General features: G+C 68.4%; 107 protein-coding genes, 7 tRNA genes, 1 other RNA gene, 2 pseudogenes and 2 riboswitches (1 of these 119 running past the window's edge). Of the genes and pseudogenes, 80 read left to right on the top strand and 37 right to left on the bottom strand.

From position 1 onward, the window contains the following. Window positions 1-195: 195 nt before the first annotated feature. Window positions 196-1,572 carry an ammonium transporter gene (locus AB0O44_RS04955; protein ID WP_290257528.1) on the top strand — a complete coding sequence of 459 codons (1,377 nt, stop codon included), beginning with the start codon at window positions 196-198 and terminating at the stop codon, window positions 1,570-1,572. Continuing rightward, complete coding sequence (locus AB0O44_RS04960; protein WP_136322366.1) at window positions 1,569-1,907, top strand: P-II family nitrogen regulator; 339 nt, start codon at window positions 1,569-1,571, stop codon at window positions 1,905-1,907. The genes AB0O44_RS04955 and AB0O44_RS04960 overlap by 4 nt, the downstream gene beginning before the upstream one ends. A gap of 112 nt (window positions 1,908-2,019) precedes the next feature. Here AB0O44_RS04960 and AB0O44_RS04965 read toward each other — a convergent pair whose 3' ends face one another. After that, window positions 2,020-3,408, bottom strand: a complete 1,389-nt coding sequence (locus AB0O44_RS04965; RefSeq protein ID WP_364134993.1) for a glucose-6-phosphate dehydrogenase — start codon at window positions 3,406-3,408, stop codon at window positions 2,020-2,022. A gap of 150 nt (window positions 3,409-3,558) precedes the next feature. Between AB0O44_RS04965 and ffh the strand changes: the two genes are divergently transcribed. Continuing rightward, window positions 3,559-5,139 carry a signal recognition particle protein gene (ffh, locus tag AB0O44_RS04970; RefSeq protein WP_364134996.1) on the top strand — a complete coding sequence of 527 codons (1,581 nt, stop codon included), beginning with the start codon at window positions 3,559-3,561 and terminating at the stop codon, window positions 5,137-5,139. A 69-nt stretch (window positions 5,140-5,208) separates the two neighbouring features. Next, window positions 5,209-5,958 (top strand): alpha/beta fold hydrolase, encoded by a 750-nt coding sequence (locus tag AB0O44_RS04975; protein ID WP_364134999.1) that lies wholly within the window; start codon window positions 5,209-5,211, stop codon window positions 5,956-5,958. Between the two features lie 39 nt (window positions 5,959-5,997). On the opposite strand, the gene thiC is transcribed toward AB0O44_RS04975, so the two are convergent. Next, a complete protein-coding gene (thiC, locus tag AB0O44_RS04980; protein ID WP_364135001.1) occupies window positions 5,998-7,758 on the bottom strand; it encodes a phosphomethylpyrimidine synthase ThiC in 1,761 nt (586 codons plus the stop codon). After that, window positions 7,753-7,860, bottom strand: a riboswitch (TPP riboswitch). (Overlaps the previous gene by 6 nt.) 67 nt (window positions 7,861-7,927) lie before the next feature. On the opposite strand from thiC, the gene AB0O44_RS04985 reads away from it, so the two are divergent. From AB0O44_RS04985 to AB0O44_RS05095, 23 genes and pseudogenes are all read left to right on the top strand, one after another. Continuing rightward, window positions 7,928-9,025 carry an amidohydrolase family protein gene (locus AB0O44_RS04985; RefSeq protein ID WP_364135004.1) on the top strand — a complete coding sequence of 366 codons (1,098 nt, stop codon included), beginning with the start codon at window positions 7,928-7,930 and terminating at the stop codon, window positions 9,023-9,025. A 75-nt stretch (window positions 9,026-9,100) separates the two neighbouring features. Continuing rightward, complete coding sequence (locus AB0O44_RS04990; RefSeq protein ID WP_364135007.1) at window positions 9,101-9,976, top strand: VOC family protein; 876 nt, start codon at window positions 9,101-9,103, stop codon at window positions 9,974-9,976. Between the two features lie 85 nt (window positions 9,977-10,061). After that, entirely contained in the window at window positions 10,062-10,499 is a 438-nt protein-coding gene (locus AB0O44_RS04995; protein ID WP_364135010.1) for a hypothetical protein, read from the top strand. Between the two features lie 209 nt (window positions 10,500-10,708). Continuing rightward, complete coding sequence (gene rpsP / locus AB0O44_RS05000) at window positions 10,709-11,131, top strand: 30S ribosomal protein S16 (RefSeq protein WP_290257538.1); 423 nt, start codon at window positions 10,709-10,711, stop codon at window positions 11,129-11,131. A 1-nt stretch (window position 11,132) separates the two neighbouring features. After that, the gene (locus tag AB0O44_RS05005; protein ID WP_290257539.1) at window positions 11,133-11,375 is read left to right on the top strand and encodes an RNA-binding protein; all 243 of its coding nucleotides are present in this window, start codon (window positions 11,133-11,135) and stop codon (window positions 11,373-11,375) included. 126 nt (window positions 11,376-11,501) lie between these two features. Further along, window positions 11,502-12,083 carry a ribosome maturation factor RimM gene (gene rimM, locus AB0O44_RS05010; protein WP_290257540.1) on the top strand — a complete coding sequence of 194 codons (582 nt, stop codon included), beginning with the start codon at window positions 11,502-11,504 and terminating at the stop codon, window positions 12,081-12,083. Between the two features lies 1 nt (window position 12,084). Beyond that, window positions 12,085-12,888 (top strand): tRNA (guanosine(37)-N1)-methyltransferase TrmD, encoded by an 804-nt coding sequence (gene trmD, locus AB0O44_RS05015; protein WP_290257541.1) that lies wholly within the window; start codon window positions 12,085-12,087, stop codon window positions 12,886-12,888. 281 nt (window positions 12,889-13,169) lie between these two features. Then, the gene (gene rplS / locus AB0O44_RS05020) at window positions 13,170-13,529 is read left to right on the top strand and encodes a 50S ribosomal protein L19 (protein ID WP_056738299.1); all 360 of its coding nucleotides are present in this window, start codon (window positions 13,170-13,172) and stop codon (window positions 13,527-13,529) included. A 99-nt stretch (window positions 13,530-13,628) separates the two neighbouring features. Beyond that, complete coding sequence (gene lepB / locus AB0O44_RS05025; protein WP_364135016.1) at window positions 13,629-14,306, top strand: signal peptidase I; 678 nt, start codon at window positions 13,629-13,631, stop codon at window positions 14,304-14,306. Then, window positions 14,307-15,281 carry a signal peptidase I gene (gene lepB / locus AB0O44_RS05030; protein ID WP_364135019.1) on the top strand — a complete coding sequence of 325 codons (975 nt, stop codon included), beginning with the start codon at window positions 14,307-14,309 and terminating at the stop codon, window positions 15,279-15,281. A 10-nt stretch (window positions 15,282-15,291) separates the two neighbouring features. Then, window positions 15,292-15,963, top strand: coding sequence for a ribonuclease HII (locus tag AB0O44_RS05035; protein WP_364135022.1), 672 nt, complete (start codon window positions 15,292-15,294; stop codon window positions 15,961-15,963). 69 nt (window positions 15,964-16,032) lie between these two features. Beyond that, a complete protein-coding gene (locus AB0O44_RS05040) occupies window positions 16,033-16,359 on the top strand; it encodes a DUF2469 domain-containing protein (protein WP_290257548.1) in 327 nt (108 codons plus the stop codon). 249 nt (window positions 16,360-16,608) lie between these two features. After that, complete coding sequence (locus tag AB0O44_RS05045; protein WP_364135025.1) at window positions 16,609-17,196, top strand: hypothetical protein; 588 nt, start codon at window positions 16,609-16,611, stop codon at window positions 17,194-17,196. Window positions 17,197-17,645: 449 nt separating this feature from the next. Next, window positions 17,646-18,020 (top strand): hypothetical protein, encoded by a 375-nt coding sequence (locus AB0O44_RS05050; RefSeq protein ID WP_364135028.1) that lies wholly within the window; start codon window positions 17,646-17,648, stop codon window positions 18,018-18,020. A 636-nt stretch (window positions 18,021-18,656) separates the two neighbouring features. Then, a pseudogene (locus AB0O44_RS05055) lies at window positions 18,657-18,847 on the top strand (YraN family protein); the annotation flags it as partial. Between the two features lie 326 nt (window positions 18,848-19,173). Next, complete coding sequence (locus AB0O44_RS05060) at window positions 19,174-20,160, top strand: DUF262 domain-containing protein (protein WP_364135031.1); 987 nt, start codon at window positions 19,174-19,176, stop codon at window positions 20,158-20,160. Continuing rightward, on the top strand, window positions 20,157-21,209 hold the full coding sequence (locus AB0O44_RS05065) for a hypothetical protein (protein WP_364135034.1): 1,053 nt from the start codon (window positions 20,157-20,159) through the stop codon (window positions 21,207-21,209). The genes AB0O44_RS05060 and AB0O44_RS05065 overlap by 4 nt, the downstream gene beginning before the upstream one ends. Before the next feature lie 485 nt (window positions 21,210-21,694). Next, a pseudogene (locus AB0O44_RS05070) lies at window positions 21,695-21,900 on the top strand (ATP-binding protein); the annotation flags it as partial. A 185-nt stretch (window positions 21,901-22,085) separates the two neighbouring features. Next, window positions 22,086-22,442: a YraN family protein gene (locus AB0O44_RS05075; RefSeq protein ID WP_364135037.1), complete on the top strand. Its 357-nt coding sequence runs from the start codon at window positions 22,086-22,088 to the stop codon at window positions 22,440-22,442. Next, the gene (locus tag AB0O44_RS05080) at window positions 22,443-23,987 is read left to right on the top strand and encodes a YifB family Mg chelatase-like AAA ATPase (protein WP_364135040.1); all 1,545 of its coding nucleotides are present in this window, start codon (window positions 22,443-22,445) and stop codon (window positions 23,985-23,987) included. 28 nt (window positions 23,988-24,015) lie between these two features. Then, window positions 24,016-25,200, top strand: a complete 1,185-nt coding sequence (dprA, locus tag AB0O44_RS05085; protein ID WP_364135043.1) for a DNA-processing protein DprA — start codon at window positions 24,016-24,018, stop codon at window positions 25,198-25,200. A gap of 126 nt (window positions 25,201-25,326) precedes the next feature. Next, window positions 25,327-26,253, top strand: a complete 927-nt coding sequence (locus AB0O44_RS05090) for a tyrosine recombinase XerC (protein WP_364135046.1) — start codon at window positions 25,327-25,329, stop codon at window positions 26,251-26,253. Window positions 26,254-26,568: 315 nt separating this feature from the next. Further along, on the top strand, window positions 26,569-27,072 hold the full coding sequence (locus tag AB0O44_RS05095; RefSeq protein WP_290257555.1) for a DUF3145 domain-containing protein: 504 nt from the start codon (window positions 26,569-26,571) through the stop codon (window positions 27,070-27,072). 95 nt (window positions 27,073-27,167) lie between these two features. On the opposite strand, the gene AB0O44_RS05100 is transcribed toward AB0O44_RS05095, so the two are convergent. Further along, window positions 27,168-28,184 carry an Lrp/AsnC family transcriptional regulator gene (locus tag AB0O44_RS05100; protein WP_364135049.1) on the bottom strand — a complete coding sequence of 339 codons (1,017 nt, stop codon included), beginning with the start codon at window positions 28,182-28,184 and terminating at the stop codon, window positions 27,168-27,170. Between the two features lie 117 nt (window positions 28,185-28,301). On the opposite strand from AB0O44_RS05100, the gene AB0O44_RS05105 reads away from it, so the two are divergent. Further along, on the top strand, window positions 28,302-29,537 hold the full coding sequence (locus tag AB0O44_RS05105) for a M20 family metallopeptidase (RefSeq protein ID WP_356903162.1): 1,236 nt from the start codon (window positions 28,302-28,304) through the stop codon (window positions 29,535-29,537). Window positions 29,538-29,589: 52 nt separating this feature from the next. Then, window positions 29,590-30,546: an ABC transporter substrate-binding protein gene (locus AB0O44_RS05110; protein ID WP_364135052.1), complete on the top strand. Its 957-nt coding sequence runs from the start codon at window positions 29,590-29,592 to the stop codon at window positions 30,544-30,546. Between the two features lie 90 nt (window positions 30,547-30,636). Here AB0O44_RS05110 and fabF read toward each other — a convergent pair whose 3' ends face one another. From fabF to aceE, 6 genes are all read right to left on the bottom strand, one after another. Next, window positions 30,637-31,872 carry a beta-ketoacyl-ACP synthase II gene (gene fabF, locus AB0O44_RS05115; protein ID WP_290257559.1) on the bottom strand — a complete coding sequence of 412 codons (1,236 nt, stop codon included), beginning with the start codon at window positions 31,870-31,872 and terminating at the stop codon, window positions 30,637-30,639. A 180-nt stretch (window positions 31,873-32,052) separates the two neighbouring features. Continuing rightward, window positions 32,053-32,298, bottom strand: a complete 246-nt coding sequence (locus tag AB0O44_RS05120; RefSeq protein WP_290257560.1) for an acyl carrier protein — start codon at window positions 32,296-32,298, stop codon at window positions 32,053-32,055. A gap of 138 nt (window positions 32,299-32,436) precedes the next feature. Next, a complete protein-coding gene (locus tag AB0O44_RS05125) occupies window positions 32,437-33,489 on the bottom strand; it encodes a beta-ketoacyl-ACP synthase III (protein WP_290257561.1) in 1,053 nt (350 codons plus the stop codon). Next, entirely contained in the window at window positions 33,486-34,415 is a 930-nt protein-coding gene (locus AB0O44_RS05130) for an ACP S-malonyltransferase (protein WP_364135057.1), read from the bottom strand. Before AB0O44_RS05130 ends, AB0O44_RS05125 begins: the two co-directional genes overlap by 4 nt. 87 nt (window positions 34,416-34,502) lie before the next feature. Then, the gene (locus AB0O44_RS05135) at window positions 34,503-35,747 is read right to left on the bottom strand and encodes a helix-turn-helix domain-containing protein (protein ID WP_364135060.1); all 1,245 of its coding nucleotides are present in this window, start codon (window positions 35,745-35,747) and stop codon (window positions 34,503-34,505) included. Window positions 35,748-35,911: 164 nt separating this feature from the next. Further along, on the bottom strand, window positions 35,912-38,665 hold the full coding sequence (gene aceE, locus AB0O44_RS05140; protein ID WP_364135063.1) for a pyruvate dehydrogenase (acetyl-transferring), homodimeric type: 2,754 nt from the start codon (window positions 38,663-38,665) through the stop codon (window positions 35,912-35,914). Window positions 38,666-39,072: 407 nt separating this feature from the next. On the opposite strand from aceE, the gene AB0O44_RS05145 reads away from it, so the two are divergent. The 5 genes from AB0O44_RS05145 (at window position 39,073) to AB0O44_RS05165 (ending at window position 41,582) form a co-directional block, all read left to right on the top strand. Next, window positions 39,073-39,492, top strand: coding sequence for a DUF3052 domain-containing protein (locus AB0O44_RS05145; protein WP_290257565.1), 420 nt, complete (start codon window positions 39,073-39,075; stop codon window positions 39,490-39,492). Then, complete coding sequence (locus AB0O44_RS05150; protein WP_364135066.1) at window positions 39,489-40,049, top strand: peroxiredoxin; 561 nt, start codon at window positions 39,489-39,491, stop codon at window positions 40,047-40,049. Before AB0O44_RS05145 ends, AB0O44_RS05150 begins: the two co-directional genes overlap by 4 nt. Next, window positions 40,046-40,966: an NAD-dependent protein deacetylase gene (locus AB0O44_RS05155; protein WP_364135069.1), complete on the top strand. Its 921-nt coding sequence runs from the start codon at window positions 40,046-40,048 to the stop codon at window positions 40,964-40,966. The genes AB0O44_RS05150 and AB0O44_RS05155 overlap by 4 nt, the downstream gene beginning before the upstream one ends. Window positions 40,967-41,066: 100 nt before the next feature. Next, a tRNA-Val gene (locus AB0O44_RS05160) sits at window positions 41,067-41,142 on the top strand. Between the two features lie 149 nt (window positions 41,143-41,291). After that, the gene (locus AB0O44_RS05165) at window positions 41,292-41,582 is read left to right on the top strand and encodes a hypothetical protein (RefSeq protein ID WP_364135072.1); all 291 of its coding nucleotides are present in this window, start codon (window positions 41,292-41,294) and stop codon (window positions 41,580-41,582) included. Between the two features lie 178 nt (window positions 41,583-41,760). Here the strand turns inward: AB0O44_RS05165 and AB0O44_RS05170 are convergent, their stop codons facing one another. Next, window positions 41,761-42,489 carry an FCD domain-containing protein gene (locus tag AB0O44_RS05170; protein WP_364135075.1) on the bottom strand — a complete coding sequence of 243 codons (729 nt, stop codon included), beginning with the start codon at window positions 42,487-42,489 and terminating at the stop codon, window positions 41,761-41,763. Between the two features lie 136 nt (window positions 42,490-42,625). Between AB0O44_RS05170 and gndA the strand changes: the two genes are divergently transcribed. Next, entirely contained in the window at window positions 42,626-44,062 is a 1,437-nt protein-coding gene (gene gndA / locus AB0O44_RS05175) for an NADP-dependent phosphogluconate dehydrogenase (RefSeq protein WP_364135078.1), read from the top strand. A 61-nt stretch (window positions 44,063-44,123) separates the two neighbouring features. Here the strand turns inward: gndA and epsC are convergent, their stop codons facing one another. The 3 genes from epsC to msrA all read right to left on the bottom strand — a co-directional run bounded on the left by epsC (window position 44,124) and on the right by msrA (window position 46,326). Continuing rightward, a complete protein-coding gene (gene epsC, locus AB0O44_RS05180; protein WP_290257571.1) occupies window positions 44,124-44,708 on the bottom strand; it encodes a serine O-acetyltransferase EpsC in 585 nt (194 codons plus the stop codon). A 33-nt stretch (window positions 44,709-44,741) separates the two neighbouring features. Next, window positions 44,742-45,677 (bottom strand): cysteine synthase A, encoded by a 936-nt coding sequence (cysK, locus tag AB0O44_RS05185; protein ID WP_364135082.1) that lies wholly within the window; start codon window positions 45,675-45,677, stop codon window positions 44,742-44,744. Window positions 45,678-45,744: 67 nt separating this feature from the next. Further along, window positions 45,745-46,326: a peptide-methionine (S)-S-oxide reductase MsrA gene (gene msrA, locus AB0O44_RS05190; RefSeq protein ID WP_290257574.1), complete on the bottom strand. Its 582-nt coding sequence runs from the start codon at window positions 46,324-46,326 to the stop codon at window positions 45,745-45,747. A gap of 119 nt (window positions 46,327-46,445) precedes the next feature. Here msrA and AB0O44_RS05195 point away from each other — a divergent pair, with 119 nt between their 5' ends. Both AB0O44_RS05195 and AB0O44_RS05200 read left to right on the top strand, forming a co-directional pair. After that, the gene (locus AB0O44_RS05195) at window positions 46,446-47,444 is read left to right on the top strand and encodes a Nif3-like dinuclear metal center hexameric protein (RefSeq protein WP_364135085.1); all 999 of its coding nucleotides are present in this window, start codon (window positions 46,446-46,448) and stop codon (window positions 47,442-47,444) included. Between the two features lie 132 nt (window positions 47,445-47,576). After that, window positions 47,577-48,314, top strand: coding sequence for a C4-type zinc ribbon domain-containing protein (locus AB0O44_RS05200; protein WP_364135088.1), 738 nt, complete (start codon window positions 47,577-47,579; stop codon window positions 48,312-48,314). Window positions 48,315-48,321: 7 nt separating this feature from the next. On the opposite strand, the gene AB0O44_RS05205 is transcribed toward AB0O44_RS05200, so the two are convergent. Further along, on the bottom strand, window positions 48,322-49,086 hold the full coding sequence (locus AB0O44_RS05205) for a peroxide stress protein YaaA (RefSeq protein WP_364135091.1): 765 nt from the start codon (window positions 49,084-49,086) through the stop codon (window positions 48,322-48,324). 82 nt (window positions 49,087-49,168) lie between these two features. Next, entirely contained in the window at window positions 49,169-49,999 is an 831-nt protein-coding gene (locus AB0O44_RS05210; protein WP_290257879.1) for a slipin family protein, read from the bottom strand. Window positions 50,000-50,109: 110 nt separating this feature from the next. Between AB0O44_RS05210 and rnpB the strand changes: the two genes are divergently transcribed. Beyond that, an RNA gene (gene rnpB, locus AB0O44_RS05215) (RNase P RNA component class A) lies at window positions 50,110-50,503 on the top strand. A gap of 360 nt (window positions 50,504-50,863) precedes the next feature. Beyond that, the gene (locus AB0O44_RS05220) at window positions 50,864-51,106 is read left to right on the top strand and encodes a hypothetical protein (RefSeq protein ID WP_364135094.1); all 243 of its coding nucleotides are present in this window, start codon (window positions 50,864-50,866) and stop codon (window positions 51,104-51,106) included. 62 nt (window positions 51,107-51,168) lie between these two features. Here AB0O44_RS05220 and AB0O44_RS05225 read toward each other — a convergent pair whose 3' ends face one another. The 3 genes from AB0O44_RS05225 to AB0O44_RS05235 all read right to left on the bottom strand — a co-directional run bounded on the left by AB0O44_RS05225 (window position 51,169) and on the right by AB0O44_RS05235 (window position 52,774). Further along, entirely contained in the window at window positions 51,169-52,032 is an 864-nt protein-coding gene (locus tag AB0O44_RS05225) for an IS3 family transposase (RefSeq protein ID WP_364135097.1), read from the bottom strand. Between the two features lie 11 nt (window positions 52,033-52,043). Beyond that, window positions 52,044-52,370, bottom strand: a complete 327-nt coding sequence (locus tag AB0O44_RS05230; RefSeq protein WP_364135099.1) for a helix-turn-helix domain-containing protein — start codon at window positions 52,368-52,370, stop codon at window positions 52,044-52,046. Window positions 52,371-52,627: 257 nt separating this feature from the next. Continuing rightward, window positions 52,628-52,774, bottom strand: a complete 147-nt coding sequence (locus AB0O44_RS05235) for a hypothetical protein (RefSeq protein ID WP_290257580.1) — start codon at window positions 52,772-52,774, stop codon at window positions 52,628-52,630. Between the two features lie 279 nt (window positions 52,775-53,053). On the opposite strand from AB0O44_RS05235, the gene AB0O44_RS05240 reads away from it, so the two are divergent. The 3 genes from AB0O44_RS05240 (at window position 53,054) to AB0O44_RS05250 (ending at window position 55,760) form a co-directional block, all read left to right on the top strand. Then, on the top strand, window positions 53,054-54,547 hold the full coding sequence (locus AB0O44_RS05240) for a glyceraldehyde-3-phosphate dehydrogenase (RefSeq protein ID WP_364135102.1): 1,494 nt from the start codon (window positions 53,054-53,056) through the stop codon (window positions 54,545-54,547). A 71-nt stretch (window positions 54,548-54,618) separates the two neighbouring features. Further along, entirely contained in the window at window positions 54,619-54,828 is a 210-nt protein-coding gene (locus tag AB0O44_RS05245; protein ID WP_290257583.1) for a hypothetical protein, read from the top strand. 137 nt (window positions 54,829-54,965) lie between these two features. Further along, window positions 54,966-55,760, top strand: a complete 795-nt coding sequence (locus AB0O44_RS05250) for an HNH endonuclease family protein (protein WP_364135105.1) — start codon at window positions 54,966-54,968, stop codon at window positions 55,758-55,760. Here AB0O44_RS05250 and AB0O44_RS05255 read toward each other — a convergent pair. The 5 genes from AB0O44_RS05255 to orn form a co-directional block, all read right to left on the bottom strand. Further along, on the bottom strand, window positions 55,747-56,718 hold the full coding sequence (locus tag AB0O44_RS05255; protein WP_364135108.1) for a 1-phosphofructokinase family hexose kinase: 972 nt from the start codon (window positions 56,716-56,718) through the stop codon (window positions 55,747-55,749). The two genes, AB0O44_RS05250 and AB0O44_RS05255, sit on opposite strands and share 14 nt — an antisense overlap. A gap of 49 nt (window positions 56,719-56,767) precedes the next feature. Then, on the bottom strand, window positions 56,768-57,340 hold the full coding sequence (gene def / locus AB0O44_RS05260) for a peptide deformylase (RefSeq protein WP_364135111.1): 573 nt from the start codon (window positions 57,338-57,340) through the stop codon (window positions 56,768-56,770). 54 nt (window positions 57,341-57,394) lie between these two features. After that, window positions 57,395-58,549 carry an acyl-CoA dehydrogenase family protein gene (locus AB0O44_RS05265; RefSeq protein WP_364135114.1) on the bottom strand — a complete coding sequence of 385 codons (1,155 nt, stop codon included), beginning with the start codon at window positions 58,547-58,549 and terminating at the stop codon, window positions 57,395-57,397. A 101-nt stretch (window positions 58,550-58,650) separates the two neighbouring features. Next, a tRNA-His gene (locus tag AB0O44_RS05270) sits at window positions 58,651-58,723 on the bottom strand. Window positions 58,724-58,853: 130 nt separating this feature from the next. Then, complete coding sequence (orn, locus tag AB0O44_RS05275; protein WP_364135117.1) at window positions 58,854-59,558, bottom strand: oligoribonuclease; 705 nt, start codon at window positions 59,556-59,558, stop codon at window positions 58,854-58,856. Window positions 59,559-59,713: 155 nt separating this feature from the next. On the opposite strand from orn, the gene mptB reads away from it, so the two are divergent. Then, a complete protein-coding gene (gene mptB / locus AB0O44_RS05280) occupies window positions 59,714-61,291 on the top strand; it encodes a polyprenol phosphomannose-dependent alpha 1,6 mannosyltransferase MptB (RefSeq protein WP_364135120.1) in 1,578 nt (525 codons plus the stop codon). Here mptB and AB0O44_RS05285 read toward each other — a convergent pair. The 3 genes from AB0O44_RS05285 to AB0O44_RS05295 form a co-directional block, all read right to left on the bottom strand. After that, entirely contained in the window at window positions 61,284-62,006 is a 723-nt protein-coding gene (locus tag AB0O44_RS05285; RefSeq protein WP_364135123.1) for a DNA alkylation repair protein, read from the bottom strand. The two genes, mptB and AB0O44_RS05285, sit on opposite strands and share 8 nt — an antisense overlap. Before the next feature lie 69 nt (window positions 62,007-62,075). Continuing rightward, on the bottom strand, window positions 62,076-62,549 hold the full coding sequence (locus AB0O44_RS05290) for a lipopolysaccharide assembly protein LapA domain-containing protein (RefSeq protein ID WP_364135126.1): 474 nt from the start codon (window positions 62,547-62,549) through the stop codon (window positions 62,076-62,078). A 182-nt stretch (window positions 62,550-62,731) separates the two neighbouring features. Then, window positions 62,732-62,804: transfer RNA gene (locus AB0O44_RS05295), tRNA-Arg, on the bottom strand. Between the two features lie 158 nt (window positions 62,805-62,962). Here AB0O44_RS05295 and AB0O44_RS05300 point away from each other — a divergent pair. The 3 genes from AB0O44_RS05300 (at window position 62,963) to ettA (ending at window position 65,869) form a co-directional block, all read left to right on the top strand. Beyond that, the gene (locus tag AB0O44_RS05300) at window positions 62,963-63,469 is read left to right on the top strand and encodes a single-stranded DNA-binding protein (protein WP_364135129.1); all 507 of its coding nucleotides are present in this window, start codon (window positions 62,963-62,965) and stop codon (window positions 63,467-63,469) included. Window positions 63,470-63,590: 121 nt separating this feature from the next. After that, window positions 63,591-64,106, top strand: a complete 516-nt coding sequence (locus AB0O44_RS05305) for a hypothetical protein (protein WP_364135132.1) — start codon at window positions 63,591-63,593, stop codon at window positions 64,104-64,106. Between the two features lie 80 nt (window positions 64,107-64,186). Next, a complete protein-coding gene (gene ettA, locus AB0O44_RS05310; protein ID WP_290257595.1) occupies window positions 64,187-65,869 on the top strand; it encodes an energy-dependent translational throttle protein EttA in 1,683 nt (560 codons plus the stop codon). A gap of 84 nt (window positions 65,870-65,953) precedes the next feature. Here ettA and tesB read toward each other — a convergent pair whose 3' ends face one another. Next, window positions 65,954-66,874 carry an acyl-CoA thioesterase II gene (tesB, locus tag AB0O44_RS05315; protein WP_290257596.1) on the bottom strand — a complete coding sequence of 307 codons (921 nt, stop codon included), beginning with the start codon at window positions 66,872-66,874 and terminating at the stop codon, window positions 65,954-65,956. 63 nt (window positions 66,875-66,937) lie between these two features. Here tesB and AB0O44_RS05320 point away from each other — a divergent pair, with 63 nt between their 5' ends. After that, window positions 66,938-67,597 carry a hypothetical protein gene (locus AB0O44_RS05320; RefSeq protein WP_364135137.1) on the top strand — a complete coding sequence of 220 codons (660 nt, stop codon included), beginning with the start codon at window positions 66,938-66,940 and terminating at the stop codon, window positions 67,595-67,597. Window positions 67,598-67,616: 19 nt separating this feature from the next. Here the strand turns inward: AB0O44_RS05320 and AB0O44_RS05325 are convergent, their stop codons facing one another. The 4 genes from AB0O44_RS05325 to AB0O44_RS05340 all read right to left on the bottom strand — a co-directional run bounded on the left by AB0O44_RS05325 (window position 67,617) and on the right by AB0O44_RS05340 (window position 70,034). After that, a complete protein-coding gene (locus tag AB0O44_RS05325; protein ID WP_364135140.1) occupies window positions 67,617-68,243 on the bottom strand; it encodes a hypothetical protein in 627 nt (208 codons plus the stop codon). A 70-nt stretch (window positions 68,244-68,313) separates the two neighbouring features. Next, window positions 68,314-68,769: a GNAT family N-acetyltransferase gene (locus tag AB0O44_RS05330; RefSeq protein ID WP_364135143.1), complete on the bottom strand. Its 456-nt coding sequence runs from the start codon at window positions 68,767-68,769 to the stop codon at window positions 68,314-68,316. A gap of 141 nt (window positions 68,770-68,910) precedes the next feature. Continuing rightward, the gene (locus AB0O44_RS05335; RefSeq protein ID WP_364135146.1) at window positions 68,911-69,369 is read right to left on the bottom strand and encodes a globin; all 459 of its coding nucleotides are present in this window, start codon (window positions 69,367-69,369) and stop codon (window positions 68,911-68,913) included. Beyond that, window positions 69,369-70,034, bottom strand: coding sequence for a mechanosensitive ion channel domain-containing protein (locus tag AB0O44_RS05340; protein ID WP_290257880.1), 666 nt, complete (start codon window positions 70,032-70,034; stop codon window positions 69,369-69,371). The genes AB0O44_RS05335 and AB0O44_RS05340 overlap by 1 nt, the downstream gene beginning before the upstream one ends. A gap of 88 nt (window positions 70,035-70,122) precedes the next feature. On the opposite strand from AB0O44_RS05340, the gene AB0O44_RS05345 reads away from it, so the two are divergent. Continuing rightward, window positions 70,123-71,142, top strand: a complete 1,020-nt coding sequence (locus AB0O44_RS05345) for an NAD-dependent epimerase/dehydratase family protein (protein WP_364135149.1) — start codon at window positions 70,123-70,125, stop codon at window positions 71,140-71,142. A 31-nt stretch (window positions 71,143-71,173) separates the two neighbouring features. Here the strand turns inward: AB0O44_RS05345 and AB0O44_RS05350 are convergent, their stop codons facing one another. Together AB0O44_RS05350 and pepN are read right to left on the bottom strand one after the other, a co-directional pair. Continuing rightward, window positions 71,174-71,641: an OsmC family protein gene (locus tag AB0O44_RS05350; protein WP_364135152.1), complete on the bottom strand. Its 468-nt coding sequence runs from the start codon at window positions 71,639-71,641 to the stop codon at window positions 71,174-71,176. Between the two features lie 110 nt (window positions 71,642-71,751). Continuing rightward, the gene (gene pepN, locus AB0O44_RS05355) at window positions 71,752-74,307 is read right to left on the bottom strand and encodes an aminopeptidase N (RefSeq protein WP_364135155.1); all 2,556 of its coding nucleotides are present in this window, start codon (window positions 74,305-74,307) and stop codon (window positions 71,752-71,754) included. A 142-nt stretch (window positions 74,308-74,449) separates the two neighbouring features. Between pepN and AB0O44_RS05360 the strand changes: the two genes are divergently transcribed. Genes AB0O44_RS05360 through AB0O44_RS05370 form a run of 3 tightly spaced genes read left to right on the top strand, consistent with a single transcriptional unit; the run spans window position 74,450 to window position 76,939 of the window. Further along, complete coding sequence (locus tag AB0O44_RS05360; RefSeq protein ID WP_364135158.1) at window positions 74,450-75,451, top strand: hypothetical protein; 1,002 nt, start codon at window positions 74,450-74,452, stop codon at window positions 75,449-75,451. A gap of 52 nt (window positions 75,452-75,503) precedes the next feature. Next, a complete protein-coding gene (locus AB0O44_RS05365; protein ID WP_364135161.1) occupies window positions 75,504-76,010 on the top strand; it encodes a ribose-5-phosphate isomerase in 507 nt (168 codons plus the stop codon). Further along, complete coding sequence (locus AB0O44_RS05370; RefSeq protein WP_364135165.1) at window positions 76,010-76,939, top strand: DNA-formamidopyrimidine glycosylase family protein; 930 nt, start codon at window positions 76,010-76,012, stop codon at window positions 76,937-76,939. Before AB0O44_RS05365 ends, AB0O44_RS05370 begins: the two co-directional genes overlap by 1 nt. A 69-nt stretch (window positions 76,940-77,008) precedes the next feature. On the opposite strand, the gene AB0O44_RS05375 is transcribed toward AB0O44_RS05370, so the two are convergent. Next, a tRNA-Gly gene (locus AB0O44_RS05375) sits at window positions 77,009-77,079 on the bottom strand. A 131-nt stretch (window positions 77,080-77,210) separates the two neighbouring features. Here AB0O44_RS05375 and AB0O44_RS05380 point away from each other — a divergent pair. The 8 genes from AB0O44_RS05380 to AB0O44_RS05415 all read left to right on the top strand — a co-directional run bounded on the left by AB0O44_RS05380 (window position 77,211) and on the right by AB0O44_RS05415 (window position 85,095). Continuing rightward, a tRNA-Pro gene (locus tag AB0O44_RS05380) sits at window positions 77,211-77,285 on the top strand. A gap of 68 nt (window positions 77,286-77,353) precedes the next feature. After that, a complete protein-coding gene (gene tig, locus AB0O44_RS05385; protein ID WP_290257607.1) occupies window positions 77,354-78,745 on the top strand; it encodes a trigger factor in 1,392 nt (463 codons plus the stop codon). A gap of 245 nt (window positions 78,746-78,990) precedes the next feature. Then, window positions 78,991-79,596, top strand: coding sequence for an ATP-dependent Clp protease proteolytic subunit (locus AB0O44_RS05390; protein WP_290257881.1), 606 nt, complete (start codon window positions 78,991-78,993; stop codon window positions 79,594-79,596). Between the two features lie 38 nt (window positions 79,597-79,634). Beyond that, window positions 79,635-80,294, top strand: coding sequence for an ATP-dependent Clp protease proteolytic subunit (locus tag AB0O44_RS05395; RefSeq protein ID WP_056738346.1), 660 nt, complete (start codon window positions 79,635-79,637; stop codon window positions 80,292-80,294). A 208-nt stretch (window positions 80,295-80,502) separates the two neighbouring features. Then, entirely contained in the window at window positions 80,503-81,783 is a 1,281-nt protein-coding gene (gene clpX / locus AB0O44_RS05400) for an ATP-dependent Clp protease ATP-binding subunit ClpX (protein ID WP_290257608.1), read from the top strand. 94 nt (window positions 81,784-81,877) lie between these two features. Further along, window positions 81,878-82,498, top strand: a complete 621-nt coding sequence (locus AB0O44_RS05405; protein ID WP_364135170.1) for a DsbA family protein — start codon at window positions 81,878-81,880, stop codon at window positions 82,496-82,498. A 380-nt stretch (window positions 82,499-82,878) separates the two neighbouring features. Next, window positions 82,879-84,741 carry a glycoside hydrolase family 15 protein gene (locus AB0O44_RS05410; protein WP_364135173.1) on the top strand — a complete coding sequence of 621 codons (1,863 nt, stop codon included), beginning with the start codon at window positions 82,879-82,881 and terminating at the stop codon, window positions 84,739-84,741. A 57-nt stretch (window positions 84,742-84,798) separates the two neighbouring features. Continuing rightward, a complete protein-coding gene (locus tag AB0O44_RS05415; RefSeq protein WP_364135176.1) occupies window positions 84,799-85,095 on the top strand; it encodes an antibiotic biosynthesis monooxygenase family protein in 297 nt (98 codons plus the stop codon). 74 nt (window positions 85,096-85,169) lie between these two features. Here AB0O44_RS05415 and valS read toward each other — a convergent pair whose 3' ends face one another. After that, entirely contained in the window at window positions 85,170-87,800 is a 2,631-nt protein-coding gene (gene valS / locus AB0O44_RS05420) for a valine--tRNA ligase (protein ID WP_364135179.1), read from the bottom strand. Window positions 87,801-87,883: 83 nt separating this feature from the next. Here valS and AB0O44_RS05425 point away from each other — a divergent pair, with 83 nt between their 5' ends. Further along, window positions 87,884-88,252 carry a DUF488 family protein gene (locus AB0O44_RS05425; protein ID WP_364135181.1) on the top strand — a complete coding sequence of 123 codons (369 nt, stop codon included), beginning with the start codon at window positions 87,884-87,886 and terminating at the stop codon, window positions 88,250-88,252. A 30-nt stretch (window positions 88,253-88,282) separates the two neighbouring features. Then, entirely contained in the window at window positions 88,283-89,053 is a 771-nt protein-coding gene (locus AB0O44_RS05430) for an SDR family oxidoreductase (RefSeq protein ID WP_364135184.1), read from the top strand. A 65-nt stretch (window positions 89,054-89,118) separates the two neighbouring features. Here AB0O44_RS05430 and AB0O44_RS05435 read toward each other — a convergent pair whose 3' ends face one another. Next, window positions 89,119-90,192: an endonuclease/exonuclease/phosphatase family protein gene (locus AB0O44_RS05435; RefSeq protein ID WP_364135187.1), complete on the bottom strand. Its 1,074-nt coding sequence runs from the start codon at window positions 90,190-90,192 to the stop codon at window positions 89,119-89,121. A 399-nt stretch (window positions 90,193-90,591) separates the two neighbouring features. Between AB0O44_RS05435 and ileS the strand changes: the two genes are divergently transcribed. Genes ileS through ndk form a run of 4 tightly spaced genes read left to right on the top strand, consistent with a single transcriptional unit; the run spans window position 90,592 to window position 96,205 of the window. Continuing rightward, window positions 90,592-93,945, top strand: a complete 3,354-nt coding sequence (gene ileS, locus AB0O44_RS05440) for an isoleucine--tRNA ligase (RefSeq protein ID WP_364135190.1) — start codon at window positions 90,592-90,594, stop codon at window positions 93,943-93,945. 3 nt (window positions 93,946-93,948) lie between these two features. Further along, window positions 93,949-95,307 carry a folylpolyglutamate synthase/dihydrofolate synthase family protein gene (locus AB0O44_RS05445; protein WP_364135193.1) on the top strand — a complete coding sequence of 453 codons (1,359 nt, stop codon included), beginning with the start codon at window positions 93,949-93,951 and terminating at the stop codon, window positions 95,305-95,307. A gap of 3 nt (window positions 95,308-95,310) precedes the next feature. Next, complete coding sequence (locus AB0O44_RS05450) at window positions 95,311-95,754, top strand: DUF4233 domain-containing protein (protein ID WP_364135196.1); 444 nt, start codon at window positions 95,311-95,313, stop codon at window positions 95,752-95,754. 37 nt (window positions 95,755-95,791) lie between these two features. After that, a complete protein-coding gene (gene ndk, locus AB0O44_RS05455; protein ID WP_290257619.1) occupies window positions 95,792-96,205 on the top strand; it encodes a nucleoside-diphosphate kinase in 414 nt (137 codons plus the stop codon). A gap of 88 nt (window positions 96,206-96,293) precedes the next feature. Here the strand turns inward: ndk and AB0O44_RS05460 are convergent, their stop codons facing one another. Then, entirely contained in the window at window positions 96,294-96,965 is a 672-nt protein-coding gene (locus AB0O44_RS05460; protein WP_364135200.1) for a vitamin K epoxide reductase family protein, read from the bottom strand. A gap of 561 nt (window positions 96,966-97,526) precedes the next feature. On the opposite strand from AB0O44_RS05460, the gene AB0O44_RS05465 reads away from it, so the two are divergent. The 15 genes from AB0O44_RS05465 to AB0O44_RS05535 all read left to right on the top strand — a co-directional run. After that, window positions 97,527-101,039: an Rne/Rng family ribonuclease gene (locus tag AB0O44_RS05465; RefSeq protein ID WP_364135203.1), complete on the top strand. Its 3,513-nt coding sequence runs from the start codon at window positions 97,527-97,529 to the stop codon at window positions 101,037-101,039. A 182-nt stretch (window positions 101,040-101,221) separates the two neighbouring features. Further along, window positions 101,222-101,319: riboswitch (TPP riboswitch) on the top strand. Between the two features lie 160 nt (window positions 101,320-101,479). Then, window positions 101,480-102,991: a bifunctional hydroxymethylpyrimidine kinase/phosphomethylpyrimidine kinase gene (locus tag AB0O44_RS05470; RefSeq protein ID WP_364135796.1), complete on the top strand. Its 1,512-nt coding sequence runs from the start codon at window positions 101,480-101,482 to the stop codon at window positions 102,989-102,991. 365 nt (window positions 102,992-103,356) lie between these two features. Beyond that, window positions 103,357-103,665: a 50S ribosomal protein L21 gene (gene rplU, locus AB0O44_RS05475; protein WP_290257883.1), complete on the top strand. Its 309-nt coding sequence runs from the start codon at window positions 103,357-103,359 to the stop codon at window positions 103,663-103,665. 61 nt (window positions 103,666-103,726) lie between these two features. Then, window positions 103,727-103,990: a 50S ribosomal protein L27 gene (rpmA, locus tag AB0O44_RS05480; protein WP_009372867.1), complete on the top strand. Its 264-nt coding sequence runs from the start codon at window positions 103,727-103,729 to the stop codon at window positions 103,988-103,990. Window positions 103,991-104,105: 115 nt separating this feature from the next. After that, window positions 104,106-105,695, top strand: coding sequence for a GTPase ObgE (obgE, locus tag AB0O44_RS05485; protein WP_364135206.1), 1,590 nt, complete (start codon window positions 104,106-104,108; stop codon window positions 105,693-105,695). Further along, window positions 105,685-106,842: a glutamate 5-kinase gene (proB, locus tag AB0O44_RS05490; protein ID WP_364135209.1), complete on the top strand. Its 1,158-nt coding sequence runs from the start codon at window positions 105,685-105,687 to the stop codon at window positions 106,840-106,842. The genes obgE and proB overlap by 11 nt, the downstream gene beginning before the upstream one ends. Before the next feature lie 26 nt (window positions 106,843-106,868). Further along, a complete protein-coding gene (locus AB0O44_RS05495) occupies window positions 106,869-108,200 on the top strand; it encodes a glutamate-5-semialdehyde dehydrogenase (RefSeq protein WP_364135212.1) in 1,332 nt (443 codons plus the stop codon). An 80-nt stretch (window positions 108,201-108,280) separates the two neighbouring features. Beyond that, window positions 108,281-108,514 carry a hypothetical protein gene (locus AB0O44_RS05500; protein ID WP_290257625.1) on the top strand — a complete coding sequence of 78 codons (234 nt, stop codon included), beginning with the start codon at window positions 108,281-108,283 and terminating at the stop codon, window positions 108,512-108,514. A 13-nt stretch (window positions 108,515-108,527) separates the two neighbouring features. Further along, on the top strand, window positions 108,528-109,199 hold the full coding sequence (gene nadD, locus AB0O44_RS05505; RefSeq protein ID WP_290257626.1) for a nicotinate-nucleotide adenylyltransferase: 672 nt from the start codon (window positions 108,528-108,530) through the stop codon (window positions 109,197-109,199). A 7-nt stretch (window positions 109,200-109,206) separates the two neighbouring features. Then, entirely contained in the window at window positions 109,207-110,508 is a 1,302-nt protein-coding gene (locus AB0O44_RS05510) for a hypothetical protein (RefSeq protein ID WP_364135216.1), read from the top strand. Between the two features lie 110 nt (window positions 110,509-110,618). After that, window positions 110,619-111,020: a ribosome silencing factor gene (gene rsfS / locus AB0O44_RS05515; RefSeq protein ID WP_290257628.1), complete on the top strand. Its 402-nt coding sequence runs from the start codon at window positions 110,619-110,621 to the stop codon at window positions 111,018-111,020. A 117-nt stretch (window positions 111,021-111,137) separates the two neighbouring features. Further along, a tRNA-Ala gene (locus AB0O44_RS05520) sits at window positions 111,138-111,210 on the top strand. Window positions 111,211-111,408: 198 nt separating this feature from the next. Then, window positions 111,409-111,481, top strand: a tRNA-Ala gene (locus AB0O44_RS05525). 89 nt (window positions 111,482-111,570) lie between these two features. Then, window positions 111,571-112,722 carry a methyltransferase gene (locus AB0O44_RS05530; RefSeq protein WP_364135220.1) on the top strand — a complete coding sequence of 384 codons (1,152 nt, stop codon included), beginning with the start codon at window positions 111,571-111,573 and terminating at the stop codon, window positions 112,720-112,722. A 150-nt stretch (window positions 112,723-112,872) separates the two neighbouring features. Beyond that, on the top strand, window positions 112,873-113,878 hold the 5' portion of the coding sequence (locus AB0O44_RS05535; RefSeq protein WP_290257630.1) for an ROK family transcriptional regulator. Its footprint extends 197 nt past the window's final position; 1,006 of the gene's 1,203 nt are visible here — the first part of the coding sequence; the start codon lies at window positions 112,873-112,875; its stop codon lies beyond the right edge, outside the window.

The raw sequence follows: 113,878 nt of genomic DNA on the forward strand, positions 1-113,878 counted from the left end.
GGGGGATGGGTCCGCGTGAAACACAACCGTAACAAGCGCGAGACGCACCATTTACTTCCGGGAGGTTCTTGTAACAGCCCGGCAATCTAAATCCCGAGCCGGTGAAACACTACGCCAGCAGACTCTTTGTAGAACGCAAAATGCGTTGAACTTGCGGACTGGATCCGCACCTAAGAGCAAGAGAGGACGCAGACCATGGAACTCACCGCGGGTCTCGTTTGGCTCCTGGTCGCAGCAGCGCTCGTGCTGTTCATGACCCCGGGCCTGGCATTTTTCTACGGCGGCATGACGCGCGCCAAGTCAGCCTTGAACATGATGATGATGAGCTTCGTCGCCATCGGCACGGTCGGCATTGTCTGGGTTCTGTGGGGCGCCTCCATGGCCACCAGCAACGAAGACAACTTCTTCCAGATCTTCGCCAACCCCTTCAGCCACTTCGGGCTGCACAACTTCACCGACCCGGCGGACCTGCTGAAGGTCGGATACGCCGCAACCTTCGCGATCATCACCGTGGCCCTGATCTCCGGTGCCGTGGCCGACCGCGCCAAGTTCTCCGCCTGGGTCATCTTCACCCCGATCTGGGCGACCCTGGTCTACGCCCCCATGGCCTTCATGGTCTGGGGCGGCGGCCTCTTCTCCAAGGACGGCTGGTTCGGCCAGACGTTCGCCCCCGTGATCGACTTCGCCGGCGGCACCGTGGTCCACATCAACGCCGGTATCGCCGGCCTGATCCTGGTCCTGGTCATCGGCAACCGTAAAGGCTTCGGCAAGGACCCGAACCACCGCCCGCACAACATCCCGTTCGTCATGCTCGGTGCCGCCATCCTCTGGTTCGGCTGGTTCGGCTTCAACGCCGGCGCCGCTGCCACGGTCGAGCAGGCCGGCCTGATCTGGGTCAACACCCTCGCCGCCCCCGCCGCCGCCATGCTCGGCTGGCTCGCCGTGGAGCGGTTCCGTGACGGCCACCCGACCTCCCTCGGTGCGGCATCCGGTGTGGTCGCCGGCCTCGTCGCCATCACCCCGGCCTGCGCCAACGTCTCCCCGCTGGGCGCCATCATCCTGGGTGTCGTCGCCGGTGTCGCCTCCGCCCTGGCCGTCGGCCTGAAGTTCAAGTTCGGCTACGACGACTCGCTCGACGTCGTCGGCGTCCACCTGGTCTCCGGCGTCGTCGGCACCGTGGCCATCGGCTTCCTGGCCACCCCGTCCCAGGGCACCGCCGGCCTCTTCTACGGCGGCGGCAGCACCCAGCTCGTCGCCCAGGCCCTGGCCGCCCTGTTCTCGATCATCTTCACCGCCGTGATGACCTTCATCATCGCCTTCCCGATCCACAAGCTGATGGGCTTCCGGGTCTCCCAGGAGCAGGAAGTCGTGGGCGTGGACCTCAGCCTGCACGCCGAGACCGCCTACGAGTTCGGCCTCAGCGGCCGGGGCGGCAGCTTCCAGCCGCTGCACGAAATCATCACCGGCAAGTCGCTCGGCGGCGAGGCCGTCCAGCTCCCGGCCGAGGACATCGCCGGCGTCCCGCAGCACGGCAAGCAGACCGCAGCAGGCAAAGAAAGCGTGGAAGCATGAAACTGATCACCGCCATCGTCCGACCGGAAAAACTCGACGCCATCCGTGAAGGCCTGGAAGCCTACGGGGTGCAGGGCCTGACGGTCAGCGCGGCCAGCGGCTACGGCCGGCAGCGCGGCTACACCGAGGTCTACCGCGGCGCCGAGTACAACGTGGACCTGCTGCCGAAGATCCGGGTGGAGGTGCTGGCCACCGACGAGCAGGCCGATGACATCCTCGATGTCATCATCGCCAGCTCCAACACTGGCCGGGCCGGCGACGGCAAGGTCTGGACCATGGACGTCTTCGAGGCGGTCCGGGTCCGCACCGGCGAACGCGGCGCGGCCGCCATCTAGCTGCAATCCCTCCAGCCGCGGACCGACTCAGCGGAACGCGAATGAGGGTTGCGAACAATGGGCCGGGCACCTGAACAGGTGCCCGGCCCGCTTTTGTGTTCAGCCGGGTGACTTAGGTAGGCCAGCCCTCGGGGCCCGGGGTGCCGGCCGGGTATTCCTCCAGCGGCACGCTGTCCCTGGCCCAGGCCTTGATGACCGGCTCCACGATCCGCCAGCAGTCCTCGGCGGTGTCGGCCCGGACCGAGAGCAGCGGGTCGCCGCTGAGGACACCCTCAAGGACTTCGCCGTAGGGGAGCAGGTCGGAGGCGCTCAACTCCGCCTTCAGGGTGGCACGGTCCAGGCTGAGCACGTTCCCGGGGCCGTTGACGTCGACGTCGAACTGCAGGGTGTCGGGACCGAAGCCGATCCGCAGCTGGTTGGGGGAGTCGACTCCGGTGAACCCTTTGGGCAGGTGCGGCACCGGGCGGAACGTCACGATGGCCTCCTTGCGCATCGATCCGAGTGCCTTCCCGGACCGGAGCAGGAACGGCACGCCCTGCCAGCGCCAGTTGTCGATGTCCACCCGGACCTCGGCGAGGGTCTCGGTGTTCCGGGACGGGTCGACGCCCTTTTCCTTCGCGTAGTCCGGGACCTTGCGGCCATCGATCGAGCCGGCCGAGTACCGGGCGCGGCGGGTGTTCTTTGCATACGGGGCCTTGATGCTGCTGGCCCGCAGGAGGGTGGCGACGGCGTCCCGCAGGTCCCGTTCGTCCACGGAGGCAGGCGGCTCGATCGCCATCAGGGCCATGATCTGCAGCAGGTGGCTCTGGATCATGTCCCGCAGCGCGCCCGCCCCGTCGTAGTACCGGGCCCGGCCCTCGAGCGCGAGGTCCTCGTCGAAGATGATTTCCACCTTCTCGATGTGCTCCCGGTTCCAGACCGGCTCCAGGAAGGTGTTCGCGAAGCGGAGGCCCAGGATGTTCAGGACCGTGGCCTTGCCCAGGAAGTGGTCCACCCGGTGGATGTGGTCCTCGGGGACCAGGGCCGCCAGGGTCTTGTTCAGGTGCCGGGCCGATTCCGCGCTGGAGCCGAAGGGCTTCTCCATCACCAGCCGGGTGCCGGCCGGGACTTCCTCCGGGGTCAGTGCCTCGCAGGCCAGCTGGCTGATTTTCGGCGGCAGCGCGAAGTACACCGCCACCGGGCCCTCCAGCCCGGCCAGCAGGGACGCCAGTTCGCCGCCCGAGGTGACGTCCAGGCGGTGGTAGCTGGTGGAGGTACGGATCCGCTTGAGTTCGCGTTTGCCGTCCGTGTTGGCCTGCGAGTTTGCGTCCGCGAAGGCGGTGTCCAGCCGCTCCAGCCACTGCTCCTGGCTCCAGTCGTCGGAGCCGGCGCCCACCAGGGTCAGGCCGGCGGCGTGGCCGCGGGCCACCAGCCGGGCCAGGCCCGGAAGCAGCAGCCGGCCGGTCAGGTCGCCGGACGCGCCGAGGATGAGCAGGGTCTTTACCGTCGGTTCACTGGTCACCTACGCCAGCATGCCACCTCCGAGCCGGGTCTTGGTACCCTAGATAGTCGAGTCCCGTTGTCGGGCCGGTTCGTTCCGGCGAGACAGTTCCGACACTGGCGCGCCGTTCCGGACGTCAGCTGCAGATCCACTGAAAGAAGTGCACGGCGCGTGTTCAATTCACTCTCTGACCGGTTGACAGCAACCTTCAAGAACCTTCGCGGCAAGGGCCGCCTGACCGAGGCCGACGTCGACGCCACGGTCCGGGAGATCCGCCGTGCCCTGCTGGACGCCGACGTCGCCGTGCCGGTGGTCCGCGAATTCACCTCCCGCGTGCGCGAGCGTGCCCTCGGCGCCGAGGTCTCCGGTGCGTTGAACCCCAGCCAGCAGATCGTGAAGATCGTCAACGAGGAACTCGTCGAGATTCTCGGCGGCGAGACCCGCCGGATCCGGCTGGCCAAGACCGGCCCCACCATCATCATGCTCGCCGGCCTCCAGGGCGCCGGTAAGACCACCCTCGCCGGCAAGCTCTCGAAGCACCTGAAGTCCCAGGGCCACAGCCCCATGCTGGTGGCCTGTGACCTGCAGCGCCCCAACGCCGTCACCCAGCTGCAGGTCGTCGGCCAGCGCGCCGGCGTACCGGTGTTCGCCCCGCACCCCGGCGCCACCTCCACCGAGCTGGACCACCCGGCCGGCGACCCGGTCGCCGTCGCCCGCGCCGGCGTCGAGGAAGCCAAGCGCACCCTGCACGACGTCGTGATCGTTGACACCGCCGGCCGCCTCGGCGTCGACGCGGACATGATGGAGCAGGCGCGCCAGATCCGCCGGGCCATCGTCCCCAACGAAGTCCTGTTCGTCATCGACTCGATGATCGGCCAGGACGCGGTCAACACCGCCATGGCGTTCGACGAGGGCGTCAACTTCACCGGCATCGTGCTCTCCAAGCTCGACGGCGACGCCCGCGGCGGTGCCGCGCTCTCCGTCGCGTCGGTCACCGGCAAGCCCGTCATGTTCGCCTCCACCGGCGAAGGCCTGGACGACTTCGAGCTCTTCCACCCGGACCGCATGGCCTCCCGCATCCTCGACATGGGCGACGTGCTCACCCTGATCGAGCAGGCCGAGAAGTCCTGGGACAAGGACGAAGCGGCCCGGATGGCGAAGAAGTTTGCCGACCAGGAAGACTTCACCCTCGAGGACTTCCTCGCCCAGATGCAGCAGATCCGCAACATGGGCTCGATGAAGAAGATGCTCATGATGATGCCCGGTGCGCAGAACATCCGGCAGCAGCTCGAGCAGTTCGACGAGCGCGAAATCGACCGGGTCGAGGCGATCGTCCGGTCCATGACCCCGCACGAGCGGGTCGCGCCGAAGATCATCAACGGTTCCCGCCGGGCCCGCATCGCCCGCGGCTCGGGCGTGCACGTCTCCGAGGTCAACGGCCTGTTGGAGCGCTTCGCCCAGGCGCAGAAGATGATGAAGAAGATGGCCGCCGGCGGCGGCATTCCGGGGATGCCCGGGATGCCGGGCATGGGCGGGGGGGCCCGCAAGGGCAACAAGCCCGCGCCGAAGAAGAAGGCCCGCTCCGGCAACCCGGCCAAGGCCGCACAGGAGCTCAAGGACGCGGAGGCACGGCGCGCAGCCGGCGCCAAGGCCGTGCCCACCGGCGCCTCTTTCGGCCAGCAGGGCGACTTCGACCCCTCCCAGCTGAACCTGCCCAAGGGCTTCGACAAGTTCCTCGGCGGCAGCAAGTAGCGACACGCTGCGGCGGGCCGCGGCGTATGTCGCGGCCCCGTTGACGGACCCGTGGAATAGGCTTGGAGCATGTTCAAGGAGCGCGTAGTTTTCGTCCACGGGGCCGGCAGTTTCGGTGCCGCGGCGTGGCCGAAACAGCACGGCATGGCGCTGGCCTATGACGCGCTCTTCCTCCGCCGGCACGGCTTCGACCCGGTGGCCGAGCCGCTGGAAACCGATTTCGCGGCCGACGCCGGGATCGTCCTCGGCGCACTGGCCGACGACGGCCGCGGTGCCGCCGGAGGCCACGTCGTCGCCCACTCCCAGGGCGCCATCGCCGCGATGATGGCCGCCGTCGAACGGCCCGACCTGGTCCAGTCCCTCACGCTGGTGGAACCGGCCTGCCTGTCCCTGACGGCGGAACTGCCGGCCACCGCCGCGCACCGGGCCCTGATGGAACCGCTCTTCGATGTCCGGCACAGCCTGGGCGACGAGGACTTCCACCGTGAATTCGTCCGCCGGGTGTTCGCCGCGCACGCCCCGCTGCACGGCGCCGCCGGGGAAGTCGCGGCGGATAACGCCCGGGAGGCGCGGCGGCTCCGGCTGCAGGCCCCGGCATGGGAGGCGCCGCTGCACATCGTCCCTGGCGTTCCCACCCTGGTCCTCACCGGCGGCTGGGAACCGCTGTATGAGGAGATCGCCGGCTACCTCGTGGAGACCGGCGCCCGGCACCGCACCGCCCCGGGCGGGCACCGGCCGCAGGACTCACCGGAGGGGGACCGGGCGATCCGCTCCTTTATCGCCGACGTCGTCCGCAGCCGGCACGCCCGCGCCTCCTAACCCGCCCCTCCTTACTCCGGGCCTCCTAGTCCCAGCCTGCTAGTCCCGGGCGGCCCCCACCCCCGGATCCGGCAGGTAGACCTTGCCGCCGGAGGCGAGGAACTCCTCGCTCTTCTCCCGCATGCCCGCGTCGGCCCGGGCCGCCTGCGCCTCGGCGGAACCAAACTCGCTCCGGATGTCCTGGCTGATCCGCATCGAGCAGAACTTCGGCCCGCACATGGAACAGAAGTGCGCCATCTTGGCCGGCTCGGCGGGCAACGTCTCGTCGTGGAAGGCCTCGGCGGTGACCGGGTCCAGGGACAGGGCGAACTGGTCCCGCCAGCGGAACTCGAAGCGGGCCTTGGACAGGGCGTCGTCCCGCTCCTGCGCGCCGGGGTGGCCCTTCGCAAGGTCCGCGGCGTGGGCGGCGATCTTGTAAGTGATCACGCCGGTCTTCACGTCGTCCCGGTTCGGCAGGCCCAGGTGCTCCTTGGGGGTGACGTAGCAGAGCATGGCCGTCCCGTACCGGGCGATCTCGGTTGCGCCGATGGCGGAGGTGATGTGGTCGTAGCCGGGGGCGACGTCGGTCACGAGCGGACCCAGGGTGTAGAACGGCGCCCCCTTGCACAGCTCCTGCTGGCGTTCTACGTTTGCCCGGACCAGGTGGAACGGGACATGGCCCGGGCCCTCCACCATCACCTGCACGTCGAATTCCCAGGCCCGCTGCGTGAGCTCGGCGAGGGTGTCCAGTTCGGCGAACTGCGCGGCGTCGTTGGCATCCGCCGTCGACCCCGGCCGCAGCCCGTCGCCGAGGGAGAACGCGACGTCGTACTTCGCGAAGATTTCGCAGAGCTCGTCGAAGTGGGTGTACAGGAAGTTCTCCCGGTGGTGCGCCAGGCACCAGCCGGCCATGATGGAGCCGCCGCGGGACACGATCCCGGTGACCCGGTTGGCTGTCAGCGGCACGTACCGGAGCAGCACGCCGGCGTGAATGGTCATGTAGTCCACGCCCTGTTCGCACTGCTCGATCACGGTATCCCGGAAGATTTCCCAGGTCAGCGCGTTCGCTTCGCCGTTGACTTTCTCCAGGGCCTGATAGATCGGGACGGTGCCGATGGGCACGGGGGAGTTGCGGAGGATCCATTCGCGCGTCGTGTGGATGTCGTCCCCGGTGGAGAGGTCCATCACCGTGTCTGCACCCCACTGGGTGGCCCACTGGAGCTTGTCCACCTCCTCGGCGATGGAGCTGGTGACGGCCGAGTTGCCGATGTTGGCGTTGATCTTCACGAGGAAGGCCTTCCCGATGATCATCGGTTCGGACTCGGGGTGGTTGATATTCGCCGGGATGATGGCCCGGCCGGCGGCGAGTTCGCTGCGGACCAGTTCGACGTCGCAGTTCTCGCGCAGCGCGACGAAGCGCATCTCGGGCGTCACCTCGCCCTGCCGCGCGTAATGCATCTGGGTGACGGTCCGGCCGGGGAGGGCCCGGCGCGGTGCCGGAGGAGCGCCGCGCCACTCCGCCGAGGCGGCTCCGCGGCGGACCGCGGACTTGCCGTCGTCGAGAAGGCTGCGCTCCCGGCCGGAGTAGGGCTCGGTGTCCCCGCGTCCGGCAATCCAGTCGGCACGGAGCGGCGGCAGGCCCGCCACCGGGTCGCTGACCGGCCCCGCCGTGCGGTAGGCCAGGAACGGGGGATTTGGGGTGCCGCCGGGGGACGGCTCCAGGGCGATCTCGGTCACCGGGACCCGCAGGCCGTCGCCTTCGATGTAGGCCAACGTGTGCGACGCAAGGGCAGGGCTGTGCTGGGAATTTGTGGTGCGCAAGGGTTACTCACTTCCTTCGCCGGCATTACCCGGACAGGTTCAACGGTCGCAGGCTGCCTCAGCCCGATCTCAGCCCCTGCAAGGGCTCCCGTGTGGTCGTAGACGAAGCTACCACAGGGCCCCGGACACGGCTCCAAGGTTTCCGCCGGCCGCGATTAGGCTGGGACCCATGAGCGGCATCATCGAATTCACCGGGCCCGTCCTCACCGCCGTGAACCGGGAGCGGCGCGGCCTGTGGTCCGTGGACGGGGTGCTGACCTTCGACCGTCCGGAGGCGGCGCCGGACCAAGTCATCGACGGGTGGGTAATCCCGGGACTGGTCGACGCTCACTGCCACATCGGGCTCGGGCCCGGCGGTGACGTGGACGCCGCCGTCGCCGAAACGCAGGCGCGCACGGACCGTGACGCCGGGACCCTGCTGGTCCGCGACGCCGGAGCGGTGCACGACACCCGCTGGATCCAGCAGCGGCGGGACCTGCCCCGGATCATCCGTGCGGGCCGCCACATCGCCCGAAGCCGCCGCTACCTGCGCGGCCTCGCCGTTGAGGTGGACCCCGGTGACCTGGTCGAGGAGGTCCGGAAGCAGGCGCGGGCGGGGGACGGCTGGGTCAAGCTCGTGGGGGACTGGATCGACCGCGACGCCGGGGACCTTGCCGCAAGCTTCCCCGCCCGCACCGTCAGGGACGCCGTCAGCGCCGCCCACGACGAGGGCGCCCGGGTCACCGCGCACTGCTTCGCCGAGGACACCCTCGATGACATGCTCGACGCGGGCATCGACTGCATCGAGCACGCGACCGGGCTGCTGCCCCGCCATCTTCCGCGTTTCGTCGACCAAGGCGTGCCGATCGTCCCCACCCTGGTCAACATCGCCACCTTCCCGGACATCGCCGCGCAGGCCGAACCCAAGTTCCCGCGCTACGCCGCCCACATGCGCACGCTCTGGGAACGCCGGGCCGAGCGGGTCCTCGAGGCCCACGAGGCCGGGGTGGCCATCTACGCGGGAACCGACGCCGGGAGCGTGATTGCCCACGGGCGGATCGTCGACGAGTTGGAGGCACTGCATGCCGCCGGACTGGGCGCGGCCACCGCCCTCGACGCCGGCGCCTGGTCCTCCCGGGCCTGGCTGTGCGCCGCCGGAATCGCCGAGGGTGCGCCCGCCGACGTCCTGGTCTGCGCCGCTGACCCGCGGCGGGATCTCTCCACGTTGCGGAATCTGCGCGCCGTCGTCCTCCGCGGGGACGTCATCGGCGCGGCATCCGCGGAATAAATTGAAGCTTCAAGTAATTTTATCTGGTGAGAGCCGCCGAATGACGGCTGAACCCCACAGCACCGGAGTGATGCAATGACCACCAACGCCGCCACCCAGGACCTCTTGCCGGCCGACCTCTCGATGGGCACCGTGATGCTCAAGGTCGGCGACCTGGCGATGATGACCGACTATTACCAGCGCGCCCTCGGCCTGGAGGTGGTGGCCGAGCAGGGCGGCGGCCTCTACCTCGGACGCGGCCAGACGCCGCTGGTGCACCTCGCGCCGGCCCCGGGACTGAACCTCCCCTCCCGGGGCGAGGCCGGGCTCTTCCACACCGCCCTCCTGTTCGAGGACCAGGCGGCGCTGGCCGCCACCGTCGCCACCGCAGCCCAGTACGATCCCCGGTTCTTCACCGGCAGCGCGGACCACCTGGTCAGCGAGGCCTTCTACTTCAACGACCCCGAGGGCAACGGCATCGAGCTGTACTGGGACCGTCCGCGCGAGGAATGGTCCTGGGATGGCGCGAATGTTGTCATGGACAGCTTGGCGCTGCCGCCGCAGCGTTACCTGGAGCAGCACCTCACCGAGGCGTCGCTCGCCGGCCAGCACGAAACCGGCGCCGGCGTCGGGCACGTCCACCTCCAGGTCGGCGACGTGCAGTCCGCCCACGACTTCTACGTCGGGACCCTGGGCTTCGAAAAGACCGCAGGCTGGCACGGCCAGGCGCTTTTCGTCTCGGCCGGCGGCTACCACCACCACATGGCCATGAACGTCTGGAACAGCCGCGGCGCCGGCCCCCGGCGCGACACGCTGGGCCTGGGCGAGGTGCTGATCGAGGTGCCCTCCGGGGACGACATCGGCGCCCTCGCGGACAGGCTCAAGGTCGCCGGCGTCGCGTCCCACCACACGGGTGCGGAGCTCCGGTTCGACGACCCCTGGCGCAACCGGATCCGGGTCGCCGTCCGCTGACCGGCCTCCGGGCCGCCAGCCGATAGGCTGGGACCACGCCACACGCCGCGGCCCCCGGGCCGCCCGAAATCCAAGGATGAGCCCCGTGGGATTTACCGAAGTCTTCGTCGCCACCCATGACGCCGCGCTCAAGCGGGCCGCCGCCCTCGCCGGGGGCGCCCCCGCCGGCCCGGACGCCGTCCGGATCGAGGGCATCAGCGACTACGAGATCGAACGGCTGGGCGACCTCGCCGGCACCGCCGTCCACGCCGCCGGCGCCGACTACGAACTCGCGATGGTCGACGTCTCCAGTGACGCACTGCTCGGCGTGCCCGCCGCCATGGTCCGGACCCTCGCCGAGCTGCTTAGCTACGAGACCGACGAGGGCGAACGCGTCCTGGCCGACGTCGCCGGGCAGTGGGCGGCCGAGGAGGACATGCCCTTCGGTGCCGCCGAGGCCCTCGGCCACACCCGGCGGATCGCGGAGCTCGCCTCCGCCGTCGACCCCGCTGCCCGCACCGAACTGTACGTCTGGACTGCCTGAGCCGGACTGCGGCGCCACCCGCGGCGACCCGCCGCGGGTGTTAAGTCGAAATCGGCGCGGTGATCTGGCACAATGATCAGGTACTTGATCTGCGTGGCCCCTCTCTCCGCGTCTGGATCTTGTCCTTTTAGAACCCCCTAGTATGGCCCGCCCCACGGGTGCAGAACGCCGGGTTCGACCCCGTTTCAGAAACAGGAGTGACCACAAAAGTGGCCGTTAAGATTCGCCTTAAGCGCTTCGGCAAGATGCGCGCCCCGTACTACCGCATCGTCGTCATGGACTCACGCTCCAAGCGTGACGGCCGTGCCATCGAGGAGATCGGCAAGTACCACCCGACCGAAGAGCCCTCGTACATCGAGGTCGACTCGGACCGCGCCCAGTACTGGCTCGGCGTCGGCGCTCAGCCGTCCGAGCAGGTTGCCGCGATCCTGAAGATCACCGGTGACTGGCAGAAGTTCAAGGGTCTGCCCGGCCAGGAAGGCACCTTGAAGACCAAGGCTGCCAAGGAAGGCTTCGTAGCCCCGGAGAAGGGCTCCGTCATCATTCCGGAAGCCATCACCAAGAAGGCCAAGAAGGACGACGCAGCCGAGGCCCCGGCCGACGCCGAAGCAGAGACCACCGAGGCTGAGTAACTTGCTGGCAGACGCGCTCGAACACCTGGTCCGCGGGATTGTAGACAGCCCCGAGGACGTCAAGGTCAGTGCCAAGAACAACCGCCGGGGGGACACCCTTGAGGTGCGCGTTCACCAGGACGACCTTGGCCGGGTGATTGGCCGCCAGGGCCGGACCGCACGCGCACTGCGCACCGTGGTTGCGGCACTGGCAGACGGTGAGCCGGTGCGGGTCGACGTCGTCGACACCGACCGCCGCCGGTAGCGCAGCCAGCACACGCTTGATCTCTGTCCGGCCCCTCCACCAGCATTGGTGGAGGGGCCGGACTGTTTTGCGCACACTGCGCCCCCACAACGACCCATCCTTCCCATCCCCGAACAAGAGGACAGCATGCAGCTTCAGGTGGCACGAATCGGCAAACCCCACGGCATCCGCGGCGAGGTCACCGTCCAGGTGCTGACCGACGCCCCCGGTGACCGGTTCGTCCCGGGCACCCAGTTCGTCGTGGAGCCCGCGTCCGCCGGGCCGCTCACGGTCGAGAGCGCGCGCTGGAACAAGGACATCCTGCTGCTGGCATTCGAGGAGGTGGAGACCCGCAACGATGCGGAGGCCCTGCGCGGCGCCAAGCTCTTCATCGAAACCGAAGAACTCGACGAGGACGACGACGAGGGCTGGTACGAGCACGAACTCGTCGGCCTGGACGTCCGGGTGGGCAACGAGGTGGTGGGCACGGTCTCCGCGCTGCACACCATGCCCGTCCAGGACCTGCTGGTGGTCAAGGACCGCGCCGGCAAGGAAATCCTGATCCCGTTCGTGGAGCAGATCGTCCCCGAGGTCAACGTCGCCGAAAAGTACGTCCTCGTCACCCCGCCGGCGGGCCTGTTCGAGGTCAACACGGACACCGCCGCGACCCCCGACGACGGCGACTCCGCCGACAGTGCCGCCGAGGACGCAGACGGGGACCGCGCCTAAGATGCGGATCGACGTCGTCAGTATCTTCCCCGAGTACCTCGCCCCGCTGGAGCTGTCCCTGATCGGGAAGGCCCGGCAGGACGGACTGCTGAAGCTCACCGTCCACGACCTTCGGGACTTCACCACCGACCGGCACCGCACCGTCGATGACACCCCGTACGGCGGCGGCGCCGGCATGGTCATGAAGCCGGAACCGTGGGCCCAGGCGCTCGGTGCCGTCGCGGGCACTGCGGCGGCAGGGGAGGGTGAGCTCCGGAAACCTGTGCTGATTGTCCCCTCGCCCGCGGGGGAGCGCTTCACCCAGGCCATCGCGCACGAGCTCGCCGAGGAGGAGCAGCTGGTCTTCGCCTGCGGCCGGTACGAGGGCATCGACGAACGCGTCCTCGAATGGGCGGCGGACCACTTCACCGTCCGCCCCATGAGCCTGGGCGACTACGTGCTCAACGGCGGCGAGGTGGCGGTCCTGGCGATGGTCGAGGCAATCGGGCGGCTGCTGCCCGGCGTCGTTGGCAACCCCGAATCCCTCGTGGAGGAATCGCACTCCGACGGGCTGCTGGAGTACCCGGTCTACACCAAGCCATCCAGCTGGCGCGGCCGGGACGTCCCCGCCGTGCTGCTCAGCGGCAACCACGGCAAGATCGCCCAGTGGCGCCGGCACGAACAGTACCGACGTACCGCGGAGCGCCGCCCCGACCTGCTCGAGGCGTTCGACGCCGGGACGTTGCCCCGCGCGGACCGCACCGCGTTCGCGGACCTCGGGTACGACATCGAAGACGGCCGGCTCCGCCGTCGCGCCGACGCCTGAGCACGGCCTGACACGGGACTTTCCCGCCGCCGTCGTGCGTCCGGGGGAGTCCGCGGATTCAGCAAAAGCCGCCATTCTGTGGCAAAATAAGTCCTTGTGCCTGCTGGGTGCGAACCTGCCACAGGGGGAGCGTCACCAACAGCGCGGCACCCCGGCCCGGTCAATTCCTGACTGGACCGGAACGACACATTTTCGGCGGTGATTTCCGGGCGCGACTGCGGCCGGGCTTGGCCGCCGTGACCCAACGTGAATGACCTGTGGCGTTCACCAGGAGTGGATCAATGCATATCCTCGATTCCGTCGACGCAGCCTCGCTGCGCAACGATGTTCCCGAGTTCCGCGCGGGTGACACCATCAAGGTGCACGTGAACATCATCGAAGGCAAGAACTCCCGTGTCCAGGTCTTCCAGGGCTTCGTCCTGGGCCGCCAGGGTGACGGCGTCCGCGAGACCTTCACCGTCCGCAAGGTTTCCTTCGGTGTCGGCGTGGAGCGTACCTTCCCGGTGCACTCCCCGATCATCGACAAGATCGAGCTCGTCTCCAAGGGTGACGTGCGCCGCGCCAAGCTTTACTACATGCGTGCACTGCGCGGTAAGGCTGCGAAGATCAAGGAAAAGCGCGACTTCCAGACCGCCAAGTAAGTCCCCGGACTTACTCCGCGGATCCACGGCCGGCCCGGCTCACCCCGGGCCAGCGCCACTGCGCCGATCAAGCACTTCACGCGTCAGGGGATGTGGACCATGGAACAGCCAAAACGCCGGCCCAGGAAACTGGGCTGGCGTTTTGTGCTTCTGGGGCTCGTGCTGGCCATCGCCATCAGCGGCCTGGTCAGGTCCCTGTGGCTGGACGTGTACTTCATCCCGTCCGCCTCGATGGAGCCGCTGCTGCGCGACGGGGACCGGATCCTGGTCTCCCGTACCGACTTCGCCGCCGACCCGATCCGTCGCGGCGACGTGGTGGTCTTCGACGGCCGCGGGTCCTTCGCGCCGCTGAACAGCGGCGCCGGCCCGGCCGCGGAGCTGGTGGCCGGGGCGGGGCACTGGCTGGGCATCACCGGCAGTGACACCACCTACGTCAAACGGGTCATCGGGCTGCCGGGGGACCGGGTGGTCTGCTGCGACGGTTCCGGCAAGCTCACAGTCAACGGCCAGCAACTTAGTGAACCGTATATATATCCCGGCGATGAGCCCAGCACCCTGAAATTCGACGCGATCGTCCCCGCGGGACGGCTCTGGCTGATGGGGGACCACCGGTCCAAGTCGGCCGATTCCAGGGGGCTGCTGGGGGCTCCCGGCGGCGGCATGGTGCCGCTGGACCGGGTGATCGGCCGGCCGGTGATGATCATCTGGCCGCTTGATAGATTTGCTGCACTACCGCGGCCCGACGCGGCCGCCACGACGACACAGAACGGACAGTAGATGCCCGAGACCGGACCCCGGACCCCTGAGCCCCACGGCCAGGCCGAACCCCGGGTGACGTCCGCGCCCATTCCCGACGGCGAACACCCGACGACGCGGCTCCCGGCCGTGCCGAAGACGCCTGCCCACGAGACGCCCGTCGACGGGACGTCGGCTGAGGCTCCCCGGCGCGAAGCGCCACGCGTCCCGGAACGGGCGGCCGGCGTCGCCCAGGACGGTCCCTCCCACGCGGGCCCCACGTCGGCCCGGGCTCGCCGGGCGCTGGCCCGCGAGGGCCGCAACCCGGTCCTGGTCTGGCTCCGGGAGATCGCCACCGTGGTGGTCATCGCCGTTGTCCTGTCCTTCTTGATCAAGACCTTCCTGTTCCGGGCCTTCTACATCCCGTCCGAGTCGATGATGAACACGCTGGACGTCAATGACCGGATCTTCGTGAACCTGCTGGTGCCCCAGCCGATCGCCCTGCAGCGCGGCGACGTGATCGTCTTCCGCGACACCAAGAACTGGCTGGCTCCCGCGGCGCCGAAACCGGTTGGTCCCATGACCGGGGTGCAGAACGCGCTGACGTTCGTGGGGCTGTTGCCGGACAATTCGGAGCAGCACCTGGTCAAGCGCGTCATTGGGCTGCCGGGCGACCACGTCATCTGCTGCGACGGCAGCGGCCGCCTGACCGTCAACGGCAAGGCCCTGGACGAGAAATACATCAACAGTGCCGAGGTCCCGCAGGTGCGGACGTTCGACGTCGTGGTTCCCGCCGGCAAGGTCTGGGTGATGGGCGACAACCGCAACCACTCGGCCGACTCCCGCGCCCACATAGAAACCGACGGCGGCTTCATCGACATGGCGGACATCGAGGGCCAGGCCGCCGTGATCGCCTGGCCGCTGAACCGCGTCAAGGCACTGGACAACTACCCGGACGTCTTCACCGGCGTTCCCGCCCCGTCCGGCACCCCCAGCAGCGCCCCGGCAGGAAAGTAAGGCAACAGCAGTGTCCGTCGCACCAACCCTGGACTACGAACGCCGCTTCAAGGCCTCGGGCGCACGGTTGCTGGCCGGCATCGACGAGGTCGGCCGCGGGGCTCTGGCCGGCCCGGTCAGCGTGGGGATCGCCGTCGTCGACCTGCAGCGGCAGAAACTGCTCGCCGATGTGCGGGACAGCAAGCTGCTGAAGGTTTCCGAACGCGAACGCCTGGAGCCGCTGGTGCGCGCCTGGAGCGTGGCGTCCGCCGTCGGGCACGCCTCCGCCGCGGAGATCGATGCCCTCGGGATCATCGCGGCGCTGAGGCTCGCCGGCAACCGGGCCTGGGCTGCCGTGATCGCCGGCGGCGTGACGCCCGAGGTGGTGCTGCTCGACGGCAGCCACAACTGGCTGACGACCCCGGCGCAGGCCTCCCTGTTCGATGAGGGCCCGGCGGAACCCGGCTGCGACGCACCGGTCCACACCCTGGTCAAGGCGGACATGCAGTGCCTCTCGGTCGCCGCGGCGTCCGTGCTGGCCAAGGTCGAACGCGACCGGCAGATGGCCGCCCTGCACGAGGAATTCCCGGCCTTTGGCTGGAACGAGAACAAGGGCTACGGCACCGCCGCCCACAAGGACGCCCTCCGCACCGCCGGGCCCAGCCCCTACCACCGGGTGAGCTGGCAGCTGCTGGGCGACTGAGGCACGGCCTCTTGGCTGTGGCGCCCGTCCGTGGCGCGCGGCCTCCGCCCGATGGTGCAAGATGGAACCATGAGTGCCGAAGACCTGGAAAACTATGAAACCGACATGGAGCTGCAGCTCTACCGCGAATACCGCGACGTCGTCGGGCTCTTCAGCTACGTCGTCGAGACCGAACGGCGCTTTTACCTTGCCAACCACGTCGACCTGCAGGCCCGCAGCGCCGACGGCGAGGTCTACTTCGACCTGACGCTTCAGGACGCCTGGGTCTGGGACGTCTACCGCTCAGCCCGGTTCGTCAAGAGCGTTCGCGTGATTACGTTCAAGGACGTCAACGTCGAGGAACTTCCGCGCAATGAGGAACTCGCCCTGCCCAAGGTCGAGGACCTGGGTAATTAGCGGCCCGTTTCCCGCTTCACCACCTCTTCCTGACCTCTGAACCGAGTTACCCACATAGCGTGACCTGCGGGTGCGTCGTCCGCTTCGTGGATCAGAGTGGGAGTGGAGGCGCTTTCTTGCCGATCCACGAGGGACTTAGCTGACGTCTCTCTCGCTTTGGCAGGTCCAAAGAAAACCCGCCAAATTGAACTAAGACGCAAACGGTCGGGATCTGTCAACGATTGTCGGTAATGAAGGTATCCTCCAAGCGTGGATATTTCAGCCTTCGTGGCACTTCAAAATTGGGGCTCGGTACCTGACTGGTTCGGTGCGGTCGGAACGGTAGGTGCTGTTGCGTACGCCCTTTACTCCGGACTCCGAGGTGACAAGCGCTTGGCGCAGGAGCGTCAAGAGGCCGCCGTTGATCGCGGACTTTTCCGCCAGGAGCAGGCCGAGCGGACAGCCGCTGCGAAACGACGACTAGCGGCACAAGTGACACTCCTTGCGCAAAAAGTCGATTCGTCGAATCCATCTCGTAATGGCTTTGCGGGGCCGGCGGTGAGATGGGTTGTTCATAATGGAGGCAACGAACCAATCTCGATGGTGGCGGTCGCGCAAAGGCCGATTCCTTCTGAATCTGAATCCGCAGCCGCGGAAATTGCGCATTCCTGGGCGGTTATAGAAGCCGGGGGATCCCGCGAAGTACTAACTCAACTTCGTGGCGATAATTTCCATCCAAATCGGGAGGTGCAATTCACGGACGGCACGGGGGCGCGGTGGCAAAGGAGGGCTTTCGGTGAGCTACGGGAGCTTGCCCATGAAGACCCGGAAGCGATAGAACTTAGGCTGATTTCGTAATCTGAGTCCTGGAACAGATCTACCGGTCGTCGGCGGGACGTCCACCGCCACGGGCTTCACCGAGATTCTTGTCGCTGGAGGCGTGACGTGGAGTCTGGCATTGCAGAGCGTACCTCGAAGTCAGGACGGGTGGAGTCACCGGGGTTCGCAGACAGCGGTCGCCTGTGAATAGCGACTCATACCCGTTAGACGCCAAAAAGGTTGGCCCAAACCTCGGCTGGGGGCGCTTTCGACTTTGCTTGATCACAAGGACTGTCACGTGAGGGCAACACCCGGGTATGGCGCAACCTTCACACAGGGCTCGTGGCGACGGTTGAGGGCTCGGGGCTACGACGCCCGAGGGTTAGACCTACGGTTGAGAGGACACGTTAATCCTACTCAAGCACGTAATGGTTGGCGGCGCTCCAAGCGTGTTCTGATTTATCCGATTGCAACTTAGGGAGTTGACAGTGAACGACAAGATCGAGTGGAACTGTGATGTATGCGGGCGGGCCATCGAGGACGGTCAGGGGTATCTGACGGTGAATCAGGCCCAGGTCAAAGAAGCTCAGCGGGATCTCGCTGAGTGGAAGAATCAGCACAAGACAAACGTCTTCAGCGTCACCGACCTGATGGACCGCCCGGACTTCGTCAAGTGGCAGGCCGTACACGCCTCGTGTGACCCCCGGTCAGATTATGGTGACTATAGCATCGGTATTGACCGTATTGGGACTGCCCGGCACGCACTGGGCTGGACCCTGCACTTGCACGGCAAGGAATGGACTGGAACGACAGACTGGGATGAATTCATCAAGGCCCGGGCTGAAGCGACAATGGACCGTTAGCGCGCCATCCGAAATTTCAGCGACCTCAGCGCACTCGGCGGCACATGGCTGCCGCCCGCGTCGTCGGGCCGGGGCCACTGTTGTGTTGCTGGCGCTCGGGTGCTCTCAACATTGCCCACCACCCCGGCGGTCGGCGTCCGGCTAAGCCCCCGAATCCGTCCGCGCCGGCCTTGGACGGCTCGCCCCGGTGGGCCTGGCCGAGTCGCGCCACGGTGGCTAGAAGCGCTCGGCGGCCGGTTAGGGGCGGCGCCGTGCATATATGGTCGCGTGGAGACCGCGCTACCGTTGCAGGGCTGAATCGGAGCGAGCCGGCGCGCCGTCGGGCTGCACCCGGAAGTAGGCGGGGCTGGGAGAATCGAAGGGTGCCAGCACTAGCCGTTTTCCCGCGCTCGGCGATACCGCCGCCGTCTTCGGTCGGTACCGCGACGCCGAACGCGGCCGCTCCGCCAATACCGTGCGGGCGTGCCGGGTCGATGTCGAGAGCCTCCTCGGCCACGCGGCGTCCGGGGGCGCCTCGGGACTGGGAGACCTTTAGCTCGGAACCCTCCTTCACCTCTTGCTGGGCCCCTGACCGGAGTTACCACATAGCGTGACTATCGGGTACGGTCCCGGCTTCGAGCTATCCACGCTGGAGGGATGAGAGCCAAAGACGTATTGGGCCGCCACGGCGAGGACCTGGCGGCCGGTTTCCTGGAGGGCCAGGGGATCCGGGTGGTGGACCGGAACTGGCGCTGTCCCGCCGTCGGGATCGACATCGCCGCTCTCGACGGGGACGCCCAGGTCATTGCCGAGGTCAGGCCCGGCGCTCGCTGGCGTTCGGGCACCCGCCTTCAAACTAGGGTTGTTGGACTGCAGATGTTGGTGACTGTATCTCGCCAGGCGGGCGGCATTAGTTGGGCGTCTATTGTGCATTTCATCTGCACGAGAGGCGACGAACTCAAAAGTCGCGGGATCCAGCGGAGCCGGGGGCAAGGTACGACTACGCGAGTGGCAGCGAGTTTCGGGCTAGTCGTGTGGATGGCGTTGCACGTAAAACGTGGAAGCTTGTGGCAGGATGGCCGTGCGGGCGCCGACGTGCCCATGTTGAGAGTCAAAAATTGAAGGGACCAGCCGCGTGGCGTCACAGTCGAAGAGAACGCTGACAACCAAGGATGTGTCGATTCTGCTTCAGCTCCGCGACAACGGGCAGCTGAACCTTGCACCCGCCTTTCAGCGAAACTCAGTTTGGCCTCGAAATGCGAAGGCGTACTTGATTGACACCATCCTTTCGGATAGGCCTGTGCCCGTACTTTATTTCGAACGTGGTATTAACCTTCAAACGGGGCGCCCAGAATATACGGTCATAGACGGCCAGCAGCGAATGCGGGCAGTGTTTGATTTCGTCGATGGAAGATTTTCGCTAACCGAATCTTCAGAATCACCGTGGAGTCGGAAAAAGTGGAAAACTCTAACTGAAGATGAGCGCGCTCGGATACTGAACTATGACTTCATTGTTGAGGAGCTGTCGGGGTACAAACCCGACGATATACGGGACATGTTCGGTCGAATGAACCGCTTTGTCGTGCGTCTAAATCAGCAGGAACGGCGGCGAGCAAAATATGATGGATTTTTCAAAGAATTTGTTGAAGAGATTGCCGGCTGGGAGTTCTGGAGGAACCACAGGATCGTCTCAGAAGGCGCTGCTAACCGACAGGCGAATGATGAGCTAGTGGCTGAACTGATCATTCTACTGTTGGAAGGGCCCCAAGATAAAAAGGACAGCGTTGACTTTTACTATGAGGCTTACTCCGAGCACTTCGAACCCGCCAATGAGCTACGAGACAGGCTTAAAAGTCACCTTAGGTTCCTTGAGAGTGCACTCCCGAATCTCCGCGATTTGAGGCTTCATAGCAAGACGAATTTCTACTCGCTCATCGGGGCCCTCGACAAGGTTGTGGACATCGAGGAGGGTTACGATGGAATCGATCCACAAAAGATTGGTGCCTCCTTGATTGAATTCGCGAATGAGCTTGATTCTGGAGAACCTCGCTCTGACCTCGTGGAACAATATGTCTTTGCATCAAGCCGCCAGACGGACAATCTGATGCCGAGGGAGACTCGGATACGAATTCTGACTGATGTAATCGCCGAAGCGCGATGAGCTCAGCTTTGCCGACTGCAGCGCAATGGCTGACAGCATATGAGGACTCACACGATGATTACGAGGCGGCCGCCGATTCTGCAAAACAACAGATTTTGGATGCTCTGGCCGGCAGCCCAATAGCCATCCACCAAGTCACTGCGCGCGCCAAGTCAATTGCATCTGTCCGAGGCAAGCTGCGAGACAAGGATTACGATAATCCTGAATCCCAAATGACAGACCTCCTGGGCGTTCGAGTTATTACTACCTACGAGCACGGCGTCGCAGCCGCCGTGGACGCTATCAGAGACCATTTTCGGATCGATGAGCCCAACTCGATTGATAAGACTTCAAAACTAGGAGCAGACCGATTTGGATACAGGGGTATCCACCTTGTCGCCAAAGTACGGACCGGGGCAATCGATGCTCCTGGTCTCATTCTGGGTCGAACTCAGGTGGAGATCCAAGTTCGCAGCGTCGTTGAACACGCGTGGGCGGAGATCGAGCATGAACTGCGGTATAAGTCCGGGGTTCAGTTCTCTGATGAACTGAATCGAAGGTTCAACGCTATCGCCGGAACGCTTGAAATAGTAGACCGTGAATTTACGTCAATTCTGAAAATTTTGGTTGAGGGAGTTCGGGACCTTGCCAAAAATTTGGATGCGGTTGATCCTGACCGGGCACTAGACACGACGTCTCTACTGGCCATCTTGCAACAGCGCAGACCAGATGCACCGAAGGCTGGTCCTGAGGGCCTGAAGCTTCCGCTGGGAGCAGCCCGAGAGTTTGTAGCACTGTTGAAGCAGTCAGGAATTATCAGTGTTGGCGGCCTGAACGATGCCATTCGGAATCAATCAGTTAGAAACGTGGTACACGATTACGCCCTGAACCGTGGGACAACGGCAGCGGCTGTGTCTGCATCAGCGGTGCTGGCCACGGTGCTTGGACTCAATGATTTATCCGCGTTGATGCAAACGGAGCTCTCCACTGACCAGCTCCTACTCGGTATTATCCGTAACGAACTTGCTGCGACGATCGATATGGCGACTCACGACGCCCAGCAGCAGTGATCTGCTGGGCGTTCAGGAGTGTCTTCGGACCTCGCCGCTAGTCGGTGCGGGAAGTGTTGATTCGGGGCGCTTAGCCTGTTTCGACCTGGTTGAGGGAATTGAGACGCTTCGCTTCTCGAATACCTCTGGAGGTGAGTTGGATTACACCGTCCATGCGGGAATCAATCATTGGAACGCCTATTCGGAGATCCTCGAGACAGCCATAGATTCCGGAGTTTCCCTTTTCGAAATGACGCACCCTTCCAGAGGAAAAGAGCATGCGTCGCATCGCCTGTGTTTGGTGCTCTCCAGTTCCCAGAGGCCCGGCCCCGCTCGTTAGGTTGAAGCCGGACCTGTGGATGAACGAGCCGTCGCAGCTCCAGGCGGTCGTCGTTGGAGCTGGGAAGGCAATAACAACCTCTAGGGAGTGCTGCTTAGAGGCAAGAGCGTTCAACTTACGTGAATTATGAGGTAGTAGTGGTAACAGCAGGGTAGGCACCAAGGAAGACGAGGCGCCCGAATACGAACGCCACGTGCTGGACGCCCCGCGGCAGCCGCTGGAAAGCGGCAAGCTGATTATCCACGGCGCCGCCGGGACCGCCGCTTACCCGGCCCGCTTCCAGCTGGTGCTCGCCGCCGACCCTGCCCGTGTGGGAAAGCCTCGGGAAAGGCCGTGAATAGCACCTGCACCCCAACGATGCGCCGCCGGTACTTCGACCGCTGAGTTCAATACCGACCACACGCCACGGTTAGGATCATCAGGAAGGGCCTCAATTCCGGAAACTTGGGCTTCCTCGGGCTTCCGTTCTTTTCTCGTACGGGTCCCTGACCTCGGAGTTACCCACATAGCGTGGCCTTCGGGTATTACCGGCTCTCGGTGCCCTCCACGCTGGAGGGATGAGAGCCAAAGACGTATTGGGCCGCCGCGGCGAGGATCTGGCGGCCGTTTTCCTGGAGGACCAGGGGATCCGGGTGGTGGACAGGAACTGGCGCTGTCCCGCCGGTGAGATCGACATTGTCGCGCTCGACGGCGACGCCCTGGTCATTGCCGAGGTCAAGACCCGCCGCTCGCTGGCGTTCGGGCACCCGTTCGAGGCTGTCGGTGCGGAGAAGCTTGCCCGGTTGCACCGGCTCGGATCCGCCTGGTGCCGGGAGCATGAGCTGCGGATGCCGCTGCGGCGGGTGGATGTCATCGCCGTGCTCGACGACGGCACCGGCGAGGCCGCCATCGAACACCTCAAAGGGGTGGGGTAGGTGGCGCTGGGCCGGACCTATGCCGTGGCCCTGGTGGGCCTCAACGGGTACATCGTCGAGGTCGAGGCGGACATCGGGCAGACGCTGCCGGCGTTTGTGATCCTCGGCCTGCCGGACGCGTCGCTGAACGAGGCCAGGGAGCGGATCCGTTCCGCCGCGCAGAACTCCGGCATCCCGCTGAGCCGGCGGAAGATCACCGCCAACCTGATACCGGCGTCGTTGCCCAAACGCGGCTCCGGCTTCGATCTGGCCATCGCCATGGCCGCGCTGTTAGCGGCCAACGACATCCGGTCCACCGGTCGGCACGTGTTCCTCGCCGAACTGGGCCTGGACGGCCGGCTCCGCCCCGTCCGCGGCATCCTTCCCGCCGTCATGGCCGCCGTCCGGGCCGGCTACCCTGACGTTGTGGTGGCGCAGGCCAACGCAGCTGAGGCCGAACTGGTCCCCGGCGCCAGGGTGCGCGCCTACACCACCCTGGCCCGTCTGGCCTTCGACTTCGGCGCCGATCCGCAGGACCTGGCCCTCGACGCCGGCCCGGGGGAGGAAGCCGACGACGGCGACGGGCACCCGGAGCCGCCGATGGTGCCGGACATGGCCGACGTGTCTGGCCAGGCCGAGGGACGGCGTGCCCTCGAGGTGGCGGCCGCCGGAGCGCACCACGTTCTGCTGACCGGGCCGCCGGGCGCCGGCAAGACCATGCTGGCCGAGCGCCTGCCCGGGCTGCTGCCGGACCTTGACGACCAGGAGGCGATGGAGGTCACCGCCATCCACTCTCTCAGCTCCCTGACCACGTCGGCGGTAACCCTCCGGCGCAGGCCGCCCTACGAGAGCCCCCACCACACCGCCACCGCGGCCGCCATCATCGGCGGCGGCTCGGGCCTGCCCCGGCCCGGCGCCGCGTCCCGGGCCCACCGCGGCGTGTTGTTTCTGGACGAGGCACCCGAGTACGAACGCCGGGTCCTGGACGCCCTGCGGCAACCGCTGGAAAGCGGCGAGCTGATCCTCCACCGCGCCGCCGGCACCGCCGCCTACCCGGCCCGCTTCCAACTGGTCCTCGCCGCGAATCCTTGCCCGTGTGGCAAAGCCTCGGGGAAAGGCGTGGAATGCACCTGCACCCCGACGATGCGCCGCCGGTACTTCGCCCGGCTCTCCGGGCCGCTGCTGGACCGGGTCGACATCCAGCTGGATGTCGAACGGGTGGCGCTCGCCGACTTCGGGGCGCCCAGGGTGGAGGAAACGTCCGCCGCCATTGCCGCCCGGGTCAGGGCGGCGAGGGATACCCAGCTGGACCGGCTGCGACCGCTCGGCTTCGAGACCAACGCGCAGGTCCCCGGGAGGGTGCTCCGCGGCGGGCTCCGACTCGGCAGCCACCACACCGTCATCCTGGACCGCGCCCTGGAACGCGGCTCCCTCACCGCCCGGGGCTACGACCGGGTACTCCGCCTGGCCTGGACGGTCGCCGATCTAGCCGGGCGCGGGAGCCCCGACGCCGACGACGTCGGCCAGGCCCTGGCCCTGCGGCAGTCCGGCGGAGCAACCTCATGACAGCGTGCCCCACCCCGAGGAGAACAGCATGACCGCGAACGAGCGCACGGCCAGGGCCGCCTTGTCCCGGCTGATGGAACCGCAGGACGCCGCGGGCCTGGCTCTGGTGCAGGCCGCCGGTGCGGAGGACGCCCTCCGGATCGCCACCGGCCAGCTGAAGCCCGGCCCCTCCCTGGAACAGGAGATCACCGGGCTGCTGGCGGACGCCGGTGCCGGCGGCGGCTGGTTGGGCCTGGGCATGGCGCTCAAACGCTGGGCACCCCGCGTCCCGGACCTCGCCCCGGCACGGGACTTGGCTACCATGCAGCGGCTCGGCGGAAGGCTGCTAATCCCCTCCGACCAGCTGTGGCCGGCGCAACTGGCGGATTTGGGGCTGCAGGAGCCGCTGTGCCTGTGGTGGCGGGGCGTGGAGCAGGAGTTGCCTCCTCCGACGAAGGCTGTCGCCCTCGTCGGGTCGCGGGACAGCACCTCCTACGGCTCCTCCGTTACCGCCGATCTAGCCTACGCCCTGGCTCAGCGCGGTTTCACCATCGTCTCGGGCGGGGCCTACGGGATCGACGCCCACGCCCACCGGGCCGCTTTGGCCGGGGCCACCGGCCTGCCGACGATCGCGGTGATGGCCGGGGGAGTGGACCGCTTCTATCCGTCCGGGAACGAGGACCTACTCCGCACGGTGGCCAACCAGGGCGCGGTGCTGGCCGAGGTCCCTCCCGGCTCCGCGCCCACCAGGTACCGCTTCCTGCAGCGCAACCGGATCATCGCCGCCCTGGCCGGGGCCACCGTGGTGGTGGAGGCGCGCTGGCGCTCCGGCGCCCTCAACACCGCCCACCACGCCGAAACCCTCGGCCGGGCGGTCGGCGCCGTCCCCGGATCGGTCCACAGTGCCAACTCCGCGGGCTGCCACCGGCTGCTGCGGGAGGGCGGGGCGGTGTGCGTCACGGATGCCGCGGAGATCGCCGAACTCGTCTCGCCCAGCGGTGACTCCCTGCCGAACCCGGCAGCGGGACGGTCGGAGGCCCACGACGGGCTGACCCTGGAAGACCTGATCCTCCTCGACGCGCTGCCGTTGCGGGTCACCAGCACCGTGGAGAAACTGGCGGTCGTCGCCGGGCTAAGCCCCGAGTCCGTCCGGGCCGGCCTGGGACGGCTCGGCCTGGTGGGCCTGGCCGAGTCCCGCCACGGTGGCTGGAAACGCTCGGCGGCGGCGGGTTAGGGCAGACGCCGTGCATCCCGCGTCGCCAAGAGGGGGCGGTACCGTGGCAAGCCCGCTCGAGCCGGAAGGAAACGGCGCGCCGTCGGGCTCCGCCGGGAAGCAGGATGGGGCTGGGAGAGTGGAAGGGTGCCAGCTCCAACCATCCCTCCCGCGCTCGCCGATGCCGCCGCCGCCTTCGGCCGGTACCTCGACGCCGAGCGCGGCCGCTCCGCCCACACCGTGCGCGCGTATCTGGCCGACGTCGAGAGCCTCCTCGGCCACGCCGCGTCCGAGGGTGCCACGGGACTGGGAGATCTCGAGCTCGGGACCCTCCGCCGCTGGCTGGGCGCCCAGAGCGAGGCCGGCATGGCCCGGGCCACCCTGGCAAGACGGGCCGCCACCGCGCGGGCCTTCACCGCGTGGGCCGTCCGCGAGGAACTCCTGGCCGCCGACCCGGCCCTCCGGCTGCGGGCCCCCAAACGCGAGAAGTCCCTGCCCGGCGTGCTCCAGCAAGGCCAGGTCCAGCGCCTGGTCGCCAGCGCCGAAGCGGCCGCGGCGGACGGCGGCCCCATGGCCCTGCGGAACCGGGCCATGCTGGAACTGCTCTACGGCACCGGCATCCGCGTCGGCGAGCTGACCGGCCTCGACATCGACGACCTCGACCCGGACCGCCGCACCCTCCGGGTGCTCGGCAAGGGCAATAAGGAACGGACTGTGCCCTACGGTGTCCCGGCCGCGCTCGCCGTCGACGACTGGCTCCGGCGCGGCCGTCCCGCGCTGGTCACGGCAGGCTCCGGGCCCGCCCTCTTCCTCGGCGCGCGCGGCAACCGGGTGGACCAACGGCAGGTCCGCAGCGTCGTCAAGGACCAACTGGAGGGCCTCGGGGACACCTCCGCCACCGGCCCGCACGCGCTGCGGCACTCGGCTGCCACCCACCTGCTCGACGGCGGCGCCGACCTCCGGGCCGTCCAGGAGATCCTCGGCCACAGCAGCCTCGCGACCACCCAGATCTACACCCACGTCTCCGTGGACCGGCTCCGCAGCAGCTATCAACAGGCCCACCCGCGCGCCTGAAACAGCATCCGCGACACGCCGAAAACCCGGTGGTGACGGCGCGCTGCGCGGCACTGGCTTATTAGGGTGGGGTACGGCACAATGGGGTTCACGCCCGGCATCCACCACGGGGTCACGCGAAGCTTTCGAGTTTCCCGGCCACCACGGATCCGGACGTGCTTTATGTCGAGTCACCCTGAGTTTCAAAAGTATTTGAGTCACCACACAACTGAATAGTCTGGCAGGGGCACCAGCCCCGCACGCGGGCAACCGCGGCAGACGGACATCCGGGCAGAGGTCGTTGGGGAAGACGTACCTATAGCTATGGAGGATGGAATGTCTGTTGCACTAACCCGTGGTGTCCTGTTCGTTCACTCGGCCCCGACCGCCCTGTGCCCCCACGTTGAGTGGGCCATTGGCTCGGTCGTGGACAAGCGCACGGACCTTGAGTGGACCCCGCAGCCCGCCGCGCCCGGAATGTTCCGGGCCGAGCTCTCGTGGACCGGTACGCCGGGGACGGGAGCTACCTTGGCGTCGGCACTGCGCGGCTGGGCCCACCTACGCTACGAGGTGACGGAAGAGCCCAGCCAGGGAGTGGACGGCGGCCGCTGGTCCCACACCCCTGAGCTCGGCATCTTCCATGCCGTCACCGACGTGCACGGCAACATTATGGTCTCCGAGGACCGCATCCGCTACGCCTATGAATCCGGCGCGGGCGACCCCTCCGCCGTCTACCACGAGCTCTCCCTCGCCCTCGGCGAGGCCTGGGACGAAGAGCTGGAGCCCTTCCGGCACGCCGCCGAGGGCGCCCCCGTGCGCTGGCTCCACCAGGTCGGCTAGCCTCCCTCCCACGACTCCCCGGCAGGCTCCGGCGCCGCTTCCTCCATGGCGGCGCACAGAGCCAGCGGGAGGGAGCTGACCGGGGACTGCCCTGCCTACCAGGGCGAAATCGGCACTGTCCCGATGCGCCGGCCCTCGGCGTCGCACAGGTGCCCCATCCGCTTGGGCGTGCTCAGCGCCACCATCCGGTCCAGCACGCCCAGGGTCGGGAAGACGGCGCTCGTCCGCGCCTCCACCCGCTGCAACTCGCCGAGGTCCCTGACCCAGAACGTGGCGTAAAGGTTGGCCGTCCCCGTCACCGCCGCCACGAACCGGCACTCCGGCCACGCGGCCAGCTCCCGGCCGATCCGGTCCAAGTCCTGCCCCGGCGCGACGCCCAGCAGCGAGGCCTGGATCGGCCAGCCGGCCAGCGGATGGGCGATCTCGCAACGGAAGGTCATGATCCCCGAGGAGATCAGGCGGTTCACCCGGCGCCTCGCCGTGGCCGTGCTCGCGCCCGTCAACGATGCCAGCTCCGCCCATCCCAGCCGCCCGTCCAGGGACAGGTGCTCCAGCAGGGACCGGTCCAGGTCGTCCAGGACCATGGCGTAGGTGCCTTGACCCACGGACATGGTGCTCCGGTTGAGGACATTGAGCTGGCTCGGGTCCAGCGACCGTAGCCGCCAGCGGCTCCCTTCCAGATAGAGGGACGTGGTGAGAAGCACGGACACGGACACCACCCCCGGCACCCCGTAGACCTTGGTGGTCAGGAAGACGTCCAGTTCGCGCAGGTCACGGGTCAGCACGTCGCAATTGATGTCGTGACCGCCTGTGGCGACCTCAATCGTGGCAACCTCGGGACACGCGGAGAGCCGCTCCACCAATGCCGTCCGGGTACCCGGATCCGTGCGGATCATGACGTAGGAGATGCAGCGGCTGCGGCTGAATTCCCGACCGAAAGAGGCCGTGATCCAGGCCAACCCCGCGGCGGTCATCCGGTCCCACCGGCGGGCGAGTGTGGTCGCCGTCGTGCCCAGCGGACCGGCCAGCTCCGCCCAGCTGGCCCGCGGGCGCAGCTGCAGGGCGTTCACCAGCGCCAGGTCCAGCTCACCCAGCGTGACCGAATCCTGCATATTACGCAGAGTAGAGTCCGTTTCCGTCAATTTGGGCGTCTGCATGGGCCAAGTATCACACGGTGGAGGGGTTGACCCGGTCCCCGTGACCGCCCGACTACCGAAAGCATGGAGAGCGTGACGATCTCAGACACCAGGAAACCCACCCGCACCCAGGAACTGGCGGCGGAGCTCGCCGACGGGCTCGTCTCGTTCCGGCGGGAGCTGCACCGGATCCCGGAGCTGGGCAACGACCTGCCCCTGACCCAGCGCCGGCTCCTCGCCGAACTGGAGGGCCTCGGCCTGGAGATCACGCTGGGACGGAGCCTGAGCTCCGTGACGGCGGTCCTCCGCGGTGGCGCAGTGCCGGCCGGCGGAACCAAGCCCGTGGTGCTGCTCCGCGGCGACATGGACGCCCTGCCCGTGACCGAGGACAACGGGCTGGAGTACCGCTCCTCGCACGAGGGGTTGATGCACGCCTGCGGCCACGACATGCACGTCGCGGGCCTGGTGGGCGCGGCCCGGATCCTGTCCTCGCTGAAGGACGAGCTGGCCGGCGATGTCGTGTTCATGTTCCAGCCGGGGGAGGAAGGCCCCGGGGGAGCGTTGCCGATGATCGAGGAGGGCGTCCTCGAGGCCGCCGGGCGGCGCGTGGACGCGGCCTTCGGCCTGCACGTCTTTTCCGCGGCGCACCCGCGCGGCGTCTGGTTCGGCCGCCCCGGCCCCCAGATGGCCGCCGTCGACGACCTCCACGTCCGGTTCATCGGATCCGGCGGCCACGGCTCCCAGCCGCACCACGCCAACGACCCCATCCCGGCCCTCTGCGAGGCGGTCACCGCACTTCAGACCATGGTGACCCGGGCCTTCGACGTCTTCGATCCGGTGGTCCTCACCGTGGGACGGATCGCCGGCGGCACCCGGGAAAACATCATCCCCGAGCACGCCGAATTCGACGCAACCGTCCGCAGCTTCAGCGCCGAATCCCGGGCCGCCATCAAGGAACGCAGCGTGCGGCTGCTCGAGGGCATCGCCGCCTCCCACGGCCTGAAGGCCGACGTGAACTACCACGAGCTCTACCCGGTCACGGAGAACGCCCCGGACGAGTACGAGCTGGCCCGCGGGGCCATCGTGGACCTCTTCGGCGAGGACCGCTACGAGCCCATGGCCAACCCGATGCCAGGCGCCGAGGACTTCTCCTTCGTCGGCAACGAGGTCCCGAGCGCCTACCTCTTCCTCAGCGCCTGCGCCCATGGCGACCCCGCCGACGCCGGCTCCAACCACTCACCCCACGCGCTCTTCGACGACGCCGTGCTCCCGGACGCCGCCGCCTGGCTGGCCGAGGTGGCGCTGCGCCGGATCAACCAGGGAGCCTAGGACAGCCCGCCCGACCACCACGTGGGAGGGCACCAGGAAAGGTAGTAACAGCATGAACGTACTGAATGGGCAGCGCCTCCGCACGGCGGCGGCCGCAGCGGCCGTCCTCGTCGCCCTGAGCGCCTGCACGAACGCGTCCGAGGCGGGGTCAGGTTCCGGGGCAGGTTCGGGCACCGGCGGCAGCGGGCAGGCGACGGCGACGTTTGACCCGGGAACCGTCGCCAAGGACGACGCCCTGGCCGCCAAGGTGCCGGACCAGGTCCGGTCCAAGGGGAAGCTGACGGTAGGCTCGGACACCACCTACGCCCCGGCGGAGTTTCTTGCGGCCTCCGACGGCCAGACCCCGGTGGGGTACGACGTCGACCTGGCCAAGGCGATCGGCGCCACCCTGGGCCTGAAGGTGGAGGTGCAGACCTCCCCGTTCGAAGGCATCCTCCCGTCCCTCGGCCCGAAGTACGACCTGGGTGTGTCCTCGTTCTTCATCACGAAGGAGCGCAGCAAGGCCGCCAACTTCGTCAGCTATTTCCAGGCCGGGACGCAGTGGGCGGTGCAGAAGGGCAACCCGAAGAACATCTCCCTGGACGACCTGTGCGGGAAGACCGTCGGGGTGCAGACCGGAACCTTCCAGGAGAACCCGGACATCTCCGGACGGAGCGCCCAGTGCGTCGCGGCCGGCAAGCCCGCGATCGACGTCGTCTCCCTGAAGAACCAGACCGACGTCACCACCCGCCTGGTGGCCGGAGGCATGGACGCAATGGCTGCCGGGTCCATCACGGTGGCCTACGCCATCACCCAGTCCGACGGGAAGCTGCAAACCCTCGGCGACGTCTACGGCGCCTCGCCGGTGGGCATCGCCGTCGCCAAGTCTGACACCGCCCTCGCCGAGGCGGTGGCCGGGGCCACCAACAAGCTGATCCAGGACGGGACGTACAAGAAGATCCTGGCTGCGTGGGGCACCGACGGCGGCGCCATCGCCAAGGCCGAGGTCAACCCCACGGTCAATAAGTAACGGCCGGGCCAACGCCAACGCAAACGACGGCGGCCAGGTTCCCCGCGAAGGGAACCTGGCCGCCGTCGTTCGTGCTGCGTGCGGTGGCGGCTAGATGCTGCGCACCGCGATCACGGCGTTGTGGCCGCCGAAGCCGAAGGAGTTGCTTAGCGCGACGATGTTGCCGGCCGGGAGGGCCCGCTCTGAGGTCACGACGTCCAGCGGGATCTCCGGGTCCTGGTTTTCCAAGTTGATGGTGACGGGAGCCTTGCGTTCGTGCACGGCGAGGACCGTCAGGACCGCTTCCACGGCACCGGAGGCGCCCAGCAGGTGGCCCATCTGGGACTTGGTGGCGGAGACCGCCACGTTGTCCACGTGGCTGCCGAGGGCGGCCTTGAGGGCGGTGTACTCGGGCTTGTCACCGACCGGGGTGGAGGTGGCGTGCGCGTTGACGTGCACCACGTCCTCGGCCTGGATGCGGCCGTCGAACATGGCTGCCTTCAGCGCGCGGGTGGCGCCGAGGCCCTCGGGGTCCGGGGCGGTGATGTGGTACGCATCGGCGGTCACCGAGGTGCCGGCCAGTTCGGCGTAGATCCGGGCGCCGCGGGCCAGGGCGTGCTCCTCGGCCTCGAGGACCAGGGCGCCTGCGCCCTCGCCCATGACGAAGCCGTCACGGTCGCGGTCGTACGGGCGGGAGGCGTGCTCGGGATCGTCGTTGCGGCGGGAGAGGGCCTGCATCGAGGAGAACGCGGCGATCGGCATCGGGTGGATCGCGGCTTCGGCGCCGCCGCAGACGACGACGTCGGCCTTCCCGGAGCGGATCAGCTCCAGTCCCATGTGCACGGCTTCGGTGCCGGAGGCGCAGGCCGAGACGGGGGTGTGGGCGCCGGCCCGGGCTCCCAGGTCCAGGCTGACCGCAGCGGCGACGCCGTTGGGCATCAGCATCGGAACGGTCATCGGCAGGACGCGGCGGGGGCCCTTTTCGCGCAGGGTGTCCCAGGCATCCAGCAGGGTCCAGACCCCGCCGATGCCGGTGGCGAAGGCCACTGCCAGGCGGTCGTGGTCGATGCCGTCGATGTTGGCGTCGGCCCAGGCCTCACGGGCGGCGATCACGCCGAACTGGGTGGACGGGTCCATGCGCTTGGCTTCGACCCGGCTCAGGACCTCGAGGGCGGGGGTGGAGGCGCGGGCGGCGAAGTGGACGGGCAGCTCGTACTTGGCAACCCAGTCGTCTTCGAGCGTATGCGCGCCGGAGACGCCCTTGAGCGCGTTCTTCCACATTGTGGGGACATCGCCGCCGATGGGTGTGGTGGCACCCAGACCGGTGATGACTACTTTGCGTGCCATGGGATCACTCTTTCGTCGGTGCGCGTGCCGCTTACGGTGCCAGCCAGGGCGCCGGGGCCTGCGTAGGAAACTCGGTGGTCAGTCAGTGAATCGGGGGAGCGCCGGGAGCCGCTGTGTCAGCGGCACCCGGCGGCCCGCGGTACCGCCCCCGTGGGGGACGGTGCCAGGGACCAGGCGGAATTAGGCCTGGGCGTTGGCGATGAAGTTGACGGCGTCGCCGACGGTCTTGAGGTTCTTGACCTCTTCGTCCGGGATGCGCACGCCGAACTTTTCCTCGGCGTTGACCACGATGGTCATCATCGAGATGGAGTCGATGTCCAGGTCCTCGGTGAAGGACTTGTCCATTTCGACGGCCTCGGGGGCCAGGCCGGTCTCTTCGTTGACGATTTCGGCCAGGCCGGCCAGGATCTCTTCGTTGTTAGCCATGGTGGCTCCTTCTTTTGTTGGTGCCATCGGCCGCCGGACGGGTCCGGAGCGTTGGGCGGAGTGGTTCGGGCCGAGGGTTCGGCCCGGTGGGGGAATCCGGGCTGCCTGCCGTGCCGGCACCCGGGAAGTCACGGTGGACTACGGCAGCACGATCACCTGGGCGCCGAAGACCAGCCCGGCGCCGAAACCGATCTGCAGGGCCAGTCCGCCGCTGAGGCCGGGGTTGTCCTGCAGCAGCCGGTGCGTGGCCAGCGGAATGGACGCCGCCGAGGTGTTGCCCGCCTCGGCGATGTCCCGGGCGATGATGACCGATTCCGGCAGCTTGAGCTGCTTGGCCATCTCGTCGATGATCCGCATGTTGGCCTGGTGCGGGATGAAGGCCGCGAGGTCCTCGGCCTTGACGCCGGCGGCGTCGAGGGCCTGCTGGGCCACCTTGGCCATTTCCCAGACCGCCCAGCGGAACACGGTCTGGCCGTCCTGGCGCAGCGTGGGCCAGAGCGCGGCCTCGGTGACGGCGGCTTCGCCCTCGCTGAGGGCGCCCTTGCCGGCGGCGTGGTCGCGGATGTCCAGCATCGAGTGGGTCATGCCGATGGCGTCCCACTTGCTGCCGTCCGAGCCCCAGACCGACGGGCCGATGCCCGGGGTGTCGGAAGGGCCGATGACGACGGCGCCCGCGCCGTCGCCGAGCAGGAAGGAGATGGTGCGCTCGGTGTTGTCGATGACGTCGGAGAGCTTCTCCGCGCCGACCACCAGCACGTACTTGGCGGCACCGGAGCGGACCAGGGCGTCGGCCTGGGCGATGCCGTAGCAGTACCCGGCACACGCGGCGGAGATGTCGAAGGCCGGGGCCGGCGTGGCACCCAGGCGGTCGGTCAGGCTCGCGGCCGCGGAGGGGGTGGCGTAGGGGTGGGTGACCGTGGAGACGATCACGGCACCGAGCTCGGAGGGGTCGACGCCGGCGCGTTCGAGGGCCTCGCGGGCGGCGCCCTCGGCCATGTCGATCACGCTGACGTCTGCGGGGGCGCGGTGCCGGGTGACGATCCCGGTGCGCTGGCGGATCCACTCATCGGAGGAGTCGATCCACTGGCAGACGTCCTCGTTGGTGACGATGACGTCGGGACGGTACGCGCCGACGCCCAGCACACGGGTGCCGTTCTGCAGGGGAGCCTGCTTCAGCGTAGGAGTGCTCATTTTCCTCCCTCAAGTTCTGCGAATAGTGCCAGGGCATCGGACAGATCGTCCGGTGTCTTGACGGTAACAGTCTTCACGCCGGGCATGCCGCGCTTGGCCAGTCCGGCGAGGGTGCCTGCCGGTGCCAGTTCGATCAGGCCGGTGACGCCGCGCTCCACCAGGGTCTCCATGCAGCGGTCCCAGCGGACCGGGCGGGAGACCTGGGCGATGAGGCTGTCCACCGCGGCGCCGCCGTCGGTGACCTGCGCGCCGTCGAAGTTCGAGAGCAGCGGAACCTGCGGGTTGCGGGGGTGAAGCGTGGGGCGCAGCGCCTGCAGTGCGGCGACGGCGGGGGACATGTGGGAGGTGTGGAACGCCCCGGCAACCTTGAGCGGGATGACCCGGGCCTTGGCCGGCGGCTTGTCCGCGAGGGCCTTGAGCTGTTCGAGGGTGCCGGCGGCGACGGTCTGTCCGGCGCCGTTGACGTTCGCGGGGGTCAGCCCGGCGGCCTCGATGGCTGCCAGGACCTCGGCGGGGTCGCCGCCGACGACGGCGCTCATGCCGGTCGGGGTGGCGGCGGCCGCGGCGGCCATGCCGTTGGCGCGTTCCCGGACGAAGGTCATCGCCTCGGTCTCGGTGAGGACACCGGCCAGCGCGGAGGCGGTGATTTCGCCCACCGAGTGCCCGGCGAGGATGACGGGGAGGGTTTCGAGTTCGACGTCGAACAGGGCCTTCGCGGCGACCAGTCCGGCCGCGACGATCAGCGGCTGCGCGACGGCGGTGTCCTTGATGGTTTCCTCGTCGGAGGTGGTGCCGTGGGCGGTGAGGTCGATACCTGCTATTTCGCTCAGGGAGGCCAAGTGGCCTGGGACGGAGGGCAGTTCCAGCCAGGGGGCCAGAAAACCGGAGGTCTGGGAGCCCTGTCCAGGGCAGACGATTGCAAGCACGTATCCAGCTTTCCAAATGCCGCGTGATTCATCGGTACTTTCATGCACCAAGCTCACTGGGTCAGTTTGTAGGAAGTCTACAACCTCTCAGCCGCCGCTGCGGGATGGCTGACGCTCCACGGCGGGCTTCGGCGGGGTGGAGAGACGCCCCACCACGAGGGCCGCCTGGAGCACGAACGCCTCCCGCGGGATCAGCGGATCCCAGCCGGTCACGTCGCAGACCCGCTTGAGCCGGTAACGGACCGTGTTGGCGTGGACGAACAATTCCCGGGCCGTGGCCTCGAGCGAATGACCCAGTTCCAGGTAGGTCCCCAAGGTCTCCACCAGCCCGTTCGAGGCGGCCAGGAGGGGCCGGTAAATGTTCTTCACCAGGGATCGGCGGGCCGCGTCGTCGCCGGAGATGACCCGCTCCGGCAGCAGGTCGTCCGCGGCCACCGGGCGGGGGGCCGAGGGCCAGGCGCGGGCCGCGGTGAGGCCGGCGAAGGCGGACTGGGCGGAGCTGCTGGCCTCCGGCAGGGAGGCTGCCTCGGCGCCGTACACGACGGGACCGGGGGCAAAGAGTTCGCTGAGTTTCTGGCAGGCGGTCTCCCGGTCCTGCACGCCGCCGAGGATCAGGATCAGCCGATCGCCCTGGATTCCCACCAGGGCGTCCTCGGCGAACCGGCCGGCGGTGCGGCGCAGCTCGCTGACGTAGCTGGCGCTGGGTTCCGAGGGCGAATTGCCCACCATGACGGTGAAGCGTTCCTGCGCCTTCCAGCCCAGGGCCGCGATCCGGGACCGCAGGGCGTCGGTGTTCTCTCCGCGCAGGATGGCGTCGACGATCAGGGCTTCCAGCCGGGTGTCCCAGGAGCCGCGGGTCTCCGCGGCGCGGGCGTAGACGTCGGCGGCGGCGAAGGCGACCTCGCGCGAGTAGCGGAGCACCGCCTCACGCAGGGCGGCCTGGTCCGCCTCGGGGGCGATGATCGGGACCTGCTCCTCGACCACCTCCACCACGATCCGGATCAGCTGGAGCGCCTTCTGCAGGCTGATGGAGCGGGTCAGTTCGGTGGGGGCGGTGCCGAAGACGTCGGAGAGGATCCACGACGGCGAGCTGGGCCGTTCGAACCAGGTGACGAAGGCGGCGATGCCGTTCTGGGCCACCATGCCGAGCGCGGAGCGTTCGTCGGAGTTCAGCCGGCTGTACCAGGGCAGTGAGGATTCCAGCCGCCGCAGCGTGGTGGTGGAGAGCTGGCCGACGCTGGAGCGGAGCTTCTTCAGCGTCTCGGCCTTCTCCGGGGACAGGGTCCGGGCGGCGGATTTGCGCTGCGCGGGGGTGGGGGTGGGCTCTGCCATGACAACGAGCATACGGCGCCCGCCTGACAAGCTCCATTTGTGCGAAGGCTACAACTTGCTTTGGGCTGGATCACACGGCGCGACCGCCGTGGTTAAAGCCCGACGGCGGCCCCCACACCGTGGGGACCGCCGTCTTCGTGTTTTCCGGTCCGGCCGGGTGACTCCTAGGAGTCGCCGCCCGCGTTGCCGGTGGTGCCGGCGTTGACGTTGAGCAGCCGGTACTTCTCGATCGCCTGGGCCGGGGCCTGCGCGTCGACCTCGCCGCGGCGGGCGAGCATCTGCAGCGAGCGGACCACGATCGAGTGCACGTCGTTCTTGAAGAAGCGGCGTGCCGCGGCGCGGGTGTCGGAGAAACCGAAGCCGTCGGCGCCGAGCGAGGCGAACTCGTTCGGGACGAACTGCCGGATCTGGTCCGGGACGGCCTTCATGTAGTCCGAGACGGCGACGATCGGGCCGGTGGCGCCGGCGAGCTGTTCGGTGACGAACGGCACGCGGGCCGGCTGGCCGGGGTTGAGGAAGGCCTCTTCCTCGGCGGCCATGGCGTCGCGGCGCAGCTCGGTCCAGGACGTGACGGACCAGACGTCGGCGGAAACGCCCCAGTCCTCGGCCAGCACACGCTGGGCCTCAAGGGCCCACGGCACGGACACGCCGGAGGCGAGGATCTGCGTGCGGGGGCCGTCGATCTTGGCCGGCGCCAGCAGGTAGATGCCCTTGACGATGCCCTCGACATCAAGCTCGGCGGGGGCCGCCGGCTGCGAGATCGGCTCGTTGTAAACCGTCAGGTAGTACATGACGTTCCGGGACGGGTCGTTATCCGCAGGGCCGGGGCCGTACATCCGGTTCAGGCCGTCACGCATGATGACGCCGATCTCGTAGCCGTAGGCGGGGTCGTACGTGACGACAGCCGGGTTGGTGGCGGCGAGGATCGGGGAGTGGCCGTCGGCGTGCTGCAGGCCTTCGCCGGTCAGCGTGGTGCGGCCGGCGGTGGCGCCGATGATGAACCCGCGGGTCATCTGGTCGGCGGCGGCCCAGAAGGAGTCGCCGGTGCGCTGGAAGCCGAACATCGAGTAGAAGACGTAGATCGGGATCAGCGGCTCGCCGTGGGTGGCGTAGGAGGTGCCGGCGGCGGTGAAGGCCGCGACCGAACCTGCCTCGTTGATGCCGGCGTGCACGATCTGGCCGGCGATCGACTCCTTGTACGCGAGGACCAGGTCGCGGTCCACGGACAAGTAGTTCTGGCCGTTCGGGTTGTAGATCTTCGCGGTCGGGAAGAACGCGTCGATGCCGAAGGTGCGGGCCTCGTCCGGGATGATCGGCACGATCCGGGAACCGAATTCCTTGTCCCGCATCAGGTCCTTCAGCAGACGGACGAACGCCATGGTGGTGGCGGCCAGCTGCTTGCCGGAGCCGCGGTTGGCGACCTCGTACGCCTTGTCGCCCGGCAGGGTGACGTCGGTGTGCTTGGACCGGCGCTCGGGCACGAAACCGCCCAGGGCCTGGCGGCGCTCCATCAGGTACTTGATCTCCGGAGAGTCGGCACCCGGGTGGTAGTACGGCGGCTGGTACGGGTCGGCCTCGAGCTGCTCGTCCGTGATCGGGATGCGCAGGTGGTCGCGGAAGGCCTTCAGGTCCGCCAGGGTGAGCTTCTTCATCTGGTGGGTCGCGTTGCGGCCCTCGAAGTGGGTGCCCAGGCCGTAGCCCTTGACCGTGTGGGCCAGGATGACCGTCGGCTTGCCCTTGAACTCGGTGGCGGCCTTGTACGCGGCGTAGACCTTGTTGTAGTCGTGGCCGCCGCGCTTGAGGTTCCAGATTTCCTGGTCCGTCATGTCCGCGACCATGTCCTTGGTCCGCGGGGTCTTGCCGAAGAAGTGCTCGCGGACGAAGCCGCCGGACTCGGCCTTGTAGGTCTGGTAGTCGCCGTCGACCGTCTCGTTCATGATCTTCACGAGCGAGCCGTCGTCGTCTTTGGCGAGCAGGTTGTCCCACTCGCGGCCCCAGACGACCTTGATGACGTTCCAGCCGGCGCCGCGGAAGAAGGCCTCGAGTTCCTGCATGATCTTGCCGTTGCCGCGGACCGGGCCGTCGAGGCGCTGCAGGTTGCAGTTGATGACGAAGTTGAGGTTGTCCAGCTTGTCGTTCGCGGCGAGCTGGAGCAGGCCGCGGGATTCCGGCTCATCCATTTCGCCGTCGCCCAGGAACGCCCATACCTGCTGGTCGGAGGTGTCCTTGATGCCGCGGTTGTGCAGGTAGCGGTTCGACTGTGCCTGGTAGATGGCGTTCATCGGGCCGATGCCCATGGAGACGGTGGGGAACTCCCAGAACTCCGGCATCAGGCGCGGGTGCGGGTAGCTGGAGAGCGCGTGGCCCTCCTTGGACTTCTCCTGGCGGAAGCCGTCGAGGTCTTCCTCGCTCAGCCGGCCCTCAAGGAAGGCGCGGGCGTACATGCCGGGGGAGGCGTGGCCCTGGAAGAAGACCTGGTCGCCGCCGCCCGGGTGGTCCTTGCCGCGGAAGAAGTGGTTGAAGCCGACCTCGTAGAGGGTCGCGGCACCGGCGTAGGTGGAAATGTGGCCGCCGACGCCGATTTCGGGCCGCTGCGAGCGGTGCACCATGATCGCGGCGTTCCAGCGCAACCAGGCGCGGTACTTGCGTTCGATTTCCTCATCGCCGGGGAACGGGGCTTCCTGGTCCACCGGGATGGTGTTGACGTAGTCCGTGGTGGTCACCATCGGCACGCCCACGCTTTGGGCGCCGGCCCGCTGAAGCAGGCTGCGCATGATGTACTGGGCACGCTCCGTGCCCTGTTCCTGAATCAGGGTGTCCAGGGACTCCAGCCATTCGGCGGTCTCTTCCGGATCACGATCAGGCAGCTGGTTAGTCAACCCGCTGAGGATATGGGAGGTATCTTCTCCTGCAGCCACGTCCAACCTCTCTTTGAGCGCATTCACCGGCACCCTCAGCTCCGGGCAGGGTGACTGCCTGGCGTGAACGCGACGTGTGCGACATATCGGTAACAGCAGCCCGGTCCTGTACGCCGGGCTTGGTCCAATCACAACCAGGCCTGACAGTGGGAGCGGTCGGTTGTCCGCGCAGGCATGGTCGTCATCAGCCACTCTAGCCTTGCGCGTCCGCGGATGCGTAGCCGCCGCCGCCCCGGTGTGACGCAGAATATGGCGGATCGCGGGGCCCGCAGCTTGAAGCGGACGCACAAAGGGTGTTGGCTTGGAGTAATGGAAATCACTAGCACCAAGGAATGTGTCACTATCGGACACAGCGGGCTTTCTGCCGGCAGGCACCAACAGACGCACCAACAGCATAGGAGCAGCACGTGAGCGAGGCCGACGCCGCCACTTCGGTAAATGTGGCGGAAAGATTGGGTTTCAAGAACGGGGATCTGATTCAGGAGTTCGGTTACGACGACGACGTCGACTTCGACTTGCGTGATGACATCGAGGACCTCACCGGGTCCGAGATCTTCGACGAGGACGACCACGAGGTGGTCGACGCGGCCATCCTCTGGTGGCGCGACGGTGACGGTGACCTGGTGGACACGCTGGTGGACTCCCTGACCTCCCTGACGGACGGCGGTGTGGTCTGGGTGCTGACCCCGAAGAAGGGCCGCACCGGCTATGTCTCGCCCTCGGAACTGCAGGAAGCGGCGCCCACCGCCGGCCTGCACTGCACCACCTCCGCCGGGGTCTCCCAGGACTGGAGCGCCACCCGGCTGGTGACCCGGAAGAACAAGTGACCGGTTCCGCGCCGGTGCAGGCTCCCGCCCCGCAGTCCGGCACCGTGCCCTCCGTCGGGCAGCCGGCCCCGGACTTCGAGTTGGTCAACCAGTTCGGCGAGCCGGTCCGGCTCTCCGAACTGCGGGGCCGCACCGTGGTGCTGGTGTTCTTCCCGTTCGCCTTCTCCGGCATTTGCACGGGCGAACTGTGCGAACTGCGGGACAACCTGGCTGTCTTCGAGGACGCCGACGCCGTGGTGTTGGGCATCTCGGTGGACAGCAAGTTCGCCCAGCGCGCCTACGCCGAGAAGGAGGGCTACAGCTTCGACCTGCTGGCGGACTTCTGGCCGCACGGAGCGGTGGCGGAGCGGTACGGGGTGTTCGACCCGGAGAGCGGCATGGCCCTGCGCGGGACGTTCATCATCGACGCAGCCGGCACTGTCCGGTACGTCGTGGTCAATCCCCGGGGCCAGGCGCGTGACTTCGCCGGTTACCGGGCGGCCCTCGCGGAACTGTCCGGCGGTTCCCCCGCCCCCTCCACGGACCCGTCCTACAGCCGGGGACCGGAAACGGCATGAGGCAGCGGCGGCCCGGGGTGGGGATGACGGGATTTGCGAGCCTGCCCCCCGTCACGCCCGTGGAGCCGGCCCGCAACGAACTTGAGGTCCTGCAGGAGATCCACGGGGTCCTCGCGGGGAAACGCTTCGCGTTGCTCACCGGCGCCGGTCTCAGTACCGACTCGGGCATCCCCGACTACCGCGGCCCCGGTGCGGCGCCGCGCGCGCCCATGACGTACCAGGAGTTCATCGGCTCGCCGGATAACCGGCAGCGCTACTGGGCCCGGAACCACATCGGCTGGTCCCATCTCCGCCGGGCCGACCCCAACGACGGCCACACGGCCGTGGCCCGGATGGAGCGGCGCGGGCTGCTCACGGGCCTGATCACCCAGAACGTTGACCGGCTGCACGAGGATGCCGGCAGCCGGAACGTCGTGGACCTGCACGGCCGCTTCGACCGGGTGGTGTGCCTGGCCTGCGGCCGCAGCTACAGCCGGACCCTGCTGGCCGGGGTGCTGGAGGAACTCAACCCCGGATTCCTCGACGCCGCCCTCGCCGGCGGCGTGGTGGAAGCCGCTCCGGACGCGGACGCCACCGTGGAGGACGAGGCGCTGATCAGCGAGTTCGTCGTCGCGAACTGCCCGGCCTGCGGCGGCACCCTGAAACCCGACTTCGTCTACTTCGGCGAGAACGTGCCCAAGGACCGGGTGGAGCGTTCCTACGCCATGGTGGACTCCGCCGGCGCGCTGCTGGTGGCTGGTTCCTCGCTGACCGTGATGAGCGGGCTGCGCTTCGTCCGCCACGCCGTCAAGCAGGGCAAGGAGGTCGTGATCATCAACCGCGGCCAGACCCGCGGCGACGACCTGGCGACCATCAAGCTGGAGGCCGGCGTCAGCGAGTCCCTGACCTGGCTCGAGGCCGAGCTCCCCGCCCTCTGACCCGGCGCTCCGCGACCGCACCGATTGGCGCAGGAGCCCGCGTTTCGGGTAAGGTCAATGTTCGTTGGTTGACGTGCCGAGGCGCGGAAACCGGCGTGATGGGTCTTTAGCTCAGCTGGTAGAGCGCCACGTTTACACCGTGGATGTCATCGGTTCGATCCCGGTAGGACCCACCATCATGAACCCCGTCGCGGGAGCCGAAAGGCAGCCGCGGCGGGGTTTTTCTTTGCCTGCGGCCCGGCCCGGGGGACCGGTGGAGGTCAGGCCGTAAACCACGGCGGCCGGTCCCGGATAAATGTCGGTGCCTGGCCATAGCGTCAGCGGCATGGAACACGTACTCGTCACAGCCGGCCCGGACGGGCGCCCCCACACCGTGATCCGCGGCGGCCGGGAATGGATCATCGGCGCGGACCCGGTCCGCTGGTTCGAGCGGGTGAGCTGGTGGGAGGCCGAGCGGCGGATGCCGCGGGGCCTCGGCCGGGTGGACGTGGAAGTCTGGCAGGTCCAGGCGCGGCTGGGCCGCAATGCCGGATCGGCGCTGACCACCATGGAAGTGATCCGCGACGGCCTCGGCGGCGGGTGGCGGCTCAGGGACCTGGTGGCCGACGCGGCGTGAGGCCCTGTTCCGGGCCGAATTCCGGGCATTGGAAAAGCCCTCCACCGCGGCTATTGGGGGATGCCGCGGTGGAGGGCTTGAGAAAAAGATACCGGAAATGAGACGAAATGTGAAACTGAAAGCGGTTGAATTAGCCCAGTGTCGGGACTAATTCGCGGGGCCAGTCACCGGCCCCGGATCAGGCCGGCCGGACGGGGACGAAAACCCGGGGCTGGTCCCGCCAGCTCGGCTCCATGTCCGCGATGGTCTCGCGCATGATCTTGTCCGAGGCCTCCCGCGCCGCCGGCCCGTTGCCGGTGGCGATGGCCTCCGCGACATCCACGTGCCACTGCAGCGCGTAGGTCTGCGGATGGTCGGGCATGAGCCCGTGCATGGTCCGCCCGGTCAGCGTTTCCGCCACCTGCCCCACAAGGTTGGCGAACATCTCGTTCCCGGACCCCGTGAGCAGCAGCGAATGGAACCTGATGTCGAGGTCCAGGAACCTCGGGACGTCCCCGGCCACGCCCGCTTCCCGCATGGCGTGGGAGATTTCCACCAGCTCGCTGCGGATGTCATCGGGTGCGTTGGCCGCGGCCAGCTCGGCTGCGACGGGTTCCACCGCCGTGCGCAGCTCCGCGAGCGAGCGGAGCTGGGCGCCCCGGCCCTCACCGGCCAGGCGCCACCGGATCACGGACGGGTCGAAGGGGTTCCAGCGGTTGGCCGGCAGCACCCGGATTCCCACCCGCTTGATGGTCTCGACCAGGCCGAGGGACTGCAGCACCCGGACCGCCTCGCGGACCACGGAGCGGGAGACCTTGAGTTCGTCCTCCAGGTGCTCGGCGAGCATCACATGGCCGGTCGGGAGCTCGCCCCTGACAATCCGGGTTCCCAGATGCTCGATGGCTTGATGGTGGAGGCTGGTCGACATAGTCGTAAGCATAGTGGCGTGCCCGTCACAGGAGCCGCGAACGGGCGCGGTCCCGGCCGAAAATCATAGACTGTCTAGGAGGCGCCGTCTTCGGCCAGCCAACTGCACTCGTTGCACCCAAAGAATTGGAGATTTGATGTCAGCACACATCGGTGTCACCGGCCTTGCGGTGATGGGGGCAAACCTCGCCCGCAACCTCGCCCGTAACGGCTTCACGGTCGCCCTCCACAACCGCTCGGTGGAAAAGACCGACGCGCTCCTCGAAAAGCACGGCTCCGAGGGCGACTTCGTCCGGACTGAAACGCTGCAGGAACTCGTCGACTCGCTGGAGAAGCCCCGCCGCGTCCTGATCATGGTCAAGGCCGGCAAGCCGGTCGACTCCGTCATCGAACAGCTCGAGCCGCTGCTCGAACCCGGCGACATCATCATCGATGCCGGCAACTCGCACTATGAGGACACCCGCCGCCGCGAGGCCGCGCTCGCCAAGAAGGACCTGCACTTCGTCGGCATCGGCGTCTCCGGCGGCGAGGAGGGTGCCCTCAACGGACCCTCGATCATGCCCGGCGGCTCCAAGGAGTCCTACGAGGCCCTTGGCCCGCTCCTGGAGAAGATCTCCGCCCACGTGGACGGCCAGCCCTGCTGCGCCTGGATCGGCACCGACGGCGCCGGCCACTTCGTCAAGATGGTCCACAACGGCATCGAGTACGCCGACATGCAGGTCATCGGCGAGGCCTTCGACCTGCTCCGCTCCGGCGCGGGCATCGAACCGGCCGAGCAGTCCAAGATCTTCGCCGAATGGAACAAGGGCGACCTTGCCTCCTTCCTGATTGAAATCTCCGCCGAGGTCTTGGGCCACGTCGACGCCAAAACCGGCAAGCCGTTCGTCGACGTCGTAGTGGACGCCGCCGGCCAGAAGGGCACCGGCCGCTGGACGGTCATCTCCGCCCTGGAGCTGGGATCCCCGGTCTCCGGGATCGCCGAGTCCGTCTTCGCCCGGGCGCTGTCTTCCCAGGCCGGCCAGCGGAAGCTGGCCCAGGAGCTGCTCGCCGGGGGAGAGGCCGACGTCGACGTCCCCGAGACCTTTGTGGAGGACGTGCGCCAGGCGCTCTACGCCTCCAAGCTGGTCTCCTACGCGCAGGGCCTGGACATGCTCACCTCCGCCGCGAAGGAATACGGCTGGGAGCTGAAGCTGGACGAGATCGCCTCCCTGTGGCGGGGCGGCTGCATCATCCGCGCCGAACTGCTCAAGGACATCACCAAGGCGTACTCCGCCGATGAGAAGCCGGCCAACCTGCTCTTCGCCCCCGCGTTCACCGCCGCGATCGCCGACGCCCTGCCGGCGTGGCGCCGCGTGGTGGCCACCGCGGTGCAGCTGGGCATCCCGGTGCCGGTGTTCTCCTCCTCGCTGGCCTACTACGACGGCCTGCGCCGCAAGCGCCTGCCGGCCGCCGTGATCCAGGGCCAGCGCGACCTGTTCGGCGCCCACACCTACGGGCGCGTCGACGCCGAGGGCACGTTCCACACCCTGTGGGGCGAGGACAAGTCCGAGGTTGAGGCCGTGGACACCCACTAGCGCTTAAACGGCTGCGGCCGCCGTCCCGGGAGTCCGGGGCGGCGGCCGCAGTGGTTTAACCCTAGATGCGGTATTCGATCAGGTACTCGGCCGGGTCGACGGCCTTCTTGGTCTCGCGCTGGGCGTCGCGGTGCCGCCAGGTGGCGGGCACACCGGTCAGGATCGATTCGGCCGGGGCGTCCTTGACCACGACGGCGTTCGCGCCAATGGCGCTGTCCCGGCCGATGGTGATAGGGCCCAGGACCTTGGCGCCGGCGCCGATCACGACACGGTCCTCGATGGTGGGGTGCCGCTTGATCTTCGCCAGCGAGCGACCACCGAGGGTGACGCCGTGGTAGATCATCACGTCTTCGCCGATTTCCGCCGTCTCGCCAATCACCACGCCCATGCCGTGGTCAATGAAGAACCGCCGGCCGATCGTGGCGCCCGGATGGATCTCGATGCCGGTCATGAACCGGGCCAGTTGGGAGATCAGCCGCGCCGGGAACCGCAGCGACGGGTTCTGCCACAAGCGGTGGGTGAGCCGGTGGGCCCAGATTGCGTGCAGCCCCGAGTAGGCGAAGAAGTTTTCGAAAGAGCCTCGCGCCGCCGGGTCGTGGGACCGGGCGGTGTCGAGGTCTTCCTTGAGTCGTGCGAAAAAGCCCACAAAATTCTTTCTGAGAATGCGGCCGCGTTAGGGTCAGCCGCGGATGTCGTCGTACAGCACGGTGGAGATGTAGCGCTCCCCGAAATCGCAGACCACGGCAACGATCAGCTTACCGGCGTTCTCCGGCCGCTTGGCCAGTTCCAGCGCGGCCCAGACGATCGCACCGGAGGAGATGCCGCCGAGGATGCCTTCCTTGACGCCGAGGTCCCGGGCCACCCGGACGGAGTCCTCGAGGGAGGCGTCGATGACCTCGTCGTAGATGGTGGTGTCGAGGATCTCGGGGACGAAGTTCGCGCCCAGGCCCTGGATCTTGTGCGGGCCGGGGGCGCCGCCGTTGAGGATGGGGGAGTCCTTGGGTTCGACGGCGACGATCTGTACGCCGGGCTTGCGCTCCTTGAGGACCTGGCCGACGCCGGTGACGGTTCCGCCGGTGCCGACGCCGGCGACGAAGATGTCCACCTTGCCGTCGGTGTCCTCCCAGACCTCCTCGGCCGTGGTGCGGCGGTGGACGGCGGGGTTGGCCTCGTTGGCGAACTGCTGGGCCCAGATGGAGTTCTCGGTGTTGGCGACGATCTCCTGCGCCTTTTCGACGGCGCCGCGCATGCCCTCGGAACCTGGCGTCAGGACGATCTCGGCACCGTAGGCGCGCAGCATGACGCGGCGCTCGGTGGACATGGTCTCCGGCATGGTGAGGATGACCTTGTAGCCGCGGGCCGCGCCGACCATGGCCAGGGCGATGCCGGTGTTGCCGGAGGTGCCCTCGACGATCGTGCCGCCGGGCTTGAGGGCGCCGGACTTCTCCGCGGCGTCGATGATGGCGACGCCGATCCGGTCCTTGACGCTGTTGGCCGGGTTGTAGAACTCCAGCTTCACGGCCACGGTTGCGTCCAGGCCCTCGGACAGCCGGTTCAGGCGGACCAGCGGGGTGCCGCCGACAAGCTGGGTTACGTCGTCATAGATTCGTGCCATGGGGAAATGTGCCTATCTGTGAGGAGGGAATTCTAGGGTCAGCTTATTGAGGGCGCGAGAAGCCCGGCTAAGCATTAAGCCATGCGGAGTAATATTTCCTTGCCTTCGCCAGCTTCGGGTTGATAATCACCTGGCAGTAGCCCTGGTCCGGGTTCTTCGCGAAGTAGTCCTGGTGGAAATCCTCCGCCACGTGGAAGACCGGCAGCCGGCTGACCTCGGTGACGATCGGGTTGGCCCACAGCTCCTGGTTCCGCTCGATCGCCTCCTCGAACAGGATCTTCTCCTCCGTGGTCTCGTAGAACATGGACGAGCGGTACTGCGTGCCGACGTCGTACCCCTGCCGGTTCAGCGTGGTGGGATCGTGCAGGGCGAAGAACATGTCCAGGATGACCTCCGCCGGGATGACGGATTCGTCGAAGCTGACCGCTACCACTTCCGCGTGGCCGGTGGTCCCGGAGCAGACCGAGTAGTAGTCGGGGTTTCGGTCGTGACCGCCGGTGTAGCCCGAGACCACCGAGGTCACGCCCCGGGTCTTCTGGTACACGGCGTCCAGGCACCAGAAGCAGCCGCCACCCAGCACAAAGGTCCGTTCGCTGCTGCCGTTCACGACGTCGGTGTCCACGCGTTCTCCTGTCTTGGTTTCCTGCATGCTGTTCCTTTCGGCCCGTGCGGGATCGTCCGTACGGGATCCTCCTTGTTCAATGGATGAACCGTCCGGATCATTCCCGCCGGGGCGTCCCGGACGGTCAATAGGGTAAGAATGTGGGTATGGAACCAGAGGACACGGACGCTTCAGCCCCGCCCGCCGGCCACGCCCCGGACGATGCCGCTCCCATGGGAAGCACCGGGAACACCCCTGACATAGCAGGAACCGCCGACGCCGGGACAGCCCGCCGCGAGGGCAGCGATGAGACCGCCGATGCCGGGGACAACGGCGCCACCCTCGGCGCCGTCCAGGTGGCCGTCGAGGAACTCTGGCCCGAATCCCTGGCCGAAGGCTGGGACGAGGTGGGCCTGGTGGCCGGACACCCGTCCGCGCCGGTTACCCGCGTGCTCTTCGCCGTCGACCCCACCCTCGAAGTGATCGAGGAGGCCGTGGAGTGGGGAGCGGAACTGCTCATCACCCACCACCCGCTGCTGCTCAAGGGCGTGACCTCGGTGGCGGCCAACACGCCCAAGGGCCGGGCGGTGCACCGCCTGATCGAAACCGGTACCGCGCTGCTGACCGTGCACACCAACGGCGACTCCGCCGTGGGAGGTGTCTCCGACGTGCTGGCTGACGCGCTCGGCCTGCAGGACGTCCAGCCCCTGACCCAGGCGGCGAACGGGCTCCCCGAGGAAGGCATCGGACGGGTCGGCGACCTCGCCGACGTCGAGACCCTGGGTGACTTCGCCGCCCGTGTCTTCGGCATCCTCCCCGCGGTCGCCGGCGGTGTCCGCGTCTCCGGCGACCGCGACGGCCTGGTGCGCCGGGTGGCGGTCTGCGGCGGGGCCGGCGACTCGCTCTTCGATCAGGTGCGGGCCAGCAACGCCGACGTCTATGTCACCGCCGACCTGCGCCACCACCCTGCCTCCGAGGCCCGCGAGGCCGCACTCAACGACCGCCCCTACCTGATCGATGTCTCGCACTTCGCCAGCGAATGGCTCTGGCTGCCGGCGGCGGCCGAGGCGTTGGGCAACGTTCTGGCGGACCAGGGCCACGACGTCGAGATCCGGGTCAGCACCACCAACAGCGATCCGTGGGACTTCATCCTCACACCCGGCTGAACCCGGCTGGCCCCGGCCTGCCCCCCGTTTGCGGGGAGCCCCGGGTGAGCGCAGGGCATGCCACGCGCTAGAGTCGAGGGAGCGCCGTTCAGGTGCCCGGCACGGCCGGACGATAGACACTCGGAGGAAACAGTGGCCAAGGCAGCCCCGGCGGAACAGATGAAGTTACTCGAGCTGCAGGCGCTCGACGCGAAACTGAAGTCACTCTCCAACCGCCGCCGCAGCCTCGAAGGCGACTCCCGCATCACCGACCTGGAGTCCGCCCTGGGCGTGGCCAACGGTGAGCTCGGCGCGGCGAAGGTGGCCGTCGCCGACGCGGAACTGGAGCTTAAGCGCGCCGAGGCCGACGTCGAGCAGGTGGCCTCCCGGATCGCCCGCGACGAGGCCCGGCTGAACAGCGGAACGGGCCTCTCCAAGGACCTGGTGGCGCTGCAGAAGGACATCGCGTCCCTGAATAAGCGCCGCTCGGACCTGGAAGACGTGGAGCTCGAGGTCCTGGAGCGGCTGGATGCGCTGCGCCTGCGCCAGGCCGAGCAGCAGCAGATCGTCGACGACATCCAGGGCTCGTTCGCCGGCATCCGCGCCGAGATCGACGAGAAACTCGCCGAGGTCGCGGCGGAACACACCGCGGTCCGCGGGCAGCGCGCAGAGTTCGCGGCCGGACTGGACGAGGGCATGCTGGCGGTCTACGAAAAGACCCTGGCCAAGCGCGGCGTCGGTGCCGCCCGGCTGTTCCACGGCACCTCGGAGGGTTCCGGCATGCAGTTGAGCCCCGGCGACCTCGCCGAAATCAAGGCCGCCGCGGAGGACGATATCGTCTTCTGCCCGGACTCCGGCTGCATCCTGGTGCGCTCCGCCGAATGGGCCTGACCGGAGCCTAGCCCGGCAGGATCAGGTTCAGCGTGTGCGGCTTCCGGGCCGTACCGGGGACCAGTTCCGCCGGCCACTTCTCGGCCGCCGCCTTCTGCAGCTGCGCGGGGGTCTGCGGGGCCCTGCCGCGCCGGGTCAGTAGGTGCCGGGCCAGCTCGCCGCGGGTGTGCTTGGCGAAGTGGCTGACCACCTTGCGCACCCCGTTGACCTCGGTGAACACATTCACGGCAACGGTACGCTCCGGCGGCGGGGCCCAGGCGGCCGCGTAGGTGCTGGAGCGGCAATCCACCAGGAGCTCGCCGTCGGTCTCCCCGGCCAAAGCTGCGGTGATCTGCGGTTTCCAGTAGGAGGCCAGGCGCCCGATCCCTGGGAGAGCCGTGCCCATCGAGAGCCGGTAGGCCGGCACCCTGTCGCCGAACCGGATGGCACCCCAGAGCGCGGAGACCACCAGGACGGACGCGTCCGCCTTCTTCCGCTGCGCCGGGGTCAGCGATGAGTAGCCCAGGGCGTCGTACAGCACCCCGGAGTAGACCTGGTGGGCTGGCGCGGCGGGCTCGGCGTGCAGCCTGGTGTTGCGTTCGACGTCGGCGCTCAGCGAGGCTCCTACACCCAGCAGTGACAAGGCGTCCTCGTGCGCACTGACCGTGCCGAGGGCCTCCAGCACCTGCGCCCGCCCGTCGTTCAGGTCGGGAAAACTCAGCGACGAGGGGTCGACGGCGTCGCCGCGGCTTGCGGGGGTCTTACCCTCGGAGGGCGGGAGCAGAATCAGCACCGTACGATCCTACCGGCGCAGCTCCGGCATCCGGCGCCCGTCCCCATGACGGCTGCCGGGCCTCGTGAAGGTGGTGGCGCGCCTAGCTGGGCGGGGGAGGGGCCGGCGGCGTAGCTGCCGTCCGGGCGGCGGCCGCCGCGGCCTGGTTCTCCCGGGCGAGGAAGGCCGAGAGCTCTCCGATGGTGCTCATGAGAGGTGCCGGGAAGACGACCGTGGAGTTCTTGTCCACCGCGATCTCCACCAGAGACTGCAGGTTCCGCAGCTGCAGGGCGAGCGGGTGCTCCATCATCATGTCCGAGGCCTCGCCGAGGGCCGCGGCCGCGATCGATTCGCCCTCGGCGGCGATGATCTTGGCCCGCTTCTCCCGCTCCGCCTCGGCCTGCCGGGCCATGGCCCGCTTCATGCTTTCGGGCAGCTGGATGTCCTTGAGCTCCACCAGGGTCACCTCGACGCCCCATTCCAGGGTCAGGGCGTCCAGGATCTCCCGGATATCCCCGTTGATGCGCTCGGTCTCGGAGAGCGTTTGGTCCAGGCTGTGCCGTCCCACCACCTTACGGAGCGTGGTCTGGGCGATCTGGTTGATGGCGGCGGCGACGTTCTCGATCGCGACGACGGACTTCACGGCGTCGATGACGCGGTAATAGGCGACGGCGGAGATATCCACGCTGACGTTGTCCTGGGTGATGATCCCCTGGGACTGGATGGGCATGGTCACGATCCGGAGGCTGACCAGCTGCAGCCGGTCGACGACCGGGATGATGAAGCGCAGCCCCGGCATCCGCACGCCGATTACCCGGCCCAGGCGGAAGAGAACGCCGTGTTCGTACTGACGGACGATCCTGATCGAGGAACGGGCGGCGATCAGCACGAGGACGGCGACGATCAGCCATATGACGACGGCGGTGAAGTCCATCCGGATCGCTTCCTTGGACGGTGGGGTGCCTGTTTCCATTCTCCCACCGGCCGGGGCGGAAGGATCCGGGGCAAATGGCCCGCCGGCCAGACCGTAGAATGGTCAACGGATGGGTTGACCAGGCGGCCGCGCGTCACGCAAGTGGCTCGAGGAACGTCCGGGCTCCGCAGGGCAGGGTGGTGGGTAACGCCCACTCGGGGTAACCCGCAGGCCAGTGCCACAGAGAACAGACCGCCCGGGGCGGCGCCGTGTTTGCACGGTACCGTGGCCGGGTAAGGGTGAAACGGTGGTGTAAGAGACCACCAGCTTCCCGGGTGACCGGGAAGGCTAGGTAAACCCCACCCGGAGCAAGGCCAGACAGGACACGTTTGAGGGCTGCCCGCCCGAGTGTCCGGGTAGGCTGCTGGAGGGCGTCGGCAACGGCGTTCGTAGATGGATGGCCGCTATTCCCGTGCCGGCAACGGCCCGGGACCACAGAACCCGGCGTATCGGTCAACCCATCCCACGACTTAGAGCAGGACAACGGCTGAGGGCCGGCACCATGCTGAAGTGGTCCCCGAAAGTTGGACTCACAATAAGGTGAGCTTATACGTAGCGGCCTCTTGAAGGGTTCTCGAGGAAGCCTTCGTTCCAGACGGGACGGAGCCTTCCTTCGCAATCAGCGCCCTAGGAAGTCAAGAGCAGCTCGGCGGGAATGGTAAAAACCCATGCCGACGTCCCTCATGAGGAAGTCTACGAATGTGGAAGGAGCGGCGGTTGAACGGTAATCCGGTGAGGTCCCACGGAGAAGCCGGAGCGCTGGTCTTCGGGCCTCTTTGAACCTAGAATTCGGGCACCGGTCAGCGGCGAACCAGGAGGATGAGCATGGAGGCTCTACTGTTTGGTTTAGTCGGGCTGGCAATGGGTCTATTTTGCTTAGCCATCTCCGGCCCCTTGGCCAAACTGGCGACGAACTGGAACATCTTCATTCGTCAAGATGCAGACGTTCTTGAGGCTTATAGAAGCATGAAGCTCCGCAAGATACGACTGGTCGCAAAGAGCTTCATGGTTCTTGGTGGCGTTTTTGTTATCGCGGGGCTTATAGGTTGGAGCCTTGGGAATCGTTAGCCAAGCAGCCGGGATTTGACGAACCTACTACCGTCTCTGCCCGCAATACCCGCCGGTCTGGACTATGCCGTCCTCCTAGCTAGGAGGGCCGTTGCCATGTTGGAAGCACGGTATGCCACAGGGCTTAGGCCCTCGAGCGTCGTTGAGATTCTTTCGGTGTTGTACCAGTGGATGTATTCGCTTAGCGCTGATGCCAGTGCGTCGGTGTTGAAGAATTGGACGCGGTGGAAGAGCTCTTCTTTGAGGTGTCCGAAGAAGTTCTCCATGACAGCGTTGTCGTAGCAGTTGGCTCTGCGGGACATGGATTGAATCGCGCCGGCGTTTTGCAGAAGTTCGCGCCAGGAGGGGGGTTGGTATTGGAACCCCTGATCGGAGTGCACGAGTGGTTTCTGATCGTCCTCAAGGGCAGCCAGGGCGCGCCGTAGCGAGGAGTTTGTAAGTTCCAGATTCGGCGAGATTCCGATGGCGTAGGAGATAATCGACCGGTCGAAGAGGTCCATCACCGCGGATAGGTAGAGTTTCCTGTCGCCCACGCTGAACTCGGTCACAACCGTCACCCACTTCTGGTTCGGTGCATCTGCTTGGAACTGGCGTTTCAACAGGTTCGGGGCAATTGCGCCTTGCTCGCCCTGATAGGAGTTGTAGCGCTTCTTTCGTCGAACCTTGCAGACCAGCCGCAGCGCACGCATCAGCTTCAGCACCGTCTTCTTCGCGACCGTCCATCCTCGTTTGATCAGCTCGATATGGACACGGCGGTGCCCGTATCGGGCGTGGCTCTTCTCAAAGATGCTCGTGACCGCGGCTTTGAGGTCTGCTTGCGGGTCAGGGGCGAGGAGTCGAGCTTGGTGGTAGAAGAACGTGGACCGAGGCAGCCCGGCAACGTCCAGAAGAACTTCCAACCGGTGTTCGGCCTTGAGAGCGATCACAGCGCTGACTTTTAGCGCTGTTCCTCGTCCCTCAAGGCGTTTACTTTTCCCAGGAAGGCCACCTCGGCCCGCAACCGCTCGTTCTCGCGGCGCAGCCGCTGCAGCTCCGACTCCGGCTCGTCCGGATCCTGCGGAGACGCGAATGGTCGTCCGGGTGGTTTAGGGCGTAAACCGTCTTCGCCGTCATTGCGGTATTTCCGTACCCACTTCTTGATCAGATCCGGTGAAGCGAGTTCGAGCTCCTGGGCCAGGGATATCTGGCTCTCCCCGGCCAGGAAACGACGGACCGCATCGAGTTTGAACTCAGACGTGAACTTCCGATGGGTTGATTTGGTCACTAGCGCCGCACCTCCGCGAAGTCTCCAACGGGTATGAATGCGGATGACAGCCTTCGAATCGACCCCGACCCTCGTCGCCGCTGCCTTCGCGCCCCACCCCGCCTCGAACAACGCTACAGCGGCCTCACGCTGTTCCTCAGATAAAGAACTACTCTCCTGCATAGAACTGCTCCCCGATAGAAGGACCGATTTCTCAGTCCAACTTTCGGGGAGCAGTTCATGCGGTGCCGGCCCTCAGCCGTTGGTGGAGGTGCAGGTCAGGCCTTGCGTTTGATCCAGCCCCACACTGCGGTGGCGACCAGGAGGACCAGGCCGATGATGGCCAACCACAGCAGGCCCTTCACCACGAAGCCAAGGATCGAGAGGATGAGCCAGATGACAAGAAGTGCAACGATGAGTCCCATGCCGCCATCCTAGGCCAGTGGTGCCGGGAAACCCTGGCAATCCGATGTGAGTGATTTCACCCTGTACCGGCCGGTAGGGGGAGGGGGTCCGCCCTAGAATGGAGCGTGAACGTAGAGGTTCAGCCATCGGGTCTGCGTTCGCAGCCGGTGGCTTTTTCTTTGCGGTCACGCGCTCGCCGGGGTGGACCGAATCCCCGCAGCGAGAAGGTTCCGGAGACCCGCCGGCGGCCGACTTCCGCACACGAGGACGTATGCGGTGGATTTTAGGAAGGTAGTTCTGTGAGCCAGACGTCAGATTCTTGTCTTGATACGTGGATGGGCCGGGAGGCGCTCGCCGAGGCCATGATTCCGGTGATCGGCCGGCTGTACCGCGAAAACAATGTGGTGACCTCCATTCACGGCCGGAGCCTGATCAACAAGTCCACCATGAACATCCTGAAGGCGCACCGCTTCGCCCGCCGGATGAGCAAAGAGGAACTCCGCCTCGAGGAGACCGCCCCGCTGCTGGACGCGCTCACCAAGCTGGACCTCGGCGCCGCGGCCATCGACATCGCCCGCCTGACCGAGAAGTACCGCGCCGAGGGCGACGGCGTCAGCCTGGATGAGTTCCTCCGCGAAGAACTCGCTGAGGTTGTCGGCAAGCGCGGCGGCGATGACCGCACCAGCACCGACGTCGTGCTCTACGGCTTTGGCCGCATCGGACGCCTCCTGGCCCGCCTCCTGATCGAGAAGGCCGGCGGCGGCCACGGCCTGCGCCTGCGCGCGATCGTGGTGCGCCGGGGCTCGGACAACGACCTCGCCAAGCGCGCCAGCCTGCTGCGGCGTGACTCCGTCCACGGCTCCTTCGAAGGCACCATCAAGGTTGACCTCGAGAACGACACCATCACCGCCAACGGTGTGCAGATCCAGGTCATCTACTCGGACAACCCCGCCACCGTCGACTACACCGCCTACGGCATCCACGACGCGCTGGTGGTCGACAACACCGGCCGCTGGCGCGACGCCGAGGGCCTCTCCCAGCACCTGCAGAGCAGGGGCGTGTCCCGGGTCCTGCTCACCGCACCGGGCAAGGGCGACCTGAAGAACATCGTGCACGGCATCAACCACGCCGCGATCACCGACGAGGACAAGATCGTCACCGCCGCGTCCTGCACCACTAACGCCATCACCCCGGTGCTGAAGGCCATCAATGACCGCTACGGCGTCATCCACGGCCACGTGGAGACCGTCCACTCCTTCACCAACGACCAGAACCTGATCGACAACTTCCACAAGGGCGACCGGCGCGGACGCTCCGCTGCGCTGAACATGGTCATCACCGAGACCGGTGCCGCCAAGGCCGTCGCCAAGGCCCTCCCCGAACTCCAGGGCAAGCTCACCGGCAACGCCATCCGCGTCCCCACCCCGGACGTCTCGATGGCCATCCTGAACCTGAACCTCGAGAACGGCACCACCAAGGACGAGGTCAACGACTACCTGCGCGAGATGTCGCTGCACTCCGAGCTGCGCAAGCAGATCGACTACATCGACTCGCCCGAGGTGGTCTCCACCGACTTCGTCGGCTCCCGCCGCGCCGGCATCGTGGACGGCCTCGCCACGATCTCCAACGACAAGAACCTCGTCCTCTACGTCTGGTACGACAACGAGTTCGGCTACAGCTGCCAGGTGGTCCGGGTCATGGAGGAAATGGCCGGGGTCAACCCGCCGTCGTTCCCCGCCAAGGACGCCGTCGCCACCCTTGAGGCCGCGGGCCTGCCCGTCGAGGTCGGCTAAGTCACCGACACGGAGCGCTTTCCCGGCCGGTTCTCTGGAAACGGCCGGGAAAGCGAACCACAATGGGAGCCATGGAACAGAACCAGGCTACGGAGCACGAAACCACCCTTGAACACGCCCTCGATGTGGCCCGGCGCAATGCCAAGGAAGCCAAGCGGCTCCTCGACGACGCCCGCGCCAAACGTGAAGCCGGAGAGATCGACGACGCCCGGGTCGCCCAGCTGGAGGCCCTGTCGAACCTCGCGGAGGAGGACCTCCGCCGCGTCACCCGCGAACAGTAGCCCCGCGGCCCCGCCCTTCTGGTAAGACCCTGACCCTCCCTCCACACTGTGCATAACCGCGGTCCGGGGCGGGCAGCGGCCTAGGCTTTTCCCGTGATGGAGAACCAGCACCCGGCAGCGGATCCCGCGGAGACCGCGTGAGCGTCACGTGGGCGCAGTACCGGAGGGCACGACGGCGGTCCCGCCAAGCGTGGATTGTCCTGGCGGCCGCCGCGCTGGCCTTTCTCCTGACGCTGGTCTGGTTCTTTGCCGACGGCCAGTTCCGCCTCGGCGGCGGGTTCTCCGACGGGCCTACGGACGCCCCGGTGCTGGCGGCGTGGATGAGTCCCGTCGCTGCGGTGCGGGCGGTGCCGGCGGGCCGGGTCGCGGACCTGCTGGAGTCGCTGCCGGTCAGGGCCCGGGATCCCGCCGCCAACTACGACCGGGCGGCGTTCGGACAGGCGTGGCTCGACGTCGACCGGAACGGCTGCGATACCCGTAACGACATCCTCCGGCGGGACCTCGCCGACGCCCGTTTTACGGACGGGTCCCGCTGCCGGGTCGGTTCCGGCAGTTTCCGGGAGCCCTATACCGGCCGGCAGACAGCCTTCCGGCGTGGGGCCGAGTCCAGCAAGGCCATCCAGATCGACCACGTCGTGGCGCTCGGCGACGCGTGGCAGACCGGCGCGCAGCAGCTCACGGCCCTGCAGCGCACACACCTCGCCAACGACCCGCTGAACCTGGTTGCTGCGGACGGCCCTGCCAACCAGGACAAAAGCTCCTCGGACGCCGCCGGCTGGCTCCCGCCCAACAAGGCCTTCCGCTGCCACTACGTCGCCCGCCAGGTCTCGGTGAAGGCGGCCTACGCCCTGTGGGTGACGGCGGCGGAAAAGGAGGCGATGCGGCGGGTGCTCGGAAGCTGCCCGGATCAATCGACCATCAGGCCAGGCTGAACTCCTGCCGGGCCAGTTCGGCTTCCAGCCGCTCGACGTCGTCCCGGTGGCAGAGCTCGGTGGCCGGGGTGGTGACCGTTGCGCTGCCCGCCGCGACGGCGGAGCGGAACGCGGCGGCGCTGTCCAGCCCTTGCGCCAGCCGCAGGACGAATGCCGCGAGGAAGCTGTCTCCGGCACCGACCGTGCTGCGGACCTCCACTTTCGGGACGGCCAGGCGCAGCGTGCCCGCCGTGGAGGCGAGCACCGCGCCGGCCGCGCCGAGGGTCAGGGCCACGTTCTCGGCGGAGCCGTCCGCCACCAGCGTGGCGGCGGCGTCGAGTTCTGCCTGCTCGTCCTTCAAAGTGGTCCCGAAGTGCAGGCCCAGCTCCCGCCGGCTGGGCTTGACCAGGAAGACGCCCTCGGCCAGGGCGGCGGCCAGAGCCGGACCGGAGGCGTCCACCACGCAGCGGGCGCCCTGCTCCCGGGCCAGGCGGGCGATCCGGGCGTAGAAGTCCTCGGGCACGCCGGGTGGCAGGCTGCCGCTGGCCACCACGTAGCCGCCGGGCTGGATGGAATCGGCCACCAGCCCCAGGCAGAGGCGCCATTCGGGTTCGCTGAGCTCGGGGCCCTGGAGGACGAAGCGGAATTGCTCGCCGGTGCCGGTCTCGTCCACGGTGAAATCCTGCCGGGTGCTGCCCTGGAGCGGGACCACCAGGGCGGGCAGCCGCTCGGCCTCGACCAGTCGGCGGTAGGCCTCGCCGGTTGGCCCACCGGCGGTGTAGATGGCGAGGGGCCGGCCGCCGAGGCGCTGGACCACGCGGGCCACGTTGATGCCGCCGCCGCCGGGATCCAGGCGGCTCGGGCCGCAGCGCAGCTTATGGCCGCTGGTGACGTGCTCCGTGGTGGTGCTGACGTCCAGGGCCGGGTTGATGGTGAGGGTCAGGATGGGCTTCGCCGGGGCGGGCAGAGTGGCTTCCATGCTGCCAAGCATAGGAGCGGCGGCCGCCGGTGTCCCGGGTCGTCGCCGGTTAGTGCCCGAAGGGGTCCGGGTCCACGCCGGGCATCCAGGTCAGGCCCGGGACGCCCCAGCCGCTCTTCTTGGCCTGCTTCATCGCCTTGCGGGAGTACCGGTCGATCAGGCGGTTGACGTACAGCTTGCCGTCGAGGTGGTCGTATTCGTGCTGCATCACCCGGGCGAACCAGCCCGTCGCCTCGAACTCGATCGGGTTGCCCTCGCCGTCGAAGCCCTGCACCCGGGCCCATTCGGCACGCTTGAGCGGGTAGTGGCCGCCCGGGAAGGACAGGCAGCCTTCCTCTTCCTCGTCCGGGTCCGGCAGCGCCCCGGAGACTTTGGAGAGCGTGAGGACGGGGTTGACCACGACGCCGGAGGGCGGCGCGCCGTCGTCGTTCTCGTACTTGTAGACGAAGAGGCGCTTGCCGACCCCCACCTGCGGGGCGGCCAGTCCGACGCCGTTGGCGGCGTCGTTGGTTTCGAACATGTCCGCGATCAGGGTCCGCAGCTCGTCGTCGAAGACCTCGACCTCGGCGGCCCGGCGGTGCAGCACGGGTTCGCCCCAGATGGTGATGGGCAGGACAGTCATGGCGCGGAGCTTCCTTTGGTGCGGGGGAGGGAGAGGTGCGGGGGAGGGGACGGGTCAGCCGGCGATGCCGCGGCCGACGACGTCCCGCATGATCTCGTTGGTGCCGCCGAAGATGGTCAGCAGGCGGGCGGCGAGGAAGGCCTGCGCCACCGGGTATTCCATGATGTAGCCGTAGCCGCCGTGCAGCTGCAGGCAGCGGTCCGTGACGGACTTCGCCCGCTCGGAGGCCCACAGCTTCACCCGGGCGGCGGAGGACGCGTCGAGTTCCCCGGCGTTGAACACGGTGATGGCCCGGTCCACGTAGGACTCGGTGACCTCGACCTCGGTGAGGATGTCGGCGAGCTCGAAGCGGCTGTTCTGGAAATCGATGATCCGCTCGCCGAAGGCGTTGCGGTCCTTCGTGTACCGCACGGTCGCCTCGTACACGGCGCGGGCGACGGCGGAACCGGCGACGGCGATGCCCAGCCGGCCCTGCGGCAGCTGCCCGGCGCAGTACCGCAGCCCCTGGCCCTCCTCGCCGACGAGGTCGGCGTGCGGGACCCGGACATTGTCGAAGAAGAGCTCGGCGGTGTCGGAGGCCTTCAGGCCCATCTTGTCGAGCTGGTTTCCGGTGGTGTAACCCTCGCCCTTGCGGACCATGAAGAGCGAGAAGGACTCGGCGCCGCCGCGGCCGCTCCCGCCGTCGGTGCGGGCGAGGACCAGGGCGGCGTCGCCGGAGATGCCGTTTCCGATGAACGTCTTCTGGCCGGTGATCAGCCAGTCATCGCCGTCGCGGACGGCCTTCGTGCGGACGCCGCGGAGGTCGGAGCCCGCGCCCGGCTCGGTCCAGGCCACGGAGGTGACGGTCTCGCCGGAAACCATGCCGGGCAGCCAGCGCTGCTTCAAATCCTCCGAGCCGTAGGCCAGCAGATGCGGCAGGACCATGTCGTCGTGCAGGTGGAAGGCCAGGCCCACGGCGAGGTGGTTGCTCTTGGCGAATTCCTCATCCAGCACGGCGCGGAACCGGTAGTCGGTCATGCCGAGGCCGCCGAACTCCTCGGGGACGGCGAGCCCCAGCAGGCCCTGTTCCCCGGCGGCGGTCCACAGCTCCCGCGGCATCATGTGGTCCCGGTCCCACTGCGCGTAATGCGGGGCCACGGAACGGACGTTGAACTCGGCCGCCATTTCGCGGAACATCTCATGGTCTTCTTCGAAGAGCTGGCGCCTCATCGCGGTTCCTTCCATGCGTTTTCGGGACAAACAGCAAAGGCCGCACCGGATATCCGGTGCGGCCTTTGGCAAGGTCGGACAATCGTGCCGTCCTCGGTGAGGGTGAGCGACGGGGGTTGAACCCGCGACCTCCTGGACCACAACCAGGCGCTCTGCCAACTGAGCTACGCCCACCATGTGCCTGTCAGTCGAACCGGCGAACCGGCCTTCCGGAAAGGCAACGACAAATAGCTTACCTGCTTCGCGGGGGTGCTTTTGCCAGTTTCGGCGATTTCATCGAAAAAAGGCCAAAACGTGAGGCAGATTACTCTGCCCGGGCACCCGCGGGGGACTCGGCCGGGGCGCCTCCGGGGTTCCCGGCGTCGTCCGCGGCGTCCGTCGGCGCGCTGCCGGGGGCGGCGCCCGAGGTGGCCATGACGTCCTTGGCGATGCGCTGGGCGGTGGAGCTGTCCGGGCCGGGCGCCGGCACGAAGACGGCCTGCCGGTAGTAGCGGAGCTCGTCGATGGAGTCCTTGATGTCGCCGAGGGCGCGGTGGCCGCCGAGCTTGGCGGGGGACTGGAAGTAAGCGCGGGCGTACCAGCGGCGGGAGAGTTCCTTGATGGTGCTGACGTCGATCACCCGGTAGTGCAGGTGCTCAACCAGGTCCGGCATGTCCCGGACCAGGAAGACGCGGTCGGTGCCCACCGAGTTGCCGCCGAGCGGTGCTTTCTTCGGGTCCGGCACCCACTTCTTGATGTAGGCCAGCACCATTTCCTGCGCCTCGGCCATGGTCTTGCCGTGCGGGAGTTCCTCCAGCAGTCCGGAGCGGGTGTGCATGTCGCGCACGAAGTCGTTCATCTGGGCCAGGGCGGCGTCGTCCGGTTTGATGACGACGTCGACGCCGTCGCCGAGGATATTCAGTTCCGAGTCGGTCACCAGGGCCGCCACCTCGATCAGGGCGTCATTCTTGGTGTCCAGGCCGGTCATTTCGCAGTCGATCCACACGATGCGTTCATTAGATATAGGCACGCGCCCAGCCTACCGTTCCGCCGCCCCGGAGGGGCCCGGTGCTACGATTTTGGCAACGCGGCCGTCGGAATTTTTCCTCCGTGCGGCGTGCCCCTGACCGGCTTTCAGGCCACGAGTGGGCTCCACCAGCACTCGACAGATTGGACACCCCTGAGATGACGGCGCCTGTACCTGCGGCGGGGAAGACGGCTGCCGGTACGTCCCGGACATCCTCCGGGGCACCGTCAGCGGCGGCCCCGGCCGACGTGGACAACGCACGCTCACCCATCCTCTCCGGATTCCTGGGCTCGCTGTTCATGTTCGTCGGTTCCCTCGGCGTCGGCTGGCTGGCGCCGGTCTCCGAACTGCGCCGGCTGCCGCTCTTCATCTGGATGCGCACCGAGGCCGTGGGCGTCGGCATGTGCATCGTGCTGCTGGCGGTCGGCGGGATGCTGCTGGTGCGGGCGTGGCTGCGGCTGGGCCAGCGGGTCCGGCACTGGGGCGCCGGTGCGCGGAAGGCGACCATGACCGCCGTCGTCGCGTGGGGCCTGCCGATGATGTTCTCCGTGCCGCTCTTCAGCCGCGACGTCTATGCCTACATCGGCCAGGGCCGGCTGATGGTCGAGGGCTTCAACCCCTACGAGAACGGCATCTCCGCGCTCTCCAACTACTTCCAGCTCGGCGCGGACAAGATGTGGACCGAGGCGCCGGTGCCCTACGGCCAGCTATTCCTCTGGATTGAGCAGTTCGTCGTGTGGTCCACCAACGTCCAGCCGGAGGCCAGCATCATGCTGTTCCGGCTGGCCGCACTCGTGGGGATCGTGCTCTGCATCATCTATGTCCCGAAGCTCGCGGAACTGCACGGGGTCAACCCGCACCGCGCCCTGTGGCTGACCGCCGCCAACCCGCTGTTCCTGACCAACTTCATCGCCAGCGTCCACAACGACGCGCTGATGATCGGCCTGGCCCTCGCCGGCCTCTACTACTGCGCCACCAAGCGGGTGCTGGTGGGTCTGGTCCTGGTGACGCTCTCGATTGCGGTCAAGCCGATCACGATCGTCTTCCTGCCCTTCATCGGGCTGCTGTGGGCCGGCAAGAACGCCGGGTGGCCGCGGAAGTTCGTGTTCTGGGCCCTGACCGCCGGGATCAGCGTGGGCCTGCTCTACGCCATGAGCGCCGTCAACGGCTTCGGCTTCGGCTGGATCAACGGCCTGTCCGCCCCCGGCAGCATCTGGATCTGGTACGCCCCGGTGGGCCTGGTCGGGCTGATCGTCGCCTCCATTTCCAACGCCTTCGGCCTCGACGGCTGGGGCCTGGCCAAGTACGTGTACGACGCCGGTAAGGTCCTGGCGCTGGGGATCGTGGCCTGGCAGATTTTCCGCGGCGACTACGACCGGCTGATGCGCCGCCTGACCCTGGCCTTCGCCGCCGTCGTGTTCCTCGCCCCGATGATCCAGTCCTGGTACGTGGTGTGGCTGATCCCGCTCTTCGCCGTCACCGGTATCCGCGACGACTGGCAGGTCAAGGCCCTGTACTTCATGGTCTCGTTCTTCATGGTCTACGCGATCTCCGACCAGCTGGAGGTCTTCCCGTACCTGCAGAGCCAGGACCTGGGCCTGGCGCTGGCCCTGGCCCGCAACGCCGCCGCGATCATCGCCCTGCTGTTTGCGCTGTACCTGATCTTCCTGGACCCCAAGACCAAGCAGCTGTTCAGCAAGCCGGACGAACCGGTCACCAGCCGGCCCGTCATCTGAGGCGGGTCACCTGCGGCCCCTCCTCCAAGGGTGCGGCTGGTCCCAGCTTCCTTAACGCCTCGCGGCGGGAGAGCGGGCTCAACCCGTCCCCGGCGCGGTCGACGAAGCCCCGGACCCAGTCCGGATCCGTCGTGGAGAAGTCCCGCAAGGCCCAGCCGATGGCCTTACGGATGAAGAATTCACGGTCGCCGAGGTTGGCCGTGATCACGTCCGCCAGCAACGCCCGGTCCGTGGCGCCCTTGGCTCCCAGCTGGGCGGTGATGGAAGCACGGCGGATCCAGAGGTCCGGGTCCTGGCTCCACCGGCGCAGCACCGACGCCATCGTTCCGGGGTGGGCCAGCAGCAGACCGCCCAGGCGGTGCGCCAGGGAATCGACCAAGTCCCACCAGGCACCGTCGCGGATGATCTCCTCGTACAGGGGAAGCATGGCGAGCTCGTCCCGGGCCAGCCGCAAGCCGGTGAGTTCGATGGCCGCGAGCCGTTCCTCCCGCCAGCGTGCCTCGCGCCACAGCCCGGTGACGGCGGCGGTGAGTTCAGACAGCGACTGCGGCGGCAACCGCCGGGCGGCATTCCTGACGATGGCCCGGACCTCCGGGACCCGGACGCCCAGGGATGGCATCTCCGACTTCAGATACCGCTGGGCCGCCGCCCCGCGAACCGGATCCGCCGCGACGTGCAGGGCAGTGCGGATGGTGGTGACGAGGCCTTCGGACATGCGGCAACTGTAGGGCAGTCCGGCCGGTCTGCGCTCCTGCCGTTCCTCCGGCTTGGCGTTTCCTCCGGCCTAGCGGTCGCGGGTGCCCTTGCCGGCCAGACGGGTGCGCTGGCGGTGCGCGGTCAGCCGGAGCTGGATGATGCGGGCGGCCCCGGCGATGGCTACCAGCACCCCGCCGCCGACGGCGGCGATGAACAGCGCCACCCCCAGCGGGACGGCTCCCGCCAGTCCGAAGTACTTGACCTGGACGTAGTCCTGGTTCTGCAGGATGAAGACGATCAGCAGGATCAGCACCACAAGGGCGACGGCGACGACGGTCCACACCATCCCGGCGCGGGTCACCTGGCGGGGCTCGTGCGTGGGCGCGGGTGCTGCCGTGGTGGCGGGGGCAGGTTCCGGCGTGGGAACCTCCGCGGGCGTCCGGGCGGGGGAGGACGTGGCCGCCGGGGCGTCCTCCCGGGGGAGTCCGGTGGTTGCGTGCTCCGGTGCCGCCGGGGTGTCGGCCTGGTCGTAGGAGTCGAATCCGCGGGGTGTCTGCGTCATGGCTGCCTTACTTTCGGTTATGGGCCGGGGCCCTGCCTCCATCTCTGGACTCAATACTAAGCCTGCTTATGGCTTAGGCGGGAGACGGCGCTCCGGAAGCTGAGGCAGGGGGCCCGGGAAGCGGCGGGAGCTTAAACGGAAGGGCCCCGGTCACGGATAGTCCGTGACCGGGGCCATGCAGGCGCCCCAGGAGGGAATCGAACCCCCGACCGGCGGATTAGAAGGCCGCTGCTCTATCCCCTGAGCTACTGGGGCACTCGCGTGCCCATCGGCCGGAGCCGGCACGCCTCAAGAAGTTTACCGTGCCACCGCGGCCCGTTTTCCACATAGCCCCGGTACGGACTGCCGTGCGCCGGACCCCGGTTGCAGAGTGGGAAGGACCAGCCAGCCTTCCCATGAGACAGGACATACCAATGAATGACAGCATCACCATTCGGGGCTTCGTCGCCACGGAGATCAAGAGTTCGACGACGCCCGGCGGCGTCGCCACCGCGTCCTTCCGGCTAGGTTCCACCGGACGGCGCTTCGACCGGGCGGCCAACGCCTGGGTGGACGGGACCACCAACTGGTTCACCGTGCAGGGCTACCGCCAGCTGGCCGGCAACATGGCCTGCAGTATCCGGAAAGGGCAGCCCGTCATCGTTGCCGGCAGGCTCAAGATCCGCACCTGGGAGTCGGAGGGCCGCATCCACCACGCCGTGGACATCGATGCCGACGCCATCGGTCACGACCTGTCGTGGGGCGCCGCCAACTTCACCCGCAATACCGGCGGGCAGCAGCAGCAGTCGGACGGGGCGGACCAGGGCGGGACTCCGGGAGCCGCCGGGCAGGGGAGCGCCGGCGACGGCGGAGCCGACGCCGCGGAGGAGTTGCCCGACTTCGACGAGGAAACCGGAGAGGTGAAGGAGGACGCCGCCTGAGGGCCTCGTTTCCCGGCCAGTGCCAGCAGGCTGCCGGCACCGCCGACCAGAGGGGCTCGGACAAGAGCGGTGGAGGCGGTGACGGCGATGTCCGGACCGGTGCCGGTGGCAGAATGGCCGGGTGACCCGGCCCAGACTCCTTCCCCGCGCCCTGTTCCCGACGTCCGCCACCCTGGCCGGCATCGTAGTGGCAATGGCCCTCGCCGGATGCTCCGGGTCGGGCGATACGGTCGCCCCCGCGCCGGAAGCATCCACCGCCGTCGGGACCGCGACCGCGACGGCCACGCCCGCCGCCCCCTCCGCGCCCACGCCCACGGCTCCTTCGGTGGCGGGCGGCTCGGCGGCCACGCAACCCGAGGATGCGGCCAAAGTGCGCGACGCGCTCGCCGGCCTCGCCGCTGAGTCGGTGCCGGGGACGGACAGCGTGCGGGCGGCCCTGGTCCGGGCCGGTTACGCTCCCGGGGCCATCGAGGTCACCGCCAGCCGGACCCCCACGGGCCTGGACGCCGACGCTGTGGAAGCGTCCGTCCGGCAGGGCGGGGACTGCGTCGTCGCCCAGATCCGGGGGCGGTCCGTCACCGCCACCGTCCTGCCGGCCCTCGCCGACGGCCGCTGCCTCGCGGGCCCGGCCGCCTGACCGGTCTCCCGGTATGGGCAGCACGGAACCTGTCGCCTCGGAATGTGAGTTATCAGCGCCGAACCACTAGATTTGAGAGTATGGCGGAATTTATCTACACAATGACCAAGGCCCGTAAGGCCGTTGGCGAAAAACTCATCCTCGACGACGTGAGTATGTCCTTCTTCCCCGGTGCCAAGATCGGTGTTGTCGGCCCGAACGGCGCCGGTAAGTCCACCATCCTCAAGATCATGGCCGGCCTGGACACTCCCTCGAACGGCGAGGCCCGGCTGAGCCCCGGCTACACCGTCGGCATCCTGCTGCAGGAGCCGCCGCTGAACGAGGAAAAGACCGTCCTCGGCAACGTCCAGGAGGGCGTGGGCGAGATCTACGGCAAGATCCAGCGCTTCAACGAGATCTCCGAAGAGATGGCCAATCCGGACGCCGACTACGACGCCCTGCTTGAAGAGATGGGCCAGCTTCAGGAAGCGATCGACGCCGCCGACGCCTGGGACCTCGACTCCCAGCTGGAGCAGGCCATGGACGCGCTGCGCTGCCCGCCGGCCGACGCCGACGTCACCGTGCTCTCAGGTGGTGAGCGTCGCCGCGTCGCCCTCTGCAAGCTCCTGCTGCAGAAGCCCGACCTGCTGCTCCTCGACGAGCCCACCAACCACCTCGACGCCGAGAGCGTGCTCTGGCTCGAACAGCACCTCTCCTCGTACCCCGGCGCCGTCCTGGCCGTCACCCACGACCGGTACTTCCTGGACCACGTGGCCGAATGGATCGCCGAAGTGGACCGCGGCCACCTCTACCCCTACGAGGGCAACTACTCGACCTACCTCGAGAAGAAGCGTGCCCGCCTGGAAATCCAGGGCAAGAAGGACGCCAAGCAGGCCAAGCGCCTCGCCGAGGAACTCGAGTGGGTGCGCTCCAACGCCAAGGGCCGCCAGACCAAGTCCAAGGCCCGTCTGGCCCGCTATGAGGAAATGGCTGCCGAGGCAGACCGGACCCGCAAGCTCGACTTCGAAGAGATCCAGATCCCGCCGGGACCGCGACTGGGCGGACTGGTCCTGGAGGCGAAGAACCTGCAGAAGGGCTTCGAGGACCGGATGCTGATCGACGGCCTGTCGTTCTCGCTGCCGCGCAACGGCATCGTGGGCGTCATCGGCCCCAACGGCGTCGGCAAGACCACCCTGTTCAAGACCATCGTCGGCCTGGAGCCGCTCGACGGCGGCGAACTGAAGGTCGGCGACTCGGTGAAGATCTCCTACGCGGACCAGAGCCGCGGCGGTATCGACCCGAACAAGACCCTGTGGGAGGTTGTCTCCGACGGACTCGACTTCATCCAGGTCGGCCAGGTCGAAATGCCGTCCCGCGCCTACGTCGCCGCCTTCGGCTTCAAGGGCCCGGATCAGCAGAAGAAGGCCGGCGTCCTCTCCGGCGGTGAGCGCAACCGACTGAACCTCGCGCTGACCCTCAAGCAGGGCGGAAACCTGCTGCTCCTCGACGAACCGACCAACGACCTCGACGTCGAAACCCTCAGCAGCCTCGAGAACGCCCTGCTGGAATTCCCCGGCTGCGCCGTCGTCGTCTCGCACGACCGCTGGTTCCTCGACCGGGTGGCCACCCACATCCTCGCCTACGAAGGTGACGAGGAGAACCCCTCCAAGTGGTACTGGTTCGAGGGCAACTTCGAATCCTACGAGGAGAACAAGGTGGAGCGCCTCGGCCCCGACGCGGCCAAGCCGCACCGGGTCACCCACCGCCGCCTGACCCGCGACTAGTTCCGCGGCCGGCCCGCCAACGCAAAAGCCCGGCGCGCCCCCGAGAGGGGGTGCGCCGGGCTTATGCGTTAAAGGCGTTCGCCGTTACCGGGGCGCCGGTTCCGTGGGCACCCGGATCATGCCCTCCTGCGCCACGGTGGCGACGTGCCGGCCGTCGCGGCTGAAGATCTTCCCGGTCGCCAGGCCCCGGGCGCCCTGGGCGCTGGGGGATTCCTGCACGTACAGCAGCCATTCGTCCACCCGCACGGGCCGGTGCCACCACATGGCGTGGTCCAGGCTCGCCACGGACATCCCCGGCGTAATCCAGCTCAAGCCGTGCCGCCGCAGGACCGACTCCAGGAGGGTGTAGTCGCTGGCGTAGGCCAGCGCGGCGCGGTGCAGGCCGGGATCGTCCGGCATCGGTCCAAAGGTCCGCATCCACACGGCGTTGCGGGCCTCCTTGGGCCCCTCGGCCGAGACATACAGGGCAGGGTCCACGTGGCGGATGTCGAAGGGCCGCTCATAGGCCCAGTGCCGGGCCACCGGGTGGTCGAACTTGCCCAGCAGGTCGGCCGTGCTCGGCAGCGACTCCGGGTCCGGGATTCCCTCCGGCATCTGCGTCTGGTGCTCGATGCCCTCATCCTCGTCCTGGAAAGAGGCGATCATCGACAGGATCGGCTTGCCGTCCTGGTATGCGTGGACCCGGCGGGCCGAGAAGGAGCGCCCGTCGCGGAGCCGCTGGACGCCGAAAGTGATCGGCTGGTTCGCGTCGCCCGGCCGCAGGAAATACCCGTGCATCGAGTGCACGCCCCGGCCCTCGGGAACCGTCCGGCTGCCAGCCACCAGCGACTGCGCCAGCACCTGGCCGCCGAACACCCGCTGCCGGGGCTGCTTTTGCGACGGGCCCAGGAAAATGTCCTCGTCCGTCCGGGCGCCCTGAAGTTCGCCCAGGTCCAGGAGCTGGATGAGCGAGGTGGTCGGGTCCTCCGGGGGTGCGGCCTGCACTGCGGCTTCGGCTTCAGTCATGGTTTGACTTTAGACGGCGGCTTGGCCGGGCTCCAAAGAGGCTCAGCCGGTAAAGTCGGGAATGTGTCTGATGTCCTCACCGAGTCCCTGCAGTTCTCCGATCCCCGCGACCTTGCCGACCTGCGCACCTTCGCCACCAGGGCCAAGGCGGTGGACGACGGCGGCATCCGCCTCAGCGCCGACGGCACCGTCCTGGCCGCCTACGTCTGCCTCCTACGGCCGCGGCTCTTGGGCGAGGGAACGCCGACTATCCTGGGCCTGCGCACGATGGCTCTGGCCGCGCCCGCCCGGCTGGACGTGACCGTGCCCCTCGCGGCGGTGCTGGACCGCCTGGCCCGCTCGGGGCCCGACGACGTCGACCTTCCCGTCCCGCCGATGACCCTGCGGGAATCCTGGGCCGGCGTCGGAGCACCCCGCGGCGGCTGGGAACCGGCAGGCACCGTCCCCGACGCAGAACTGCGGCGGGCGGCTGAGGAGGGGATCAGGGAGATCGCCGGCATCATCCCGGACAAACCCGGTGCCCTGATCGTCAACAACGCCCGCGCCACCGTCTGGGGCCGGCCGCTGCCGGCGGCGCACTGGTTGCCCGCGGGGGCGGCCTTCGCGGCGCTGACCCTGGGGTTCCTGGCCGAGGGGGAGCAGTCCGTCTTCCGCGCCGACACGTGGTTCCGGCTCAGCAGCCCCCGCGGCCACGTGCTGGTCCGCGCAGGGTCCGGCCTCTAGCGGCCCCCGCGACGAAGCCCTATCCTTCCGTGACGGCGGCGAGGGCTACCGGAGTGTCCTGACCCTCCCAGGTGCCGACCAGGGCGCGGGCTGCCGGCGGGACAGCGGGGTCGAGCCGCCGGTAGACCAAAATTTCCAGCGCACCGGCGCGGATCACGGTCCCCTCCGCGGCGTCGCTGGCCGTGATGTCGCCGACCTCCGGAACCGATGTACCCGCGGTTCCCGTGCCGTGCACGGTGACCGATTCGGGGAGAACCTTTTGCCCGCCGTCGACCTGCAGGACATGCTGTGCCTGCGGCGTGCCGGCCAGGATGGCAGCGGCCAGGGCACGGACGTAGGTCGGGTCCGCGCACGCGTCGTAGACCCAGCGGCTGCCCAGGACGGAGTGTTCCATGGTGCCGACAAGGTGATCGTCGGCGCCGGGCAGGGGAGCGCCCCGGTAGCTGAGCGGCACCTGGAACACGGCGCCGCCGGAATGCACCAGGATGGTCTCGAGACCCACCTCCCCCTCCGGGTCGTCGAAGCGGAAGTGCCCGGCCTTCTCCGGGGCGGACCCGGTGTCCGGGAACCAGGACCGGCCGGGGAGCCAGCGCTCGAGGAGTTCCATCTTGGAGGGGGTCAACGTTGCCTGATGAATGATCGCCATGACCGCCAGCCTAGACCCGGGGGCGCCGGGAAGTGCTCGTAAGCGGGCCCGGTACGGGTGGGGACGCAGCTCAGAAGGTCAGCACGTTCAGTTCCGACGCCGGCACGAAACCGAGCCGCGCGTAAAAGCTTCGAGACTCCGACGACGGAGAGAGGAGCATCCGGACCGCGTTGATCTCCCGCGAATAGGTCAGGGCGGCCTCCACCAGCTGCGCCCCGATGCCGGCGTTCCTGCGGTCCGGAAGCACATAGACGTTCCCCAGGTACACCCAGCGTGAGATGTCCTTGCCTGGCTTGGGCATGCGTTCGAACACCATGAGGTTCAGCATGCCCACGGGAACGCCGTTGTGCTCGGCGAGGAAGAAGGTCCGCGGATTGGCCTCCAGCCACCGCTTGAGCACGGCGACGAACTCTTCCGGGTCTACGGTCGTGCCGTCGGCGGCGGGTGCCTGTTCGGCCGTCCAGGTGGCCCGCAGCGCGGCGAGGGCGGGCAGGTCGCCGTCGACCGTTTCGCGAATGGTGATCATGGCTCCAGCCTAGGCGGAGGGGACCCCTTGCGCGGTCATACCCGGGTGGGTATTATAAATTTCAGAAAGACCCCGGAGGCATCCCCCCAAGTGCCTCCGGGGTCTTTCTCTGTGTGCCGGCCGGCAAGCGGCGCAACCCGCCTAGGCTCCGGACGGGCTGTTGACCATGGAGAGGGCGGCCCGCTCCATGTAGTCCCACAGGGTTCCCTCGTAGAGCGGCGGGAGCTCCAGGGCATCGACGGCGGTGCGCATGTGCCGGAGCCAGGCGTCCTTGGCCTCCGGGGTCACGCGGAACGGCTGGTGCCGCATCCGGAGCCGGGGGTGGCCGCGTTCCTCGCCGTAGGTGGTGGGACCTCCCCAGTACTGCTCCAGGAACATGAGGAAGCGGCGCTTCGCCGGCGCGAGGTCCTCCTCCGGGTACATGGGCCGCAGCAGCGGGTCGGTGGCGACGCCGTCGTAGAACACGTCGATGAGCTTGACGAACGTCTCGTGCCCGCCGACAGCGTCGTAGAAGTTGTCGGTGTAGCCGGGCTTGCTGAAGGGGTCGTTCTGCATCAGCTGCCGGGGCTGGCGGGGATCTCCGCCGAGGGGGATGGTCATTACTCTCCGGCTTTCTGCTGGGGTGCTGCCTCGGCGGCACCGGCCTGGTCGGCCTCGTCGGCGGGCGGGGTGTAGGTGCCCTGGGAGCGGTTGCCCACACGGAGGATCTCGCCGTTGCGCAGGTACCAGATGGTGCCGTCGTCGGCGCGGACCCGGGTGATGCGCAGGCCCATCGACTCCACCGTGCCCACCACCTCGGAGGTTTCGATGACGTCGCCGATGCCGTACTGGTCCTCGATGGTGATGAAGATCCCGGCCAGGAAGTCGCGGATGAGCTGCTGGGCGCCGAAGCCGATCGCGACACCCAGGATGCCGACGCTGGTCAGCAGCGGCGCGATATTGACGTCAAGATACTGCAGCACGTACATCGCGGTGATCACGACGACGAGGACGCTCACCACACTGGTCAGCAGCGCGCCGATGGTGCGGGCCCGCTGCTCCCGGCGCTGGTGGTCCAGCGCGCGCAGGGCGGGGGCAACCCAGCGGAACCGCGGCTTCTTGAAGAAGGTGCTGCCCGCGGCGACGCGCTTGGTGATCCCGGAAATCACGAAGGACGCCACCAGCCAGACGAGGACGCCCACCCCGATGCTGATCAGGGCTCCGGGCACGTTGATTGCGGAGACATCGAGCGGTGTCAGGGGTTCGGGGGTGGTCAAGCTCAAGATCAAGTGGTACTGCTCCTTCGGCACGCCCGCGTTCGCCGGCCGCATAAGACTCTGTTCACTGTCCAGACTAGCGCCGTAGCGTGGCCCCATGCGCATCCTCGTCCTCGGTGGCACCGCCTTCCTCTCTGCCGAAATCGCCCGGCAGGCAGTAGCCGCCGGCCACGACGTCATGTGCCTGGCCCGTGGATCCCGGACCGCGCCGCCGGAGGGTGCCAGCTGGCTCAAGGCGGACCGCTCGCAGGGTCCGGCTGCCTACGCCGGGGCCGTCCAGGCGGGGGAGTGGGACGCCGTCGTCGACGTGGCCCGCGACCGCGGGCAGGCGGAGGATGCCCTCGTGGCGCTCGCCGGCCGCGCACGGCACTGGACCTTCGTCTCCAGCTGTTCGGTCTACGCGGACCCCTCGGTCCCCGGCACGGCGGAGGACGCCGTCGTGCTGCCGCCGCTGCCCGCCGGGACGCCGGCGACCATGGAGAACTACGGTGCCGCGAAGTCCGCGATTGAACACCTGACCCTGGAACTGGCCGGGGACAAGGCGCACCTGTGCCGGCCGGGCCTGATCGGCGGGCCCGGGGACGAATCGGACCGTTACGGGTACTGGCCGGCCCGCTTCGCCCGACACCCGGGACCCGTCCTCGTCCCGGACACCCCGGCAGCATTGACCCAGATCATCGACGTCCGGGACCTGGCCGCCTGGGTGCTGACCGCGGCGGAGCGGGGCGTTACCGGGCCGCTGAACGCGGTCGGCGATCCCGTGCCGTTCGCCGAATACCTCGATGAATCACGGCGTCTCGACGGGGGAGCCGCGGAGATCGTGGCCGCGCCGCCCGACTGGCTCGCCGCGCGCGGGGTGAACTATTGGGCGGGTCCGGACTCACTGCCGCTGTGGCTGCCGCCGGGCCACGAGGGATTCACCACCCGCAGCAACGCCGCGGCGGTTGCGGCCGGACTCCGGTTGCGGCCGTGGACCCGGACGCTGGCGGACAGTCTCGACGACGAGCGGCGCCGGGGGCTGGACCGGGAACGCAAGGCCGGACTCAATCCGGACACCGAGCGCCGGCTGCTGGGGGAATGGCGGGACGCGACGGACCCGGTTGGCGCCGCAGGCTAATCGCCGCCCGAGGCTGGGAGGCGCCGAACCGTCAGCCGGAGGACGCCTCGTGCCGGACCGGGAAGTTGACGCTGCGGGCGATGAAGCAGAGTGAGTTGGCCTCGTGGTGCATCTCCGCCAAGGTTTCCGGGGCCACCGGTTCCTTCGTGGCCACCACCGGACGCAGCGTGACCGACTCGAACTGGCCGCTGCCGTCCCGGTTGGTCCGCATCAGCCCCTCGGCCCGGTCCCGGTAGCCGGTGACCACCACGCCATGCTTCACCGCCACGTGCAGGAAAGAGAGCATGTGGCACTGGCTTAGCGCGGCCAGGAGCAGTTGCTCGGGGTTGTACCGGCCGGGGTCGCCGCGGAACGTCGGGTCCGCCGAGCCCTTGAGGACCGGCAGGCCGGGAATCTCGATGTCGTGGTCCCGGCTGTAGGCCCGGTAGCCGGACGTCCCCTCGCCGAGGTTGCCCGTCCAGGTGACCGTCAGGGCGTAGTTGTGCTCGTCCAGGCTCATGCCGCCAGTCTAGGACACGTCCCCGCCCAACTGACTGGCAGCAGGGGCCGTTTTGAGCGTCCAAAACGGCCTTAGCTGCGAGCTAGTTGGGCGGGGTGGGGGCTTCCTGCCTAGCCGACGTCCGCGGCGCGGGCGCGCAGGGCGCGGGCCACGCCGTCGCGGTTCTCCAGCATCATCCGGCGCAGCGCGGCGCTGTCCGCCGGCAGGGCGGCGAGGAACTCGTCCGTGCGGTCCACGGTGGCCTGGGTGGTCAGCTGCGCCGGGTAGAGCCCGACGACGATCTGCTGGGCCAGGGCGTGGGTGCGTTCCCGGACGATCCCGGGAACGGCCTCGAAGTACTTCTCCGCGTAGGGCTCGAGCAGGGCGGTGTCCAGCACCCGGGTGAAGCCGGCAACGGCGGACCCCTGCAGCGCGTTGGACAGCTCGCCCGTGACCACGATCGACTCCCACGCGGCGGCCTTGGCCTCCGGGGTGGGGATTGCGGCCGTGGCCTGCGCGGCCGCGTTCTGGCCGGTGGCGGTGTTGTCGTGCTCGAGCTCGGCGTCGATCTCCGCCTTGCCGGCCCGGCCGCCCACCACGAGGGAGGTGATCAGTTCCCAGCGCAGGTCCTGGTCCACGGTGAGGCCCGGCAGCTCGCGGGAGCCGTCCAGGAGCCCGGCGACCGTGTCGAACTGCGCGCCCGTGCGGGCCAGCAGAGCGTAGGACTTCACGAACTGCAGCTGGGCGTCGGAACCGGCGTCCACGCGGGAGGCGAGGTCCCAGAGCCGGTCCGCGGCGGTGGCCGCCGTGGCGTCCTTGTGCTCGGCGGCGACGTAGAAGTTCAGCGTGGTGGCCAGCTGGCGCAGCTGCACCAGGATCACCGACGAGTCCGTCTCCTCCGCGATGTTGGCCAGGATCAGCTCCACGTAGCCGCGGGCCGGGGTCTCGCCGTCGCGCGCCGCGTCCCAGGCCGAGCCCCAGACCAGGGTCCGCGGCAGGCTGCGGCCGAAGTCCTTCAGGTGCGCCGTGGCCGTGGCCCACGACTGCGGATCAAGTCGGACCTTCGCGTAGGCCAGGTCGTCGTCGTTGAGCAGGATCAGGTCCGGCCGCGCCAGGCCGGCCAGGGCCGGGACCTCGGTGCGTGCGCCGTCGACGTCGAGCTCCTCGCGGTGCACGCGCTCCAGCTTGCCGGCGCCGTCGAGGTTGTAGAAGCCCACGGCCAGCCGGTGCGGGCGGATGGTCGGCTGCGCCTCGGTGGCGGACTGCAGGATCGCGAAGGAGGTGATGGTCCCATCCTCGCCGACGGACAGCTCCGGCTTCAGGGTGTTCACGCCGGCGGTCTCCAGCCAGAGCTTGCCCCACTGGTCCAGGTCGCGGCCGCTGGCCTGCTCCAGCTCCACCATCAGGTCCGCCAGCTCGGTGTTCTTCCACGAGTGCTTGCGGAAGTACTCGCGGACGCCGGCCATGAACTCCTCCGGACCCACCCAGGCCACCAGCTGCCGCAACACCGAGGCGCCCTTGGCGTATGTGATGCCGTCGAAGTTGACCTCGACGTCCTGCAGGTCGTTGATCTCCGCGAAGATCGGGTGAGTGGTGGGCAGCTGGTCCTGGCGGTAGGCCCAGGATTTCTCCACCGAGGCGAAGGTGGTCCACGCGGCGTCGAACTTGGTGTTTTCGACGGCGGCGAGGTGGGACATGTATTCGGCGAAGGACTCATTCAGCCAGAGGTCATTCCACCAGCGCATCGTCACCAGATCGCCGAACCACATGTGGGCCAGTTCGTGCAGGACGGTGATAGCGCGCCGCTCCACCTGGGCCCCGGTGACCTTGCTGCGGAAGACGTAGCCCTCCAGGATGGTCACCGCCCCGGCGTTCTCCATAGCGCCGGCGTTGAACTCCGGCACGAAGAGCTGGTCGTACTTCTCGAACGGGTAGGGGCAGCCGAACTGCGCCTCGAAGAACTCGAAGCCCTGGCGGGTCAGTTCGAAGATGTTGTCCGCGTCCAGGTACTGCATGAGGGACTTGCGGGCGAAGACGCCCAGCGGGGTGATCTTGCCGGTGGCGGAGACCACCTCGCTGCGGACGCTCTGGTACGGGCCGGCAATCAGCGCGGTGACATAGGAGGACAGGCGCGGGGTCGGCGCGAAGGCCCAGACCGAGCGCGCGCCGCCGTCCTCGCCAGGGCTGGTCTCGGACGGTGCCGGGGTGGGGGAGTTGGACACCACGTCCCAGTGCGACGGCGCGGTGACTGTGAAGGTGAACGTGGCCTTGAGGTCCGGCTGTTCGAAGACGGCGAACATGCGGCGGGAGTCGGGGACCTCGAACTGCGTGTAGAGGTAGACCTCCCCGTCGACCGGGTCCACGAAGCGGTGCAGGCCCTCGCCGGTGTTCATGTAGGGGGCGTCCGCGACCACCACTAGTTCGTTCTCCGCGGCCAGGTCAGGGAGCTGGATGCGGATGCCGTCCGAGACCTCGGCCGGGTCCAGTTCGCGGCCGTTGAGGGTCACGCTGTGCACGGTCCGGGTGACCGCGTCGATGAACGTGGCGGATCCCGGCGCCGCGGTGAAGCGCACGCGGGTGGTGGAGCCGAAGACGGTGTCGCCCCGGGTCAGGTCCAGGGTCACGTCGTAGGAGTCGACGGCGATCAGGGCGGCGCGCTCGCGGGCTTCGGCGCGTGTGAGGTTCATACCGGGCAAGGGGGCCTCCAGGAATGCGGGAACGGGAGATGGGGATAGGCGTGAAGTTATTCTTTCACGCCTTGCGGCCTTGGCAAGTTGCCCCCGTCACAGCCCGGCCGCCGGCGGCGCGGACGGGGGTAGCGTTGACGGCATGGGAACCTTCCGGGACTCCGTCGACACCAGGGCCGTGCGCTTCGCTATCGGCTTTCCCCTGGTGCTGGCCTCCGCCTTCACGGTGTGCGCGCTCCTGATCCGGTCCCGGCTGCCCGAGCCGCTGGCCGTCCGGTGGTCCGCGGACGGTGCCGAAAACTTCGCCCCCTTCGCCGCCGTGGTGGGCGTGGGCGCCGCCCTGATAGTCCTGACGGGCTGGGCGGTGCTGCTCCAGGCCGCCCCGTTGACCCGGCCGGCCGTGATGCGCCGGATCATGATGGGCGCCGGGCTGGGCCTTAGCCTGTTCGTCACCGCCGTGCTGGCCGCGGTCCTGGTCGGGCAGATCGGTCTGTCCGACGCCCGCGCCTCGCACGTTGACGTCACCATCCTGGCGATGGGCAGCGGCGCCGCCCTGGGCCTGGGCGTGGTGATGGGCTTCGTGTTCAAGGCCGACGAGCGCTGGTCCGTCGACGACGAACGCGCCGCCCGCGCGGCGCTCGAACACCTTCGCGACCCGGACCTGGCCAGGGACGACGTCCGCCTCTGGGTCCACGCCCGCAGCTCGATCTTCGTGATGCTCGGGATCTCCACGCTGTTCCCGGCGGCGCTGCTCAGCCTGGCCCTGCCCTGGCTCGCGGCCGTCCTGGCGGCCGCGGCGCTCGTGGCGACCCTCTTCCTCTTCGCCCGGGTCAGGGTGGACCGGGCCGGGCTCAGGGTCCTCGCCGCCGGACTGCTGCCCGTGCTGACGATCCCCGCCGCCGAGATCGGGTCGGCCGCCCCGGAGCTGGTGCGCGCGGCGGAGCGTGGCGGCTGGGGCTTCCGCCGCCACGGCCGGGACTCCAGCATGCTGGTGGCCAACGGGCCCGCCGTCGTGGTGCGGCGCCTGGACGGCGGCACCGTGACGGTCAGTGCCGGCGGCCCCGCCTCGGCGGACAACGTCGCGCAGACCCTGACCCGCGTGGCTTCCCGGGCCCGCGGCGACGGCGCGCCGCCCCGTCCCTAGTAGGCTGGAGCCACCCCGATCACCACGCCGGATGCCCTCCGGCGACCACAGAATGGATCCGACCGTGACCACCGCCCAGGACCTCCCGCGCGTCCACATCGCCACCGACCACGCCGGCATGGAGCTCAGCGCCCACCTGGTGGAGCACCTCAGCGCCAAGGGCTACGAGGTGGTGGATCACGGACCGAAGGTCTACGACGCGCTCGATGACTACCCGTCCTTCTGCATCAACGCCGCCCTGGCCGTCGTGGCGGACCAGGAGGCCGGCGTCCACGCCCTGGGGATTGTCCTGGGCGGGTCCGGCAACGGCGAGCAGATCGCCGCCAACAAGGTCAAGGGTGTCCGCGCGGCCCTGGCGTGGAGCCTGCCCACCGCGAAGCTGGCCCGCGAGCACAACGACGCCAACGTCGTCGCCGTCGGCGGCCGGCAGCACAGCGTCGAGGAGGCCACCGGGATCATCGAGGCGTTCCTGGCCGAGCCGTTCAGCCACGACGAGCGCCACGTCCGCCGCATCGGCAAGATCGCTACCTACGAGGCCACCGGCGAGGTCGTCGAGTAGTGCCCGAGGGCCACTCCATTCACCGGCTCGCCCGGCAGTTCACGGACGTCTTCGCGGGCGAGCGGCTGGCCGTCTCCAGCCCGCAGGGACGCTTCGCCGGCGGCGCCGCCCTGCTGGACGGGCACGTCCTCACCGGCTCGACGGCGCACGGCAAGCACCTGTTCCTCCGCTTCGAGCACGGGCTGTCCCTGCACGTCCACCTGGGCCTCTATGGCGCCTGGAACTTCGGCGGCGACAGCACCTTCCGGGGCGCCTCCAGCATCGGCGCGCCGCGCAGGGTCGGGGAGCGGGAGGACCGCGACGCCGGCACCGATGCGGTGAATGACGACTCCGCCTACGCCGGGCCGCCCGCTCCGGTGGGCGCCGTCCGCGTCCGGCTCGCCGGCAGCCACGGTTGGGCGGACCTGCGCGGGGCGACCACCTGCGAGACCCTCACCGAGGCGGAAACCGAGGCCGTGATGGCCCGGCTGGGCCCGGATCCGCTGCGGAACCTGCCGGGGGACAGGGAGGCCTTTGTCGCCACGCTGGGCCGGCGGAAGACCCCGCTGGCCACCCTGCTCATGGACCAGAAGGTGATTGCCGGCGTCGGGAACGTCTACCGCGCCGAGCTGCTGTTCCGGCAGCGCCTGGACCCCTGGCTGCCCGGAACCGGCCTCCCGGCCGGGGACGCCGGGCTGCTCTGGGACGACACGGCCGCCATCATGGCCGACGGCGTGCGCGACGGCCGGATCATCACCACCGGACCCCGGTACTGGAGCGCCGGGGGAGAGTCCTCCGACGGAGAGGCAGCGGCCCTTCCCGCCCCGGAGGAGGCGCACTTCGTCTATCGGCGGCAGGGCCAGGACTGCCGGGTCTGCGGCACCCCCGTCTCCCTGGTGGAACACGCGGCCCGCAAGCTGTACTGGTGCACGGTTTGCCAGCAAGGCTAAGACCGATTGCAAGGCCCGCACACACACCAGGGGCCCCTCCGCTGGAGGGGCCCTCGTGTGTTTTTGGAGAGGGGACGACGGGAATCGAACCCGCGTAATCAGTTTGGAAGACTGAGGCTTTACCATTAAGCTACGTCCCCGGGACTATGCTGGAAATCCAGCATAACTTCCGGTCGGCTGTTCAAGCCGGATACAACTAAACCCAATGCAGCCCCGCAGTGTCAAATGTGCAAATGGCCACACGATGACCTTAGACTGTTCTGTGCACTTACGGGGTGTAGCTCAGCTTGGCTAGAGCGCCTGCTTTGGGAGCAGGAAGTCGCAGGTTCAAATCCTGTCACCCCGACTCTGCAGCAACTGCCGGTCATCGGCGTTGCAGACCCACAATCCCCCAAAACCAGGAGTACTTAGACTGTGAAGAGCGCCGTCGAGAACCTCACCCCTACGCGGGTCAAGCTCAATGTTGAGGTCCCGTTTGAGGAACTGCAGCCCAGCATCGCCGAGGCGTACAAGAGCGTTGCTTCCCAGATTCAGGTACCCGGCTTCCGCAAGGGCAAGGTCCCTTCCAAGCTGATCGACCAGCGCGTCGGCCGCGGCTACGTCCTGGAAACCGCCATCAACGAGGGCCTCAACGGCTGGTACCAGGCCGCCGTCCAGGAGACCGGCATCCGCCCGCTGAGCCGTCCCGAGGTCGAGATCACCGAGGTGCCGGACCCGTCCGCCACCGACGGCGAGCTGAAGTTCCACGCCGAGGTTGACATCCGTCCCGAGATCGAGCTGCCGGACTACGCCGGCATCAAGGTCGAGGTTGCCGCCGCCGAGTCCTCCGAGGCCGACGTCGACAAGGCCCTTGACGAGCTGCGCGGCCGCTTCGGCACGCTGAAGAGCGTTGACCGCCCGGCCGCCGACGGCGACTTCCTGACCATCGACATCACCGCCAGCATCGAGGGCTCCGAGGTTGATTCCGCCTCAGGCCTGTCCTACCAGGTTGGCGCCGGCACCATGCTCGAGGGCCTGGACGAGGCCGTCACCGGCCTCAGCGCCGACGAGGATGCCATCTTCGACACCACCCTGGTGGGCGGCGACCACGCCGGCGAAGCCGCCCAGGTCAAGGTTGTCGTGAAGGCCGTCAAGGAGCGCGAGCTCCCCGAGGCCAACGACGATTTCGCCCAGCTGGCCTCCGAGTTCGACACCCTTGCCGAGCTCCGCGAGGACCTCGCCAAGCAGGCCGCCGACTCCAAGACCGTCGAGCAGGGCGTCGAAGCCCGCGACAAGGTCCTGGACAAGCTCGTCGAAATGATCGAGGTCCCGGTTCCCGAGTCCGTCGTCGAAGAGCAGCTCGAGCAGCACTTCAGCGCCGAGAACAACCACGGTGAAGGCGAGCACGACACCGAGGAGCACCGCGCCGAGGTCAAGGCCAACACCGAGCGCGCCTTCCAGAACGAGATCATCCTTGACGCCATCGCCGAAAAGGAAGAAGTCAACGTCACTCAAAACGAGCTGATCGACTACATCGTCACCACCGCCAGCCAGTACGGCATGGACCCGAACCAGTTCGCCCAGATCATCGATCAGAGCGGCCAGGTCCCGATGATGGTCTCCGAGGTCCGCCGCCGCAAGGCCCTGGCCGTCGTGCTGGGCCAGGCCGAGGTCACCGACTCCGAGGGCAACAAGGTTGACCTGAGCGAGTTCGTCCGCCCCGGCGGCGAAGAGTCCTCCTTCGAGGAAGCTCCGGCCGAGGAAGCGTCCTCCGAGGAAGCCGCCGAGGCTCCCAAGAACGACGACCCGGCGGCAGTGAAGTTCTAGCCCGCCCGGCACCCTGAGCAGTGCCCGCACCCCCGGATCACCGATCCGGGGGTGCGGCTTTTTAAGTCGCAGACGAACCCGGCGGCCCAATCGTGCGCCGTCAGCGAACAGCCCGCCACGCCGGCACAATGCGGCAGGGAAAACGGTTAGTGTCCATGTAGGAAAGTTCAGTGGAGCCACCCCACGGCACCACCGTCGCCAGCGAGAGGTAAGTACACATGTCACAGCAAGCAGGGGCACCCCGGATGGCTACCGTCGATCCCGCGGCCCAGGATAACTACATTTACAACCGCCTGCTGAAAGAGCGCATCATCTGGCTCGGCTCCGAGGTCCGCGACGAGAACGCCAACGCGATCTGCTCCCAGCTGCTCCTCCTCTCGGCGGAGAACCCCGAAAAGGACATCTACCTTTACATCAACTCTCCCGGCGGCTCCGTCACTGCCGGCATGGCCATCTACGACACCATGCAGTTCATCCCGAACGACGTCGTCACCGTGGCCACGGGCCTCGCCGCCTCGATGGGCCAGTTCCTGCTCAGCTCCGGCACCAAGGGCAAGCGCTACGCCACCCCGAACGCCCGCATCCTGATGCACCAGCCCTCCGGCGGCATCGGCGGCACCGCCTCGGACATCAAGATCCAGGCCGAGCTGATCCTGCACATGAAGAAGGTCATGGCCGAACTGACGGCCGAACAGACCGGCCAGACCGTGGAGACCATCCTCAAGGACAACGACCGTGACAAGTGGTTCACGGCGACCGAGGCCCTCGAATACGGCTTCTTCGACAAGATCGCGGCCCACGCCGGGTCCGTGGCCGGCGGCGGCGGAACCAACGCCGACAGCGGCAAGTAACCGGCACGCAGACAGAACCGACTCCAGGAGCAATGAACATGAACTACAACTTCGGATCGACTGCCGGAAACCTGCCCAGCAGCCGCTACGTGCTGCCGCAGTTTGAGGAGCGCACCCCCTACGGTTTCAAGCGCCAGGACCCGTACACCAAGCTGTTCGAGGACCGCATCATCTTCCTCGGCGTCCAGGTGGACGATGCCTCGGCCGACGACATCATGGCCCAGCTGCTGGTCCTCGAGTCGACGGACCCGGACCGCGACATCACCCTCTACATCAACTCCCCGGGCGGCTCCTTCACCGCCATGACGGCGATCTACGACACCATGCAGTACATCCGCCCGGAGATCCAGACGGTCTGCCTCGGCCAGGCCGCCAGCGCCGCCGCCGTGCTGCTGGCCGCCGGTACGCCGGGCAAGCGCCTGGCACTGCCGAACGCCCGCGTCCTGATCCACCAGCCGGCACTCTCCGGCGGCCAGGGCGGGCAGGCCTCCGACCTGGAGATCCAGGCCGCCGAGGTCATGCGGATGCGCTCCTGGCTGGAGGACACCCTGGCCAAGCACTCGGGCCGGACCTCCGAGCAGGTCAACAACGACATCGAGCGCGACAAGATCCTCACGGCCGCCGAGGCCATGAGCTACGGCCTGATCGACCAGGTCCTCGACTCGCGCAAGATCAAGCCACAGGCGCTGACCAAGTAGCCTTGGCAGCTTCACAGCAGTAGACGACGCCGGTTCGGCCCGTGGAAACGGGGTGAACCGGCGTCTTCTTTCCACCCAACAGGCCCAAAGTGACCTAGAGTGGACTATGTCACGGCCGTCCCGTTCGGGGCTGGCGGTGTTTCAAAATGGGTGCCACGCTGCACGGAGGCATGACCCGGCCGGCAGCAAGATACAAAGGGGTTCACATATGGCTCGGATTGGCGAGAGCACCGATCTGCTGAAGTGCTCGTTCTGCGGAAAGAGCCAGAAGCAGGTCCGCAAGCTCATTGCCGGGCCCGGCGTCTACATCTGCGACGAGTGCATCGAACTCTGCAACGAGATCATCGAAGAAGAACTCGCCGAAGTCGCCGACCTGGGCAGCTTTGAACTGCCCAAGCCCCGGGAAATCTTCGACTTCCTGCAGGAATACGTCATCGGCCAGGAACCCGCCAAGCGTTCCCTCGCCGTCGCGGTCTACAACCACTACAAGCGCATCCAGGCCGGCCACGCGCCCAAGAGCGGAGCGCTGGCCGAAGGCGGCCACCACGACGACGTAGAGATCGCCAAGTCCAACATCCTGCTGATCGGCCCCACCGGCTGCGGCAAGACCTACCTGGCCCAGACTCTGGCCCGGCGCCTGAACGTCCCGTTCGCCGTCGCCGACGCCACGGCTCTGACCGAGGCTGGCTACGTCGGTGAAGACGTCGAGAACATCCTGCTCAAGCTGATCCAGGCCGCGGACTACGACGTCAAGAAGGCCGAACAGGGCATCATCTACATCGACGAGATCGACAAGATCTCGCGCAAGAGCGAGAACCCCTCCATCACCCGGGACGTCTCCGGCGAGGGCGTCCAGCAGGCGTTGCTGAAGATCCTCGAGGGCACGGTCGCGTCCGTCCCCCCGCAGGGCGGCCGCAAGCACCCGCACCAGGAATTTATCCAGATCGATACCACCAACGTGCTCTTCATCGTCGCCGGCGCCTTCGCCGGCCTCGAGGAGATCATCGGGTCCCGGTCCGGCCGGAAGGGCATCGGCTTCGGCGCCCCGCTGAACGAGGTCAAGGACAACGCCGACTCCTACGGTGAGGTCATGCCGGAGGACCTCCTGAAGTTCGGCCTGATCCCCGAATTTATCGGCCGCCTCCCGGTCATCACCACGGTCTCCAACCTGGACCGCCCGGCCCTGATCCAGATCCTGTCCACGCCCAAGAACGCCTTGGTCAAGCAGTACCAGAAGATGTTCCAGCTCGACGGCGTGGAACTGGTCTTCGAGGACGAGGCGCTGGACATGATTGCGGACCAGGCCCTGGAACGCGGCACCGGCGCCCGCGGCCTGCGTGCCATCATGGAGGAAGTCCTCCTGCCGGTGATGTTCGACCTGCCCAGCCGCGACGACGTCGCCACCGTGGTGATCACCGAGGACGTCGTGGCTAAGAAGGCCGAACCCACGATGATTCCGCACGACGTGAAGCGCCGTAAGTCCGCCTGATTCCTTCCCGAAACGGCAGGAATCCGGAATAAATCCGCGCCGCTCTCCGCTGTGCCCTGAGACGCCTGTCAGCTTCCCAACAAGGAGAATTCACGTGCCTGAGAACACCGCCACGAACAAGGCCGACTTCTGGTTCGACCCGATGTGCCCCTTCGCCTGGGTCACCTCCCGCTGGATTTCCGAGGTGGAAACCGTCCGGAGCATCCAGACCGAGTGGCACGTCATGAGCCTCGCCGTCCTGAACGAGGGCCGGGACGAACTGCCCGCCGAGTACAAGGAATTCCTGACCAAGGCATGGGCCCCGGTCCGGGTGATCGTGGCCGCGGCGCAGAAGCACGGCGAGCAGTACATCAAGCCGCTCTACGACGCCATGGGCACCAAGATCCACAACGAGGGCAACAAGGACATCGCCGAGGTCATCGCGAAGTCCCTGTCCGAGGTCGGCCTCCCGGCGGAGCTCGCCGCGGCCGGCGACAGCGACGAGTTCGACGCCGAACTCCGCGCCAGCCACGAGTCCGGCATCTCCCTGGTGGGCCAGGACGTCGGCACCCCGGTGGTGGCCATCAACGGCACCGCATTCTTCGGCCCGGTCCTGACCCGCATTCCCCGCGGCGAGGACGCCGGCAAGCTCTGGGACGCCTCCGTGGGCCTGGCCTCCTACCCGTACTTCTTCGAGCTCAAGCGCAGCCGCACCGAAAGCCCCGTCTTCGACTAAGCACCGGACCCCGCCACAGCGGGACCACAGGGCGCCGCGGGAACTACCACGCTGTAGTTCCCGCGGCGCCCTTGTGCATCCCCGGGGACGGGAGAACAATAGTTATTACCCACTCCGCAAGGGGAGGGACGCAGGAACCAAAGATTCAGTGACACTCATCCGACGCAGCCTTCGGCACAGTCAGATGGTGGCTACCAGTGACGAGGTAGGAAGACCTGAAATTCCAAGGATCCCGCCAGATTGCCTAAGACGTCACGTGGTGATCGAAAAAGTCGAAGCCCCACCAACCGCAAAAAGCTGATGGGGCTTCCCCTTTGCCCAAAAACAGCATTCCCCAAACAGCCCCAAGACTCCCGCCTCACCGGAGGACAGACCGGGACATGAGCAACCAGCCCATCGCCGACTACGCGCTGCTGTCCGACTGCCGGTCCGCCGCCCTGCTCAGTGCCGCCGGCTCCGTGGACTGGCTCTGTTTTCCGCGCTTTGACAGCCCCTCCGTCTTCGGCCGGATTCTCGGTGAGTCCGCCGGCCACTGGTCGGTGCGTGCCGCAGGCGTGCGCGGGCGTTCCCGGCGGTACCTTGGACCCTCGATGGTCCTGGAGACCCGGCACCGGACCGATGACGGCGACCTGACCGTCACCGACGCCCTGGTCCTGGGCAGCGGCCGCCGCGGCCACGACCTTGGAGACGGCTCGCCCGGCACCCTGCTCCGGAGTCTGGCCTGCACGCGGGGGAGCGTCCACGTGGAGTTCGAGTGCGCGCCGCGCCCCGGCTATGGCCTCCTCGAACCTGTCCTGCGGAGCGTGCCCGGCGGCCTGCTGATCACCGCGGGCGGCGAGGCCCTCACGCTGTCCTCCCCGGTGGCGTTGGAGCCCGACGGCGGGACGGCGTCCGCCACGTTCCGGCTGCGGGCCGGCGAGAAGGTGGCATTCGCCCTGCACCGCCCGCGTGGCGGCGGCGAGGACCCCGTGTTCTGGGACCAGGCGGAGATGCACCGCAGGCTCGCGGACACCCTCGAAGGCTGGACCAGCTGGTCCGGTATCCACCAGAACTACAGCGGGCCCTGGCAGGACCTGGTGGCAGGCAGCGGGAGGGTGCTGCAGGCGCTGAGCTACTATCCGTCGGGAGCGATCGTGGCGGCGCCCACCACCTCGCTGCCGGAGGTCGCCGGGGGCACCCGGAACTGGGACTACCGCTACACCTGGGTGCGGGACGCCAGCATGACGCTCCAGGCGCTGTGGGTGGCCGCCTGCCCGGACGAGGCCGGTACGTTCTTCCAATTCCTGGCGACGGCCGCCGCCCGGCAGCTGGCAGCCGGGGAAGACCTCCACATCATGTACGGCATCGGCGGCGAACGGGAACTTCCGGAACGGGAGCTCAGCCACCTGCCCGGCTGGCGTGGCAGCGCACCCGTCCGGGTGGGTAACGGCGCCTGGGACCAGCGGCAACTAGACGTCTACGGGGAGCTGCTGGACGCGGCCGCCACGATGCGGGATTCCGTCGCGGAGCTGGCACCGGAGACCTTGCGGTTCCTGGCCGACGCCGCCGACGTCGCCGCGGCCCGGTGGCGGGGCCCGGACCAAGGCATCTGGGAAGTCCGGGGCGAGCCACGGCACTTCCTGTACTCGAAGCTGATGTGCTGGGTGGCCTTGGACCGCGCCATCGGCCTGGCCGCCCTGCTGCGGGCCACGGACCGGGTGGCCGGCTGGACGGCGGCCCGGGAGGAGATCAGGGAATCGATCTGCACCCACGGCTGGAATGAGGCGGCCGGGGCGTACACGCAGTCCTACGGCGCCGCCGAACTGGATGCCTCCGCACTGATGCTGGGCATCGTGGGGTTCCTGGAGGGGACGGACCCGCGGTTCCTTGCGACCGTGGAGGCCGTGGAGCAACGCCTCACCGATTCCCGCGGGCTGGTCTACCGCTACCTCGCCGACGACGGCCTGCCCGGCGGGGAGGGCGCGTTCCTGCTCTGCACCTTTTGGCTGGCCCACGCACTGGCCCTCGCCGGCCGGACCGAGCGCGCCCGGGAGGTCTTCGAGCGCGCCGCCGGCTTCGCCACCGACCTGGGGCTGATGGCGGAGGAGGTGGCCCCGGACGGCCCGGAACTGCTGGGAAACTTTCCGCAGGCCTTCAGCCACATCGGCCTGGTGAACGCGGCCTGGGCCATCGGCGAGGCCGAGCGGCGTAGCCGGGAGGAGAATGCCGGGGGAGGCGACGGCGGGGAACAAGCGCCGCGCTGATGAGGTTGGCCCCTATGACAGCATCCCCCGGGATGTCCCGCGACCATTGGAGCGACATTGGCTATCACCGCACATCTGGACCTGACCCTGAAAACCGAAGTCCTCGACACCGCCCCCGACGTCCTGCGCGAGACGCTGGCCGACACCCGCGCCTTCGACGGCTGCCTCGGCGTCGACGTCCTGGTCGAGCGGGAGAATCCCACGCACGTCCTCGTCGTCGAGCGCTGGGCATCCATGGAACAGGACGCCGCCTACCGTGCCTGGCGCGCCACCGAGGAGGGTGCCAGCGGCCTCGGCGCCCTGCTGGCCGCCCCGCCGACGTTGACGCACTTCGAGACCTCATTCGAGGCCTGAGCGCCTCCCGCAACCACAAGGGCCCCCGTCCGGCATCAGCCGGGCGGGGGCCCTTGTCGTGAGGGGCAGCGTTGCTAGGCCTGGGTCGGCGCTTCCACGGGGACGTCCGCCGGAGCCAGGACGACGTCGCTGACCGCCAGCTCGCCGTCGCCGGCTACCAGCGTCAGCTCACGGGCGTTCGCGGCGGCCTTCAGGTCGCCCAGTCCGGCACGGAGCTGCTGGACCAGGGACTCCGAGCCGGTGATGGCCGCGGAGAGCACCTCGGTGCGCTGCTTGACCTTTGCCTCGGACTTGGCCTTGCGGATGCCGCCCAGGGCCGCGCCGACGGTGGACAGCAGCGTGGTGTCGCCGTCGACCTCCACGGCGGCGGGCCACTGCGCACGGTGCACGGAATCCTTCCGCCACCAGCTCCAGACTTCCTCCGTGGCGAAGGGCAGGAACGGGGCGAAGAGCCGCAGCAGGGTGTCCAGGCTGGTGGCGAGGGCAGCAAGCACGGAGGCCTGCTGCTCCGCCCCGGCGGCACCGTAGGCGCGGTCCTTGATCAGTTCCACGTAGTCGTCGGTGAAGTGCCAGAAGAAGCTCTCGGTGATCTGCAGGGCACGGGCGTAGTCGTAGGCCTCGAAGGCCTTCGTCGCCTGGGCCACCACGTCGGCCAGCTGGGCCAACACGCCGCGGTCCAGCGGATTCGTCAGGACGGACAGATCCCCGGCGAGCACCGAGTCCTCGGTGGCGCCGAGGTTCAGCACGAACTTGGAGGCGTTGAGCAGCTTGATCGCAAGGCGGCGGCCGATCTTCATCTGCGCGATCTCGTAGGCGGTGTCCGCGCCGAGCTTGGCCGAGGCCGCCCAGTAGCGGACCGCGTCCGAGCCGTACTCGTTGAGCACATCGGTCGGAACAATCACGTTGCCCTTGGACTTGGACATCTTCTTCCGGTCCGGGTCCAGGATCCAGCCGGAAATGGCGGCGTGCTTCCACGGCGCCACGCCCTGCAGGGCGTCGGCGCGGACCGCGGAGGAGAACAGCCACGTCCGGATGATGTCGTGGCCCTGCGGGCGCACGTCGAACGGGAAGACTTTCGAGAAGAGCGCCTCGTCGGTGCTCCACCCGCCCACGATCTGCGGGGTCAGCGAGGACGTGGCCCAGGTGTCCAGGACGTCGGCGTCGCCGGTGAAACCGCCCGGAACATCGCGCTGGGCTTCCTCGAAGCCGGGGGCGGCATCCGCGGCGGGGTCCACCGGGAGCTGGCCGTCCGCGGGCAGGATCGGAGCGTCGTAGTCCGGGTTGCCGTCGGAGTCCAGCGGGTACCAGACCGGCACGGGCACACCGAAGAAGCGCTGGCGGGAGACCAACCAGTCGCCGTTCAGGCCGGTGATCCAGTTCTCGTACCGGGAGCGCATGAACGCGGGGTGGAAGTCGATCTCCTTGCCGCGGCCGATCAGGCGTTCGCGGCGGTCCTCGTCGCGGCCGCCGTTGCGGATGTACCACTGGCGGGAGGTAACGACCTCGAGGGGCTTGTCGCCCTTTTCGAAGAAGTTGACCGGGTGCATAATCTTCTTCGGTTCGCCGTCCAGCAGGTCCGCGGCGGCCAGCAGCTCCACCACGCCCTCCTTGGCGCTGAAGACGGTCTTGCCGGCGATCGCGGCGAAGGCCTCGCGGCCCTCCGCAGTGGTGATCCAGTCCGGGGTCTCGCCGACGATGCGGCCGTCGCGGCCCACGATCGCGCGGGTGGGCAGCTGCAGCTCACGCCACCAGGTGACGTCGGTGAGGTCACCGAAGGTGCAGACCATGGCGATGCCGGAGCCCTTGTCCGCCTTGGCCAGCGGGTGAGCCTTGACCTCCACCTCGACGCCGAAGATTGGGGAGGTGACCTTGGTGCCGAAGAGCGGCTGGTAGCGCTCGTCGTCGGGGTTCGCCACCAGCGCGGCGCAGGCGGCCAGCAACTCGGGGCGGGTGGTCTCGATGTAGATCTTCTCGCCGGATTCGGTGAAGAACGGGTAGCGGTAGTAGGCGCCGGCGACCTCGCGGTCCTCCAGTTCGGCCTGGGCCACCGCGGTGCGGAAGGTGACGTCCCACAGGGTGGGGGCCTCGGCCATGTACGCGTCGCCGGCGGCCAGGTTGGCCAGGAACGCGCGCTGGGAGATGGCGCGGGACTTGTCGTCGATGGTCCGGTAGGTCAGGTCCCAGTCAACGGAGAGACCCAGGGTCTGGAAGAGGTTCTCGAAGACCTTCTCGTCCTCGACGGCGAGTTCCTCGCAGAGTTCGATGAAGTTCCGGCGCGAGACGACGTCGAAGTCGCGCTGGTTCTTGGCCGGCTCGGCCGGGGGCCGGTAGTTGGCATCGTAGGGGATGGCCGGATCGCAGCGCACACCGTAGTAGTTCTGCACGCGGCGCTCGGTGGGCAGGCCGTTGTCGTCCCAGCCCATCGGGTAGAAGACGTTCTTGCCGGTCATCCGCTGGTAGCGTGCCAGGACGTCGGTCTGCGTGTAGGAGAACATGTGTCCGACGTGCAGCGAACCCGACGCGGTGGGCGGGGGAGTGTCGATCGAGTAGACCTGCTCCCGGGTGGTGTCCGGGTTGAACTTGTAGGTTCCTTCGTCAAGCCAGCGCCGGGTGAGCGATGCCTCCAGGCCCTCGAGGGCGGGCTTGTCCGGAACGTTGGTGGGGGCGGTGGTGGGCGTGTCTGTACCCTGCGTGTCTTCAGCCATGGGTCAATTCTTGCAGTTCTTTTCACTTTAGTTTTCACCGCGTTTCGCGATTTCGGGATCCCGCTGCAATAACGTGCGGGACTATGAAGGAAAATTCGGCGCATTTCGCGATCAAACGCATCTATGACCCGCCCGGGGACGCCGACGGCTACCGGGTCCTGGTGGACCGGCTCTGGCCGCGTGGCGTCAGCAAGGAGCGGGCGCGGCTTGACCTGTGGCTCAAGGAGGTGGCCCCGTCCGGGCCGCTGCGCACCGAGTTCGCGCACATGCAGGAACGCTTCGAGGACTTCCGGACCGCCTACGAGGCCGAGCTTGCGGAGAACCCGGCGGTGGAGACCCTGCGCCGGATCGGGACCGAGCACCCCCGCGTGACCCTGCTATTCGGGGCAAGGGACGTGGAAACCAACCACGCCCGGGTGCTGTTGGAGTTCCTCCAGCGCGGTGGCCGCTAACCGCCGCCCGATTCCGATTAGGGTGGTGCCATGACTGAGGGAACCACCAACACAGCAACAGCCAAAGCCGCCGTCGTCACCGGCGCCAGCACCGGAATCGGGCAGGCCACGGTCCGTGCGCTCCGCCGGGAAGGGTGGACCGTGTTCGCCGTCGCCCGCCGCGCCGACCGCCTGGACGCCCTCGCGGCGGAAACCGGCGCCGTCGCGCTGGCCGCGGACGTGACCGACGACGACGCCGTCGCCCGCCTGGTCGAAGAGGTCACCCGCGAAGGCGGTATCGACACCCTCATCAACGTCGCCGGCGGAGCCCGCGGGGCGGACAAGATTGCCGACGGCAAGACCGAGGACTGGCAGTGGATGTACGAGGTCAACGTCCTCGGCACCCTCAAGCTGACCCGCGCCTTCCTGCCGATGCTCCGCGCCTGCGGCGAAGGCACCGTCCTGAACCTCACCTCCACCGCCGCGCTCTCCGCCTACGAGGGCGGCGGCGGGTACAACGCGGCCAAGTACGGCCAACACGCCCTCACCGGGGCGCTCCGCCTGGAGGAAGCCGAACACAACCTCCGCGTGATCGAAGTGGCCCCCGGCATGGTGCAGACGGAGGAGTTCTCGCTCAACCGCCTCGGAGACAAGGGCGCCGCGGACAAGGTCTACGCCGGGGTCGAGAAGCCGCTAACGGCCGATGACGTCGCCGACGTGGTCCGCTACGCAGTGACAGCCCCGCACCACGTGAACCTCGACCAGATCATCATCCGGCCGGTCGCGCAGGCGTCCAACTTCAAGGTCATCCGCAAGGGCTGACCGGCCGCTACTGGCCAGAGCAGCCACCTGCCCGGCGGCTTAGCCCGGTAACCTAGCCCGGCGGCTTAGCCCGGCGCCGGGATGGTGAGCGTGGCCACTACGGCCGCGTGATCCGTCCCGGCCACCCGGTGCACCGCGAAGTCCCTGCTGCCGACCGATGGACCGGTCAGCAGGTGGTCCAGCGTGGTCCCCGGCAGCGGCAGGTCCATCGGCCAGGTGGGGACCAGCCGCGCACCCTGGGCGGTGGCCACGTCCACCAAGGGATGAGCGGCGCCGGCGGAGACCAGGCGCCGGAATTCCGCGTGGTCGTATCCGGCGTTGAAGTCGCCCAGCAGGAGCAGCGGTGGCTGCTGCCCTGCTTGTTGCCGGCCGGCAACTGCGGCTGCCGCTTGCTCCGGCAGCCTGCCGAGGGCCGCCAGCTCCCGGCGCCACTGGCCCAGTCCGCCGCCCACCGGCGCCCGGGCGTGCACGTTCGTCACCTCCAGCAGGGCGGCGCCGCCGTCCGGGGCGGGCAGCTCGAGCCTCGCCGAGGCCATCGGGAACCGGGTCCCGGCCAGGGTTCCGGTCGATTGCATCGGGAAGCGGGAGTAGAGAGCCCCGCCGGAGGCGTCCTTGGCAGGGGCGCTGATCCGGTAGGGCAGCTCGCCGGTGATGCCCGCGGCCTCCAGCCGCAGCTCCAGGGCCGGGGTGTACTCCTGGAGTGCCAGCAGCCCCACGCCGTGGTCCCGGACCAGCCGGACGATCTCCCCGGCGTCGGCCCGGCCAAGCTTCGCGTTGATGCTCATTGTCACCAGCTCCGCGCCCCTGCCCCCCGCCGGCGGCAACGGACGCGCGTGGCCGGGCGAAAACAGCCACGCCGCCTGCAGGGCCAGGAGCGCCGCGGCGGCGCCGGCCGCCACCGGACGGCGTGCCGCTACCGCACAGAGCACCGAGAATCCGGCAGGAACCACCAGCCAGGGCGTGAAGGACAGCAGCTGCACTACCGTTTCCGGCCACGGCAGATCCACGGCACGGCACACGGACAGTCCGGCCACCGGCACCCCTAGCAGCCCCGCCGCCGCCAGCCAGCGCCGGCGCGGCACCACCCCGGCCCGGGTTGTCCCGGACAGCCGGTCCGCAACGCCGTGAGGGAGGCCCATTCCCCGAGTGTAGGCAGGCGCGGCGCCCGGGGCGAGGGTTCGGCCGGACACGACCCGCCCGTATCCCTGGCTGGCGGCCCATGGTGCGCGGCGGGCACCGGCCCCTTTCCGGTACCATCGAACTAACAGCGTCGACCCGGCCATCACCGGTGAGCTTCCGGAAGAACACTCCGGCGCGACCCCACGGTCCGCGCGGTGCCAGTAGAACCGGACGGGTAAGCCCGTCACAGCAGTCAACGAGCGGCCGGCAGCGGTGCGCGTGCCACCCTCACGGGCGGTCCGGGCCCGTAGCCGGTAAGTGAGGTGGTACCGCGGTGCCGGTGTTGTTCCGACAGCACAGGAGCCGTCCTCGCATCCTGAATGAATCCCGTTGTTCACAGCTCAACCCAGGATGTCGAGATGACCCATTACCCCAAGGCCTCAGCCGCACCCTCCGACGCCAGCGCCTCCGGCACGGCTTCCAACGCCGCCGGCGTATCAGCCTCCGTGAAGTTCCCGGAGATCGAGGAGCGCATCCTCAAGTACTGGGACCAGGACGGCACGTTCCAAGCGAGCATCGACCAGCGGGACGCAGGCAAAGACGGCTCCAACGAATTCGTCTTCTACGACGGCCCTCCCTTCGCTAACGGCCTCCCGCACTACGGCCACCTGCTGACCGGATACGCCAAGGACCTGGTGGGCCGCTACCAGACCCAGCGCGGCCGCCGCGTCGAGCGCCGCTTCGGCTGGGACACCCACGGCCTGCCCGCCGAGCTCGAGGCGATGAAGCAGCTGGGCATGACGGACAAGACCCAGATCGAGGCCATGGGCATCGACAAGTTCAACGATGCCTGCCGTGCCTCGGTGATGAAGTACGCCGACGAGTGGAAGAGCTACGTCACCCGCCAGGCCCGCTGGGTGGACTTCGAGAACGACTACAAGACGCTCAACGTCGAATACATGGAGTCCGTGCTCTGGGCCTTCAAGCAGCTGCACGAGAAGGGCCTGACCTACAACGGCTACCGGGTCCTGCCGTACTGCTGGAAGGACGAGACGCCGCTGTCCAACCACGAGCTGCGGATGGACGACGACGTCTACAAGAACCGCCAGGACCAGACCGTCACCGTGACCTTCCCGATCACGGCGGGGGAGTCGGAGCTCTCGAAGCAGCTCGCCGGTGTCCAGGCGCTCGCCTGGACCACCACGCCCTGGACCCTGCCCACCAACCTGGCGCTCGCCGTCGGACCCGCCATCACTTACGTGGTGCTGCCCGCCGGACCGCACGGGATCAAGGCGGCCTCCGACGACGCCCCCGTTACCGGATCCTTCCTGCTCGCCGCCGACCTCCTGGGCGCCTACGCCAAGGACCTGGGCTACGGCGACGGCGCCGAGGGTGCGGCCGCGGCCGAGGCCGCCGTCGTCTCCCGGCACCTCGGCACGGAACTCGAGGGCCTGACGTACGAGCCGCTCTGGGATTACTTCGCCGACGCCGAGAAGTACGGCACCGAGAACGGCTGGCGTTTCCTCGTGGCCGACTATGTCACCACCACCGACGGCACCGGCATCGTCCACCAGGCCCCGGCCTACGGTGAAGACGACCAGAAGGTCTGTGAAGAGGCCGGCATCCCCGTGGTCCTCTCCGTCGACGAAGGCGCGAAGTTCCTTCCCCTCTTCGGCCACGGACCCCTCGCCGCGATCGCGGGGCTGCAGGTCTTCGAGGCCAACAAGCCCATCACCCAGGTGCTCCGCGCCGAGGGCCGCCTGGTCCGCCAGGCCAGCTACGAGCACTCCTACCCGCACTGCTGGCGCTGCCGGAACCCGCTGATTTACCGTGCCGTGTCCTCCTGGTACGTCGAGGTCACCAAGTTCAAGGACCGCATGTCCGAGCTGAACCAGGAGATCAACTGGATCCCGGGCAACGTCAAGGACGGCCAGTTCGGCAAGTGGCTGGCCAACGCCCGCGACTGGTCGATCAGCCGCAACCGTTACTGGGGCAGCCCCATCCCGGTCTGGCAGTCCAGCGACCCGGACTACCCGCGCACCGACGTCTACGGCTCCCTCGCCGAGATCGAGGCCGATTTCGGCCGGCTGCCGCTGAACAACGACGGCCAGGTGGACCTGCACCGGCCGTTTATCGACGAGCTCACCCGCCCGAACCCGGATGACCCGCGCACGCCGGAAGAGGGCCAGTCCGTGATGCGCCGCGTCGAGGACGTCCTGGACGTCTGGTTCGACTCCGGCTCCATGCCTTACGGCCAGGTGCACTACCCGTTCCAGAACGAGGAATGGTTCGACACCCACAACCCGGCGGACTTCATCGTCGAGTACATCGGCCAGACCCGCGGCTGGTTCTACATGCTGCACATCCTCTCCACCGCGCTGTTCGACCGGCCGGCGTTCCGCAACGTCATCAGCCACGGCATCGTGCTGGGCTCGGACGGGCAGAAGATGTCCAAGAGCCTGCGCAACTACCCGGATGTCTCCGAGGTTCTGGACCGCGACGGTTCCGACGCGATGCGCTGGTTCCTGATGTCCAGCCCCATCCTGCGCGGCGGCAACCTCGTGGTCACCGAACAGGGCATCCGCGACGGCGTCCGGCAGGTCATCCTGCCGCTGTGGAACGTCTACAGCTTCTTCACGCTGTACACGAACGCCGCCGATGGTGGCGCCGGGTACGACGCCAAGCTCCGCTACGACGGCTACGCCGACACCCTGGACCAGTACCTGATGGCCAACACCGGCGACCTGGTCCGCAGCATGACCGAACAGCTGGACAGCTACGACATCTCCGGCGCCTGCGACGAACTGCGCGGCTACCTGGACATGCTCACCAACTGGTACGTCCGGCGCAGCCGCACGCGGTTCTTCGACGAGAACACCGATGCCTTCGACGCGCTGTACACCGCGCTGGAGACCGTCTGCCGCGTCGCCGCCCCGCTGCTGCCGCTGATCTCCGAGGAGATCTGGCGCGGCCTCACCGGCGGGCGCTCCGTGCACCTGGCCGATTGGCCGGACGCGGGCCTGTTCCCCGCCAACGCCGGGCTGGTGGAGGCGATGGACCGGGTGCAGCAGATCTGCTCCACCGGCTCCTCGCTGCGTAAGGCCGCGAACCTACGGGTGCGCCTGCCGCTGCAGGAACTCACCGTGGTCGCCCCCGGCGCGGACGCCCTGGGGGGCTTCGCCGCCGTCGTCGCGGACGAGCTGAACCTGCGCACCGTCCGCGTGCTCGACGCCGACGCCGCCTCCCCGGAGGAGTTCGGCATCGAACAGAAGCTGGTGGTCAACGCCCGCGCCGCCGGTCCGCGCCTGGGCAAGAACGTCCAGCAGGCCATCAGGGGCTCCAAGTCCGGCGACTGGTCCGTGAACGATGCGGGCGTGGTCACCGCCGGCGGCCTCGAACTCGAGCCGCAGGAATACACCCTGGAAACCGTCGTGGCCGAGGCCGCGGCAGGGGAGGGATCCCGGGCGGCGGCAGTCCTGCCCGGCGGCGGCTTCGTGGTCCTCAACACCGAGGTCACGCCGGAACTGGAGGCCGAGGGCACCGCCCGCGACCTGGTCCGCGCCATCCAGCAGGCCCGCAAGGACGCCGGGCTGAACGTCAGCGACCGGATCCGCACCACCGTCACCGCGCCCGCAGTCGTCGTCGAGGCGCTGCAGGCCCACGCCGGCCTGGTCAAGACCGAGACGCTCAGCGTGGATCTGGACACCGTTCCCGCCGACGTCAAGGAACCGCAGGTCAGCGTCGAAAAAGTCACCGTTGAGGCAGGGGCATAATCCATGAGCGACGAATTTTCGGTCGAGAGCGTCTACGCTGAACTGCTGGGCCGGGCGCCGGAGAACAAGATGGAACCCCGGCTGGCGCCGTTGCGCCGGGCGATGGACATCCTGGGTGAGCCGAACAAGGCCTTCCCGATCATCCACGTCACCGGCACCAACGGTAAGACCTCCACGGCCCGGATGATCGAGGCCGGGTTGCGTGCCCACGGCCTGAGCACCGGCCGGTACACCAGCCCGCACCTGTCCAAGGTCACCGAGCGGATCAGCATCGACGGCGAACCGGTCTCCGATGAGACCTTCGTCCGGATCTGGGACGAGATCCGGCCGTATCTGGAGATCGTGGACAACGAACTCACCGCGGAGGGCCAGCCCCGACTGACCTACTTCGAATGCCTCACCATCCTGGGCTTCGCGGTCTTCGCGGACCAGCCGGTGAACGTGGCCGTGATCGAGGTGGGCCTGGGCGGCATCACCGACGCCACCAACGTCGGCGACGGCCTCGTCTCCGTCATCACCCCGATCTCCCTGGACCACACGGACCTCCTGGGCGACACCACCGAGGACATCGCCCACGAGAAGGCCGGCATCATCAAGCCCGGCGGCTTCCTGGTCAGCGCCGCCCAGCCGGTGGACGCCGCCCAGGTGCTGCTGGAGAAGGCCAAAGAGGTGGGCGTGCCGTTCCGCTTCGAAGGCGTCGAGTTCGGCGTCGAGTCCCGCACCGTGGCCGTCGGCGGCCAGATGGTGACCATCCAGGGCCTCGCGGACCGGTACGAGGGCCTCCTGGTGCCGCTGCACGGCGCCCACCAGGCCGAGAACGCCGCCGTCGCCGTCGCCGCCCTGGAGGCGTTCTTCGGCGCGGACAAGCCGCTGAACCCCGAGGTGCTCCAGGAGGCCTTCGCCGCCGTCACCTCCCCGGGCCGGCTGGAGGTGCTGCGCACCGCCCCCACCATCGTGGTGGACGCCGCACACAACCCGGAGGGCATCCGGGTCTCCGCCGAGGCGCTCCAGGAGGCCTTCAGCTTCAGCAAGCTGGTGGTGGTCCTGGGCATCCTGCAGGAAAAGGACGCCGAGGAAATCCTCCGCCAGCTCAAGGACTCCCTCGCGGAGGTCCCGGCCGAATTCTGCTTCACGCAGTCCAACTCGCCGCGGGCCATCCCCGCCGAGGAACTCGGCGAGCTGGCCCTGGACCTGGGCTTCGGCGAGGATGTCGTGCACACCGCGGAGAAGCTCGACGACGCCCTCGAATGGGCGGTGGAGCGGGCAGAATCCAATGACGACCTGGCCGGCGGCATCTTGGTCACCGGTTCCATCACGCTCGTGGCCGAGGCCCGGATCCTGCTCGGAAAGTCCGAGGCGTAACCGATGGCGAAACTCACCAAGGCCCAGCGCGAGTGGCGCCCGGGCATGCCGAAGAAGCGGCGTTCAACCAAGGTCATGTTCGCCTCCACGGTCCTCCTGCTGGAGGCCTTCGTGGCGCTCTTCGGGACCCTGGCCGTGTTCGGCCTGCGGCGCGGGGAATTTCCCCCGGCGCTGGTCTTTGGGCTCGGCATCGGGCTGGCCCTGGTGCTGGCACTGACCTGCGCGGTGCTGACCAAACCGTGGGGCGTGGCCCTGGGCTGGGTACTGCAGCTGGTGCTGATCCTCACCGGTTTCGTGGAACCGACCATGTTCGTGGTGGGCGCCCTGTTCGCCCTCACCTGGTGGTACGGCATCCGCACCGGCATCCGGATCGACCGCGAGGCGGCCCAGCGGGACCGGGAGCAGGCTGCCTGGGAGGCCGCCAACCCGGAGACCCCGAGCAACTAGACTTGTCCCAAACCCACCCCAACACATTGGAGCAGCTGTGAGCATCGAGCGCACCCTAGTCCTGGTCAAGCCCGACGGCGTCGCCCGCAACCTGACCGGCAGCATCATCGCCCGGATCGAAGCCAAGGGCTACACCCTGGCCGAACTGAAGAAGGTCAACGCCACCCGCGAACTCCTCGAGCAGCACTACGAAGAGCACGTCGGTAAGCCCTTCTACGAGCCGCTGGTCGAATTCATGCTCAGCGGCCCCGTGGTCGCGGCGATCTTCGAGGGCCACCGCGTGATCGAGGGCTTCCGTTCGCTGGCCGGCACCACCGACCCGACGACGGCGGCTCCGGGCACTATCCGTGGCGACTTCGGCCGCGACTGGGGCGTCAAGGTCCAGCAGAACCTGGTCCACGGCTCCGACTCGGTGGAGTCCGCCGAGCGCGAGATCAAGATCTGGTTCTAGGCTCGCCGCCCCCGAGGGCGCCAAAAAAGCCGGGGCCGGTGTTCGTTATCGAACACCGGCCCCGGCTTTTTCGCGCTGCTGCGGCCTCTTAGTAGCCGGACGTACCGACGAAGACCTGGATGAAGGCGAAGAAGATCGTGGCGACGACGGCGATGTAGAGCAGGGCGGTCAGGATCCAGCCGGACTCGCCCAGGATGCGGGTGGCGCCGGCGGGCATCGGAATGACGCCATGGGTGATGTTGCGGACGGTTACCCAGACGAAGAGCGGAATCATGGCCGCCCAGACGATCATGCAGAACGGGCAGAGGATGTGGATCGAGTACAGCGCCTGCGACCACAGCCACACCACGAAGGCGAAGCCCAGGGTCACGCCGGTCTGCAGCCCGATCCAGTACCAGCGGGCGAAGCGGGCGCCGGACAGCAGGCCCATGCCGGTGGTGATGATCACGGCAAAGGCGACGATCCCGATGAACATGTTCGGGAAACCGAAGAGTGAGCTCTGCCAGGTCTGCATCACCTGGCCGCAGGAGATCCAGGGGTTGACGTCGCAGACGGTGACGTGGCTGGGGTCCTTGAGGACGGCGAGCTTCTCCAGCACCAAGGCGCCGGAGGCGAGCCAGCCGACGACGCCGGTAATCACCAGCAGCCAGCCGAACGGCCGCGGCCGGGTCATCGACGGAACCTGCCGGTCCGCTTCGGCCGGTCCGTTGTCCCGTGCCGGGGTGGCCACGTCGTCAGGGGCGTGGGAGATGCTGGGCATGGATCGTTCGTCCTTTGCGTCGGTTCTCGGTGCTGGGTCTTCTCATGGTCAGGTTCTCTGTGTTCTGGTCCGTCGCGACCGTAGCGGTGGCTGCGGAACGGCGTGCTCAGGCCGATTCTATCGCCGGAGGCTGGACGAATCCCGGGTTCCGGTCCCGGCCACCCCCTCGCGTACCGGTGATTCGGTGTCATGTGCGTCCGGGATGTGTGGCCTAAGCCGGCATTTCCGAGTGCTGTGAGACAATGAAGCTGGCTGGGACGTGAACCACATTCGCGCTTCAGTCCGGCGACTTCGAATTCAAGACCGCCAATGAGGAGCAGGGATCTTCCCGGGTCTGATGATCCGGTTTTCCCGCAATGCCATTGGACGGCACCTGGTTGTGATGCATCGATCAACGGGTTCGCAGCGAAGCCGCCGGCCCTCCAGGGCTGCCGCACCCCAAGGCCAGTGCGAACCTGAGGGTATTCAATTGACTTCTGTCAATGCCTGCGGGTGTTGACAAATATATGCCCCCAGGGCGCCGGATGTGGCGGCGCATCAGGGGCAGGAGCGTGGCCTCATATGGATAATGAACAGCTGGAAACGGGCAACGACGAAGCAACGGTTTCCGACGCCCCCATGACCGACGGCGCAACCGCCACCGAGGTGCCGGAAAAGCCTAAACGGGCACCGCGCACCCGAAAGAAAGCGGCTCCCAAGGCCGAAGCGGCCGCACCGGCCGATGAAACCGCCGACGCCGCGGCTCCCGCCGCAGGCGCCGAAGCAGACGCTGCCAATGCAGACAACAGCGTCCCGGCCGATGCCGCGGAGGAACCCGCAGCGGAGAAGGCCCCGGCGCGCCGGACCCGCACCCGCCGCCAGGCCGCCCCGAAGGCAGCCGCAGCACCCGAGGCTGACGCCGCGGACGAAGCCCCCGCCCTCCTGACCGTTTCCGAGGCCGTGGCCCCCGCCGACGTGCCCGCCGATGCCGAGGCTGAGGCCGATGTCCCGCGCAAGCCGGTCCGCCGCCGGGCCAGCCGCGCCAAGGCTGCCCCCGCCGAGGTGCCCGCGGAAACCGTCCCGGAGGCCGGCGCCACCGACGACGCGCCCACGGTTGAAGCCGCCGCTGCCGCCCAGGACGCTCCCGCCGTCGCCTCCGAAACCCCCGGCGAGGAGGCCCCGGCAACGGAGGCCCCCGCCGAGGAGGCGCAGGAAACCCAAACGCCGTCGTTGTTCCTCGCCCCTTCCGCCCCCGGTGCCGTCACCTCCATGCTCTTCCAGGCCCCGGACCTCACCGCCGTCGTCCGTCCCGCCCCCGCCGCGGCAGCTGCCGAGGACACAGACACCGATGAAGACGACGAGGACGACGAGCAGGGCAACCGCCGCCGTCGCCGCAGCCGCGGCCGCCGTGGCCGCAGCCGGGTCGCCGGGTCCGACACCGACGCCGAGCCCGGCGACGAGGACGCCGAGGAGGGCCGCGAGGCCGCACTGGAGGACGGCGTGACGTCCCGCCGCCGCCGTCGCCGCCGCCGCGGTGACCAGGACCTCGAACTGACCGGCGGCAGCGACGACGACCCGCCCAACACCGTCACCCGAGTCCGCGCGCCGCGCACCGTCAGCGAAGCGCCGGTCAGCAACCGCGTCACCTCGGTCAAGGGCTCCACCCGGCTGGAGGCGAAGAAGCAGCGCCGCCGCGAGTCCCGCGACACCGGCCGCCGCCGCACCGTCATCACCGAAGCGGAGTTCCTGGCGCGCCGCGAATCCGTGGACCGGCAGATGATCGTTCGCCAGCGCGACGACAGAATCCAGATCGGCGTCCTCGAAGACGGCGTCCTGGCCGAGCACTTCGTGTCCAAGACCCAGCAGGACTCCCTGATCGGCAACGTCTACCTGGGCCGCGTCCAGAACGTGCTGCCCTCCATGGAGGCGGCCTTCGTCGACATCGGACGCGGCCGCAACGCCGTGCTGTATGCCGGCGAGGTCAACTGGGACGCCGTCAACCTCGAGGGCAAGCAGCGCCGGATCGAGAACGCGCTCAAGTCCGGCGACTCCGTCCTGGTCCAGGTGACCAAGGACCCGGTGGGCCACAAGGGCGCCCGGCTCACCAGCCAGATCTCGCTGCCCGGCCGGTACCTCGTGTACGTGCCCGGCGGTTCCATGACGGGCATCTCCCGCAAGCTGCCCGACGTCGAACGCAACCGGCTCAAGCGCATCCTCAAGGACCGCCTGCCGGAAGACGCCGGCGTGATCGTCCGCACCGCGGCCGAGGGAGCCTCGGAAGAGGAGCTGACGCATGACATCAACCGGCTCCGCGCCCAGTGGGAGGGCATCGAAAGCCAGGCCACGTCCACCAAGATCCTCGCCCCGGAGCTCCTCTACGGCGAACCGGACCTGACCATCAAGGTGGTCCGCGACGTGTTCAACGAGGACTTCTCCAAGCTGATCGTCTCCGGTGAGGAGGCCTGGGACACCATCGAGGCCTACGTCACCTACGTGGCGCCGGACCTGGTGGGCAGGCTCGAGAAGTGGACCAAGGACACGGACATCTTCTCCGCCTGGCGCATCGACGAGCAGATCCACAAGGCTCTGGAACGCAAGGTCTTCCTGCCGTCCGGCGGCTCCCTCGTGATTGACCGCACCGAGGCCATGACCGTGGTGGACGTCAACACCGGCAAGTTCACCGGCAGCGGCGGCAACCTCGAGGAAACCGTCACCAAGAACAACCTCGAAGCGGCCGAGGAAGTCGTCCGCCAGCTGCGCCTGCGAGACATCGGCGGCATTATCGTCATCGACTTCATCGACATGGTGCTCGAATCCAACCGCGACCTCGTTCTGCGCCGCATGGTGGAGTGCCTGGGCCGGGACCGGACCAAGCACCAGGTGGCCGAGGTTACCTCGCTCGGCCTCGTGCAGATGACCCGCAAGCGGATGGGCACCGGCCTGCTGGAAGTCTTCGGTGAGCAGTGCGAGGCCTGCGCCGGCCGGGGCGTCGTCACGCACGACGAACCGGTCGAGCACCGCCGCGCCAACACCGTCGCCGCGGAACACCATGTTCCGCGCACCGAGCAGCAGCCCGCCGCCCGCAACGAGCGCAAGCGCCGCCGCGGCAAGGGCGGCCAGGGCACCGAGGGCCAGCAGCAGCAGGTGCCGGCGGCCGGGCACCACGAGCCCACCGAGGCCGAGCGGCACGCCAAGGCCGAGGCCACCCGTGCAGCGCTGGCGAATATCGCGGCGGCCGCCCACGCGGCCCACCTGCACGACGGCGACGCCAGCGCAGCGCCCGACGCCGAGACACGGCAAGCGGCCCTGGACGCCGCCGTCGAGCTGGCCTCCACCGAGGAAGCAGCCGGCCGTCCCGCCGCCGTGCTGACCTTCGGGGGCGAGCAGGTGGCACTGCCCTTCGTCGAGCACGCCGAACAGGCGCCGCAGCCGGCCCTGACCCTGGACCTGCTGACTGAGGCGTTCGCCAACCTGGGCGACTCGGACTCGCGGAACCGCCAGTCCGGGACCACGGCGACCGCGGCCCGCGAGGCCGCCCCGTCCGTGGAAGCGCCGGCTGTGGAGGAACGGTCCGTGGATGCCCCTGCCCCGGAGGCTGAGGCACCCGCCGAGGCTCCGGCCGGCGGTCGGTCCGCTGACCAGTCCCGAGCCACCCGGGGCCGGGGACGTGCCCGCACGGCCCGGATCCAGCCGCCGAACGCCCGCAACCGTGCGGCCGAGCCGGAAACCCGTCGGGAAGCTGCCCCGCAGCAGGCTCCGAAGCAGGACACCCGGCAGCAGGAGGCTCCGAAGCAGGACACCCGCCGGCAGGAGGCTCCCAAGACGGCCGCGCAGACGGCGGCCCCCGTCGCCACCCGCACTCCGGCGGCAGCGGAACCGGCCACCGGCCAGCGCCGTCCGCGGCGGCACCGTAGTGCCAGCCGTGCCCAGGGGGCAGCCAACGAGACCGCCGTCGAGCAGCGCCGGCAGGCCTCCGCCCCGTCCGGCCAGGGCTCCGTCCACGAGGCCAAGGCACCGGAAACGGTCAAGCCGGTCGTCAAGGACAACGGAGGCCCGATCATCCTCGGCGTCGGCGTACCGGCCTCGGAGCTCTAAACCGCTCCGCCGCCGCACCACCCGGTACCGCTCAGTACCACTCGCGGGTATCTCCCGGACTCGACGTTTCGAAGCGTCGACTCCGGGCGGTACCCGCGAGCCGGTTAAGGGGAGTCCGGCCGGAGGTGGGACCGGGCAGAACGGGCCGCCGGGCAGCGAAACCGGGGAGGGGCGCTACGCTGGAACGCGACACGGGGTGCCGCGCATCGGGCCGGCTGAGATCCACACCCGTTGAACCTGTCCGGTTAGCACCGGCGAAGGGATGTCTCTTGTCTTCGACCCAACCCGCGGTAGCACCCGCGGCTCTCTCAACCACTCCCGCGGCCGGCGCCAGTTTCCTGCAGACGGTGTTCCCGGCATCCAGGGCCGACGCCGCCGGACCCGAGGCGTCGGCCGGCACGGCCCACGCGGCCACCGGGCGGGCCCCGGTCCCCAGGGTCCTGGCCATCGCCGGTTCCGACCCCTCCGGCGGCGCCGGAATCCAGGCGGACCTGAAGAGCATCGCGGCCATGGGCGGCTACGGCATGGCCGCCATCACCGCCCTGACCGCGCAGAACACCCGCGGCGTCCGGTCCGTGCACGTGCCCCCCGCCGCCTTCCTGACCGAGCAGCTGGACGCCATCGCCGAGGACATCACCATCGACGCCGTCAAGATCGGCATGCTCGGCGACGCCGGCGTCATCGACGCGGTGCGGGCGTGGCTGGAACGTACCCGGCCCGCCGTCGTCGTCCTGGACCCCGTCATGGTTGCCACCAGCGGTGACCGGCTGCTGCAGGAATCGGCCGTCGCGGCCCTGCACACCCTGCTGCCGCTCGCCGACCTGGTCACCCCGAACCTGGCCGAACTCGCCCTCCTGCTGGATGAACCGGTCGCCGCCGGCTGGGCGGAGGCGCTGGAGCAGGGCAAGCGCCTCTCCGCGCTGGCCGGAACCACGGTCCTGGTCAAGGGCGGCCATCTCGAGGAGGACGCCGACGGCGGGTGCCCGGACGCGCTGGTCAACAGCGCGGGACTGCCCGGCAGCGAGACCGTGGTGGTGCCGGGGGAGCGGGTCGACACCCGCAACAGCCACGGCACCGGGTGCTCGCTGTCCTCGGCCCTTGCCACGGCCTACGCCGCCGGCGGGGACTGGGAAGCGGCGCTGCGCCGCGTCAAGCCCTGGCTGCTGGGGGCGCTGCGCGAGGCCGTCCGGCTCGACGTCGGCACCGGCAACGGACCCGTCCACCACTTCCACCACCTCGCCCAGCCGGCGGAATCGGGGCCCGGGGCCGGCACGGAACACTTCACGGAACGCCTTAGGGAACCCGGCGACTTTGCCACCGGCCTCGAGCCCATCGCCGCGGAGGGCCTGTCGGAGATCTACGCCCTGGACTTCATCCGGGGCCTGGCCGACGGGACCCTGCCGGAGCACGAGTTCGCCTACTACCTCGGCCAGGACGCGCTCTACCTCAACGGCTACTCCCGGGTGCTCTCCCGCGCCGCCGCGCTTGCCCCGACGGAGGCCGAGCAGCTGTTTTGGTCACGCTCGGCCGCCCAGTGCCTGGAGGTTGAGTCGGAACTGCACCGCAGCTGGCTCGCCGGGCGCGCCGGCACCCCGCGGCAGGGTCCGGTTACCAAGTCCTACGTGGACCACCTGCATGCCGCGTCCCTGGCCGGCAGTTACGGGGTCCTCGTGGCCGCGGCGCTGCCGTGCTTCTGGCTCTATGCCGAGGTGGGCGCCGCGCTGCACGCACAGTTCCTCGCCGCGGGCGCGGACGAAGGCCACCCCTACGCCGCCTGGCTGCGGACCTACGCGGACGCGGCCTTCGCCGAGTCAACCCGGCAGGCGATCCGCTACACGGATGCCGCCGCCCGCCGCGGTTCCGCCGCCGAACGGGGCGCCATGACCGAGGCGTTCGTCCACTCGGTGCGCTTCGAGGTGGACTTCTTCGACGCGCCGAGGCTGCACGCCTGACCCGGAACGGGAGCCGCGGCCGGTAAGGTGGTGGGGCGCGGTTCCCGAAAGCGGCTGCGGCGCCCGGTCCGGTTCCTTGGAAAACGGCACTGTGGCACCGGTCACGCCCGACTCTCCGGGGCCTGCCTCGTTTGCGGCCGAAGGCGAAATTAGCGTAGTCTTGATCTTCGGTGCTTACGCCAACACTTGGGTTATGACCCTGAGGACCTGTCCACCCCACGCGGGACGGATGATCCACGGGATAGCTCATGGGTTCCCCCGGGGAACCTGCCGGCGTTGAGGCACAGCGTGAGCCGCTCCGGTATTTCGGGGCCAGGTTCCGCACGCAAATCTAGTAATAAACGTCGAGAGAAGTGAGTTCCCCAGTGGTGTACGCGATTGTCCGCGCAGGCGGCCGCCAAGAGAAGGTTTCTGTTGGAGACTTCGTTACCCTGAACCGCGTCCCCGGTGGAGCCGGCAGCACCTTTGAGCTGCCCGCACTGCTCCTGGTGGACGGTGACAAGGTCACGTCTGCCGCAGCGGACCTGGCTAAGGTAACGGTTACGGCTGAGATCCTGGAAGACCTCCGTGGTCCCAAGATCGTCATCCAGAAGTACAAGAACAAGACCGGTTACAAGAAGCGCCAGGGTCACCGTCAGGAACTGACCAAGGTCAAGATCACCGGTATCAAGTAACTTTCCGTTACTGATCAGGTTCCCGCAGTTTCCCAGAATTTTTTGAAGGCAGGCATTCCAAATGGCACATAAAAAAGGCGCGAGCTCCACTCGCAACGGTCGTGACTCCAACGCCCAGTACCTCGGCGTGAAGCGCTTCGGCGGCCAGGTTGTTTCCGCCGGCGAGATCATCGTCCGCCAGCGTGGCACCCACTTCCACCCGGGCGCCGGCGTTGGCCGCGGCGGCGACGACACCCTGTTCGCACTGACCCCCGGCGCTGTCGAGTTCGGCACCCGCCGCGGCCGTCGCGTCGTGAACATCGTGGCTGCTGCAGCCGCAGAGTAACACCTACGTTTCACAATCGGTGGGGCGGGCCAATGGGTCCGCTCCACCGGTGTTTTAACCGCATTACAATCATTCCGGGACCTTGCGGACCGGGAACAGCACTGAGGAGATCCACGTGGCCAGCTTTGTAGACCGGGTAGTACTGCACGTATCCGGCGGTACCGGCGGTCACGGGTGTGTCTCCGTCCACCGTGAAAAGTTCAAGCCCCTCGGCGGACCCGACGGCGGCAACGGCGGCAACGGCGGCGACGTCATCCTCCGCGTCGACCCCCAGACCACCACCCTCCTGGACTACCACCACGCCCCCCACCGGCACGCCACCAACGGCGGCCCCGGCATGGGTGACTGGCGCGGCGGCAAGAACGGCGAGACCCTGGTCCTGCCCGTTCCCGAAGGCACCGTCGTCAAGAGCAAGGACGGCACCGTCCTGGCCGACATGGTGGGGGAGGGCACCGAATACATCGCCGCCGCCGGCGGCCTCGGCGGCCTCGGCAACGCGGCCCTGTCCTCGCAGAAGCGCCGCGCCCCCGGCTTTGCCCTCCTCGGCATCGAGGGCGAATCCAGCGACATCGTCCTGGAACTGAAGTCCATCGCGGACATCGCCCTGGTCGGCTTCCCGTCCGCCGGCAAGTCCAGCCTGATCGCCGCCATGTCCGCCGCGCGGCCCAAGATCGCGGACTACCCCTTCACCACCCTGATCCCTAACCTCGGCGTCGTCCAGGCCGGCGACGTCCGCTTCACCATCGCCGACGTGCCCGGCCTGATCGAGGGCGCCAGCGAGGGCAAGGGCCTCGGCCACCACTTCCTGCGCCACGTCGAACGCTGCGCCGCCCTGGTCCACGTCCTCGACTGCGGCACGCTCGAATCTGACCGCGACCCGCTCTCCGACCTGGCCGTGATCGAGGCCGAGCTGGAGAAGTACGCCGTCGACATGAGCTACGCCGGCACCGACGGCGAGGTCGTTCCGCTGAATCACCGCCCGCGGCTGGTCGCCCTGAACAAGGTGGACCTGCCCGACGGCAAGGACATGGCCGAGTTCGTCCGCCCCGAACTGGAGAAGCGCGGCTACCGCGTCTTCGAAATCTCCGCCACCAGCCACGAGGGCCTGCGCCAGCTGGGCTTCGCCATGGCCGAGATCGTCAAGGCCGCCCGCGATGCCGTCGCCGCGACCCCGCCGAAGGTCGCCGCCCCGGTGCTGCGCCCCCGCGCGGTCAACGAATCCGGCTTCACCATCCGGCGCGAGGAACGCGGCATGGAGCCGCTGTTCCGCGTCCTGGGCGAAAAGCCGGTCCGCTGGGTCAAGCAGACCGACTTCACCAACGAGGAAGCCATCGGCTACCTCGCGGACCGGCTGGCCAAGCTGGGCGTCGAAACCGAGCTGTTCAAGCAGGGCGCCAAGCCCGGCGACGCCGTCGTGATCGGCGAGGACGACGGCGTCGTCTTCGACTGGGAGCCCACCATGATGGCCGGCGCGGAACTGCTGGCCTCCCCGCGCGGCACCGACATCCGCTTCGCGGACATCGGCGACCGGCCCACCCGCGGCCAGAAGCGCGAGGAACAGCAGGAACGCCGCGACGCCAAGGCCGCCGCCCGCGCCGAGCTGGAAGCCGAGCGCAAGGCCGGCATCTGGACCGAATCGGTCAGCGGCCGCCGCGCCCAGCAGCCGCTCAAGGAGAGTGGACTCGGCGACGCCGATGACCAGTAACGCCACCCGGGCCGGCGACGTGACGCCGGCAGTATTTCCCGGCCGGGCACTCCTGGCCGACGCGCGCCGGATCGTCGTCAAGGTCGGCTCCTCCTCGCTGACGTCCATCAAGGGCGGCATCGACGAGGAGGCCCTGACCGGCCTGGCCGACGCCCTGGCGCACAAGCGCAACGCCGGAACCGAGATCATCCTGGTTTCCTCCGGCGCGATCGCCGCCGGCCTGGCACCGCTGGGCCTGGAGAAGCGCCCCCGCGACCTCGCCACCCAGCAGGCCGCGGCGAGCGTGGGGCAGGGCCTGCTCATGGCCCGCTACACCCACGCCTTCGGCGCCCACGGGGTCACTGTCAGCCAGGTCCTGCTGACCGCGGACGACTTCATGCGCCGCAGCCAGCACACCAACGCGTTCCGCGCCCTGGACCGGCTGCTGAACCTCGGCGTCGTGCCCGTGGTCAACGAGAACGACACCGTCGCCACCCACGAGATCCGCTTCGGCGACAACGACCGGCTGGCCGCCCTGGTGGCCCACCTGGTCCGCGCCGACGCGCTGGTGCTGCTCTCCGACGTCGACTCCCTCTACGACGGGCCGCCCGCACGCGGCGCCCGGAGGATCCCGCACGTCGCGGGCCCCCGTGACCTCGAGGGCGTCTCGATTGGCAGCACCGGCAAGGCCGGCGTGGGGACCGGCGGAATGGTCACCAAGGTGGAGGCAGCCTCGATCGCCGCCGGCTCCGGCATCCACGCCCTGGTCACCTCCACCCCGAACGCCGCCGCCGCACTGGCGGGGGAGGACGTGGGCACCTGGTTCTCCGTTAACGGCGCCCGCAAGCCCATCCGGCTGCTATGGCTGGCGCACCTCGCGTCCGTCCAGGGCCGGCTGGTGCTCGACGACGGCGCCGTCCGCGCCGTCCGGGAACGCCACACCTCCCTGCTGCCAGCCGGCATCACCGCCGTGCATGGGGACTTCGAGAGCGGCGACCCGGTGGAGATGGTCGGCGCCGACGGCACCGTGATCGCCCGCGGGCTGGTCAACTACGGCGCCGGGGAGCTGCCGCAGATGCTCGGACGCTCCACCATGGACCTGGGCCGCAGCCTGGGCCCTGGCTACGAGCGCGAAGTTGTTCATGTTGACGACCTGGTGCTGGTCTGACCCACCCACTCGCCTAAACTTGGAGCATGACTGAGGCCCTGACTTCGCACCCCGACCTGCCCCTGAACGACACGCCTGCCGCAGGCCTGCCGCCGGCGGCCCCGGGTGTCGAAGCCGCGGTCCACGCGATCGCCGACCGGTCCCGCGCCGCCTCGCGCGAGATGGCCCGCGCCAACCGGGCCTGGAAGGACCGCGGCCTGCGCGCCATCGGCGCCGCCCTCCTGGAGCACCGGGGCACCATCCTCGCCGCCAACGCCAAGGACGTCGCCGCCGGCCGCGCCAACGGCACCTCCGCCGCGCTGCTGGACCGGCTGACGCTGAACGACGCCCGGATCGAAGCCCTCGCCGCGGCGCTGGATAACCTCGCCGGCCTGCCCGACCCCGTGGGCAACGTGGTGCGCGGCCAGACCCTGCCGAACGGGCTCCGGCTCCGGCAGGTCAACGTGCCCATGGGCGTCGTCGCCGCCATCTACGAGGCCCGCCCCAACGTCACCGTGGACATCGCCGGACTGGCGCTCAAGAGCGGCAACGCCGTGATCCTGCGCGGCGGCAGCGCCGCAGCCGAAACCAACATCGCCCTGATCAACGTCCTCCGCGACGCCCTGGTCTCCGTTGGGCTGCCCGCGGACGCCGTCCAGAGCGTCGACGAATACGGCCGCGACGGCGCCAACGTGCTGATGCGGGCCCGCGGCCGTGTGGACGTCCTGATTCCACGCGGCGGCCGGGACCTGATCCAGACCGTCGTGACCAACTCCGCCGTCCCCGTCATCGAGACCGGCGAGGGCAACGTGCACATCTTCCTCGACGCCTCCGCGGACGAGAAGATGGCCGTGGAGATCCTCCTCAACGCCAAGACCCAGCGGCCCAGCGTCTGCAACACGGTCGAAACCCTCTTGGTGCACTCGGGGTCCACCGTGCTGCCCGCCGTCGCCGACGCCCTCCGGGCCGCCGGGGTCACCCTGCACACCGACGCCCGCGTCACCGCCGCGCTGCCCTCGGTGGAGACCGTGTCCGCCACGGACGTGGACTGGGCCACCGAGTATATGGACCTGGACCTCGCCGTAGCCATGGTCGACAGCATGGACGAGGCACTGGCCCACATCCGCTCCTGGTCCACCGGCCACACCGAGGCGATCGTCACCAACGACCTCGCCAACGCCGAGCGCTTCATCGCGGAGATTGATTCCGCCGCGGTGATCGTCAACGCCTCCACCCGGTTCACCGACGGCGGCGAGCTGGGGTTGGGCGCCGAGGTGGGGATCTCCACCCAGAAGCTGCACGCCCGCGGTCCGATGGGCTTGACCGAACTCACCACCACCAAGTGGATCGTGCAGGGCGAGGGCCAGGTCCGGGCCTAGTCACGCGGTACCATGGACTAAAGCCAGGAACGGCGGGATCCTCCGCCGTCGTCCATTTGTAGAACTCACTAGGGGAGAACATGCTGTTTCAGCAGATCGCCACGTCCGTTGCCGCAGCAGTGGCGCACGAAGAACCCGCTCCGCTCATCGCGCCGCCTTACGTGATCGGCGGCACGATGTTCGTGCTCCTCCTGGTCCTGATGTTCATCACTCTTTCCTACGGCAACCTGGGCAAGCGCCACAGCGCCGTCGAAGAGCACGCTGACCCGCACCGCCAGCACCCGAACAAGCACGACCACGGCCAAGGCCACTAATATTTCCGCCATCATGAAGCCGCACGGCGCAACACGCCGCCTGCGCCTGGGTGTGATGGGCGGCACGTTCGATCCGATCCACCACGGGCACCTGGTGGCCGCCAGCGAGGTCGCGGCCAAGTTCGGCCTCGACGAGGTGGTGTTCGTACCCACCGGGCAGCCGTGGCAGAAGAGCAGCAAAAAGGTCACCCAGGCCGAGCACCGGTACCTGATGACCGTCATTGCCACAGCGTCCAATCCGCGCTTCACGGTCAGCCGCGTGGACATCGACCGGCCCGGTCCGACGTACACCATCGACACCCTGCGGGACCTGCACACGCAGCGTCCCGACGCGGACTTGTTCTTCATCACCGGAGCGGACGCCCTGGCGCAGATCCTCTCCTGGAAGGACATCAACGAGCTCTGGTCGCTGGCGCACTTCGTCGGGGTGACGCGTCCCGGCCACGTCCTGGACGGCATGGGCCGCGACGACGTCACGCTCCTGGAGATTCCGGCGATGGCGATCTCGTCCACGGACTGCCGCGCCCGCGTGGCCGCCGGCAACCCCGTCTGGTACCTGGTGCCCGACGGCGTGGTGCAGTACATCGCCAAGTACGGGCTCTACGACGGCCAGCCGGAAACGGAACTGGACGTCCACCAGGTCCGCCCCGTCCTCCAACCACACCTAACCGCCAGTACCGAGTGAGCCTCCCATGAGTCAGGAACAGCCTCCCATCCGCAGCCGACGCGAACTGCGCCGTGCCAGGGATGAACGGCAGGCAGCGGAACCGGATAACTCCGGGAGCGCCGATACCCCCGGGAACCCGGGGAGTGCCGGCGCCGGTTCCGGCTCCCCGGAGAACGCCGCCGCTGCACGGCAGTCCCGGCCCGTGGAACCCACCGAGGCCGAGACCACCGGCCGCCGCCGGATCCCCGGCCCGGTAGACACCGTGCGCCGCGAGTCGCCCGCCGAGCGGTCCTCCCAGGTCCGTGCCCGTGACCGGGCCGCCCTGCGCACCATCAAGGAACTCGCCGAGAAGGAGGGCCAGCTCTCCCCGGGCGGCCCGCCCACCCGCCGGCAGCTGCGCCTCCAGCAGCTGGCCGAGGAAACGGCTCCGGCCACGTCGGCCAACCCGATCGTGCCGATGCCCTCGCCGCGGACGCAGCGGCACCCGGTGGTGGCTCCGAAGCGGGACGCCCCACCCGAAGCGGCTCCGCAGCAGGCTCCCGAAACGGCGGACGCTCCGGAAGCACCGGCCGCCCCGGAGGGCATGAGCGTCGAGCAGGCCCTTGCCGCCCGGGAACTCCTGGCAGCCCAGGCCCGCAACCAGGTGGCGAAGATGGAGCACATTGCCGCCACCGACCCCGACGCCGTCGACCCCGAGGTCCTGGCGCAGCAGATCGCCCTGGCCGAGCGGGCCGCCGTCCTGAACCGGCGCGCCGCGGCCAAGCAGAAGCTTGCCGAGCAGAACAGCCAGCAGGCACCCCGGACCACCGCCGGCGTCCCGGAGGCGGGGGCCGAGGGATCCGCCCCCAAACCCGGCGCCCCGGACAACGGGCCCTCCACGGCCAGCAACCTGGCCATGGTCACCCCGCTGGAATTCGTCGAGGTGCCCGGCATGGAACGCCCGGTGATGAAGCGCCCGGCGACCTCCTACGTGCCGCTCGTAACCAACCAGGGTCCGAAAGTCCAGCCCCGCACCGGCCGCCGTCCGGCCAAGCAGCAGCGCGACGCCGGCCGCACCGGGGTCCTGGCCCGGGCCGAAGCCGCGGCCAAGGCCGGCCGGCGTCCCGCAGCAGGGGACCAGGTCCAGGACACGCAGGCGCAGGAAGACCTGGCCGCCCGTCCGCCGGTCGCCGCCAACGCCGCCTACGGACTGGACCCGCTGGACGCCTCCACCGCCGGGCTCGGCCGGGCGCGGCGGCTGCACCTGCTGCAGCTCAGCGTCCTGGCCCTCGGCGTCCTGGCCCTCGTGGCCGGCGTCATCCTGATCATCACCGGCATGGGCCACTGACGCGGTCCCTGCCCGTCGCCCGCCCTCGTCACCAGCTTTCACCGTCCGGCCCCGGGCCGGCACCCTATTCACCGAGTTTCACCAAAGTTTCATCACCAACAAGGAGTCCCGTGACTGCAACCGATTCAGCCATCACCACCGCCCGCCACGCCGCCCACGCGGCCGCGGACAAGCTGGCCGAAGACATCGTGGCGCTCGACGTCAGTGAACGCCTCGCCCTGGCCGACGTCTTCCTCATCGCCTCGGCCCCGTCCGAACGCCAGGTCAACGCGATCGTCGACGGCATCGAGGACGAGCTGTCCAAGCACGACCTCAAGCCCGTCCGCCGTGAGGGGCGCTCCGGCGGCCGCTGGGTGCTGTTGGACTACGCCGACGTCGTCATCCACGTCCAGCATGAAGAGGACCGGGTCTTCTACGCCCTCGAGCGCCTCTGGAAGGACTGCCCCGTGGTCGACCTGCAGCTCGGCGACGATGCGTCTGCGAAGGCCGCTGCCGGCACCGACGCGGAGTAGCGGCACGCCCTCCGGGGCGGCCGCACCGTGAATATTCCCGATTTGGAATTTTCGGAAGTGGTGTTCTAAGATATTTGAGTTGCTTCGGCGGGAACGAGGTCGAAGCGGCGAGAATACGGGGCTGTGGCGCAGCTGGTAGCGCACCTGCATGGCATGCAGGGGGTCAGGGGTTCGAGTCCCCTCAGCTCCACCGTAATCCGCCGGAACCAACAGGTTCCGGCGGATTTTTTTATTGCCCGGATGCGCTCCGGAATCCCGCGAAGCCCCCCGGAAACCAGCCGGGACACGCCCGCCGGGCGCCGATTAGCATCCCGGACGAAAGTGCATTACTCTAATCAGGTTGCTTGATCGGAACGGCATAAAAAACCGGATCGGCAGGAAACGGTTCGGGGCTGTGGCGCAGCTGGTAGCGCACCTGCATGGCATGCAGGGGGTCAGGGGTTCGAGTCCCCTCAGCTCCACCGAACGAGGTCCCGCTCATTGAGCGGGGCCTCACCGCTTTAACCCTTCGGCCACCCCACCCACCATGACGAAACGGCGGAAACCGGACGTGTCGGACCATCCCCTCGACCAGCTCTTCGCCGGACTGCGGCGCTTCCCTGACGTGGAGGCCCCCAACCTCCAGGCCTGGGACGCCACCGACCGCCTGCTGCTGGACACCGCTGCCGGCTTCCACGACGGCGGATCGGTGGCGGTCATCGGCGACAACTACGGCGCTCTGACCCTCGGCCTCCTCGCGCTGGGGACCGCCGACGGCGGCACTGACCCGGCGACACCGGCGGTCCGGGTCCATCAGGACCTCATCACGGGCGAACGCGCCCTGCGGCGCAACGCCGACGCTGCGGGCCTCACCGGCGGTTTCATCCAGACCACCCTGTCCGACGCCGTCGACGGCGCCTCCCTGGTGCTGCTCCAGCTGCCCCGCTCCCTCGCCGAACTGGAGGAGATCGCCGACGCCGTCGCGCGCCACGCCGCCCCCGGCGCCGTTCTGCTGGCCGGCGGCCGGGTCAAGCACATGAGCCTGGGCATGAACGCGGTCCTGGCCCGCTCCTTCGCGGAGGTCCAGCCCCAGCTCGCGCGGCAAAAGTCCCGCGTGCTGGTGGCCCGCGGCCCGAAGCCGGCCGTGGGGGAGCCGCCGTACCCGGTGTCAGAGCACCACCCGGGCCTGGACCTCACGGTCTGCGCCCGCGGTGCGGTCTTCGCCGGCACCGGGCTGGACATCGGCACCCGCTTCCTCCTGGACTTCCTGCCGCAGATGCCGGCCGCCCGGCACGCCGTCGACCTCGGTTGCGGCACCGGCATCCTCGCCGCCCTCTATGCCCGGAGCCACCCGGAGTCCCGCGTCACCGCCACGGACCGCTCCGCCGCCGCCGTCGACTCCGCCCTGGCCACCGCGCGCGCCAACGGAATCACGAGCGTGACGGGTTTGCGGGACGACGCCCTGAGCACCCTGCCCGACGCCTCGGTGGACCTGGTGCTGCTCAACCCGCCCTTCCACCTGGGCTCGGCCGTGCACGCCGGCGCCGGCCTCAAGCTGATCGAGGCCGCCGCCCGGGTGCTGGCGCCCGGGGGAGAACTCTGGACCGTCTACAACAGTCACCTGCAGTACCGGCCCGCCCTGGAGCGCCTGGTGGGTCCCACCCGCGAGGCGGGCCGGAACCCGAAGTTCACCGTCACCGCCAGCACCCGCCGGCCCGCGTAATCCGCGCGAACGTGACGGCTGCCTGTGTGGCAGCAACAGGCCGGTGACGTAGCATTTCCCTCATCAGCAGTACTTGCCCGATGACGTTGAGAGGTACCAGTGACTGAGAGCCGCACACCCTCGCCGCGGCGGGGAACGAACCTCCCACGGATGGGCGACTTCAACCTCACCGTCATCCTGGACGCGATCCGCCGTTCCCCGGCGGGACTGAGCCGGGTGGAGCTGGCCCAGATCGTCGGGCTCTCCCCGCAGACCATCTCCAACATCTCCCGCCGCCTCCTGGACCAGAGCCTGATCGTCGAGGCCGGCAAGGAGGGCACCGGCCCCGGTAAGCCCCGCACCATGCTGCGGCTGAACCCGGCCGGCATGTACGCCGTCGGCGTGCACGTGGACCCCGCCGTCCTCACGTTCGTCCTGCTGGACCTGGTGGGCGACGTCGTCCGGCACACCCGGATCCCGACGCCCGACGGGAGCGAACCCGGCGCCATCATCGACACCATCGCCGCCGAGATCAAACAGCTGATCGACGACTCGGGCGTGGACCGGGCCAAGATCGCCGGCCTGGGCGTCGCCTCGCCCGGACCCATCGACCTGGTGGCCGGCGCGGTCGTCGACCCGCCGCTGCTGCCGGGCTGGGACCGCGTGAACCTCCGCGACGCCCTGGCCGAGGCCACCGGCCTCTCCACCATCCTGGACAAGGACGTCACCAGCGCCGCCGTCGCCGAGACCTGGGCCGGGGGCCCCAGCGGTGCCGGCAGCTTTCTCTTCATGTACATGGGCACCGGCATCGGCTGCGGCCTGGTCCTCAACGGCGAAGTGGTCCGCGGCGTCTCCGGCAACGCGGGCGAGATCGGCCACGTGATCGTGGACCCGGACGGTCCCGAGTGCGACTGCGGCCAGCGCGGCTGCGTGAAGTCCTCCGCCATCCCGCAGGTGCTGGTGGCCAAGGCCGTCGCCACCGGCGTGCTGGACGGCCCCGAGGAGGGCCACAGCGCCCCCGCCGTTCAGGAGCGTTTCGCCGAGTTGTGCGCCATGGCCTACGGCGGCCACGAGGGCGCCGTCGGCATCCTCCGCGACTCGGCCGTGCTGGTCAGCCGCGCCGTGGCCGCGGTGATCAACGCCCTGGACGTGGACCGCGTCGTCTTCGGCGGCCCGT

The sequence above is a fragment of the Arthrobacter sp. NPDC080082 genome, from assembly GCF_040686595.1.
GTDB lineage: Bacteria > Actinomycetota > Actinomycetes > Actinomycetales > Micrococcaceae > Arthrobacter.

Coding starts and splice junctions, on each gene's coding strand:
- AB0O44_RS04955 (WP_290257528.1), top strand. CDS start 196: ATGGAACTCACCGCGGGTCTCGTTTGGCTCCTGGTCGCAGCAGCGCTC.
- AB0O44_RS04960 (WP_136322366.1), top strand. CDS start 1,569: ATGAAACTGATCACCGCCATCGTCCGACCGGAAAAACTCGACGCCATC.
- AB0O44_RS04975 (WP_364134999.1), top strand. CDS start 5,209: ATGTTCAAGGAGCGCGTAGTTTTCGTCCACGGGGCCGGCAGTTTCGGT.
- AB0O44_RS04985 (WP_364135004.1), top strand. CDS start 7,928: ATGAGCGGCATCATCGAATTCACCGGGCCCGTCCTCACCGCCGTGAAC.
- AB0O44_RS04990 (WP_364135007.1), top strand. CDS start 9,101: ATGACCACCAACGCCGCCACCCAGGACCTCTTGCCGGCCGACCTCTCG.
- rimM (WP_290257540.1), top strand. CDS start 11,502: ATGCAGCTTCAGGTGGCACGAATCGGCAAACCCCACGGCATCCGCGGC.
- trmD (WP_290257541.1), top strand. CDS start 12,085: ATGCGGATCGACGTCGTCAGTATCTTCCCCGAGTACCTCGCCCCGCTG.
- rplS (WP_056738299.1), top strand. CDS start 13,170: ATGCATATCCTCGATTCCGTCGACGCAGCCTCGCTGCGCAACGATGTT.
- lepB (WP_364135016.1), top strand. CDS start 13,629: ATGGAACAGCCAAAACGCCGGCCCAGGAAACTGGGCTGGCGTTTTGTG.
- lepB (WP_364135019.1), top strand. CDS start 14,307: ATGCCCGAGACCGGACCCCGGACCCCTGAGCCCCACGGCCAGGCCGAA.
- AB0O44_RS05040 (WP_290257548.1), top strand. CDS start 16,033: ATGAGTGCCGAAGACCTGGAAAACTATGAAACCGACATGGAGCTGCAG.
- AB0O44_RS05065 (WP_364135034.1), top strand. CDS start 20,157: ATGAGCTCAGCTTTGCCGACTGCAGCGCAATGGCTGACAGCATATGAG.
- AB0O44_RS05075 (WP_364135037.1), top strand. CDS start 22,086: ATGAGAGCCAAAGACGTATTGGGCCGCCGCGGCGAGGATCTGGCGGCC.
- dprA (WP_364135043.1), top strand. CDS start 24,016: ATGACCGCGAACGAGCGCACGGCCAGGGCCGCCTTGTCCCGGCTGATG.
- AB0O44_RS05095 (WP_290257555.1), top strand. CDS start 26,569: ATGTCTGTTGCACTAACCCGTGGTGTCCTGTTCGTTCACTCGGCCCCG.
- AB0O44_RS05100 (WP_364135049.1), bottom strand. CDS start 28,184: ATGCAGGATTCGGTCACGCTGGGTGAGCTGGACCTGGCGCTGGTGAAC.
- AB0O44_RS05110 (WP_364135052.1), top strand. CDS start 29,590: ATGAACGTACTGAATGGGCAGCGCCTCCGCACGGCGGCGGCCGCAGCG.
- fabF (WP_290257559.1), bottom strand. CDS start 31,872: ATGGCACGCAAAGTAGTCATCACCGGTCTGGGTGCCACCACACCCATC.
- AB0O44_RS05120 (WP_290257560.1), bottom strand. CDS start 32,298: ATGGCTAACAACGAAGAGATCCTGGCCGGCCTGGCCGAAATCGTCAAC.
- AB0O44_RS05125 (WP_290257561.1), bottom strand. CDS start 33,489: ATGAGCACTCCTACGCTGAAGCAGGCTCCCCTGCAGAACGGCACCCGT.
- AB0O44_RS05135 (WP_364135060.1), bottom strand. CDS start 35,747: ATGGCAGAGCCCACCCCCACCCCCGCGCAGCGCAAATCCGCCGCCCGG.
- AB0O44_RS05155 (WP_364135069.1), top strand. CDS start 40,046: ATGAGGCAGCGGCGGCCCGGGGTGGGGATGACGGGATTTGCGAGCCTG.
- AB0O44_RS05165 (WP_364135072.1), top strand. CDS start 41,292: ATGGAACACGTACTCGTCACAGCCGGCCCGGACGGGCGCCCCCACACC.
- AB0O44_RS05170 (WP_364135075.1), bottom strand. CDS start 42,489: ATGTCGACCAGCCTCCACCATCAAGCCATCGAGCATCTGGGAACCCGG.
- gndA (WP_364135078.1), top strand. CDS start 42,626: ATGTCAGCACACATCGGTGTCACCGGCCTTGCGGTGATGGGGGCAAAC.
- cysK (WP_364135082.1), bottom strand. CDS start 45,677: ATGGCACGAATCTATGACGACGTAACCCAGCTTGTCGGCGGCACCCCG.
- msrA (WP_290257574.1), bottom strand. CDS start 46,326: ATGCAGGAAACCAAGACAGGAGAACGCGTGGACACCGACGTCGTGAAC.
- AB0O44_RS05195 (WP_364135085.1), top strand. CDS start 46,446: ATGGAACCAGAGGACACGGACGCTTCAGCCCCGCCCGCCGGCCACGCC.
- AB0O44_RS05210 (WP_290257879.1), bottom strand. CDS start 49,999: ATGGACTTCACCGCCGTCGTCATATGGCTGATCGTCGCCGTCCTCGTG.
- AB0O44_RS05220 (WP_364135094.1), top strand. CDS start 50,864: ATGGAGGCTCTACTGTTTGGTTTAGTCGGGCTGGCAATGGGTCTATTT.
- AB0O44_RS05235 (WP_290257580.1), bottom strand. CDS start 52,774: ATGGGACTCATCGTTGCACTTCTTGTCATCTGGCTCATCCTCTCGATC.
- AB0O44_RS05245 (WP_290257583.1), top strand. CDS start 54,619: ATGGAACAGAACCAGGCTACGGAGCACGAAACCACCCTTGAACACGCC.
- AB0O44_RS05255 (WP_364135108.1), bottom strand. CDS start 56,718: ATGGAAGCCACTCTGCCCGCCCCGGCGAAGCCCATCCTGACCCTCACC.
- def (WP_364135111.1), bottom strand. CDS start 57,340: ATGACTGTCCTGCCCATCACCATCTGGGGCGAACCCGTGCTGCACCGC.
- AB0O44_RS05265 (WP_364135114.1), bottom strand. CDS start 58,549: ATGAGGCGCCAGCTCTTCGAAGAAGACCATGAGATGTTCCGCGAAATG.
- mptB (WP_364135120.1), top strand. CDS start 59,714: ATGACGGCGCCTGTACCTGCGGCGGGGAAGACGGCTGCCGGTACGTCC.
- AB0O44_RS05285 (WP_364135123.1), bottom strand. CDS start 62,006: ATGTCCGAAGGCCTCGTCACCACCATCCGCACTGCCCTGCACGTCGCG.
- AB0O44_RS05290 (WP_364135126.1), bottom strand. CDS start 62,549: ATGACGCAGACACCCCGCGGATTCGACTCCTACGACCAGGCCGACACC.
- AB0O44_RS05300 (WP_364135129.1), top strand. CDS start 62,963: ATGAATGACAGCATCACCATTCGGGGCTTCGTCGCCACGGAGATCAAG.
- ettA (WP_290257595.1), top strand. CDS start 64,187: ATGGCGGAATTTATCTACACAATGACCAAGGCCCGTAAGGCCGTTGGC.
- tesB (WP_290257596.1), bottom strand. CDS start 66,874: ATGACTGAAGCCGAAGCCGCAGTGCAGGCCGCACCCCCGGAGGACCCG.
- AB0O44_RS05325 (WP_364135140.1), bottom strand. CDS start 68,243: ATGGCGATCATTCATCAGGCAACGTTGACCCCCTCCAAGATGGAACTC.
- AB0O44_RS05330 (WP_364135143.1), bottom strand. CDS start 68,769: ATGATCACCATTCGCGAAACGGTCGACGGCGACCTGCCCGCCCTCGCC.
- AB0O44_RS05335 (WP_364135146.1), bottom strand. CDS start 69,369: ATGACCATCCCCCTCGGCGGAGATCCCCGCCAGCCCCGGCAGCTGATG.
- AB0O44_RS05345 (WP_364135149.1), top strand. CDS start 70,123: ATGCGCATCCTCGTCCTCGGTGGCACCGCCTTCCTCTCTGCCGAAATC.
- AB0O44_RS05350 (WP_364135152.1), bottom strand. CDS start 71,641: ATGAGCCTGGACGAGCACAACTACGCCCTGACGGTCACCTGGACGGGC.
- pepN (WP_364135155.1), bottom strand. CDS start 74,307: ATGAACCTCACACGCGCCGAAGCCCGCGAGCGCGCCGCCCTGATCGCC.
- AB0O44_RS05360 (WP_364135158.1), top strand. CDS start 74,450: ATGGGAACCTTCCGGGACTCCGTCGACACCAGGGCCGTGCGCTTCGCT.
- AB0O44_RS05365 (WP_364135161.1), top strand. CDS start 75,504: ATGGATCCGACCGTGACCACCGCCCAGGACCTCCCGCGCGTCCACATC.
- AB0O44_RS05390 (WP_290257881.1), top strand. CDS start 78,991: ATGGCTACCGTCGATCCCGCGGCCCAGGATAACTACATTTACAACCGC.
- AB0O44_RS05395 (WP_056738346.1), top strand. CDS start 79,635: ATGAACTACAACTTCGGATCGACTGCCGGAAACCTGCCCAGCAGCCGC.
- clpX (WP_290257608.1), top strand. CDS start 80,503: ATGGCTCGGATTGGCGAGAGCACCGATCTGCTGAAGTGCTCGTTCTGC.
- AB0O44_RS05410 (WP_364135173.1), top strand. CDS start 82,879: ATGAGCAACCAGCCCATCGCCGACTACGCGCTGCTGTCCGACTGCCGG.
- valS (WP_364135179.1), bottom strand. CDS start 87,800: ATGGCTGAAGACACGCAGGGTACAGACACGCCCACCACCGCCCCCACC.
- AB0O44_RS05425 (WP_364135181.1), top strand. CDS start 87,884: ATGAAGGAAAATTCGGCGCATTTCGCGATCAAACGCATCTATGACCCG.
- AB0O44_RS05430 (WP_364135184.1), top strand. CDS start 88,283: ATGACTGAGGGAACCACCAACACAGCAACAGCCAAAGCCGCCGTCGTC.
- AB0O44_RS05435 (WP_364135187.1), bottom strand. CDS start 90,192: ATGGGCCTCCCTCACGGCGTTGCGGACCGGCTGTCCGGGACAACCCGG.
- ileS (WP_364135190.1), top strand. CDS start 90,592: ATGACCCATTACCCCAAGGCCTCAGCCGCACCCTCCGACGCCAGCGCC.
- AB0O44_RS05445 (WP_364135193.1), top strand. CDS start 93,949: ATGAGCGACGAATTTTCGGTCGAGAGCGTCTACGCTGAACTGCTGGGC.
- AB0O44_RS05450 (WP_364135196.1), top strand. CDS start 95,311: ATGGCGAAACTCACCAAGGCCCAGCGCGAGTGGCGCCCGGGCATGCCG.
- AB0O44_RS05460 (WP_364135200.1), bottom strand. CDS start 96,965: ATGCCCAGCATCTCCCACGCCCCTGACGACGTGGCCACCCCGGCACGG.
- AB0O44_RS05465 (WP_364135203.1), top strand. CDS start 97,527: ATGGATAATGAACAGCTGGAAACGGGCAACGACGAAGCAACGGTTTCC.
- rpmA (WP_009372867.1), top strand. CDS start 103,727: ATGGCACATAAAAAAGGCGCGAGCTCCACTCGCAACGGTCGTGACTCC.
- proB (WP_364135209.1), top strand. CDS start 105,685: ATGACCAGTAACGCCACCCGGGCCGGCGACGTGACGCCGGCAGTATTT.
- AB0O44_RS05495 (WP_364135212.1), top strand. CDS start 106,869: ATGACTGAGGCCCTGACTTCGCACCCCGACCTGCCCCTGAACGACACG.
- AB0O44_RS05500 (WP_290257625.1), top strand. CDS start 108,281: ATGCTGTTTCAGCAGATCGCCACGTCCGTTGCCGCAGCAGTGGCGCAC.
- nadD (WP_290257626.1), top strand. CDS start 108,528: ATGAAGCCGCACGGCGCAACACGCCGCCTGCGCCTGGGTGTGATGGGC.
- AB0O44_RS05510 (WP_364135216.1), top strand. CDS start 109,207: ATGAGTCAGGAACAGCCTCCCATCCGCAGCCGACGCGAACTGCGCCGT.